Genomic DNA, 113,442 nt, shown 5'->3' with positions numbered 1-113,442 from the left:
AACGATGTGGTGGGGGTCGCGGCCGGCCAGGACGTTCATGTGGAGGCAGATTCCGGCGTGAAGCGTAATTGCTTCAAAAACGTGACGGGTCAACGATCCCGTGAAGTGTCCGCCGATCAGGTGGTATTCCTGTCCGACCGGCTCGCCACCGTGCACCAGGTAGGGTCGTCCGGAAACATCAACGACGGCGTGCGCCAAGGCTTCGTCCAAAGGAACCGTGGCTTCACCAAAGCGACGAATACCGGCTTTATTGCCCAGCGCCGTTCGGAGGACCTCGCCGAAGGTAATGGCGACGTCTTCCACCGTGTGGTGGGCGTCAATGTGGGTGTCGCCAGTAGCTTTGACGGTCATGTCAATCAGGGAATGCTTGCACAGAGCCGTCAGCATGTGGTCGTAGAACGGAACCGAAGTGCTGATATCCGAGACGCCTGAACCATCCAGGTTAATCTCCACCAGGACCGAAGACTCACTGGTGGTGCGCTCCATGCGCGCGGTGCGGGCAGCGGTCGGCGCGGCGCCGGTTTCGCTCATTGGGACATCCTTATACACGGAGGGGTGGGTTAGGTCTAGGAACAAGTTTAGGCGTGGTGCGGCGCGGTGCCGTCCAGCAGGGCTTCCAAGGCCTCCAGGAACGCAGTAGTTTCCGGCTCGGTTCCAGCGGTGACACGCAAATGCCCCGGGATACCGACGTCGCGAATCAACACGCCGGCGTCCAGCAGGCCCTGCCAGATAGTGTGTGGATCCTCCAGTCCCCCAAAGAAGACGTAGTTGGAGTCCGAAGCAGCAGGCTGGAGGCCCATGCGGAGCAGTTCAGTCACAATCCTGTCGCGCTGGACCTTGATGTCCTCGACGTCGGCCATGAGGGCTTCGCGGTGATTCAGCGCAGCGAGGGCCGTTGCCTGCGTCACGGCAGAGAGGTGGTATGGGAGACGGACCAGCCTGATGGCGTCCGTGACTTCCGGGGCTGACGCCATGTATCCGAGCCTGGCGCCCGCCAAAGCGAATGCTTTGCTCATGGTGCGCGAGACGATCAGACGCTCGCGTCCGGGCAACAGGGTCAGGGCGCTCGGCGTGTTGTCGTGTGCGAACTCGTGGTAGGCCTCATCCACGATCACCATGGCCTGGCTGGCTTCGCCGGCCTCGTAAACAGCCTCCACGACGTCCAATCCCAAGCCCGTACCTGTGGGGTTGTTGGGCGAGCACAGGAAAACGATGTTGGCGCCCGTTTCCCGGACCTGAGCAGCGGCCGATTCGGCGTCCAGCCCGTAGTCGTCCGCGCGGACTCCGCGGACATACTCGGTGTCAGTGCCACTCGCGAGCAGGGGGTACATGGAGTACGTGGGAGGAAAGCCCAATGCCTTGCGGCCGGGTCCACCAAAGGCTTGGAGGATCTGCTGCAGGACCTCGTTGGATCCGTTGGCCGCCCAGATGTTGTCCGGGGAAAGCCCGTGGCCAAGGTACTCGGCCAAGGCTTCACGAAGTTCGGTGAACTCCCGGTCCGGATAGCGGTTCAGCCCGGTGGCCGCAGCGGCCACGGCCTCAGTGATGGCGGCTTGGACATCTGCGGGGACGCCATGAGTGTTTTCGTTGACGTTGAGCAGGATCGGGACATCGAGCTGCGGTGCGCCATAGGGGCTCAATCCACGCAGGTTGGTCCGAAGGGGAAGTCGGTCAAGTCGCTCAAGCTGGTCACTCACCAACCCAGTTTAAGGGGCGGCCGGGACTGCCGACTAACTGTGACGCCCGACCCTTGATTTCTGCGGGTGCCGAGGGATCAGTTTGCAGGGACGAACAGCTGCTGGCCGGGCAGGATGCGGCCGCCCCGGAGGTCGTTGAGCTGGATGATCTCGGCGATGACGTCGCGGGGGTCACGCTCGGGAGCGGCAGCGCCGGCGATGCCCCAGAGGGACTGACCTGGCTGGACTGTAACAGTGACGGCAACAGGCGGACGCAGTTGGGACTGCGAGTCGGCTGCCTTGGCCGGGGAGTTGATAAATCCGGCAAGACTCAGCAACGCTGCAACCAACAGCATGGCCGGGATGCCGAAGAAGACGATCCGTCCCCTTCGGGTCAGGCGCAGGCGAGCGGGTGCCTGGGTAGTACGGAAATCAGCGAACGTAGTGACTGCGGACATGAGCTGAGCCCTTCTGAGCTATTGCCACGCTCCGGGATGCCCGGTGCCTGGCTGCCAATTCTTTGTGTTCCCCTGGGCCTGCCCCGGATGTTCGAACGCTTTGTTCGAACATCCAGCTTCAGCATCAGGTTTATAGAACACATATTCGAACCTTGCTATGACATTTTTAGCACTTATCAACGAACGGTGTCGAGACTCGCTAGAACAAATGTTTGATAAACGCCTGTGCCTGCCCTACGTTTGAGTGAAGAAGCAGCACTGTTTCAGTGGAACAGGAGGGTCTGACATTTTTGCAGACCTGACACCCCTGGCCCTCATCAGGGCGGAATGGAAAGGCATTGGCGAACATGGCAGCGAAAGCCACAGGCGGAGGGGCACCCCTGCGGAGCCAACAGCCTCAAAAGAGTCCCAAAAGCCTGACCGTCCGGCAGAAAAAGATCCTGGAGACCATCCAGAGGTCAGTCAATGACAACGGCTACCCTCCCAGCATGCGCGAAATCGGCGACACCGTGGGTCTGGCCAGTTTGTCCAGCGTCACGCACCAGTTGTCCCAATTGGAGAAGCTCGGCTACCTCCGCCGGGACCCCAAGCGTCCCCGCGCCATGGAAGTGCTGATGCCCCTAACCCTTGATGGCGGGCCCATCCCCGGTGTGGACGCTCCGACCACCCTTCGCAGCGCCGGTGGCCTGGCCGTCACCGAGCTAGCCAGCGCCAGTGATACCGCCATGGTCCCCTTGGTGGGGCGCATCGCGGCAGGTGGACCGATCCTGGCTGACCAGACGGTGGAAGACGTGCTTGCACTCCCACGGCAACTCGTGGGGCATGGCGAACTGTTCATGCTGAAGGTGGCCGGCGATTCCATGATCGATGCTGCTATCTGTGACGGCGACTGGGTGGTGGTCCGGCGACAGAATGATGCCATCAACGGCGACATCGTTGCCGCCCTGCTGGATGATGAAGCAACCGTGAAGACTTTCCGGCAGCGGGACGGTCACACGTGGCTGCTCCCCCAAAACACCCAGTACGAGCCCATCCTCGGAGATCAGGCCACCATCATGGGCAAGGTCGTCTCGGTACTGCGCTCTCTTTAAGCGCTCACGCCCTTTAAACGCAGCTTCCCGTGGACACCAGCAGGTGTTCACGGGAAGCTGTGCATTACGGGGCTTTAGCCGAGCCCAGACGTTCCAGAACGCCTCGAACCACCGACCGGTCCGTGGTGGCCCAGAACGGCGGCAGGGCGGCACGTAGAAAGCCCCCGTAGCGCTCGGTCGAAAGCCTGGAGTCGAGTACCGCGACCACCCCTTTGTCTCCCGTCGAGCGGATCAGTCGGCCAGCGCCCTGCGCCAGCCGAATGGCAGCGTGCGTGGCTGACACGGCCATGAAACCGTTCCCGCCCGATTGGGCAACCGCCCGGGAACGGGCAGTCATCAGGGGATCGTCAGGACGTGGGAAGGGAATGCGGTCAATAACCACCAGTCGGCATGAGCCACCCGGAACGTCTACCCCCTGCCACAGGGACATGGTTCCGAAGAGGCACGTATCTGGCTCGTCCGCGAATTGCTTCACCAGGGCCGCCATGGTGGATTCTCCCTGACAGAGAATGTCCACATCCAGCCGGAGCCGCATGGCATCGGCGGCTTCTTCGGCAGCACGCCGCGAGGAGAACAGGCAAAGCGCTCCGCCCCCGGACGCCCGGATGAGGTCTTCCAATTCGTCCAGCGCCTCCGGCGAAGTACCGCGGCCCGGTTTGGGCAGGTGCTTTGCCACGTATAGAACACCCTGTTTGGGATAGTCGAAGGGCGATCCCACATCAATGCCCGTCCAGCTCGGCGCGCCGTCTCCAATCAGGCCAAGACCACCCGCGGCGGGCTCGAAGGCCGAGCCGATGGCCAGGGTCGCAGAGGTCAGCACCACAGTATGGCCGGCAAAGAGCCCCTCTCGAAGCCGCCCCGCCACACTGAGCGGGGCAATATTAATCAATGCAGGAGCTGTCTCGTCCGGCGGAGAATATCCCTGCTGGGGGTCGAACGTGCTGTTCCGCGAGAACCAGACCACTTCGCGGTTCTCCTTCGCGGCGAGCATCCGCTCGCACAGTTCCAGGATGAGCATGAGCCGTGAGCGCGCAAGCTGCCGTCCGCCGTCGACCGCGTTTGAAGAATCCGTCTTCGAGTCCGAGAGCGCGGCGCGCGTGGCGTCCCGCAATTGGTCAAGGCAATCCAGCTGTTCGTCGTTGAGGCCGTTGGGCAACAGACCGTTGGGCACGCCAGCTATGGCCATATCCAAGCTGTCCGCAGCTGCGTTGAGGGCGTCCACGGTGATGGCCGTATGCTTGCGGGCACTTGATGCCGCCGCGTGGACCATGGCCACGGATAACTGTCCTGAAACGGCTCCGGTTACCCGGTCCTGAAGCTCGTGCGCCTCATCAACCACCACGACGTCGTACTCGGGCAAGACAGCCAGGCCTTCAAAGGCGCTGACGGCCAACATGGCATGGTTGGTGACTACGACGTCGGCCTCACCAGCCCTTGAACGGGCCAGCTCACTGAAGCACTCTTCTGCCACGGGGCACTTCTGGGCACCCAGGCACTCCATGGACGTGACGGAAACCTGCCGCCAAGCCCTGTCGGTGACGCCGGGCATGAGTTCGTCGCGGTCTCCGGTAGTGGTCTTCTCCGCCCATTCCCTGAGGCGGACCACTTCCTTGCCCAGCTGCGATTGGGGTCCACCCGTGGAGGCAGCAAAGTGAGGGACGCTGGTGTCCTCCCCCAGGGAGAACAGCTGCCCTTCGGAGGGCTCCTCGCTGGGGAACCCGCCTTCAAGCTTCTGCAGGCACACATAATTGGCCCTGCCCTTGACCAACGCCACGTTGACGGGGCGCTCAAGGGCAGGGTTGATGGTCTCCAGCAGCCGGGGAAGATCACGGCCGACAATCTGGGTCTGGAGTGCCAGGGTGGCGGTGGACACCAGCGTCGGTTTGTTGCTGTCCATGGAGTGAGCGATCAACGGAATAAGGTAAGCCAAAGACTTGCCCGTTCCCGTTCCCGCTTGAACCAGCAAATGCTCCCCGGTTTCAATAGCCCGGGTCACATGCTTGGCCATTTCATGCTGACCCGCACGGCTTTGTCCGCCCATGCCGGCAACAGCCCGGTCCAACAACTCGAGGGTGGCTTTCTCCCCCACCGACTTGACGGCGTCCGCCGCCACCTTCTCAACCATTGCTGACGAATGACTCCAGTTCGGCGGCCAGGCCTTCGCGCACCATGACCACTACGCGGGTCCCGTTCTCCTCGTGCTCAAGGCTGAGGATTTCCGAGTCGGAATTGTGCAGTTTGTTGATCATTTCCCCGCGGTCGTAGGGAATGAGCAGTTCAAGGCGCACGCCCGGCCGGGGAATGGATCGGCTGATGTCTTCCAACAGTTCGGCAATGCCCTGGCCCGTACGGGTGGACACCACTGCGTGGCGGGGTTCCTTCTGCTTGAGGCGCTCCACCACAAAAGGATCCGCGACATCGACCTTGTTGAGGACGATGATTTCAGGAACCTTACGGGCATCCACTTCGGTGAAAACGGTCCTTACAGCAGCGATCTGGCCCTCAGGATCGGGGTGTGATGCATCCACCACATGGAGGATCAGGTCTGCGTCCGCCACTTCCTCCAATGTAGACCGGAAAGCCTCAATCAGCTGGGTGGGCAATGAACGAACGAACCCAACGGTATCTGCCAGGGTGTAGCCGATGCCATCCGGAGTTTGCGCCTTGCGGACCGTGGGATCCAAGGTGGCGAACAGGGCGTTCTCCACCAGGACACCGGCGTCCGTGAGGCGGTTCAGGAGGGACGACTTGCCGGCGTTCGTGTACCCGGCGATGGCGACGGACGGAACAGCATTACGACGGCGGTTGGCGCGCTTAGTCTCGCGCGCCGGCTTCATCGCGGCTATTTCGCGACGCAGCTTGGCCATGCGGGTGCGGATTCGCCGCCTATCGAGTTCGATCTTGGTTTCACCAGGACCGCGCGAGCCCATGCCGGCGCCTGCTCCACCCACCTGGCCACCGGCCTGACGGGACATGGAGTCACCCCAACCACGAAGCCTCGGGAGCAGGTATTCGAGCTGTGCGAGCTCAACCTGGGCCTTGCCTTCGCGGCTCTTGGCGTGCTGGGCGAAGATGTCCAGGATCAGTGTGGTCCGGTCGACTACCTTGACCTTCACGATGTCCTCAAGGCCGCGTCGCTGTGACGGGGCAAGCTCCGTGTCCACTACTACGGTGTCTGCGCCGGTGGCGGCGACGATGTCCTTGAGCTCCTGGGCCTTGCCGGATCCGAGGAAGGTCCCGGGGTCCGGCTTCTGCCGGCGCTGAACAATACCGTCCAGCACCTCGGATCCAGCCGTTTCGGCAAGGGCGGCGAGCTCACGGAGGGAGTTCTCCGCATCAGCAAGAGTCCCCTCCGTCCACAGGCCGGCCAGGACAACGCGCTCCAGGCGCAGCTGCCGGTATTCGACCTCTGTGACGTCCTCGAGTTCGGTGGACAGTCCCGCGGTACGCCGAAGGGCGCGGCGTTCGGCCAGGTCTTCCTGGTCGCCGTCATAAATACTGTGTTCCTGGTCCAGCGTGGAAATCGCCTGCGCCTTGCCGAACACACCGTTGGCGTCGTTGTCGTCGGATGCCTGCGCAGGTACATCCTTGGAAAGAATCCGGTCGATCACGGCCTGGATTTGTTCAGGACTCATGTCCTGGGCGTCGGAATCGGATCCGGAGTGCTTCTGGGTGGTCATGGTCTCCTTAGACTGTTCGGCAATTCCAGAATAGTGCTGTTTGCTGCTCGATGGGGCGCTATTCGCGCTGGGCTGACGGGCATCGGCCAAAAGGGCCTCCTGTGTCCTGAACGGCCACCCCTCTTGCGGAGGGCGGCTGTTGTAAAAGTGGCGTGATGGAATCCGCAGGAGGGTCCTTGGGCCGAGGTGAGGATGTTCCGCCGGCTGCAACACAGGGCCGCGTTACACCACGGTCCACTGCACAAACGAGCGGGGATCTTCAGAGTGTCCGGCCCCACATGAGGAGCAAACGGACAAAGCCTTAAGGACCTGCCGGGCGGAAAGGCCGGCATGGGCAAAATGCCGAACCGGGCCTGCGTCGCGGGCGGTACCATGAACGCCTGATGACTTGGCGTTGTGGGCTGATTACTCAAAGATCAAGAACATGCGTTTCACTTTAGCAGCCGCTGTCAAGCCAACCACGGACGGATGCGGTTTCCCAAGCCGCCATTAGCCAACTAATCTGGCAAATTATGGAGTCTGCACACTATTTCACCGCCCAACCGGCCGGACCATTCACGCGCAAGCCACTAACCGTGGAACTTGCTGGAGCCACGCGCCGGCTGCAGACCTCGTCGGGTATCTTCAGCCCCGACGGCGTGGACAAAGGCACTGCAGTACTTTTCTCCGAAGTTCCACCGCCGTCACCCACGGGTCACCTTCTGGACATTGGCTGCGGCTGGGGTCCGATTGCGCTCACGTTGGGCCTGATGGCGCCACATGCTCACGTGCACGCCGTTGACGTCAACGAGCGTTGCATCACCTTGACCAATGAGAACGCCGCGGCGCTCGGCCTCGGCAACGTCACCGCCAGCCTCCCGCACGAGGTGGATCCCGCCGTCGAATTCGACACCATCTGGTCCAACCCGCCCATCCGCATCGGCAAGGACGAGCTCCACTCGCTGCTGCTGACGTGGCTGCCCCGGCTGGCGCCGGGAGGCAACGCCTGGTTGGTTGTGCAGAAGAACCTGGGCTCGGACTCCCTCCAGCGGTGGCTCGCCGCCGAACTGGACAGTTCTTACACGGTCTCCCGTGAAAGCACGTCCAAAACGTTCAGGATCATCCGGGTCAGGAAAGCGTCCCAGTAGCCACAATCACGGCCGGGCCGCTGAGTTCCACATGCTCACGGCCGCCTGCCCCGGGGAAGAACTTCACACCCACGACGCCGCCCGGCACCTTGACGTGCCAGTCGTTCGGGGCCGTATCCCCCGCCCAGTGACGGATAGCGACCGCGGCGGCACACGCGCCGGTGCCGCAGGACTGTGTCTCCCCCACGCCACGCTCGTGAACGCGCATGGTGATGGTCCCTATACCGTCTTCTACCAACGGCTCAGCGGGGACCACAAACTCGACGTTGGTTCCATTGGCGGGCTTGGGATCAACCACGGGCGCCTTGAACAGTTGTGTGGCTGAAAGCTCGCTAAGTTCCGCAAGGGCAACTACCGTGTGGGGATTGCCCATGCTGACGGAGAGTCCGGGCCTTGGCACTTCCAGGCCCTCGGCGCTGACCAGTGCATCCATGGCCTTGCTGGTGGCTTCCTCGGGGAAAATGAACTCCCACGGGCCCATATCCACGGCATAGCCGTTGACCGTGCGTACAACCTTTTTTACGCCACCGCGTGTGCCGATAGTGAGGGTCTGCCCGGGCCCCAGGTCCACCAAGCCCTCCGCGATCAGGAAATGAACGAAGACGCGCACGCCATTGCCACACATTTCGGAGAGCGAACCATCACCGTTGCGGTAGTCCATGAACCACTCAGCGTCCGCATCCTCTTCCAGGGCGACGCGGCCTTCGGGCAGAAAGCGGGAAGGCACCGCTCGGATGAGGCCATCGCCGCCGATGCCCACATGGCGGTCGCACAACTGCGCCACGTGCTCGGCGGTGATCCCATGCGCGTCGCCAGGATCGGCAATCAGGACAAAGTCGTTGCCTGTTCCGTGGCCCTTTGAAAACGTCAAACCAGTGAGGCTGGAAAGTGTCACCGGAGCATCCGCATCTGCGGGCTGCCGGGCGGGAATTGCGGCGGTTTCATCCATGGACCTAGGCTACCCGCCACGCGCGTTCGCCCAGAAATTGCGTGGCCTTAACTTCCGGTCGCCAGGACTGCCTCGACTGCCTTCTCCACAAGCTCCTGGTCCTGCCAGTCGAGCCACGTGATGCGTGGATCTCCCCTGAACCACGTCAGCTGGCGCCGCGCAAACTGCCGGGTAGCCACGATGGTTTCTTCGGCGGCAGCATCCGTGCTCAGCTCCCCGTCCAGAACCTTCAGGAATTGGGAATAACCCAAAGCTCGCGAAGCCGTCTTGCCTTTCCGCAAGCCGATTGCCTCGAGCCGTTCAACTTCCTGCCGGAGGCCTCCCTCCACCATCCGGTGCACCCTCAGTGCCAGACGATGCCGCAGTTGCTCCCGATCAACCTCCAGCCCGATCTGGAGAGCCGGCTGGAAGTACTCGCGCTGCGGCATGAATGAACTAAAGGGGCGCCCAGTGAGACCGTGCACCTCCAAGGCACGGATTACTCGCCTGGCATCGCCAAGGCGGGCCGCCGACACGGGATCAACTTCCTCAAGCCGGGCACGCAACGGCGCAAGCCCCTGCGTTTCGTACTCCTCTTCCAGATGCCTGCGGAGCTCGGGATCCGTGCCCGGGAATTCCAGGACGTCCAGGGCGGCGCGTACATACAGGCCGGAACCGCCCACCAGGATGGCGCGCTTCCCCCGCGAGTGAATGTCAGTGATGGCAGCGCGGCATTCGATTTGGAAGTCCGCCACGCTGGCTTCCTCTGTGACGTCCATGGTGTCAAGCAAGTGGTGAGGCACACCCCTGCGTTCCTCCATGGTGATCTTGGCGGTTCCGATATCCATGCCACGGTAAAACTGCAAAGCGTCGGCATTGATGACTTCCCCGTTCAAGGCCAGGGCCAAGTTAACGCCCAGGTCCGACTTCCCTGAACCCGTGGGACCAACAACTGCAATGACCGGCTGAGGAAGTTCATGGCTGGAGAGCGACATTCGAACTTCTGGTCCGCCCTACGCGCGCCGAACAGGCAGCGACGGCATGCCCAAGGACACACCTGCCTTGCCTGACGCCGCTCCTGCGGCAGGAACGCCACAGGAATCAGCCTGAGAACGATCCCAGGCGTCGCCTGCACGGGAGCGGCGCAAGATGTAATCCTCCGGACTTGCCGGATCAGCCACTAGGTGGAAAGCAGCGGCCTCGGTGATGGTGACTGTGACAAAGTCGCCCGGGCGCGGGGTCTCGGCACCGGCCGGTACAGAGAAGTGCACCAGCCTTTGGTCCTTGGATCGACCGGACAGGCGGTGTGTTTCGCCTGCCTTGCGTCCTGATTGCGCGGTGACCAGGACCTCCACCTGACGACCCAACTGCTTGGCGTTCTCCTCTGCGGCAATACGGTCCTGCAACGCTGTGAGGCGTTCGTAGCGTTCCTGCACCACCGCTTTGGGAAGCTGCTCAGGGAGGTCAGCAGCCGGCGTCCCTGGCCGCTTTGAGTACTGGAACGTAAAGGCGGAGGCAAACCGGGACTTCTCCACAACATCCAGGGTGGCTTGGAAATCTTCCTCGGTTTCACCGGGGAAACCAACAATGATGTCCGTGGTGATGGCTGCGTGGGGAATGCGTTCGCGCACTTTGTCCAGGATTCCGAGGAACTTGCTGGAACGGTAAGAACGGCGCATGTCCTTGAGCACCTTGTCCGAGCCGGATTGCAGCGGCATATGCAACTGGGGCATGGCGTTGGGTGTCTCAGCCATGGCATCAATGACATCGTCGGTGAAAGCTGCGGGGTGCGGGCTGGTGAAACGAACGCGTTCCAGCCCTTCAATCTCACCGCAGGCACGCAGGAGTTTGGAGAAGGCCTGACGGTCACCGAATTCCACACCGTAGGAATTAACGTTCTGGCCGAGCAAAGTGACCTCAACTGCACCGTCATCCACCAGCGCCTGGATTTCTGCCAGAATTTCGCCGGGGCGCCGGTCTTTCTCTTTGCCACGAAGCGAAGGCACAATGCAGAACGTGCACGTGTTGTTGCATCCCACGGAGATCGAAACCCAGCCCGCGTACACGGAGTCACGCTTGGTGGGGAGCGTTGACGGGAACACATCCAAGGATTCGAGGATCTCCAGTTGCGCCTCATTGTTGTGCCGGGCGCGGTTCAACAGGGCCGGAAGCGCCCCCACGTTGTGTGTCCCGAACACGGCGTCAACCCACGGCGCCTTCTTGACGATGGTCTCGCGATCCTTCTGGGCCAGACAGCCGCCAACGGCAATCTGCATGGACGGGTTCGCCTCCTTGACCTGCCGCAGCTGGCCGAGGTTTCCATAGAGTTTGTTGTCTGCATTCTCACGGACAGCACATGTGTTGAAGACCACGACGTCCGCTACGTCGCCCTCAGCAGGCACATACCCGGCTTCTTCGAGAAGTCCCGCCATGCGCTCTGAATCATGGACGTTCATTTGGCAGCCGAAAGTCCGAACCTGATAAGTCCGGGGCTCTGCAGCCGGCCGGGGTTCTGCAGCAGTCCGGGGATCAACAGAGGGAGGGTTGGCAGCTGATGGGGAGGGAATGGTCAAACTCACTACTCAAGGGTACCGGCTTCCGCCAGAACCTCACCGACGATCCTGAATGCCATGGAGGGGGCGTAGCCTTTGCGGGCCAGCATCGACGCGAGCCGGCGCGTGTACTTGTCCCGCTCCGCCCGATCGGTCAGATCCATGCTGGGCCGTAGCTTGCGCTGGACCAGCTCCCGAGCAGCCGATTCCTCATCTTGATCGCTGAGCTGGGATAAGGCTTCTTCGGCCGCATCAAGCTCTATGCCTTTGTCTGCCAGTTCGCGACGGATGGCGCCCTTTGCAAGCTTTTTGCTTTGCGAGCGGCTACGGACCCACATCCTGGCGAACTCAGCATCATCGATCAGCTGAACTTCTTCGAAGCGGTCCAAGACTGCCTCAGCCACGTCATCGGGAACATTCCGCTCCGCAAGCTTCCGGGACAACTGCAGCCGGCTCCGCGGCGCCATCGTCAGCTGTCGCAGGACGATGGCACGCGCCACGGATTCGGGGTCAGGCTCAGGATCGGCCGCTACGGACGAATCCGGATCCGGCCCTCTCCTAGCCGTCAACGGCCTTCAGCTTCGGGGATTCCTCTTCAGCCTTGGCCATACCAACGCCGAGCTTTTCCTTGATCAGGCGCTCCAGTTCCTGAGCGAGTTCCGGATTGTCGCGCAGGAAGCGACGCGAGTTCTCCATGCCCTGACCCAGCTGATCGCCGTCATAAGTGAACCAGGAGCCGGACTTCTTGATGATGCCGTGCTCCACACCCATGTCAATGATGCCGCCTTCGCGGGAGATGCCCTGACCGTAGATGATGTCGAACTCGGCGATCTTGAAGGGCGGAGCCATCTTGTTCTTGACGATCTTTGCCTTGGTGCGGTTACCGACGGAGTCCGCACCTTCCTTCAGGGTTTGGATGCGGCGAACGTCGATTCGAACTGACGCGTAGAACTTCAGAGCCTTACCACCCGTTGTGGTCTCCGGGGAACCAAAGAACACGCCGATCTTTTCACGCAACTGGTTAATGAAGATGGCGGTGGTCTTGGTCTGGCTCAAGCGACCGGTGATCTTACGAAGCGCCTGGCTCATGAGCCTGGCCTGGAGGCCAACGTGGGAGTCGCCCATTTCGCCTTCGATTTCAGCACGAGGTACCAAGGCGGCCACGGAGTCGATGACCACGATGTCCAGCGAGCCGGACCCCACCAGCATGTCCATGATTTCGAGGGCTTGCTCGCCGGTATCCGGCTGTGAGACCAGGAGTGCATCCGTGTCCACGCCCAACTTGGCAGCGTAGTCCGGATCAAGGGCGTGCTCGGCGTCGATGAAGGCAGCGATGCCGCCTGCGCGCTGTGCATTGGCTACGGCGTGAAGTGCCACGGTGGTCTTACCCGAGGATTCCGGGCCGTAGATTTCCACGACGCGGCCTCGGGGCAGGCCACCAATGCCAAGGGCGACATCCAACGCAATGGAGCCGGTGGGGATGACCTCAATCGGTGCCCGGGTGTCATCACCCAGACGCATGATAGAGCCTTTACCGAACTGCTTGTCGATCTGGGCAAGCGCTGCTTCGAGCGCCTTCTCACGATCCGGGGCTGCCGCCATGGTTCACACCTCTGATGCTTTCTCGCTGTGGAGTGGCCTGAAAGGCCGCTTTCCTGTCATGTCAGACGCTATTACGGTGCCCTGACATTCTTACCAGCCGGCAATGGCTATGTGGATAAACCGGGTCTGCCGGATGTTCTGGAACGCGTCCTTCGGGATCTATTTTCCTCTCACAGGAGCATATCCCCATCCGAACAGATATTCGAACAAAGCCTCGGCGTGTCCCAACCCAGGCGGTTGCCGGCACGTGCCGGAGCTTAGGTGGAAGCCGGTTTGATGTCCTTGCCAAGCCGTCGTTCGGGAGGAACGTCCTGAACTTCGCAGACCGCCAACCACACCTCGCGAGGGTGATATCCGGAGGCCAAGGCCTCGACGGCGGTCCGCCCACCCACACCGGCGAGCACCAGGGAACCGGCCAAGACCCGGGAGTAGCCTGCCCCGAATTCGTCGTCCATCAATCGCCAAAAGTCACTAGCCCTCACGGATAGAGTCTCTCATGTCGCCGGACTCTAGAATGGTTGCCATGAGCAATCCTCTCCAGAGCACGCCCGGCCCGGCCGTGCCAGGCGATTCCGTGGACGACGCCCTCCAGCAGGTGGAACACCAGCTGAGCCTGCTCTGGCGCCGCGCACGTTCGATCTCCCACCAGTTGTCACGCCAGGTCCATCCGGACATGGAGCCTGCCGCCTACGGCCTCCTGACCATCATCCGCAGGGAGGGTCCCATCCGGCTCACGGACCTTGCTACCTGCATTGGGGTTGGCAAGCCTTCCGTGAGCCGTCAGATCGCGTTCCTTGAGAGCATCGGGCTCGTCTATAAGGAGGCCGACCCCCAGGACGGTAGGGCCCAATCCATCCGGCTGACGGACAAGGGCGAAGAGAAGATGCACCAGGTTCAGGATGCGCGGAGGCAGGTATTCCGTGAACGACTCGGCGAATGGCCGTTGGAGGATGTCCAGATATTGGCTGACTACATGGGCCGCCTCAACGCCATTTACGGCGATGGCGCCCTCAATGTAAAGGAACCAGGACTCGACGTCGAGGACAAAACCGGGGCCGCGTAGCAGTTCGCTCGTTCAAGCACATCCCGCGATCTCAACGAAAAAGGTCCCCAGCCTGAGGCTGGGGACCTTTTCCATATTTCTGACGGAACGTTTACCGGGCTCCGGAGAGCATTCCCTGCGGGAAGTCGTCCGTGAGGTCCAGATCGCGTCCGTAACGCTGGGAGAATTCCTGCGGAACAGTGTCCGGAACTGCGACACCTTCTGCGACGGCCACGCGATCGCTGACTTCGCGAAGCATGTGGGACAACGGAACATCCAGGGCTGTGCAGATAGAAGACAGGAGCTCGGAAGAAGCCTCCTTTTGGCCGCGTTCAACTTCACTCAAGTAACCGAGTGAAACGCGGGCGCTGTGCGAAACCTCGCGGAGGGTGCGGCCCTGACGCTGGCGGACATCGCGCAGTACATCACCGATCTCGTGGCGTAGTACAACCATTTTGCGCTCCTTCTGTTCGCTCTGTGTCTGATCAGCCAAGCCCACATCCTTCCAGCGGACAACGCCGTTCACGGATACGGGCTGCTTTACCATCTGTATCGCCTTGCTCCCTCAGTCATCCGGTTCGCTGGCTGGCGGACCGGGTTGGTTTTTACATCCTAGGCGCCCCGGCTCTTCCGAAGCGACACAATGACACAACTATTGGCAATCAGTTTTTGTTCCCGACTACTTTACGAACGGTAACCAACGTCACTCAGCGCAGCAAGCAGACGCGCCAACGCGGCCTCACAGGCCTGTTCCCTGATGGAATGCCTGTCCCCCGAAAAACTATATTCAAACGACTCGGTACCGGATTCTCCGGCAATGCCGATGAACACGGTGCCTACTGCTTTACCATCGTGCGGATCAGGTCCCGCCACACCCGTGGTGGAAATTCCGAGGTCGGCCCCGCAGACCCGCCGGACGCCGTCGGCCATTGCTTCGGCCACTTGCCCGTCAACGGAGCCCACCGCTACAAGCAGTTCCTGCGAAACACCCAGGACACCGGCCTTCACCGAGTTTTGGTAGGCAACCACCCCGCCTTGCAGCATCCCGGACGCGCCCGGAGTATTGGCCAGCGTGGCGGCAACCATTCCGGCTGTCAGAGACTCAGCCGTAGCCACGGTAAGTTTGTTCCCGATTGCTATGGCAACGGCAGCCGTGGAGGCCTGGGCGGCTGCGGATACGCCTTCAGGGGGCATCATGCGCGCCGTCCGGCTGCCCGCAGCTTCAGTGCCTGGACCACATATTCCGCTCCGGTCCACAGCGTGATGGCGAGAGCCACCATCATGACCCAGAAGGCGACGTCACCCAGCCACGGTGCGATCGCCTTCAGCGGAAGGATGTAGAGGAAGATGGCCACGGTTTGAACGACTGTTTTCAGCTTGCCGCCCCGGGAAGCCGGCATCACGCCGTATCGGATAACAACGAAGCGAAGGGCTGTAATTCCCCACTCCCGCACAAGGATGAGGATGGTCACCCACCACGGCAAGTCCCCCAGGATGGACAGGAGTACCAGCGCCGAACCGATCAGCAGCTTGTCGGCAATGGGGTCGGCGATCTTGCCGAAATTAGTGATCAGGCCACGCGCCCGGGCGATGTCGCCGTCGAGCTTGTCCGTATAGATGGCAACAGCGAAGGTCACAACGGCCGCCCACCGCCAGATTCCGTACTCGCCGTCGTCGGCCAGAAGAAACCATACGAAGAACGGAACCAGGGCGATGCGGAGCATGGTGAGGATGTTGGGCAGGTTCCAGACATCGGAGCTGCTGGAAGTCGCGTTATCACCCTCGGCTTTAGTCACCCCACAAGGCTACCCTCTTGAGGGCTATCTTCCAGTGAGCGACCAGGCGTCCTCGCCGCCCTCCTCGTCATCGTTCGGGACATCCGCGCCGTCGTAATATTCGATGGCCTGCGTCCGGTTGTCCAGGTCCGCTTGAACAAGGTCTTCGGCATAACCGCCGACGGCGATGTTCGAGTTCGCGTTATCGCTCAGTGCCGCTGTGTGGGCGTCCGGCGCAGCGGGTGACTCCTGACCCTTCATCGCGGCAAGAACGGCAGCGAGGTCGTCAGGCTTTACCAGGACGTCGCGCGCCTTGGAGCCCTCGGAAGGGCCCACCACCCCGCGGGATTCCAGGAGGTCCATGAGGCGGCCGGCCTTGGCAAAGCCCACACGAAGCTTCCGCTGGAGCATGGACGTTGAACCGAACTGCGTGGTCACCACAAGTTCCGTTGCCTGAAGCAGGACCTCGAGATCATCTCCAATGTCGTCGTCGATCTGCTTCTTCGGTGCCTCGGCGGCGACGTCATCGCGGTAGACAGCCTGCAGCTGCCCCTTGACGTGTTCCACCACTTTATGAATCTCTGATTCCGTCACCCAGGCACCCTGGACACGCATTGCCTTGGATGCACCCATCGGCAGGAACAGCGCGTCACCTTGGCCAATGAGCTTCTCGGCGCCAGGCTGGTCCAGGACCACGCGGGAGTCCGTGACGGACGACGTCGCGAAGGCCATTCGGGACGGCACATTGGCTTTGATCAAGCCGGTCACGACATCGACGGAGGGTCGCTGGGTTGCGAGCACCAAGTGGATGCCGGCCGCACGGGCCAGTTGGGTGATGCGGACAATCGAGTCTTCGACGTCGCGTGGGGCCACCATCATGAGGTCGGCGAGCTCGTCCACGATCACCAGCAGATAGGGGTAAGGCTTAATGATGCGCTTGGAGTCCACAGGAGGGACTACTTTGCCTGCCCTGACCGCCTTGTTGAAGTCGTCAATGTGCTTATAACCGTAGTTGGCGAGGTCGTCGTAGCGGGCGTCCATCTCGCGAACAACCCACTGCAGTGCCTCGGCAGCTTTTTTGGGATTGGTGATGATGGGCGTGATCAGGTGCGGGACGCCTTCGTAGGCCGTGAGTTCCACGCGCTTGGGATCCACCATGACCATGCGGACCTCATCCGGCGTTGCACGCATCAGGATGGAAGTGATCATGGAGTTGACGAAACTGGATTTACCGGCGCCCGTGGCACCGGCCACCAACAGGTGGGGCATCTTGGCGAGGTTGGCCACGACGTAGCCGCCCTCGACGTCCTTGCCCACACCCATCACCATGGGGTGGTCCGTGCGGCGGGCGTTCTGGCTGCGCAGGACGTCGCCCAGGGACACCGTTTCGCGGTCCGTGTTGGGGATCTCGATGCCGATGGCTGACTTGCCGGGGATAGGGCTCAAAATTCGTACGTCGCTGGACGCCACGGCATAGGAAATGTTCTTTGACAAAGCGGTGACGCGCTCCACCTTGGTACCAGGTGACAGCTCGATCTCATAGCGGGTCACCGTGGGACCACGGCTGAAGCCGGTCACCGCAGCCTCCACGTTGAACTGCGTGAGGGTATCCGTCAGGGCGGCGACGACGGCGTCGTTGGCTTCCGTGCGTTCCTTCGGGATGGAGCCCGGTGTCAGGTAGTCCGAGGCCGGCAAGGTGTAGGTGACGTCGCCGGCCAAGGACAGTTGCTCGGTGCGTTGTGGGATGGGCGTCTGCGGAAGCGGTGCTCCTGCAGGCTTGGCCGGCACCTGCGCAACCGGAGACGCGGGTACAGGCATCTCCGGAGTAAGGATCGGAATGGCTTCGGTGGGGTTCTCTATTCCAGGGTTGGCCCCCAAGCCTTGGGCAGCCTTGATCTTCCCGACGGCGATCTCCGCCTGTGTTGGACGACGCACGCCCGGCGGAACCCGCGGCGCAGACGTCTCCGGATCTTCGTCGTCGTCCACTATGGCGTGCTCGAACGCCTCGTCCCCGACGTAGCCTTCCAAGCTGGTGTCAGCTTCCTCGTCCTTGCCGAAGAAGCGCATGCGCTTCTTCTTTTTGGGCTTGGTGACGGTCTCATTTTCATAGAGGTAGCTGCGGTCATGGGCGTCCTTACCGGAGCGGTCCATGAGGTCGACGCCCATGAGGTGCTCGTAGGCGCCCCGGATGCGGGATGGGATGGCACCAAACGGCGTGGCTGTGACGATCAACAGGGAGACAAACGCCAGCAATCCGAAGAGAACAATCGGTACAGCCACATGGATTGCAGCCAAAGGAGCCGCTGCGAGGAAACCCAGCATTCCGCCGGCTTTGCGCAAGCCGTCGAAACCGTCTGCAACAGTGGGCAAGCCGCCAATGACATGGGCCAAACCGGAGCCTGCCAGCGTCATGATCATGAAGCCGATGCCCACACGGTTATTGCCGCGTCCGTCCTGGGGCTTGCGGAAGAGGCGGAAAGCACAGACGAACAACATCAAGGGCAGAAGGAGGGACATCCATCCAAAGGTGCCGTTGACGACGCTGTAGACCATGTCCGGAAGCCAGCCGGTCAGACCCCACCACGCAAAGGTGGCGATGGTGATGCCCAACACCAAATTGAAAAGTGCCGCGCCGTCCCTGCGGTCTGCGGGGTCGAGATCGCTGACGTCATAGCCGATTCGCCGAACCCCGGCGCCGACAACGTGGCCGATCCCCTGCCAGAAACCTGACAGCATGCGCAGGGGCAGCGGCGCTTGGGGCTCGACGGCGGCCGCTTGCTTGGTGCGGGCAGTGCTGCCACGCCCGCTTTTGGCGCCGGCTGCGCTGGTTTTGGATGCGGCAGTGCTCCGGCCTGTGCCGCCGGGTTTGCTGCTGGAGCTGCCTCGTGGCGTGGAGGTAGTACGGGTCGCCATAAGTGCCACGCTACCCCAAGGGGGCCTGAAATCCGCGGATTTCAGGCCCCCTTGGCATTCATGTTGCTGGCTGGCTACGCTTCCAGGATTACCGGGATAATCATGGGGCGGCGGCGAAGCTTCCGGTTGACCCACGTACCGATGATCCTGCGGACCACCTGCTGCAACTGATGGTTGGTGTGATCTGCGTGGTTAAGCACAGCTTCTTCGAGCGCGGCGTTGATCTTGGGAATGATCTCGTCGAACACTGAGTCATCCTCGGCAACCCCACGGGCGTGAATCTCAGGGCCGGACACGATCTTGCCAGTAGTGCGGCTGATGACCGTGATGATGGAAATGAAGCCCTCGTCCCCCAGGACTCGTCGGTCCTTGAGATCGGCGTCGGTGATTTCGCCCACGCTGGAGCCGTCCACGTAGACGAACCCGACCTCTACTTGGCCGACGATGTTCGCCATGTGGTCCTTGAGGTCAATCACCGTGCCGTTGTCGCTCAGGATGATGCTGTCCGAAGGAACTCCGGACTCGGCAGCAATATTGCCGTTGGCAATCAAATGGCGTGTTTCACCGTGGACGGGCATCGCATTGAGGGGCTCAAGGATGTTGTAGCAGTAGAGCAGTTCCCCAGCGGCAGCGTGCCCGGATACGTGAACCTTGGCTGTGCCCTTGTGGATCACATCGGCGCCGAGTTTCAGGAGGCCGTTGATGATACGGAATACGGCGTTCTCATTGCCCGGGATGAGGCTGGAGGCAAGGATGACGGTATCGCCCTTGCCAACAATCACACGGTGGTCACCGTTGGCCATGCGGGAAAGCGCTGCCATCGGCTCACCCTGCGAGCCTGTGGACATGAGGACCACGCGGTCATCCGGCATGGTGTCGATGTTCTTGATGTCCACCAGGATGCCTTGCGGGACGTCGAGGTACCCGAGTTTGGCGGCGATAGCCATGTTGCGGACCATTGAACGGCCAACGAAGGCCACCTTGCGGCCATGTTTGGCGGCCGCATCCAGAACTTGCTGGACACGGTGAACGTGGGACGAGAACGAAGCCACGATGATGCGCTTCTTGGCCTGGCCGAACAGCCGGTCCAGCGTGGGGCCGATTTCCTTCTCGGCAGTGGTGAAGCCCGGCACGTCCGCGTTGGTGGAGTCTGCCATAAAGAGGTCCACACCCTCTTCACCAAGGCGCGCGAAGTGCCGAAGATCGGTGATACGGCCATCCAGCGGCAATTGATCCATCTTGAAATCGCCCGTGTGAAGCACAGTGCCGCCCTCGGTGCGGATGAAGACTGCCAAAGCGTCCGGAATGGAGTGGTTGACTGCAACGAACTCGCACTCGAACGGGCCGAACTGTTCCACCTGCCCTTCAGTGACGGTCAGCGTGTACGGCTTGATCCGGTGTTCCTGAAGCTTGGCTTCCACCAACGCAAGAGTCAGCTGGGATCCGATGAGCGGGATATCGGCTTTGAGGCGCAGGAGGTAGGGAACGGCGCCAATATGGTCCTCGTGGCCGTGAGTCAGCACAACGCCCACCACGTCCTGCAGCCGGTCTTCGATGTACGAGAAGTCAGGCAGGATCAAGTCGACGCCCGGCTGGGTCTCCTCGGGGAAGAGCACACCGCAATCAACGATCAGCAGTTTGCCATCGATTTCGAAGACCGCCATATTGCGGCCAATCTCTCCCAGTCCACCGAGCGGGACAATCCGCAGCGTGCCTTTGGGCAGTTTGGGCGGAGTAACCAGTCCGGGAAGGGCGGTTTGGGTCATGTTTTGCTACTTTCCGGCGGAACCGTCCTGGACGTCGAAGTCCATTCCGGCTTCCGCCAAATCCCCGCGGATGATGTCGATCTCGGCCACGTCCGGCTCCACGAGGGGCAAACGGACAACCGAGTTGGGCAGGACTCCCTGCCACTTGAGAATCTGTTTGGCGGCTACTGCGCCTTGGACCCGCGTCATGGTTGCACGTATGACGGGTTCCAGTTCAAAATTGATGGCCCTGGCCTTGGCGAGGTCGTTGGCGTTGACGGCGTCGATCAGCTCGCGGAAGCGGCGCGTGGCTACATGCGTGGTAACGCCCACCAGGCCGACGGCTCCTAGGGCCATCCACTGCAGCGTCAATCCGTCATCACCGGAGTAGAAGAGCAGCTCCGTCTCAGCCATGACGCGTGTCGCGGCGGCGAAGTCGGCCTTGGCGTCCTTGACGGCCACAATGTTCTGGTGCTTCGCCAGCGCGATCATGGTCTCCGGAGCGATCGCAATGGAGGAACGCCCCGGAATGTCGTAGAGCATAACGGGCAGGTCAGTGGCAGAGGCAATCGTCTCAAAGTGTGCGCGAACGCCCGCCTGGCTGGGCTTGTTGTAGTACGGGGTGACGATCAGGAGACCATCAACGCCCAGTTCAGCCGCGCGCTGCGAGAGGTGCACCGAGTGGGCGGTGTCGTTAGTGCCGGTGCCGGCAATGATGGCAGCCTTGCCGCCAACGGCCTCTTTGACCGCCCGGAACATGCCGAGATTCTCGTCGTCTGTCAGGGTTGAGGTTTCTCCAGTGGTGCCAGTGACCACGAGTCCATCGCAACCATCCTGAACAAGCTTTTCCGCCAGTGCCGCGGCTTGGTCATAATCCACCTTGCCGTCCTCAGTGAACGGGGTGACCATGGCGGTCAGCAGGGTACCAAGGGCGGGAACGTTAGCGCGCAAGTCAGACATATGAAAAACGTTACCCTGTGACGGGCTTGTTGGAAGAATGGATCCCGCCTAATGGTCCCCATTAACCGCGATGGTCCTCAATAACCGCGGCTACCTGTAGTGCGCGGCTACCTGTAGTGATCGAGGCGCGGGGGCTCCAAACGCGGCAAGATAGCTTCCGTGCAGGTGCGACTCCCGCGCCGCCGGGAGTGGCACCTTCCAGTCATGCTGGCTTAGGCGCCCGCGTTGGCTCTTCTGCGCAATACCGAGCAACGGCCCGCTCCTTAAGTTGCTCCGCCCAAGCCACCAGGCGCTGCGAGGCGCGAACGTACTCGAAGAGTTCCAGGGGCGTCAGTGAAGCCAAATCCGTCTCGGACAGGCGTCGGGCGAGCTCGGCCCCCGGTTGCTGCTCAGCCAGGACAGTACCTTCACGCCGCCACTGGGTGTCTTCCGGAGGCTCGCCGGCCACGAGCTGCCTGAACAGGAAATCGACGACCCCGGGGCTCATCGCTTTCATGGGTCCTTGAATACCTTCTGGCGGCTTGGGAGCATCGTTCATGCAGCCATATTATTCGAACATATATTCGAACACAAGAGCTTCGTTTTACAGTTGTGACCACAGACCCCAACGGTGACGTGCGTTTGATGAGCACTCACTCCAGCAAAGCGGCTCAGCCGGTGGCTACTGCGGCCAGGCGCGGCCCCAGCCGCTCAGCCATCAGCCGGTAGCCCTCGTTGTTGGGATGCAACGTATCGGGCATCAAAGCAACGGCTTCCTCCATCGCGAAGACGCTGGCACCGTCGAGCAGGTGAACGTTTGCATCCCCGCGTTCTCGGACCGTCCGGACGACGTCGGCTACTGCTTTCCTGTAGTCAGCCAGCGTCCAGCCTGCAGAGTTGGGCACATTTTCCCGGGGAACCGACAACACAGGAGAAATGACCGCAATGGGCACGCCAGGGTGTGCCCGACGAACATTGCTGACAAACCCCAGGACCTGGCTTGCGAACGTCCTTCCCGAGAAGGCGGCGACGTTGTAACTGTTGATGCCCAGGCACAGGGAAATGATATCTGCCGGAAGTTGCGAGATCGTGCTCTCGACCGCGGGGTCCAGCTGACATTCGCCCCCGAAGCCCAAGGACTGCAATCGCCAGCCGAGTTCCCTGGCCACCAACGCCGGCCACGCCTCGGAGGGACCATTTGCCGTCCGGCATTGGGTGATGGAACTTCCGTAGGCGATCCACCTCCTACCCGTTTCCGCGGCAACCTTCACGTCCTGACCTTTCAGGGAAACCTCCAGCACCCTCAGGAAACCATAGTGCGGCAGCCACACCTGAACTCTGGAGTGAGGCGGCATATTATCAAGGTCAAGGTCATGACTGACACGTCCAGCCCCAGGGACCCGATGCCGGAGAACTCCATTTACCAGGACGTCGAAGGGAGATCCGTCCTCCGGACCTTCGGCTTCAATCACCACATGCCCCGACGTTGCCGTCCACGTCGCGTGGATTCCGGCGCACATCCTGGCACGCTCCTCCAGCCCATTCGTGGCTGGGGGCATGAACAGCGCCGAATCAAGGCGTCTGAACTGCTGCCATCCATCGGAGTCGTGAACGACCTCGAAAGCTCCGGCCCACTGGGCGTTCACAGATTCCATGGCATGGAACTCTACCGCCAGCGCGCGGTTGATTATGAGACGATCGCTGAATGACTTCGCAAGAGACGGCGCCTCCGCGAAATGCCCCCGGCAAACGCACGGTCTCCTCTCGGCTCTCGGGAATCGATGCCGCAAGAGGCGCGGCTTTGCTGGGAATGATGGCCACGCACTTGATGCCCACGTTCGGACCGTCCCCGCAGTGGGAACCGACCTTTGTGGGATTGGTGTTCTCAGGCAGGTCGGCGGCGCTGTTCGCAGTCCTCGCCGGCATCGGGCTGGCGCTCAGTACGGGCAAACAGGAGCCCCGCAGCGGCACGGAATTGTGGGCTGCCCGGCGAGGAGTTGCCATGCGCGCCTTGGTGATTGCCGTCGTCGGCCTGATGTTGGGAGGCCTTGACGTCAACGTCGCAGTGATCCTGGTTCACTACGCCGTCCTTTTCCTGTGCATCCTGCCGTTTCTGGGCCTCCGACTCAAGGCACTTTGCTTCTGGGCCCTCGGCTGGGTCTTTTTCTCTCCGCTGCTTGCGTTTCTGGTCCGGCCGCTGCTGCTGGACGCCGCACCTCCCCTGACGTTGGGCCATAACCCCAATTGGGAGGATTTCGGGACTCCTGCACGCCTCCTCGCCGACCTCTTTTTCACCGGCTATTACCCTGTGTTCCAGTGGATCTCCTACTTGTTGATCGGACTGGTGATAGGCCGTTTGGCGCTGACCACCGCGAGGATCCAATTGCTGCTGGTGACGTGCGGGATCGCGGTGGCCGGCGTGGCGAAAGTCGTCGGGATCCTGGCCATGGAGGCATGGGGTGGCCGCACTGCCTTGTCAGCCCTCCCTGTCACCAGGGGCTATCCCTTGGAAAGCATGCTTCAGGTGAACGTTACCGGCTTGGAACAGACCGGCTCCTGGTGGTGGCTGGCAACGGCAGCCCCGCATGCCGGGACCACCTTGGACCTGCTGCACAGCGGCGGCGTTGCTGCGGCCGTAGTGGGGTTGTTCCTGCTGCTTGGCACGTTGGCGGAGCGGATCAGGATCAATTTCCTGATCCTGCTGAGCGGGCCGGGTGCCATGACCCTGAGCCTCTACTCTGCCCACGTCTGGGTGGTGTCCGCCTTCACCAACCAGCCTTTGCCTTCGGGGTGGACGGACGAAGGGATGTACTGGGCCCAAGCCCTCACTGCCGTTGCGATTGGCGTTTGTTTCGCGGTGCTGCAGCACCGCGGACCATTGGAATGGGTAGCCCACACCGCATCACGCCTTGGCAGTCACCGGCCTGCGGCAGTGGGCTGAGAGCGGAAGAGTTTCACGGCATCGCGCATGGACGCGCGGGCACGTTTGCGGTCCCCGGAGGCATCGTACGCGCAGCTCAATCGGAACCAGGACCGCCAGTCCTCGGGTGCGGCTTCTGCTTCGGCGCGGTACTTCTCAAACTCTGCGTCAGCGGCCGCTCGGACAATGCGCCCGCCCGGGGTGCGCGGAAGGTCATCAACGGGCAAACCGCCCTCGGCTTCCAGGACCTTGGCCATCTGCTCGGTGCGTGCACCGAAAAGCAGCTCGCGGATGAGTGCCCACGCGCCAACAACCGGCAGGACCAAGTAAGCGGCCCCGATTCCCTTGGCAACCAGATTGGGGTCACCGAGCAACAGGAAGGAGCGTTGCACCGAAACCACCAGGTATAGGACCAACAGTAAGGTGATGGCACCTACCCAGATTTTGGTGCGGTTCTTCTTCAGGGACGTCCAGAAATTACCCATGGCTTTAGAGACCCAAGTCCAGGTAGCCATCCAAGCCCACGGTAAGGCCGGGGTTGGCTGCAACTTTACGAAGCCCCAGAAGGACTCCGGGCATGAAGGAGGCTCGGTCGAAGGAGTCGTGGCGCAACGTCAGCTGCTCACCGGAACCACCGAAAAGCACTTCCTGGTGAGCAACCAAACCGCGCAGGCGCACGCTGTGGACTCGAACCCCGTCCACGTCGCAGCCTCTTGCACCGTCCAGTGATGTTTCCGTGGCGTCAGGGCTCGCCGCGACGCCGGCTTCCTGGCGCGCTTCAGCTATCAGCTGCGCCGTGCGCACTGCCGTTCCGGATGGGGCGTCCACCTTGTTGGGGTGGTGCAGTTCGATAATTTCCACGGACTCGAAGTATTGCGAGGCCTTGGCCGCGAAAGCGGTGGCGAGCACAGATCCCAGGGCGAAGTTCGGGGCGATCAGAACACCGGTGTCCGGCTTTTGCTCCAAGAGGCTCCGCAAGGAATCGAGCCGGTGGGCGTCCCAGCCGGTGGTACCCACAACTGCGTGGATGCCGTGCTCTACGGCGAACCGGACGTTGGCCTCCGTGGTGTCCGGAACGGTGAGGTCAACAACATACTGTGCACCGGCGTCGAGCAGTTTCTCCAAGGAATCGCCGCGGCCCAAAGCGGCCACCAGCTTCATGTCTCCGGCTGCCTCAACAGCCTTGACGGCTTCCATTCCCATACGCCCGTGGGCACCCAGCACTGCAACAGCAAGTTGTTCGGTCATGCCGTTAACCCTACCGCCGGGTCGGAGCCCGGGAGGAACCGTGACTCGGGCCTACTCCCCTGCCCCGACCCATTCCACAGTGCCATCAGTGAAGAACTGTTCCTTCCAAATGGGGACCTGCTCTTTGACCCGGTCCACAAGCTCGGCACACACAGCGAACGCCTGGCCGCGGTGGGCAGCAGCCACCGCACATACCAGCGCGGGGTCCCCGATCTCCAACATGCCGATCCTGTGGGCTGCCCAGATCCGAACCGGCTGTGCAGCTTCTCCGGAGTGCTCTGCCACCAGCTGCGCCACGACCTCTGACATCACCTGGTGGGCTGTGGGATGCGCGCTGTAGCTCAGCCGGTCCACAGCTTTGCCGCCGTCGTGGTTTCGGACGACGCCACTGAAGCTGACAACGGCTCCCGCGGTATCCGATTCGACCGCCTTGATGGCTTGGTCCACGGAAATCGGCTCGGCGCTGAGAACGGCGCTGACCACTTCAAAGTTTGTTTCAGTGCCCATGATTTCCTTCCAACTGTTCACAAAGGTGCCCGATCACAGGGTCCAGGACAGCCAAGCCGTCCATGACGCCTTTCGGGGATCCAGGCAGGTTGATGATAAACGTCTTCCCTGCTGTTCCGGCGTGGCCACGGCTGAGCATGGCCATGGGGGTTTTGGCAGCGCCGGCGCGGCGAATGCCTTCCATGATGCCCGGAATCTCGCGCTCAAGCAGCGGCAGCGTCATTTCCGGTGTGCGGTCATCCGGGCTAAGGCCCGTGCCGCCGCTGGTGATCACTACGGCTGGATCCTGGGTCAGGAGAGCCCTTAGGGCAGCGCCAACTGGCTCACCGTCCGGCACCACCATGGTAGGGAAAGCATCGAAACCGTGTTCGGTGAGCCAATCGAGGATGATCGGACCGGTCTCATCGGCGTACACGCCTGCAGCTGCTCGGGTTGAAGCGATCACGACGCCGGCCTTCCGGGGAACGTTCGGCTCGCATGCACTCACGCGCCGGCCTCCCTGGAGGTAGCCGCTCCGGAGATGTCCCAGTCTCCGCTTTTTCCGCCGCTCTTGGCCAAGACCCGTATATCGGTCAGCACTGCATGCTTGTCCACGGCCTTGATCATGTCGTAGACGCTCAAGGCCGCCACCGAGGCCGCCGTCAGGGCTTCCATTTCGACGCCGGTCACGCCTTTGGTCTTGACCGTTGCCAGGATGCCAATCGAGTCGGTGTCCAGCTCAAAGTCCACGGTGACCTTGGAGATCGGCAATGGATGGCACAACGGAATCAGATCGGGGGTCTTCTTTGCCGCCATGATCCCTGCGACGCGCGCCACGGCGAGGGCATCGCCCTTGGGCAGCTCGCCGGCACCCAGCAGGGCCAGCACCGCGGGCGTGCTGCGGACAGTGGCCGTGGCAGTCGCAACACGAGTAGTGACGGCTTTTTGGGAGACGTCCACCATCTGCGCGGTGCCGTCCTGCCTGAGGTGGGTCAGGCCACCGGAATTTTCGGGAGTGTGGTTCACAGCATCCATACTTCCACTTCGTCCCCTTCGGCGAGTTCCGTGACGTCGCCGGGGATCTGCACCAGGGCGTTTGCCCGGGCCAGGGCATGGACCAGGTGGGAACCTGCGCCACCTTCCATCCGGACCGTGCCATCGGTGCCCATGGTTCCGCGGCGAACCTGGTGTTTTCCTTCCGGGGAGGTCAGCGATTCGCTCAGGCGTGCCCTGACCACCGGCCTCGGGGCAGGGGTTCCCTGTACCTGCGAAAGGGCGGGCCGGAGAAACATTTCGAAGGAGACCAGGCAACTGACCGGGTTCCCCGGAAAGCCCAGGAAGGGCACGCCCTCAAAGGTGCCCAATCCTTGCGGTCCGCCTGGCTGCATGGCGACCGGCTGGAATTCCACCGGCTGGTTCGCCATGGCTTGCCGGACTACCTCGTAGGCGCCCTTGCTCACTCCCCCGGTGGTGACGATGACATCTACCCGGTCCTCCGCCGGCCCGGTATGACGACGAAGGACCGCCAGCAGTTTGGAGGGATCGTCTTCGGAAATCCCGGTGCGGACCACGTCCAGGCCGGCCTGTCGCATGGACGCTTCGAGCAGTGTCCCGTTGGAATCGAAGATCTTGCCTGCTGTGAGTTCGGACCCCGGCTCCACTACCTCATCTCCGGTGGTGACCAGGAGGACACGGCAGGGTTGGCGGACCTGAACGGTTGTCAGGCCCAAGGCGGCCAGCAAGCCCAATTGTGCGGGCCCCATCCGCGTACTGGCGGCCAACGCCAGCGCACCCTTGCCGATGTCGCTGCCGCTGTCCCGGACGTAGGTGCCGGAGGCGACTGAAGGCAGGACCACGGTAGCCTCGCCCGCTGCAGGGTCCGGGAAAGTGTTCGGCGTGGCCTTTTCAATGGGCACGACGGCGTCGGCCCCCTCGGGGATCACGGCTCCGGTCATGATGGGGGCGGCAAAGCCGGGCTTGAGAGCTGCCGGCGCGGCACCTGCCGGAACCGGCTCCGCTACCCGGAGCTCCGCACCGCCGTCGGGGATATCTGCTGAGCGGACGGCGAATCCGTCCATTTGGGAGTTGGCGAACGGGGGCAGTGACAGTGGCGCGTGGACGTCGACGGCGAGCGCCCTACCCAGTGCCTCCAGTAATGGCATGCGGAGGTGCCCTTTGTCGGCTAGGACACCGGTCAGCAGTTCCACCACTGCCTGGCGGTGGGCTGCAACAGATCTGGGCACGGACATCCTCCTGTGTGGACACGCTGGCTTCCGGCGAAACCTCCGGACGTACCCAGACTAGGGCCTCAGCCCACTTTGACGTTGATGGTGTGATAGCCGGTGGCACCATCCGGGGCTACCGGCGCTTTGTCTTCAGTCTGAGGAACACCGGTGGAATCGGTTGCCCGGACCTGCACTTCGTAGTCCCCTGGCGTGAGATCCAGGCCCAACTGCCACTGATACCAGGTGTCTGAGGAGATCGGGCTGGCCAGCGCTGCCTGCTGCCATGGTCCGCGGTTGACGCGGAGCTCTACGCGGTTGACTCCCCTGTGCTGGGCCCAGGCTACGCCGCCGAACTGCACCTTGCCTGCTTGGACGCTCCGGCCGCTGCGGGGTACATCGATGCGCGATTGCGTCTTGATGGGACCTCGATCGCTCCAACCACGGGGCGTCCAGTACGCGGTGTCGTCGGCGAAGCGTGTGACCTTGAGTTCAGTGAGCCATTTGGTGGCCGAGACGAAGCCATAAAGTCCCGGCACGATCATCCGCACGGGGAATCCGTGTTCCAGCGGGAGCGGCTCTCCGTTCATGCCTACGGCCAGGAGCGCGTCACGGTCATCTGTGAGGGCCTCCAAGGGAGTGCTGGCCGTCCAGCCGTCGTTACTGGTGGAGAGGACCATGTCCGCGCCGGCCTTGGGTCCTGCCATGGCCAGGAGTTCCCGTACGGGCCAGCCCAGCCAGAGGGCATTGCCGATGAGGTCGCCACCTACATTGTTGGACACGCAGGCGATGGTGATGTGGCGTTCTGTCATGGGCTTGGCCAGGAGGGTGGCGAAGTCCATTTCAACTTCGCGTTCCACCATTCCGGTGACCTTCAGTTTCCAGGCAGGAGGATCGATGGCCGGCACCGTCAAGGCGGTGTCGATCCTGTAGAAATCCGCGTTCGGGGTGACCAGGGGGCTGATGCCATCCACGGGAAGGGACGCACCTGCAGGAATGGCTTGCGCCGGCGTGGCGGGTTCCGGGAGCGTCATGGAACCGCGGAAACCTGACGCCACTGCTGTAGCCCTGGTGAGGACAGTGGTCACTGTTCCGGCCACGACGGCGGCGAGTGAGGTTCCAGCCAAGGCGTTCAGAAAGCTCCGCCGAGCCAGTGGTGCCTCCTCACGGCCGGGGGTTTCTTCGGAGGGAGCCCAGGTTGCGAGCCGACGTATGAGCGTTCGCAGCAGCAGCATGGTGACAATGGCGGCAACGATCGGTGCAAGGGCCGCTTGGGGGCTCGCTTGGGCTCGGGTCACGACGGCGGTCAGTCCGGCTGCGCCCGCCAGTCCAGCCAGTGCCAGGCCCCAGCCGGTGCGGCGACGTTCCAGGATGCCAGCAAGCGCCGCCAGAATTCCTGCGACGCTCACAATGCAGGCCACCAGCACGATCTTGTCTGCAGTACCGAACAACTGCACCGCCAGATCCTTGACCCCGGGCGGTACGGCATCGATCACCGCACCACCGAGGGCTGTAACAGGCGATACCAGGGGGCTCAGGAGACCGGCAGCCAGTTCGCCCGCCGCGATCCCCGCGGCACCGGCTGCTACGCCGGCGGCTGCCGCCCACAGCGCGGGCCTGCCCATGGTGCCTCGCTGCTGGGTGGTACCGGGTGCGAGCGTACTCATGAGATGCCTCCATGGCGGTGTTCTCTGGCGATGGGTTGATGGGTGGGAGTCATTGATGTCGTGGACGGCATCCGCGATTCCGATGAGGGCGCCTTGGCCGGAAGTGACAGCGCAAAGCGGCAACCGCCGTCGACGTTATCCACGGTGACCGCTCCCCCATGCGCCTTGACGATGCCAGCCACCATGCTCAGGCCGATGCCTGCCCCGCTGTAGCTGCCTTGCATCTCTTCCGTAGTGCGACGGGCGGGGTCTTTCTGCCATCCCGTTTCGAACAGGTGCGGAAGGTCCTCGTCCGGGATGCCGCCGCACTGGTCCTCCACAGCGATCACGGCGTTCCCGCTGGAACCTCCAACGCGTTCGCCGCCGACGCTGATGTGGACGTCGCTGCCGGGTTCGCTGTAGATGATGGCGTTGAGAAGTATGTTCCGCACTGCCCGGGCGAGGCTTGGTCCGTCGGCGACGGCCATGCACTCACGGTCACCGCCGCCGTCGAGCCTGATGCCTTTCCTGGCGGCTAGCGGCGCCAGGTCAGAGATCGCGTCGCTGACGAGGTCGTACAAGTCCAGCGGTTCGGCACGCAGGCGGAGGGTGCCGGCCTGAATCTTGGACAGCTCCAGGAGGTCGTTGACCATGGCCGTCATCTGCTCTGTCTGCCCGATGATCTTCCGGTAATAGCCCTGCACATCTGATGCCATACCGTCTTCAAGGGCCTCGGTCATGGCGCGCATGCTGGCCAATGGTGTACGGAGGTCATGGGATATCCATGACACCAGCTCCCGGCGGGCGGCCTCAATAGCAGCTTCGCGTTCCCGCGATTCGGCCAGGCTGCGGCTGCTGGCCTCAAGTTCCTGGGCCAATTCGGCGAGTTCGGATGTCATGGCGGGAGCGCTCCCCCGACCCTCGGCCACGGTATGTTCCAGTGTTTCGCCACGACCAAGGCGTCGGGCAGCGTCAACAAGGTGGGCCGCATTGCGTGAGACGCCGGCACCGAGCATCAGTGACAGAGCCACGGCGACGGCTGAGGCAGTGGCCAGGATGTACCACATGACCTCAAGGTCCCGCGCGGAAATGAACATCGCGTTGAAGGCACTGACCATTCCTGCCACCAGCACAGCTACAGTGGCAACCACCACCAGGCAGATCTGGGCGAGTACCGAGGCCCGGCGGAGCAGCCTGAGAAGCGCCCACGTGGCGGCCCCAATGACCACAGCCCAGAACAGGACCCATGCCAGGATGATCCACAGCTCACTGCCTTCCATGGTCACCCCCTGAAACGTTGGGCCCCGACACGTCGGGCCCTGACACGTCGGGCCCTGACACGTCGGGCCGCACAGTTTCGGTCTCAGACCGCTTGCCATCGAAGCGGTAGCCAACGCCCCAAACTGTCTTAAGCAGTTCGGGTTTGGTGGGGTTGGCTTCTATCTTCTCCCGTAGGCGCCGGACGTGAACGGTGACGGTAGACAGATCACCGAAGTCCCAGCCCCATACGGCCTTGATGAGTTCTTCCCGGCTGAAGACCTGGTGGGGCCTTCGCATCAGGAAAGCCAGGAGGTCGAATTCACGGACCGTCAGAGCCAGCGGAACTCCGTGGTGCGTCACGGTCCGGGAGGCAGGATCCAGTTCCAGTCCTGCGGCTTCCACCGGCGGTTCCGGAGTGAACTCCTTGATACTCCGGCGCAGTACCGACTTCACCCGGAGGACCAGTTCACGCGGGGAAAAGGGTTTGGTGACGTAGTCATCCGCGCCCATCTCCAGGCCCAATATCCGGTCATCTTCGGTTCCCAAGGCTGTGACCATGATGACGGGAACGCTCATGCTTAGACGAAGCCGACGGCACACCTCCACGCCGTCCAGGCCTGGCAGCATACGATCCAGGATGACAAGATCGGGTTGCCGCGTGGCTGCAAGGTCGAGTGCGGTGAAACCATCCCCCGCCATGTCCACCTGGAACCCGGCTTTGAGCAGGTAGTCACGGACGACGTCGGCAATGGTCTGTTCATCCTCCACCAGGAGGATCCGACGATTCCCCGGCTCCGCTGCTGATGCCGCATTTGTGGTCACGCTTTCAGCATAGGTTTGCTGACGGTGGCCGGCACGCGTTCCTGGCCCAAAGTGCACAAGCGTTTGGAATCCGTAAGAACTGTGTGGGTAAAGGACTCTGCGACTGTAACGGGTGTCACTGATCCAGCCACGGTGGCGTAGCCTGAATTTATGAGTGTTCAGCTAGGCATGCCGGTGCCCCCTCCGGGCGGCGCGGCAGGCAGCCCGGAAAGCGGCGTTGCAGTTCCGCCACCACGTCCAGCCGGCACGCCCACCGGGCTGTGGGATCGTTATGGCCGCCGCGCAACGGATATGCGCCTTTCCTTGACGGACAAGTGCAACCTGCGCTGCACCTACTGCATGCCTGCCGAGGGACTCGAATGGCTCTCGAAACAGGCAGTGATGACCAGGGACGAGATAGTCCGAATCGTCCGTGTCGGCGTCAACGCCCTGGGCGTGCGGGAACTCCGCCTGACTGGTGGCGAGCCCCTGGTCCGCGCCGACTTGGTGGACATCATTGCCGGCATCCGCGCGGACCACCCGGACCTCCCCATCTCCATGACCACCAATGGCGTGGGACTGGATAAGAAGGCCGCAGCACTGAAAGCCGCGGGTCTTACCCGCATCAATGTCTCGCTCGATTCCCTCCATGAGGAGACCTTCACCAAACTTACCCGTCGCCCCTTCCTGGATCGCGTCCTGGCCGGCGTGGATGCCGCTTGGGCGGCCGGGTTGGGCCCGGTAAAACTGAACGCTGTGCTGATGCGCGGCATCAACGACGCCGAGTCGCCGGATCTTCTGGAATGGGCCCTGGGCCGCGGCTACGAACTCCGCTTCATCGAACAAATGCCCTTGGACGCGGACCACGGCTGGACCCGACGCAACATGATCACGGCCGCCGAGATTCGTGGACTGCTCTCCCGAGACTTCGTGCTGGACAACGACCCCCGCGAGCGGGACGGCGCACCGGCCGAACGGTTTGAAGTACGACGCCGGGACGCGGCAACGGGCGTCGCCACAGGGCCGGTCCTCGGTACAGTCGGCATCATCGCATCAGTCACTGAGCCGTTCTGCTCCGACTGCCGCCGTACCCGCATCACCGCGGAGGGCAAGATCATGAGCTGTCTTTTCTCCCGCGAAGAATTCGACCTGTTGGGCCTCCTTCGTGAAGGTGCCACGGATGACCAATTGGCGTCGCGGTGGCAGGACGCCATGTGGGTCAAACCCAAAGCCCACGGCATGGACCACACAGGTCTCGGCGCAGCGGACTTCGTCCAGCCGGACCGCAGCATGAGCGCAATCGGAGGCTGAACCTTTGCTTGTCCGTTACTTCGCTGCCGCACGCGCGGCCGCCGGGGTGGAAGAAGAACTTCACTCCCTCCCGGAAGGAGCCAGCCTGGAGGCGCTGCTGGAAGCTGCCCTCGCCGTCGAACGTCCGCTTCCCCCCGAAGGCACGCCGCCGCTCGCCAGGATCGTGGCACGCAGCAGTTTCCTTCGCAACGAGGTGGCCGTCCGCGACCGTACAGCTCCCTTGGGAAGCGACGACGTCATCGACGTATTGCCGCCGTTCGCCGGAGGCTAGGACCGCACAGGGCGCCAGCGCTGCGCGGGTTCACGCTTTCCGGAACACGCTCTTCAACAACGGGCTGAACTCAGCGGATCCTTCAAGCCTCAAGTCTGCGGTGTGCACCAGGACGCCATCGTCCACGCGGAATGTGTGCCGGGCTACGCCGTCGGCTGTCCGCCGGTCCAGGGTCAACGTGCCTGCATTCCATGTCCCACGGACCGGGCTCGCCGGTGGCCGTCCCATGCTGTCCACGTAGTACCACAGCGTGTCGCCGTGGTCCCGGTCAACAGTGAACATGCCATGACCTTCGAAATGCGTGCCGTCGGCTTCGCGGTGCCTATAGCTCTGAACCACGGCATATCCGCCCGCAGCCTTGGTAAACACCGCCTCGGCTTCTGCAGTCCGAGCAGTTCCCCAAGGAGACGCTGCGATCTCCGTAATGCCGCGCCAATGACCAAGGAAATCCCGCAGCATCTCCGCGGCTTGGCCGCTTGAGGGCGCATCCATCAGGGCTCCAAAGTAGTCAGGGCAGCATCATCGTGTGATCATGCTGCCCTGTTTACAGTGCGGGAGTCCAGAGGTTCCGGACGGGAACCTAGAGCCCGAAAGTTTCGGTTTCCTCAAAGGGACCAACAACAGTGATGGTCCGGGGCGCCGCTGCGAGTTCACGGGCGAGGTCCTGGACATCCTCTACGGTGACGGCCTTGATGCGTGCCAGGGTCTCGTCGATGTCCTGGAACTCCCCGGACACCAATTCCGCCCGGCCAAGACGCGACATCCGGGAGCCCGTGTCTTCGAGCGCGAGGACAATCCCGCCGCTAAGCTGCCCCACAGCCTTCCGGAGCTCTTCCTCGGTGATACCTTCCTTGGCGAGCTTGTCCAGCTCAAGGCCCAGGAGTTCCAACACCTGGCGGACCTTGGAAGGCGTGCAGCCGGCATACATTCCGAAGTAGCCAGCGTCCGCATACGCGGCAGTGAAAGAGTAGGTGGAGTACACCAGGCCGCGCTTTTCACGAATTTCCTGGAACAGGCGTGAGGACATGCCTCCGCCCAGTACGGCATTGAGCACGCTCATGACAAACCGGCGGTCATCGGTGGCAACGATCGTTGGGCAACCCATGATGATATTGGCTTGCTCCACAGGACGCTTTACTACGTGCAGTCCGGCCGTGCCCGTGATGACGGCACGGTCCGTGCCCCGGCGGTCTACCGGCGCGGCGTCGGCGTCCAGCTGCCATCCAGCAGCTGTCAGGGCATCCACAACCAGCTGGCAGACGACGTCGTGATCCAGTCCGCCGGCTGCGGTGATGACCAGTTCCTCCGGTCGGTAGTAGCGCTGGTAGTGCGCCCATACCGAATCCCTTGCCACGGCTCTAATAGCATCCGGCGTACCCCCGATAGGCCGTGCCAGCGCGTGGTTGCCCAGGACAGCGGCCACGAACTTCTCATGGGCGACGTCCGTGGGGTCGTCGCTGTCCATGGCGATCTCCTCAAGGATGACGTCGCGTTCCTGCTCCAATTCGGCAGGATCCAAGACCGCACCGGTGATCATGTCCGCGATGACGTCGATGGCCATGGGGAGGTCTGTATCCAGGACCCTGGCGAAGTAGCAGGTGCTTTCCTTGGCTGTGGCCGCGTTGGATTCACCGCCCACCTCGTCGAAGGCGGACGCGATTTCCAAGGCTGTGCGCCGTTTGGTGCCCTTGAACAACAGGTGCTCAAGAAAGTGTGTGGAACCATGCTGGCCGTCCGCTTCATCACGCGAACCCACTGCCACCCAGAACCCTATGGTGGCCGAACGCTGACCGGGCATTGCCTCGGTGAGGACGCGCACGCCGCCGGGCAGGACCGAGCGCCGCACGACGGAACCGCCCTCGGCACCATGGATCAATTCGCCGCCGGGAAGGGTCTGTTCCAGTGGCAAGGGTACGACAGTCATTAAGGCCTTTCAGGTTAAGGCCGGAAGGGCCGGTGGAGCTTTTTCAAGCCCACCGGCCCTGCCGGGTGTACTGCTTACAGACTACTCTGCGGACTCTTCAGCGGCCTCGGCCGGAGCGTCCTCTGAGGCTGCTCCTTCTTCCTCGGCAACAACCGGGGAAAGGGAAAGCTTTCCGCGGTCATCGATCTTGGTGATCTCGACCTGGACCTTCTGGCCCACGGAGACGACGTCATCCACGTTGTCCACGCGCTTGCCATTGGCCAGCTTGCGGAGCTCGGAGATGTGCAGCAGGCCGTCCTTGCCCGGGGTGAGGGAAACGAAAGCGCCGAAGGTGGTGGTCTTGACGACCGTACCCAGGTAGCGCTCACCGATTTCCGGTACCTGCGGGTTGGCGATGGCGTTGATGGCGGAGCGTGCTGCGTCGGCAGACGGTCCGTTGGTGGCGCCGATGTAGACAGTGCCGTCATCCTCGATGGAGATGTCCGCGCCCGTGTCTTCCTGGATCTGGTTGATCATCTTGCCCTTGGGGCCGATGACCTCGCCGATCTTGTCCACGGGGATCTTGACGGCGATAACGCGCGGCGCGAACTCGGAGAGCTCGTCCGGGGTGTCGATCGCTGCGTTGATGACCTCGAGGATATGGAGGCGGGCTTCGCGGGCCTGCTTCAGTGCTGCTGCCAGCACGGAAGCGGGGATGCCGTCGAGCTTGGTGTCCAGCTGGATAGCTGTGACGAACTCGGAAGTACCTGCCACCTTGAAGTCCATGTCACCGAAAGCGTCTTCGGCGCCGAGGATGTCAGTCAGGGCTGCGTAGCGGGTCTGGCCGTCAACCTGGTCGGAAACCAGGCCCATGGCGATACCGGCAACAGCTGCCTTCAGCGGCACACCTGCGTTAAGCATGGAGAGTGTGGAAGCACAGACGGAACCCATGGAGGTCGAACCGTTGGAACCGAGGGCCTCGGATACCTGGCGGATCGCGTAGGGGAACTCTTCACGGGTGGGCAGAACCGGCACCAGAGCGCGCTCTGCCAAGGCACCGTGGCCGATTTCGCGGCGCTTCGGGGAACCGACGCGGCCGGTTTCACCGGTGGAGTACGGCGGGAAGTTGTAGTTGTGCATGTAGCGCTTGCGCGTTACCGGCGACAACGAGTCGATCTGCTGCTCCATCTTGAGCATGTTCAACGTGGTGACGCCCATGATCTGGGTTTCGCCGCGCTCGAAGATTGCCGAACCGTGGACGCGGGGCAGAACCTCTACCTCGGCAGTCAGCTGGCGGATGTCCGTCAGGCCACGGCCGTCGATGCGGACCTGGTCCTTGAGGATTCGCTGGCGCACAACGTGCTTGGTGACCGAGCGGAAAGCTGCGGACAGTTCTTTCTCGCGGCCCTCGAACTGGCCGGCAAGTGCACCCAGGACTTCGTCCTTGAGCTCGTCCGAGGCGTTGTCGCGGTCCTGCTTGTCAGCGATCTGGAAGACAGCGGCCAGCTTGTCGGCAGCAGCGGCTTCAACAGCGGCGTAGACGTCGTCCTGGTAATCCAGGAAGACCGGGAACTCAACCGTGGGCTTGGCAGCGCGTGCTGCCAGGTCAGCCTGTGCTTCACAGAGTGCCTTGATGAACGGCTTGGCAGCCTCGAGGCCCTCGGAAACAACCTCTTCGGTAGGAGCGGTTGCGCCCTGTTCCTTGATGAGGTTCCAGGAGTTGTCCGTGGCTTCGGCTTCAACCATCATGATGGCGACGTCGTCACCTGCAATGCGGCCGGCAACAACCATGTTGAACACGGCGTTCTCGAGCTGGGAGTGCTTGGGGAAAGCGACCCACTGCGAACCCTGTTCGTCGGCGATGAGGGCGACGCGGACGCCACCGATCGGGCCGGAGAACGGGAGGCCGGAAAGCTGCGTGGACATCGAGGACGCGTTGATGGCGACGACGTCGTAGAGCTCATCGGGGTTGATGGCCAGAACGGTCACCACGATCTGGACCTCGTTGCGCAGGCCCTTCACGAAGGCGGGGCGCAGCGGGCGGTCCATGAGGCGGCAAGCCAGGATGGCTTCGGTGGACGGGCGTCCTTCGCGGCGGAAGAACGAGCCCGGGATACGGCCGGCAGCATACATGCGCTCCTCGACGTCAACCGTCAGCGGGAAGAAGTCGAAACCTTCGCGCGGCTGCTTGCCTGCCGTGGTTGCCGAGAGCAGTGCGGTGTCTTCGTCGATGTAGACCATCGAGGCGCCAGCTGCCTGCTTGGCAAGGCGGCCGGTTTCGAAGCGAATGACGCGCTTGCCAAAACGGCCGTTGTCGATAATGGCTTCGGAGAACTGGATTTCGGGACCCTCCATAGAGAGTCACCTCCGTTTCTGTTAGCGGAAGTCCGCCGCATCAACCCAGGCCTCTTCTTTTTTCCTGGCCTGTACTACACCCGGTCATCGATCGAGATCCACGGGCGTTGGCATCGTCACAGATGATGTTCCCGGGAATCACTACCGAGGACCGCGAATGCGCGATGCGGTTGATTCCTGTTTTTAGTTGTTGGTGAAAAAGGCGGCCCGTTCCGCTGGGGACCGGGCCGCCCCTAAGTCAGACTAGCGGCGCAGGCCGAGACGCTCGATGAGCGCACGGTAGCGGGCGATGTCAGTGTTCTTCAGGTAGGTAAGCATGCGCTTGCGACGACCAACCATGGCCAGCAGACCGCGCTGGGTGTGGAAGTCGTGCTTGTGCTCCTTCATGTGCTCAGTCAGATCTTTGATCCGCTGAGTCAGGACTGCAACCTGGACCTCGGGTGAACCGGTGTCGCCTTCAGTGGTTGCGTATTCCTTGATGATGGACTGCTTTACAGCGGCGTCAAGTGCCACGTGAACTCCTAGAGTTGTGCCGTGCCTCCCGCAACAGCGCCTCGCTGACGGGTTGTCCCTGGTACGTTGCCGCACACAAAAACAGGTCCAGCCGCCACGGACTGCAGCCGGATCCACTGATCAGTTTACCGGCACGTCAGCAGTGTTGTCGAAATGCCCCTGGCGCCGGGTCAACAGGTCGTGCGCCTGGGCTACGTCGAGGCACATTTGTTCGACCAAAGCCTCCGGCCCACGGTAGGCCACCATGCCGCGCAGGCGCTGCGTAAATTCGACGGCAACATTCTGCCCGTAGAGGTCGAAGTCTTCCACGTTCTCTTCGGGGCGGTCGATCACGTGCGCTTCCACCTGCCGGCTGACGCCGTCGAAGGTGGGGTTCGAACCAACGGAGATTGCGGCGGGCCAGCGCGTGCCGGCTTGGTCGATCAGCCACCCCGCGTAAATGCCGTCAGCTGGTACGTATCCGGTGGAATCATGGGAAAGGTTTGCCGTCGGAAAGCCGAGATCCCGTCCCCGGGCCGCTCCGTGCACCACTTCACCGCGCATGCGGTGGGGGCGGCCCAACACCGCGGCAGCTGTAACTACATCGCCTTCGCTCAAGGCCTCCCTCACCCAGGTGGAGGAACAGCGGCGGTCGGCATCGCCGTCGTCATGGACCGGGAAGCCTCCGGCGCCGTATTCATGGACAACCTGCACACCAAAACCGAGCTGATCGCCCAGTTCCTGCATAGTGAGAACGTCGCCGGAATTGCCGGCGCCGAAGCGGAGGTCGTGACCAACAACGACGTGCGCGGCGTGAAGTCCCTCAACCAGGATTTCACGGACAAACTCCAGCGGCGTCATGGCGGCGAGGTCGAGGGTGTACTTCATCACCAACACAGCGTCCACCCCGGTGTCGCCCAGGGCGTCCAGTTTGTCCCGGAGCCCCATGATCAGCTCAGGAGCAGAATCCGGCCTGTGGACCTGAGCGGGATGGGGATCGAAGGTCACGGCAACCGAGGGGATGTTGTGCCGCTTGGCTGTGTCGGTCACTTGCGACAGAACATGCTGATGACCCCGATGGACGCCGTCAAAGTTCCCGATGGTAACGACAGTAGGTCCGAAGTCCTTGGGGACTTCAGTGGGATCGTTCCAGATGTGGACCATCAACCTCGCCTTTTACTGCAGATGTTCGTTCCGCCCGGCAACCTCCCGGCGCCGGAACAATCTAAGGTTACCCGCTAGGGTGTTTGACTCAGGACGGTCGGCGTTTGTTGAGCCACAAAAGGCCCAGGATCGGCAGGACCAGCGGAACAAAGCCGTATCCACGTCCGAACAGGGACCACACGGTGTCATGCGGGAAAGCAATTGGATCAAAGAGGCTGATCGCTCCTACCACCAGCACACCCACAAGCTCAGTGAGCACAGCAGCCAGGGAAACCTTGAACCAAGTGCGGCCCGGCTTGGCAAGCGAGACAGTCGCCACAATGTAGACGACGGCGGCGAACGCCGACAAGATATGCGCCAAGGGAGCTTCGGCGAACTTGGTGGCGATCTGGTAACCGGCACGAGCTGTGGCCGACAACGCAAATATTGCGTAGACCGCGATCAGCAGGCGTCCAGGGCCGGTGTTCCGGGTGTCCTTCCGCTGCGGCTGCCGGTTGGCCGGGTTGGTCTCGGTTCCAGTCACGTTGTGTTCTTTCTTCAAGGTCAGTACCAGATCTGATTCATGCGGGCGGCCATCACCAGGGCAGTAACGCCCACTGCTGCCAGGACAAAGTTGCTCCAGCGGGTTCGTTCAAGGATGGCCCAATAGACGGCTCCCAAGGGAATCATCATGGCAACAATGAGGTAGCCCCAGAACTCCCAGGCTTCACCGGCCATCTGTTCGCCCATGGCCACCCGGACGATCGAGCCCACCAGATACACCACCAGAACCAGCTCAACGGCGAGTACGGAGAAGATGGTGGGGTCGTTCGGGGCCTTCTTCATCAAACCAGCCACGATGCACATGACCGTGGACACCAATCCGACGATCAGGATGGCGTAAAAGTATCCGTCCATGGTTACTTTGCCTGCCCGGTTCCCGGCGCAAAGACCAGCACGGGTTTCGCGAAGTTGCCTGTATCTGCAAGCAACGCCACCAGCTCTCCCGACGGCGCGAAGGCTGCGGCCGGCTTTTCGGCCGTGGCGGCGTCGGGCGTTCCTGCTCCCGGACCGGCAGCGATGCGGCGGCCGAAGGAGATTTCGGTGGTTTCGTCCTCGCTGAGCTCCCGGTTAGGCATGAGTGCACGTGCCGCCAAGGACATCTCCAGAACCTCAAGCTCTTCTGCCAGCTGCTCCAACGTGCGGGCCTGGTCCAGGGAGTATGGGCCAACCTGGGTCCTCCGCAAGGCTGTGAGGTGTCCCCCGACGCCCAAGGCACCGCCGAGGTCCCGGGCCAACGCCCTGATGTACGTGCCGGAGGAGCACTCCACGGTGACCTCGACGTCGACTACCCTGCCGCCGTCGATCCTGGTGATGGAGTGGACATCAAAGCGGTGGATGGTGACCGGGCGGGCCGCGAGCTTAACCTCTTCACCCGAGCGGACGCGGGCATAGGAGCGTTCGCCGTTGACTTTGATGGCACTCACGCTGCTCGGAACCTGTTGGATGGGCCCAGTGAGGGCAGCAACGCCGGCAGCTATGGCGTCGTCGGTAATGGCCGCTGCGCTGCGGGCCTCCGTGACCTCGCCCTCGGCGTCGTCAGTGATGGTGGTTTCGCCCAGCCGGATGGTGGCCGTATACGTCTTGGAGGTGCCCACGATGTAGGTCAGGAGACGCGTCGCTTTGTTAATGCCCAGCACCAGCACACCGGTTGCCATGGGATCGAGCGTGCCAGCATGCCCCACTTTTCGGGTGCCGGCCAGCCGCCGCATCCGGCCAACCACATCATGGCTGGTCCATCCCTGCGGTTTGTCAACGATTACCAGTCCAGAAAGCACGCTTACCAGTATATGGGTGGCTAGGATGGCTCCCATGCCTGAGCTTGCCGCACACGTCCGCGACGTCCCCGTGAACCAGATCCGTGAGATCACCGAAGCTGCCTGGTCCACTCCCGGAGCTATCGTCCTCAGCATCGGCGAGCCGGGCTTTGCCCTCCCCCGCCACGTCCTGGACGCCGGCATTGCCTGCCTGGACCGGGATGAGACCAACTACACACCCAACGCCGGGATCCCTGCCCTCCGCGAGGCCTTCGCCGCTCGCTTCCGGGAGCAACAAGAGGTCACTATTGGTGCGGAGCGGGTCTATGTGGTGGACGGCGCCCAGCAGGGACTGCACTTTGCCATGAGCCTTCTCCTCTCCCCCGGTGACGAGATCCTGATTCCCAACCCCGGCTACCCCACCTTCGCCATGACCAGCCGGCTGCTGCACGCCGTGCCTGTGCAGTATCCGTTGTATCCACAGAACGACTTCCAGCCGCACATTGAGGACATCGAGGCCCTGATCACGCCACGGACCCGCGTGATGGTGCTGAACTCCCCGTCCAATCCCCTGGGCGCCGTGATCAGTGAGAAAGCCACGCGCGAGCTGGTGGAACTGGCAGTCCGGCACGACCTCTGGATCATCTCGGACGAGTGCTATGAAGCCTTCACGTTCGATGTCCCCCATATCAGTCCCGCACGGTTCGACAGCGATGTCCCCGGCGAAGCCCGGGTCTTCACGTCCCTGACCTTGTCCAAGACCTACGGACTGACTGGCCTCCGGATCGGGGCGCTGATCTGTCCTCCGGGTTTGGAGCAAAAAATGAACAACGTGATGGAATCAATCGTGTCCTGCGTCGCGTCTCCTTCGCAGTACGCAGCTTTGGCCGCGCTGACGGGGCCGCAGGACTACGTTTCGCAGGCTCGCGACCATTACCGGAGCAACCGGGATGCGGCGTCGGCGGTGCTGGCGGAGAAGGGAATTCCGTTCCTTGGCGCCCAGGGGGCCTTCTATCTTTGGGCTGATGTTTCCCATGTGAGTGGCGGGGACGTCCGGACCTGGGTGCGTAAATTCCTTGCGGAATCGGGCGTGTCGTTCGCGCCGGGCACTGCGTTTGGGTCGATTGGCGAGGGATGGATCAGGATCGCCCTCTGCGGTGGCCAACAAGGCCTGCTCGACGGCGTCAACCGCCTCCCAGCCAAGCCCTAGCTTTCGCGGGTCTTTAGTACGCCGTCCGGTGGGTATGGTTTCGCCACGCCTCGAAGGGTTCATCTGAGGCGGCCAACGCGGCATGCTCCACCGGCAGTAGCTCCGGCCGGGTGCCGGCAAAGTACTCATAGAACACGGCGTCGTCGAAGCCGGCCCTGGCCGCACCGTGCCGATCGGCCGCGAAATACACACGCCCGATCCTGGCCCAGAGCGTGGCGGACAAGCAGAGCGGGCATGGCTCGCAGCTTGTGTAGAGAACGGAACCCTTCAGGTCGAAGCTCTTGGTTGCTGCTGCGGCGCGCCGTATGGCCACCACTTCGGCATGTGCCGTGGGATCGTGGTCCAGCGTTACCCGGTTCACTCCCTCATGGACAGTTCCGTCCGGGGTGACCACAACGGCACCGAAAGGGCCGCCGCCGTCGGAAACGTTACGCACGGCCAGCTGGATGGCCAGGTTCAGGTATTCATCACGTTGCTGGGGACTGTGCGCCGACATGCACTGATCCTAACGAGTTTTTGTACAGCAAATGCCCCTAAGAAGGCTTCTTAAGGGCATTAGCTGTACAAAAACTCGAAGAGTGGTCTAGCGGTTGGAGTCTTCGTCGAGCTCGTTGTCGCCGGAGAGGTCAGTGTCCTCTTCGTCGAAGTCGTCCTCGTCGATGTCCTCCGGAGCATCGCCCTTGTAGGGGTCTGCTTCGCCTGCGTGCTTGGCACTGGCGGCCAGAGCGGCCACCTCAGCGTCGCGACGCTTGGCTTCACGGAGCAGCTCCTCAAGGTTGGAGGCATTGACCGGGATCTGATCAGCCACGAACTCGAGGGTGGGAGTGAGGCGAACAGTGATGTTGCGGCCCACTTCCTGCCGCAGCACACCCTTGGCCTTCTCCAATGCCCTGGCGGCGTCTGCCTGGGCTACATCGTCACCAAAGACGGTGTAGTAGATGGTGGCGTGCTGAAGGTCATTGGTGACGCGGGCGTCAGTGACCGTGATGGACTCGACGCGCGGATCCTTGACCCGGCGTCCGAGGGCCTCAGCAACAACCACCTTTATCCGCTGTGCCAGCTTGGCGGCGCGTGCGGGATCAGCCATGACTTCCTCCTGGAAAGTAGAAACGGGAACGGAACGGGTCCGCCGGGGTTACCCGACGGACCCGTCCCATACGGAACCTAGTTACGCGGCTTTTCGCGCATTTCGAAGGTCTCGATGATGTCGCCTTCAGTGATGTCATTGAAGGAGCCAAGACCGATACCACACTCGAAGTCGGTGCGGACTTCAGTGGCGTCATCCTTGAAGCGCTTGAGCGTCTCAACGGTGAGGTTGTCACCGATGACCTTGCCGTCGCGGCTGACACGTGCCTTGGAGTTACGGCGGATGATGCCAGTGCGGACGATCGAGCCGGCGATGTTTCCGAACTTGGAAGAACGGAAGACTTCGCGAACCTCGGCGGTACCGAGCTGGACTTCTTCGTATTCCGGCTTGAGCATGCCCTTGAGAGCCATCTCGATGTCATCGATTGCTGCGTAGATGACCGAGTAGAAGCGCATGTCCACGCCTTCACGATCGGCCAGTTCAGCAACACGCTCGGCCGGCTTGACGTTGAAGCCAATGATGATGGCGTTGTCAACCGTGGCCAGGTTGACGTCGTTCTGCGTGATGGCACCCACACCGCGGTGGATGACACGAAGCTGAACGTCGTCGTCTCCGACGTCGATCTTGAGCAAGGCGTCTTCGAGGGCTTCCACGGCACCGGACACGTCACCCTTGAGGATGAGGTTAAGGGTGTCGATCTTGCCTTCGGCAACGGCCTGGTCGAAGTCTTCCAGGCTGATGCGCTTGCGGCGCTTGGCCAGTGCGGCGTTGCGGTCGGCAGCTTCACGCTTCTCGGCGATCTGGCGGGCCGTACGCTCGTCAGGGGTCACCAGGAAGGTGTCACCTGCACGCGGCACGTTGGACAGACCGAGGACCTGAACCGGGCGGGACGGCAGTGCGACATCGAGTGCCTCGCCGTTCTCGTCGAACATGGCGCGGACGCGGCCGTGAGCCGTACCGGCAACGATCGTGTCGCCCACTGCCAAGGTTCCGGACTGAACCAGGACGGTTGCAACAGCACCGCGGCCCTTGTCCAGGTTCGCTTCGATGGCAATGCCTCGAGCGTCCTTGTCCGGGTTGGCGCGCAGGTCCAAGGCAGCGTCGGCCGTCAGCAGGACGGCGTCGATCAGTTCGTCGATGTTGAGGTTCTGGCGGGCAGAGACCTCAACGAACATGGTGTCGCCACCGTATTCTTCCGGAACCAGGCCGTACTCGGTCAGCTGGCCCTTGACCTTGTCAGGGTTGGCGCCTTCCTTGTCGATCTTGTTCACTGCGACGACGATCGGCACGTTGGCTGCCTGGGCGTGGTTGAGTGCTTCCACCGTCTGCGGCATAACGCCGTCGTCGGCTGCAACAACCAGGATCGCGATGTCAGTGACCTTGGCACCACGTGCACGCATGGCCGTGAAGGCCTCGTGACCGGGGGTGTCAATGAAGGTGATGTCGCGGGCCGTGCCCTCGTGGACGTGGCTGATCTGGTAAGCACCGATGTGCTGGGTGATGCCACCGTGCTCGCCGGCCACAACGTTCGAGTTGCGGATGGCGTCCAACAGGCGGGTCTTACCGTGGTCAACGTGGCCCATGACGGTAACAACCGGTGCGCGGGCCTCGAGAACGTCGTCACCTTCGGCGTCGAGTTCGTCCTGGATGTTGATGTCGAACTGATCCAGCAGCTCGCGCTCTTCATCCTCAGGGGAAACAACCTGGAGCTTGTAGCCAAGTTCGGCGCCAAGCAGGCCAAAGGTGTCTTCGTCGAGGGACTGCGTAGCCGTTGCCATTTCACCGAGGTGGAACAGCACGGTCACCAGCGACGCGGGGTTTGCATCGATCTTCTCGGCAAAGTCCGTGATGGACGAGCCACGACGCAGGCGGATGATGGTCTCGCCATCACCGCGGGGTACCGATACGCCGCCCAGCGACGGAGCACTCATCTGCTCCAGTTCCTGGCGCTTTGCACGCTTGGACTTGCGCTGCTTGCCACGACCGGCGCCGCCCTTGCCGAAGGCACCCTGGGTGCCACCGCGACCGCGGCCACCCTTGCCGAAGCCACCGCCGGCGGGAGCGCCGCCACCGGTACCTGCACCAGGTGCGCCACCGGGACGACCGGGTCCGCCACCGGGACGGCCTGCGCCACCCGGACGGCCTGCGCCACCGGGAGCCGGACGCTCAGTGCGGTTGGGCATCATGCCCGGAGTAGGACGGTTTCCTGCACCGGGACCGCCAGCGGGACGCGGAGCGCCCGGACGGGGTGCACCGGGACGCGGAGCGCCCGGACGGGGACCACCGGTACCTGCTGCGGGACGGGGTCCACCCGTACCAGCTGCGGGACGGGGACCGCCGGGGCGTTCGCCGTCGTTACGGCGTTCGCCTCGGGGCATGCCCTGGGACGGTGCGAACGGGTTGTTGCCCGGACGCGGCGGACGGTCTCCGTCGCCACCACGGCCGCGGGGCATGCCCTGGGACGTAGCGAACGGGTTGTTGCCCGGACGGGGACCGCCGGGACGCGGAGCCTGGCCACCTTGACGTGCCGGAGCCGGAGTCTCTGCCTTGGGGGCAGGACGGGCGCCGGGCTTGGCCGAAACCGGAGTGGACGCAGCAGGAGCTGCAGGTGCTGCCGGGGCAGGTGCTGACGGTGTTGCAGGAGCTGCCGGTGCAGCAGCCGCAGGGGCTGCCGGAGCGGGGGCTGCAGGTGCCGGGGCCGGAGCCTTCGGAGCTGCAGGACCCGGTGCCGGAGCGGCCGGACGGGATGCTGCTGGGCGGTTTGCCGCCGGAGCTGCTGCGGGAGCGGCGGCCTTGGCAGCGCCGGCACCCGGGTATGCGTCGCGAAGCTTCTTCACGACGGGGGCCTCAATTGTTGACGAGGCGGAGCGAACGAATTCGCCCAATTCCTGCAGTTTGGTTACTGCATCTTTGGAAGTAATACCGAGCTCTTTGGCGAGCTCATGTACGCGGACCTTGGCCACATTTCTCCTGTCTCGGTCCGCACCGAGCCAGGCACGAACCGTCTACTTCTTACTGCGGGCCTTCGCCGCTTGCGCGATTGAAAGGCCCATTGCAGAGCGCAACAAAGTTGTCATCGTTACGCACTCATCGCTGGGAACTCATCGGGTTTCCATCAGTTTTCTGACCCGCTTTCAGGTTTGGACGGTTTTCCTGCGGCGGCCTGGGCCTCCACAAGGGGCGCACCGGACATCAGGTATCGTTCCACGGCGCCTGCATCGGAAGCACCCGCAAGGGCCCTTCCGAAAGCTCGCCGCTTGATTGCCAATGTCAAGCACTTTTCGCTGGGGTGAAGCCATGCACCCCTGCCAGCCATCCGGCGTCGAACGTCGACCAGGACTGCGGAAGAACCGCTGCCTTGGGCGACCAGCCGGACAAGCTCGGACCGGGAGCCTTGCTTCCGGCATCCGATGCACGTGCGAACAGGCCCATGGCCATGTTCAAGCAGTTCAGCCACGACGTGTCCAACCTGCCTTACGCTACTGGCACCCGACGGGCCCCGGTCCTGCGCATGCAGCTGAGGCACGCCAAAGCGCGTGGATACCGGACGTAAGCCCGGTTCCATCTAGTCTAGCCCCCCTGCCCCGGTCTCCCGAAACCAAGGATGCCGCCAGCGCGGCGCTAAACGGGCGGCACAACCGCCGGTTCAAGAGCTAGTCAGCCTTAGCGGGAGCGGCATCGGAGATGATATCGATGCGCCAGCCAGTCAGCTTGGCTGCGAGCCGCGCGTTCTGGCCCTCTTTGCCGATCGCCAGGGAAAGCTGGTAGTCGGGCACTACTACGCGGGCCGAGCGGGTTGCTTCGTCCGTGATAGTGACGGAATTCACTCGCGACGGCGACAAGGAGTTGGCAATGAAGGTTGCGGGGTCGTCGCTGAAGTCAACGATGTCGATCTTTTCGTCGTTGAGTTCGGTCATGACTGCCCGGACGCGGGAACCCATTTCGCCGATGCATGCACCCTTGGCGTTGATGCCGGCAGTGTTGGCCTTGACCGCGATCTTGGTACGGTGGCCGGCTTCACGGGCCAGTGCGACGATCTCCACAGAGTGATCCGCAATTTCCGGAACTTCCATTTCGAACAACTTGCGGACCAGCCCGGGGTGCGAACGGGACAAAGTGATGGACGGACCCTTGGCGCCGCGGTGGACGTCCACCACAAAAGCACGCAAGCGGCTTCCGTGGAGGTACTTCTCACCGGGGACTTGCTCGGGCGGGGGCAGCAATGCTTCCACGGATCCGAGGTTGACCTGAATCATGTGCGGGTTGTTGCCCTGCTGGATCATGCCGGCCACAAGTTCGCCTTCACGGCCTTTGAACTCGCCCAGCACGTTGTCGTCTTCCACGTCGCGAAGACGCTGCAGAATGATCTGGCGGGCCGTGCTGGCGGCGATGCGGCCAAAACCGGCAGGGGTGTCTTCGAACTCGCCGATGGGCTCACCGTCGTCGTCGATTTCCGTAGCCCAAATGGTCACGTGACCGCTCTTGCGGTCCAACTCGGCACGGGCCTTTTCGAAGGCGCCGGGCGTCTTGTGGTACGCCACCAGCAGCGCTTGTTCGATGGTGGGAATCAGGAGATCCAGCGGGATTTCACGCTCACGCTCCAGGAGTCTCAGTGCGCTCATGTCAATATCCATTAGGCCTCCTCGGAAGGTCCGTTGTGCTCGTCTTCCAGCGCAGCCTCGTGGAGGTGGCTGAATTCAATCTCGACTTTTCCTTGGCGGATCCTGTCGAAAGGAATAGTGATGGGTTCGCCCTGCTTGGGCTTCATGCCCTTCTTGACCTCGTGCTCGGGGATGAGCGTCACAGCATCTTCCCCCACGGAGGTAATGCGGCCCAGAAGGTTTTCTCCCTGGATGACGTTGACCCTGACCATACGGCCGCGGGCGCGGTGCCAGTGACGCGGTTCGGTCAAAGGACGGCTTACTCCAGGGGATGAAACCTCAAGGTCGTAGGGACGGCCGTCGTCATGGGGATCGTTGTCCAGAATATCGGACAGTCCGCGTGAGACCTCTGCGATGGCGTCAAGGCTGACGCCTCCGGTCTCTTCCTGGGGAAGGTCCACCACGACGTGGACCGTGCGGTGTGAACCGGCAACGTGGATGGAAACATCCTCGAGGTAGAGCCTGTTGGCAAGGACAGCCGGTTCAAGCAGCGCCCTAAGCCTGCTCTCTTCCGGGTTGTGGATGGTGGCCGTTGAGTTCGATTCAGAACGGTCTGTTGAAGTCGTGGCTTCCGAGTCACTCACGTTGCCCGCCGCCTCCCGATAGATGTTGTTGTGACTACTAGCCTAACGATTTTCCCGGGAACATGGTGCACGGACTTCCTCATCCACGTGACACCATGGTCTGTTGTGAACGGGGAAACAAGCGAAAAACGACGAACACCACCTTGGGGCCGGGTTTTACTGGTTGCCGTGGTGGCACTGCTTGTTGCAGGCACCGGAATGGTCCTTCTTCCGCGTGATTCCGGCACTCCCCCGGCTGTCTCGTTCACCGAAACAGCACGTTTGACGGCGTTGGAGGACACGCTGCTGCTGCGGGAATCGGCCACGACGCTGGCGAAGTCCGCGGCTCCCGAGGCCGGAAAGCCCATGTCCGGCAGCGCTGTGACTTTGCTGACAACCCACGCTCAGGCCTTATTCGACCCTCGCGGAACGACATCCAGTGCCACCCTGTCAGGGGCAGCCCCCTCACCCCGTCAGTCCTCGGCTGCAGCGGAACAAAGCAGCCGTGCATCCTTCCTGGCCGGGCTGGCCGGCAGCGGCTGGAAGCGCTTGGACGACGCGCGCAAGGCCGACGGCGGGATCGCCCGGCTGCTCGCCGCCGTCGGAACCGCGCAGGTGCTGCAGGCCGAAAAGTTGGCTGCCGCATGGCAGTTGCCCCTGCCGGAGCAGACACGGGCGTCGGAGACCAAGGCCCCCACGGCGACACCTTTGGCTGCCTCATGCCCCTCAGCAAACCCCACCCCGGAGCCGATGTCCGCGACCACCGACACAGCCCTGGCTGCGGTTGTTCGCTCACAGCAGGAGGCGATCTACGTATACCAAGTGGCCTTGAAGAGGCTGGACGAGACGAAGTCGGCGGCCGCTGCCAAGCACTTGCAAGTTCACCAAGCGCTCCTCCGGGAGGCTGAAGCAGTCACCAGCGCCAACTGCGCGGATGCACCCACGGGCGAGGCGGGCTACCGGCTGCCGGATACTTTCACTCAGGATCCCGCTACATTCCTTGGCTCGGTAGAGCTTGCCTCGCTGCCTCGATTCGGTGACCTTGCTGCCCTGTCCACGGGCGAGACCCGCACATGGGCCCTGGACAACCTGGTGGCAGCCGCCCGCAGGAGCCTCGCTTGGGGCGCGCAGCTGCCTGCGCTGCCGGGACTCATGCTCGACGCCGGCGAACTGCCTTCCTTGCCTACGCCCACTAGCACGCCAGCTTCCCAGGGCGGATAGGCGAGCCTAGCCATGCTGGTCAGGACAGCCTGCCGGTGCTTGGCTTGATGCATGGCTTCCACAGAAACTGCCACCACGCACGAGAATGAACCGCACCGTGACGATCTGGCACATCGGCTGAACTGGCTGCGGGCGGGCGTCCTGGGCGCCAATGACGGAATCGTGTCCGTCGCGGCAATCGTGGTGGGCGTTGCCGGTGCCACCACCAACACCGGCCTGATTCTCTCCGCGGGCGCCGCTGGCCTGGTGGGTGGCGCCATCTCCATGGCTTTGGGCGAGTACGTGTCCGTCAGCAGCCAAAGTGACACCCAGAAAGCCCTCATCGAAAAAGAAAAACGTGAGCTGGCGGAGCAGCCGGAAGATGAGCTCAACGAGTTGGCCGCGATCTACGAGTCCAAAGGGCTCAGTGCAGAGACCGCCCGGACCGTTGCACAGGAGCTGACCGAGCACGACGCCTTGGCCGCACACCTCTCGGCCGAGCTCAATATCCATGAAGATGACATCGTCAGCCCTTGGAACGCAGCCTTTGCCTCGGCCGTAGCGTTCACTTTGGGAGCGATTCTTCCCATGCTGGCCATCTTGCTGCCGCCACCGGGGATGCGGGTTCCCCTAACGTTCGTCGCAGTCCTGCTTGCCTTGGCGATCACTGGCGCGGTTGGTGCGTGGCTCGGCGGTGCTTCCCGCTTCCGTGCAGCGGTCCGGGTGGTGCTGGGCGGGGCCCTCGCGCTGGCTGCCACGTTCTCCATCGGAACCCTGTTGGGGGCCAGCGGCGTTTTCTAAGGGACGCGTGGCAGTGCGGAGTTAGGCTGTTGCCGTGAACCTTCACGCGATGATTCCCATACCGGGCGACCTCCACGCCCGGTACAACCGCGACTCCGCGGGCAGGGATTGGCTCGCAAGCCTCCCGGGGCTCATCTCCGAGGCGTTGGACCGTTGGGGGCTCTCAGTGGATTTGGTGCCAGGCGATGAGCCTTGGAATGGCCACGGAGCCTTGGTGGTGCCAGTCCTTCAGGGCTCCACCCCCGCAGCGCTGAAGATCGCTTATCCCCACGAAGAAGCACTGGTGGAGCGCTATGCACTGGCCCTGTGGAACGGCCGGGGCGCTGTCCGCCTCCTGGCCTCGGACGATGCCAGTTGCACCATGCTGCTCGAACGCCTGGACGCCTCCCGTTGGCTCCAGGACGCCCCTCTGGACGAAGCCAGGGACGCATGGGGGGCCATTATGCGCGAGCTCTCGATCCAACCGGACGGAAGGGTGGAGTGGCGGGTTTTGGACCACGTCGCCGCAACCGCCGAGCGATGGAGCGATGAACTGCCTGCCGAATGGGACCGCCTGGACCGTCCCTTCCCTCGATGGTTGCTGGAAGCGGCACTGGAGGTCTGCCAGACGCGCGGGGCCGTAGGGCGCCGTTCAGGCAAGGATGTCCTGGTGCACACTGACCTGCATTTCATGAATATTCTTGCCACTACCAGCGCCGAAAAGCTGTCCCTGCGCGGCGACTATCTGGCTATTGATCCGCAACCACAGATTGGGGAGGCCGAGTTCGCCGTCGCCCCGATCCTGTGGAACCGCATCCGCGATCTTCCCCGGACGGATCCGGAGGCCGGGCTGCTGGAGCGGTGCCAGGACTTCAGCCGTGCCGCTGGATTGGATCCTGACGTTGCACGGCAATGGAGCATAGCCCGTGAGGTGCAGAACGCTTTATGGTATGCAGCAAAACCGCGGCACTCCGGTGATCTTGCCCGTTCCCTGTGGGTCGCAAGCACCCTGGCCGGCAACAGGCTCGACGCCCTTCCCCGGGCACACGATCTCCCCGACCCCGGCGAAGCAGCCTGACACCGTGGTCCTGAAAGTTGCTCTCATTGGTTCGGGCGCCATTGGATCGCGGGTGGCGGAACTGCTCGACGCCGGGACCGCCCCAGGCATCGAACTCGCCGGTGTTGTTCCCCACGGGAAAACCAGGACAGGTTTCAGCTTCGAAGAAGCCATGGACGTAGCTGACGTGGTGGTGGAGTGCGCCGGTGTCGCAGCAGTCGCCGAGTTCGGTCCCCGGAGTATTTCGGCCGGGAAGGACTTTCTGGTCACGTCGATCGGAGCCTTATGTGAGGCCTCGCTGAGGAAAACACTGCTCGACGACGGTCCAGGCCGAACGTTCCTGACAACCGGTGCGCTGGGCGGCCTGGATGCGATCACAGCGGCCTCCGCGGGCGGAACCATTTATCGCATCACCGTGGAATCGCGAAAACTTCCTGCTGCTTTGATCCAGCCATGGATGGACGGGGAAACGAAAGAATCACTCCTGGAAGCTACCAGGCCGGTTGAACTCCTGCGGGGTGGACCGGCAGAGCTGATCAAGGCCTTCCCCAAGTCAACCAACGTGGTGTCCGCGTTGGCGCTGGCAGCCGGTGACTGGGATGTGGTGGAAGCTGCGTTGATTGCTGACCCCGCAGCCAAGCAGACAACCCACCATGTCCTGGCCGAGACGAGCCTGGGGCTCTTCGATACACGTGTCACCAACCAGGCTTCCCTCGGCAACCCGGCGTCGAGCGCTTTGGTGCCGCACGCCGTCGTCCGCGGTTTGAGGACGCTTGCCAACGCCAACGGCAGTTTTATCTGACTTAGGCCGCGCCGGCCCTACCCTGCGAAGTTCTCGTTCCAGACGTCAATGCCAAGTTTGATGATCAGCGCAGCCACCACGATCAGGAAGACAAGGCGCACAAACTTACTTCCCTTGGCCACAGCGGTCCTGGCACCGAGGTAGCCGCCTGCCATATTGGCCAGGCCAAGGATGAGGCCTACGCCCCACAGCAGGGAGCCGTGGGGGAGGAAGAAAATCAGCGCGCCGGCATTGGTGGCCATGTTGACGATCTTCGCTTTGGCGCTGGCTTCCAGGAACGCATAACCCATGGCCGAAACGAGCGCTATGACCAGGAACGAGCCCGTACCCGGACCGATCAGGCCGTCGTAAAAGCCGATCACGGCACCGATCATGCACGCCACCACGTAATGCTTATGGCCGTCGTGGCGCAGGGCGGTCAGTTCACCGGCGCTGGGACGCAGGGCTGTGAAGATGGCGACTGCGATCAGCGCCAACACGATGATGGGCTTGAAAACGCTGGCAGGCAGGGAGGCAGCGAGAATGGCCCCGCCGAAACTCCCAGCCAGCGCGATCACCGCCATGGGAATTGCGGTCTTCAGATCCGGCCCGACGCGGCGATAATACGTGACCGCGCTGGTGGTGGTCCCGAAAATGGACCCCATTTTGTTCGTGGCCAAAGCCTGGACGGGCGTGATACCTGGAACCAGCAGCAGGGCGGGGAGCTGGATCAGTCCCCCGCCCCCGACTACGGCGTCCACCCAGCCTGCTGCGAATCCAGCCACCACAATCAGGATGAGGGTGGTGAGCTGGATCGATTCGAAGCCGGAAATCACCGGGTTCGTACAGCGTTGACCACGTAGTCCACGGCCTTGTCCACCGCGATATTCTCGGCTTCGCCACTGCGGCGGTCCTTGATCTCAACCACACCGTCCACGAGCCCTCGGCCAACGGCCAGGATGGTGGGGACGCCCACCAGTTCGGCGTCGCCGAACTTCACACCGGGCGAAACCTTGGGACGGTCATCGAAAATGACGTCCAGGCCTGCAGCTTCGAGTTCAAGGGAAAGCTTTTCTGCTGCTTCGAAGATCTCATCGCCGCGACCGACAGCCACGACGTGAACATCGGCCGGAGCCACCGAGCGCGGCCACACGAGACCACGGTCGTCATGGTTGGCTTCAGCCAACGCTGCGACGGCACGCGTTACGCCGACGCCGTAGGAGCCCATGGTGACAACCTGCTGCTTGCCGTTCTGGTCCAGGACCTTCAGGTCCAAGGCCTCAGCGTACTTGCGGCCGAGCTGGAAGATGTGGCCCATTTCGATGCCCCGTGCAGTTTCCAGCGGTCCTGAACCGTCCGGGGCGGGGTCGCCCGCACGGACATCGGTGCTTTCGAGAACGCCGTCCCACGCGAAATCACGACCCGCTACCAGCCCAAAGACGTGCTTGCCATCAGCATTGGCACCGGTAACCCAGCTGGTGCCGGAGACGACGCGGGGATCCACAAGGAAGAGAACCTTGGAGGATCCTTCCAGGCCCAGAACGGGCTCGCCGAGGGACAGGCCGGGTCCGATGTAGCCCTTGACCAGCCACGGCAGCTTCTTGAGGTCCTCTTCGTTGGCGGCCTCGAGGCCGATTTCACCGGCGATGGGCAGGTGGGAGCCAATGTTGGCTTCCACGCGCTTGAGGTCCACTCCGCGGTCTCCCGGAACGCCGATCACCACGATCTGGCGCTCCCCCGTGGGCAGCGTGACGGCGAGGACAACATTCTTGAGCGTGTCAGCGGCAGTCCATGCGCCGCCGTCGGACTCGCTGCGCGGAGCCAGCTGGTTGGCGGCCTCCACAAGAGTCTCGATGGTGGGAGTGTTCGGCGTGTCCAGGACCTGTGCGGCCGGAGCGTTGCTGAAGTCGACCTCGTCCGGGACAACCGTGGTCACGGCTTCGACGTTGGCGTAGTAGCCGCCGGCCGAGCGCACGAACGTGTCCTCGCCGATCTCGGTGGGGAACAGGAATTCCTCACTCTTGGAACCACCCATGGCGCCCGCCGTGGCTGCTACGGGAATGACTTCCAAGCCTAGGCGCTCAAAGATCTTCAGGTAGGCCGCGCGGTGTGCGGCGTAGCTGGCATCCAGGCCGGCGTCATCGATGTCGAAGGAGTAAGAGTCCTTCATGATGAACTCGCGCCCACGGAGGAGGCCCGCCCTGGGACGTGCTTCATCACGGTACTTGTTCTGGATCTGGTACAGGCTCAACGGCAGGTCCTTGTATGAGGAGTACAGGTCCTTGACCAGGAGCGTGAACATTTCCTCATGCGTGGGGGCCAGAAGGTAGTCCGCCCCCTTACGGTCCTGGAGGCGGAACAGGCCGTCGCCATATTCGGTCCAACGGTTGGTGGCCTCGTAGGGTTCGCGGGGTAGCAGCGCCGGGAAGTGGACTTCCTGTGCTCCGATGGCGGACATTTCCTGGCGGATGATGTCCTCCACCTTGCGCAGGACGCTCAGCCCCAGCGGCAACCACGTGTAGATACCGGGCGCGGCGCGGCGGATGTAGCCGGCGCGGACCAGAAGCTTGTGGCTGGCGACCTCGGCGTCGACGGGATCTTCACGCAGGGTGCGCAGGAACAGCTGGGAAAGGCGAAGGACCACGGGTACGTATCCGTTTCTATGGCAGATGTGGCAAAAACAACTGTCTACTAATCTACCGGCTGACTGCGCGGCCACTTGAACAGGCCCGGATTGGCGTCCGGTCCGCTGGCACACAGAAGAGCCACGCCGTCGCGTGTGGAAGCCCCTGGCCGCAACCGGCTGGTCATCCTGCGATGGCGTGGCTCAGCGGCCGGCCGGCCGCAGACTCTGTCCTGAGACTAGATCGCCGTTCCCTCCAGCGGAACGGGATCAGCTGCGGCTGGGAAGCATTGGTCACTGCCGAGCTCACGGATGGCTTGGCCGCCGATGGCGCCCGTCAAGGTCTTGATCATGATTCCCCCTGTACCACCCGCACCCCAACGACACGGCTTGGGAAAAACCTATGTGATCGTAGACACATTTTCAAGGCGGGCCACAGCGCCACGCAGTGCCCTTGACCGCCCTGCCCACCCGTCTTAGGTTTAATTCATCATCCGATGAATTAAGTGTGCCCAATCGGAGGCTCGCATGACACCCCTTACAGCAGCCATAAAGGCAACGGGGCTTCATATAAACCGCGCCCGCAGCAAGATCATCAAGGGCCTGGACTTCACCGTTGACGCCGGCCGGATCACAGGACTCCTGGGCCCTTCCGGCAGCGGCAAGACAACACTCATGCGGGCAATCGTCGGAGTCCAACGGATCACCCAGGGAACCGTGACCGTCCTCGGCAGGCCCGCAGGCAGCGCATCGCTCAGGCACGACGTCGGATACGTCACCCAGGGTGCCAGCGTCTACCCGGACCTCAGCGTGCACGCGAACGTGCGCTACTTTGGCGCCATGCACGGCGCTACCGCCGCGGACACCGCGGAGGCAATTGCCGCCGTCGGGCTCGAACCACTTGCCCGCCATAAGGCAGCTGACCTGTCCGGCGGGCAATTCAGCCGGGTCTCCCTGGCATGCGCCTTGGTGGCCCACCCGAAACTGTTGGTTCTAGATGAGCCCACTGTCGGGCTCGACCCTGTACTGAGGGCCGAGCTATGGGAGCGCTTTGCGGCCATGGCGGCTGCCGGAACAACCCTGCTGGTCTCCAGTCACGTGATGGAGGAAGCCTCCCACTGCTCCTCGCTTCTGCTCCTGCGTGATGGCCTCCTCCTGGCCCAGCTAACTCCCGCCGAACTGGCCGAACGTGGACAGAGCGAAGATCTGGAGCGGGCGTTCCTCACCATCATCAGAGCCGCTGACCGCGACCGGCAAGAACGTCAGGTGTCGTCATGAATGTCCGCATGACCCTTGCCACCACCGTCCGGGTCCTGGGGCAGTTGCGGCACGATCACCGGAGCGTTGCACTGATCCTCGTGGTCCCTGCACTACTGCTGACCGCCGTCTATTTCCTCTTCGAAAACGAAACGCTCCCCCCGGGGTTCCCCCGAACCTTTGACCGCGTCGGCCTGATGATGTTGGCCATCTTCCCCTTTGTGGTCATGTTCCTGGTCACATCGATCACCATGCTTAGGGAACGCACCTCCGGGACTCTGGAGCGCCTCCTGACCACGCCCATCCACAAGGCCGACCTACTCTTCGGTTATGGTCTGGCCTTCTCCATCATGGCGGCCCTGCAGTCCCTGGTGGCGACAGCTGTGGCCTACTGGGTTTTTGACCTCGATATCAAGGGAAGCCCCGGCCTGGTGGTGATGATTGCCGTCATCAACGCCGTCCTGGGCGTCGCCCTCGGACTCCTGTGTTCCGCCTTTGCCCGCACCGAGTTCCAAGCCGTGCAGTTCATGCCGGTGGTGGTGGTCCCGCAGATCCTGTTGTGCGGACTGTTCGTGGCGCGGGAGGACATGAACGAGGTCCTCGAAGCAATATCCGGTGCTCTGCCGCTCACCTTCTCCGTGGATGCGTTGAAGGAGGTTGCGGAGAATGCGGACGCAACAGCCACCATGTGGCAGGACGCCCTGATCATGGGCGGGATTGTTCTGGGAGTTCTGGTCCTGGCATCCCTGACCCTCCGACGACAAACCCGATGAGCGTCCCCCAGGCGCGCAGGGGCCGCCGCAGCTCAGGAGACCATTCACGCGAAGCCATCCTCACCGCCGCGCGGAGACTGTTTGCCGAGCAAGGCTTCGAAGGGACAAGCCTGCGGCAAGTAGCCCGCGAGTCATCCGTGGATCCGGCCATGGTGCACCACTTCTTCGGGGGCAAGGATGAGCTCTTTGCCGCCAGCGTGGAATTGCCCGCCGACCCCGCGGAGGTTCTTGCCGGCGTCGAAACCCTGGACCCTGCAGTGAGGGCGGAGGCGATTGTCCGGGCTGTACTGCGGTTGTGGGAAAGCCCCGCTCAGCACGGATTGGTGGCCTACGTCCGGGGAACCCTGGGCTCCAAGTCCAAGACGGCGCTCATGCGCGAGATGGTCAACCGGGTCATCTTGTCCCGGGTGGTTGCAGGCTTGCCGGGCACGCCGGAAGAACGGCATCTGCGAAGCAATCTGGTGGCCAGTCAGGTCATTGGCCTGATGCTGGTCCGCTACGTCATCAAGCTCGAGCCGCTGGCCGGCGCAGCGAAGGAGGACGTCATAAAGATGGTGGCCCCCACCATCCAGCGCTACCTTACGGGAGAGCTGGACGGCCCGGGAGCCACCACCTGACGATGTCCTTGGCGCCTGTGAGGGCTACTTGACCAGTGCCGCGGCCTGGTCCATCAGGGTGCCGGCCTCAGCTGCCCCGTCTGTGCCGCCGTTCTGGCCCGATGCCGTAGCGGAAATCAGCACGCCGCCCTTGACGGCGAAAGCCATCACGGTGGACTGCGCCTGGCCACCGGGGAGGGTCATGGTGGTTTTAAGTCCCACAGTGCCGGGGACCGAACCAACCCCATCAAGCTTCTCGGTTTTCATGCTCAAGGCTGTGCCGCCCATGGTCATCTTCATGGAGGAGCACGTGGTGATCTGGGACTCACTCCCCTCGAGGCTCTTCTGCAGGGTTTCCGCCGGAACGCCGGACACCAACGCTACGCTGGAGACGCTTCCGGTTGCGGTATCAACCTTCGCCCCGGTGGCGCCGGTGGAGCCTTCAATGGACTGCGAGGCGCCGGACATGGCCAGATCCTTGCACTCGGCCGGTTCGATGTTCATGGAACCCATGAGTTCCTTGAGCGGATTCGCTTGGGCAGCGAGGTCGTCAATGGCGGTAACAGTCAGTTCCGAGCCATCAGCTGGCTTGATCTGCTTGACCAGGTCTGTAAGTTCAGCCGAGGTGTACTGCTTTGCCGCAGTGGGCGTAGGAGTCGAGGTTTCATTTGCCGGTGCGGGACCGGCATCCGTGGAGGAGCCGGAGCCACCGCAAGCGGTAAGACCCATGACCAGCAGCCCCGACACGGCGAAACCGCGCAGCGTATTCTTGTTCATTCGTTTCCCCAATGGAGTCAAGTGTTCCGGTGCTGGCGGTCGCCAACATGGACAAGAATACTGGATTCCCCATCGACTTTAGAAAAGCACGGTGGCGAAGGTCCCCACTTGTTCGAAGCCCACCCGCTCATAGGTGGCCCGGGCTTTGGTGTTGTAGTCATTGACGTAAAGGCTCGTCACGGGCGCGAAGGTTCTGGAGAGATTTACGACGGCGGCCATGTAACCCCCGCTGTGGCCGCGGCCCCGCAGCTCGGGATTCATCCACACGCCCTGGACCTGGGTGACCTCCCGCGTGACCGCCCCCAGCTCGGCTTTGAAGACCACAGTGCCGTTGGCATCAATGTGGACCAGCGAGTGGCCCTCCCGAATGAGTCCAGCAACGCGCCTGCTGTAGAACTCCTGCCCTCCAAGGAAGGGAGAGTAACCCACTTCTTCTTCGAACATGGCCGCGCACGCCGGCAGGATGCGATCAAAGTCCGCCAGGGTGCCGAAGGCCAGGGCCGGGTTGGCGACGATAACGGGAGGACCTGAAATGGTGAGCAATGGTTGCTGGGCGCGTACCTCGTGGGCACTATGCCCCAGTTGCTCGAATCGCGCATAGAGGGCCATCACGGTTTCGGCCGGACCGAAAATGGACGCGTAACGGCGCCCCGTTTCGTGGGCAGCTGTGGCCACATACCCTGCAAGGCCGGGATCGAGCTGCACAGGGACAAGATTGGCGCCGGCCCAACACGCACCGAGGAGCGTTTGGCCTTCAAAAACTCCGAAAATGCTGGCACCGCCGCTGGTGGGCGCCGCTGAACCGGTACTTTCCAAGTGCGCGAGGATAAATACGTTGGCCACCGCATCCTCGCTTGCAAGCGCGCGAAGGGCCAGGGTGTCGGCACTGCCGAGCACCCTGACTCCCAAGCCGTTCTCGTTACGAGACGCTAACCACGGGGCTACCCTTGACAGCATCTTCGCCATCGGCCTCCCCCATCTCTTCGGCGATGCGCATGGCCTCTTCGATCAGTGTCTCAACAATTTCGCTCTCAGGCACAGTCTTAATGACTTCGCCCTTCACGAAAATCTGGCCCTTGCCGTTTCCGGAGGCCACACCGAGGTCCGCTTCACGGGCTTCGCCGGGTCCATTGACGACGCAACCCATCACGGCAACGCGCAGCGGAATCTCCATGCCTTCCAACCCTGCGGTCACCTGTTCGGCCAGCGTGTACACATCCACCTGGGCGCGGCCACAGGACGGGCAGGAGACGATCTCGAGCTTGCGCGGGCGCAGGTTCAGGGATTGCAGGATCTGGTTGCCCACCTTGATTTCCTCCACCGGCGGAGCCGAGAGGGAAACACGGATGGTGTCACCAATGCCGCGCGACAGGAGCGCACCGAAGGCCGTGGCCGACTTGATGGTGCCCTGGAATGCCGGACCGGCCTCGGTCACACCGAGGTGCAGGGGCCAGTCGCTCTTCTCCGCGAGCATCTCATATGCGGCCACCATGATCACGGGGTCGTTGTGCTTGACGGAAATCTTGAAGTCGTGGAAACCGTGCTCTTCGAAGAGGGAAGCTTCCCACACAGCGGACTCAACCAAAGCCTCCGGGGTGGCCTTGCCGTACTTCTTCATGATGCCGGGTTCGAGGGAGCCTGCGTTGACGCCGATCCGGATGGATGTTCCATGGTCACGGGCCGCAGCAGCGATCTCTTTGACCTGGTCATCGAACTTGCGGATGTTGCCCGGGTTGACCCGGACTGCAGCGCAGCCGGCCTCGATTGCGGCAAAGACATACTTCGGCTGGAAGTGGATGTCCGCGATCACGGGAATCTGGGACTTACGGGCGATGATGGGCAGCGCCTCGGCGTCGTCGGCAGACGGGCAGGCAACGCGTACGATGTCGCATCCGGAAGCCGTCAGTTCAGCGATCTGCTGGAGGGTGGCGTTGATATCCGTGGTGGGGGTAGTTGTCATGGACTGAACGCTGATGGGCGAGTCAGATCCGACGCCAACGGACCCTACCTTGATCTGCCGGGTCTTCCGGCGGGGGGCAAGGACGGGGGGTGGGGCTGCTGGCATTCCCAGGCTGACCGAGGTCACGTGGACTCCTTGGGTTGGGTGAATCGTTGTGGTGGAGGACGTCCGGGCTAGGACGCGTGGGCAGCCAGGACACCGATGATTGGCGCCCATTCCGTGGTGCGGATGCCGGCGATGACGCCGGCTTCAGCGAACGGATCCTGCTTGAGGAGGTCATTGAGTTCGGCTTCGTCGGCCGACTTGAAGATCAGCAGGGCGCCGGCGCCGTCACCATAGGGGCCACTGGCAAGAAGTTTGCCTTGCTCGGCCAGTTCCCCGAGCCAAGCACGGTGTGCTGGGCGGGCTTCGTCGCGGAGGGCGCCTGAATCGGCGACGTATACGTACTCAACAGCGAAAACAGTCATGGAGCTAGCCTATCCCGCCGGTTGCGCAGAATATGTTCACAGCTTTGCCTGCATTGTTCACAGATCTGTCCGCATTGTTCACAGCTCAGCCGAAAATGTTCACGGGCTTAACGATGTCGGCATAGATCAAGAGCGCCCCCATGGCCATGAGCAACGCCGCCACCACATAGGTCACCGGCAGGAGTTTCGCGATGTCGAAGGCTCCCGGATCCGGTTTGCCACGCAGTTTGGCCAGTTGGCGGCGCGCGCCTTCGTACAAGGCGCCAGCGACATGGCCGCCGTCGAGCGGCAGGAGCGGGATGAGGTTGAAGATGGCCAACGCGAAGTTGAGTCCTGCGAGCAACCCGATCAGGGTGCCGATCCGTGCCTGCATGGGTACTTGTTCCATGGCCGCTACCTCGCCGGCAACCCTGCCGACGCCCACCACGCTGATAGGCCCGTTGGGGTCACGGGGCTCCTCGCTGAAGGCTGCTTTCGCCACCCCCACCACCCTGGCCGGCAGGTTGAAGATCACACCGGAAATCTGTTTGATGTTCTCCCCTGCCATGGGCAGAACGGCCGACGCCGGTTGGGGAACCAAAGCGCTTTGGGCTCCGATACCCAGGAAGCCGACTTCCTGGTACTGCAAAACTCCGTTGGCGTCCTGTGCCTGCCGCCCATCGGGGCCCACCACGGGCCGGGACGAGAGAACCGGAGTCACCGTGGTCTCCACTGACGCCCCGTTGCGCGTCACAATGACAGGAACTTCCTTGCCGGCGGAGGCCCGGATCCAGCTGGTGAGCTCGTCCCAGCTGGTGACGGATTTTCCGTCGAAGGAAGTGATGGTGTCATTTGGCTGCAGGCCCGCGGCTGCGGCCGGGGTCAGTTTGCAATCCGCCGAATCGGGGTCCACGGTCTCCCCCGCGGCAACCTGGCATTTGGAAACGTCAGCGATGGTGGTGGTTGCCTGGGCTGTTCCGAAGCCCATGAGCAGGACTGCCAGAAGTATCAAGCCGATCAGCATGTTCATGGCCGGTCCGCCGAGCATGACGATGATCTTTTTCCAGACGGGGAGCTTGTAGAAGACGCGCTTCTCGTCCCCGGGACCCACTTCCTCGTGCGCCATTGAACGCGCCTCGGTGGCGAGGGTCTGGAACATGCCAGTACTGGAGGGGCGAACGGCGCCGTCTTCCTTGTTCGGCGGGTACATGCCGATCATGGACACGTAGCCACCCAGCGGAAGCGCCTTGAAGCCGTACTCTGTTTCGCCTTTTTTCCTGGACCACAGCGTTGGTCCAAAACCGATCATGTACTTGGTGACGCGCACTTTGAAGAGCTTTGCGGGCACCAGGTGGCCTACCTCGTGCAGCGCGATGGAAACGGCCACGCCGATGGCGACGAAGACGACTCCGAGGATGAAGAGAAGGACAGGACTCATGCCGGTGGGACTGCTTCCGTAAGGGTTGTGAGCTAGAGGGCGCTGCTGGCTAAACGATCAAGGGTTCGGGCGCGTGCCCACCTCTCAGCATCCAGCACCGACTCCACCGTTAGCTCGGAAGAGCCTGAATGTTCGCTGAGGACGGATTCGACGGTATCCACAATGTCGGTGAAGCGGATTCGTCCGGCGTGGAAGGCCTCCACTGCTTCCTCATTGGCGGCATTGAACACGGCCGGGAACGTGCTGCCCTGCTTAGCTGCGTCCTTGGCGAGGTCCACGGCCGGGAATGCCACGGTATCCAAGGGCTCGAAGGTCCAACTGGTGGCTTGGGTCCAGTCGCAAGCGCGTGCAGCCTGCGGGACACGATCCGGCCAACCCAGTCCCAGCGCGATCGGCAGCCGCATGTCCGGAGGTGATGCCTGGGCGATGATGGAGCCATCCACGAACTGGACCATGGAATGCACCACCGACTGCGGGTGGACCACAACGTCGATCCTGTCCAGCGGGACATCGAATAACAGGTGTGCCTCAATGACTTCCAGGCCTTTGTTGACCAGGCTGGCCGAGTTTGTGGTGACCATGAGGCCCATGTCCCAGGTGGGGTGGGCAAGGGCCTCCTGCGGTGTCACGTTGTGAAGTTGCTCCCGGGTGCGGCCGCGGAAGGGCCCGCCGGACGCGGTCAGGATCAGCTTTTCGACTTCCTGATCCGTGCCCGAGCGCAGGCACTGGGCGATGGCTGAGTGTTCAGAATCAACGGGAACGATCTGGCCGGGGCCAGCGGCAGCTTTGACCAGGGCGCCGCCGACGATCAGCGACTCCTTATTGGCCAGAGCCAGTGTGGCTCCTGTAGCCAGCGCGGCCAAAGTGGGCGCCAACCCGATGGAACCGGTAATGCCGTTGAGGACGACGTCGCACTCAATGGCGGCGATCCGGGTGGATGCGTCCGGTCCGGCAAAGACCTCCGGAGCGAAATTCCGCACGCCCTCAGCCGTGGCCGCGGCGTCAATCAACCGCCGAAGGACTTCCGAATCTCCCTTGGCGATTCCCACGGCTTGGGCCCTGGTGTGGACCGCCTGTTGTGCAATGAGTTCGAGGTTCCCGCCGCCCGCGCTTAGTGCCACCACTTCGAAACGGTGTGGTGCGGCATCGACGACGTCAATCGCTTGTGTGCCGATGGAACCGGTGGACCCGAGGATGACGATCTTGCGCGGCTGCATGACTTAAGTATCCCTGCCACTGCCGGGGCCCGCGAACGGATGGCGGCGTATGTGGAAAATCGATGCCGCTTGACCAGCGCCGTCCGCTGCGTACCGTGGAATCGTGGAGTGGTTCTCCTGGTTTGATGCGCGGGACTATTTTGATGCGCGGGACTATGAATTTGCCCGGCAGGTGTTGCAGCGTGGCACAGCGGCGCTTTATGCCCTTGCCTTCTTCTCCACGGTGAACCAGTTCCCGGCGCTCCTCGGCGAGCGCGGACTGTTGCCGGTACCGGCCTTCCTGGCTATGGCCCGTCGCCTTGGCCGGCCTACCCTGTTCCGGTGGCGCTACTCCGACCCGCTTCTCCGGGCGGTGTGCTGGACGGGTATTGGCGTGTCCATTCTGCTGGTCATTGGCCTGCCACAAACGGGGCCGCCCTGGCTGCCCATGCTGGCCTTTCTCACGTTGTGGTTCCTCTACATGTCAATCGTGAACGTTGGCCAGACGTTCTATGGTTTTGGTTGGGAGATCCTTCTTCTTGAGGCCGGTTTCACGGTGGCCTTCCTTGGTTCGGACCAGACTCCCCCACCGGCAACCATCCTCATTCTCATTTTGTGGCTGGTGTTTCGGCTTGAGTTCGGGGCCGGCATGATCAAGATCCGCGGCGGCCGTGAGTGGCGGGACATGACGGCGATGTTCTATCACCACCAGACACAGCCGATGCCCGGCCCGCTCAGCAGGCAGGCACATCTCCTGCCGCGTCCGCTGCACAAGGTGGAAGTGGTGGGCAATCATGGTGCGCAGCTGGTGGTGCCGTTCTTCCTCTTCGCCCCTCAACCGCTGGCCAGCATCGCAGCGGGCATCATCATCGTGACGCAGCTGTGGCTGGTGGGCACCGGTAATTTCGCCTGGCTGAACTGGGCGGCGATCGTCCTGGCGTTCGCCGCCGTCAGCGACCCGGTGGCCCATGCGGTTTTTCCGTTCATCCCCCTTGAGTGGCACGCAAGTGCCGATACCCCGGCGTGGTGGCTCGTCGTCGTCGTACTTGTCACCGTTCTGCTGGTGGTGTTCAGCTACCGCCCGCTCCTCAACCTCTTCTCCAGCCAGCAACTGATGAATGCCAGCTTTAACCGTTGGCGCCTGGTCAACGCCTATGGTGCTTTCGGGACGGTGACCAAGCAGCGCATTGAGATCGTGGTTGAGGGAACCTTGGACGAGGATCCCCACGCGCCGGATGAGCGATGGTTGGAGTATGGATTCAAGGGCAAGCCCGGCGATGTTCGTCGACTCCCCCGGCAATGGGCGCCGTACCATCTGCGCCTGGATTGGCTCATGTGGTTCCTGCCGCTGAGGACCGTCCATGAGGAATGGTTTTATGCCTTCCTGGACCGGCTGCTGGAGGCTGACAAGGCTACGCTTAGGCTGCTTCGACAAGACCCGTTCGACGGCGAACGCCCCCGTTGGGTGCGGGCGCGCAGCTACCTGTACCGCTTCGCCAGCCGTGCAGAGTTCCGCGGGACGGGCGAACGTTGGGTCCGGGTGCTGCTGTATGACGCCGTTCCGCCGGTGCAGTTAAGACCGGGACGCCGGCTTTCCGGATGAGGCTGGTTCCCGGGGTGAGGCTGGTTCCCGGGGTGACGCCGTGGATTCACGAACCACCAGGTGGGTTGCGAGTTCCACGCGCCTGGAGTCAATCTCTTCACCGTGCATTTGGCGAAGGATGAAGTTCAGCGCGGAACGCCCTATTTCCTGAAGAGGCTGGCTCACCGAGGTCAGTGGGGGCGTGGATTCTTCCGCCTGATAGGTTCCGTCGAACCCAACGAGGCTCATTTCCTCGGGGATTCGGATGTCCTGCCTCCGCGCCTCGGCCAGAACGCCCATAGCAATACTGTCGCTTGCGGCAAAGACTGCCGTGGGCGGATCTTCCAGGGCCACCAGGGACTTGAAAGCCGCCGCTCCGGTCTCGGGCCGGAACGGGCCCGCGGAAACATATTCATGTTCAACGGTGATGCCTTCGGCCATCAGTGCGGCCATGTAGCCGTGGAGCCTGGCCTGGCTGCATTCGGCGGTGGCGGGACCCCCGATGTAGGCAATGCGTCGATGCCCGAGCTCCAAGAGGTGCGTGGCGGCAGCTTTCCCCCCTGCCCAGTTGCTGGAGCCCACGCTGAACAGATCAGCAGGTGGCGGATTCAGGGGGTCGATCACCACGATGGGAATCTGACGCCTCTGGAAGGCTTCCAGCTGAGCGGCTCCGAACGCCGAGGTCACCACGATCATGCCGCTGCGGCCCTCATCGACCATGCGCTGCGCGCGTTCCTCAGGGCCCAGCGGCGGTGCTGCCTGCAGTCCGGTGACGGAGAGGATTACTTCCATGTCCGAAACGTTGGCCTGCTCCATGATCCCCTTGAGGACTTCCATGTTGTAGGCCGAGTTCAGAGAATCGAACACCGCCTCGACGGTCCGCTGGACGGGGTTGCCCTTGCGCTGAAGGGGTGATTTGTATCCGGTACGTTGCAGGGCTGCCAGGACACGGGCCCGGGTGCCTTGGGCCACGTCTCCACGCCCGTTGACCACTTTGGACACGGTGGGAACTGACACTCCGACCTCCTGCGCTACTGCAGAAAGGGTCAGCTTGGAGGGTCGGACTTCTGGGCTCACGGTTACCGCTTTCGAAAAGTTTCGGTTGCTCACAGTCTGCATTGGGACGGGTGCACTCGTCAAACCGCAGTCCAGCACACCGAATTGATTGTCCAGCAGGCCTTGACGGTGATGTGCGTCACCGCTAAGTTTGGTGGGCACTTCCGAAAGGACCTCCGAAACATTTCGAAAAGTTGCTGGTGCTGGTGATCGAAGTTGATCCTCAGACCCGCGAAGTGCGGCTTTTACACGCACAACCGGGCGATCAGCGTCGAGCCCGAAGGACGAATGGAAACTGCACATGAATAATCTCAAGTTGCGCACCGCCGGAATGGCCGTTTCTGCAGCCGCATTGTCAATCTCCCTGGTCGCCTGCGGATCCTCAGGTCCGGCCGGGACAGGAGCCTCCGCGGACTCGGCAACCATGTGGGGACTGACCGGTGGTGACCAGCCTGTGTTCCAGGCATCCGTGGACTCGTGGAACAAGTCGCACCCCGACTCCGCCATCAAGCTCGACTTCTTCGCCAACGATGCATACAAGACCAAGGTCCGCACCGCTGTGGGCGCCGGCCAGGGCCCCACGCTCGTTTACGGGTGGGGCGGCGGTGTCCTCAAGTCCTACGTCGATGCCGGCCAAGTGGACGACCTGACCGGATTCCTCAAAGAGAACCCTGACGTCCAAAGCCGCTACCTTCCCTCCATCCTCGAGAGCGGCGTGATCGACGGCAAGACCTACGCGCTCCCCAACAACAAGGTCCAGCCCGTAGTGCTCTACTACAACAAGGAAGTCTTCGAGAAGATCGGGGCAGAACCGCCCAAGACCTGGGACGAGCTGATGGCGTTGGTCCCCAAGTTCAAGGATGCCGGCGTGGCACCCTTTTCCCTGGGTGGTCAGTCCAAATGGCCGGATCTGATGTGGCTTGAATACCTGGTGGACCGGATCGGCGGTCCTAAAGTCTTTGCAAACATTGCAGCCAACAAGCCGGACGCCTGGTCAGACCCGGCAGTGATCGAGGCGCTGACCAAGATCCAGGAACTGGTGGATGCCGGCGGCTTCATCAACGGCTTCTCCTCCATTGCCGCTGACAGCAACGCAGACCAGGCCCTGCTGTACACGGGCAAGGCCGCCATGATCCTGCAGGGCAGCTGGATCTACCAAGGCATGAAGAAGGACGCGGCCGACTTCGTTTCGAGCGGAAAGCTCGGATACACCCCCTTCCCCACTGTTGAGGGCGGCAAGGGTGACCCGGCGAACGTCGTGGGAAACCCGTCCAACTTCTGGTCCGTCTCCTCCAAGGCCACGGAAGAGCAAAAGAAGACCGCGCTGGAGTACGTCAAGGACGGAATGTTCAACGAAGAAAACGTCCAGGGCCTGATCAACTCAGGAGCAGTACCTGTGGTCACCGGCATTGAAGACAAGCTCGCGGCGTCACCTGACAAGGACTTCCTGACTTACGTGTACGGCATGGCCAAGGATGCCCCGGACTTCACGCTCTCCTGGGATCAGGCACTCAGCCCCGCACAAGGAGACGCCATGCTGGCCAACCTGGACCAGATTTTCCTGAAGAAGATCACCCCTGAGCAGTTCGCATCCACCATGAACGCGACGATCGGGAAGTAATACAGTGTCCGCAACTACCACCACTCCACCACGGGAGTTAGTCGCAGGAGGCACCCCGGGTACCCGACGGACCCTTGAAAAGGGTCCGTCGGGGTGGCTCGCCGTCCCCGCCCTGGCATTTTTCATGCTCTTCGCCATCCTCCCGCTTCTGGGAGTACTGTTCCTGAGCTTCACCCGCTGGGACGGCCTGGGCGACATCAAACTGGACGGACTGTCCAGCTGGAACACCGTCCTGGCCGATCCTGTGACGGGCAACGCGTTGCTGGTGACGGCCAAGATCATGTTTTTCTCCTTCATAGTCCAGGCACCCATCAGTCTGCTGCTCGGCGTCTTCACAGCTGCAAGCCAGAAGTATCGCGCCGCACTGGCCGTCCTGTACTTCGTGCCGCTGCTGCTCTCTTCGGCAGCCGTAGCCATCGCTTTCAAAGCGCTGCTGGACCCCAACTTCGGCCTCGGCCCCGGCCTGGGCCTGCCCTTCCTTGCCCAGGACTGGCTGGGCAACTCTGATCTGGTGCTGTTCGTAGTGGTTTTCGTGATCGCCTGGCAGTTCGTGCCCTTCCACACCCTGATCTACCAAGGCGGCGTGCGACAGATTCCCGCTTCACTGTACGAAGCTGCGCAAATTGACGGCGCCGGCCGTGTCCAGCAGTTCTTCAACATCACGTTGCCGCAGCTGAAGTACACCATGATCACGTCCTCCACGCTCATGGTGGTGGGTTCCCTGGCCTACTTCGACTTGGTCTTCGTGCTGACAGCCGGTGGGCCCGGCTACTCCACCAGGCTCCTGCCGCTGCACATGTACCTCACCGGCTTCAAAGCGAACGACATGGGAGCGGCGAGCGCCTTGGGAGTCATCCTCGTTGTTATCGGCCTGGCCCTGGCACTGCTCCTGCAACGACTCGGCGGCAAGAACCGCAACGCCAGCCAACTGGAAGGTGCGTAATGGCTTCCACCACCCAACTCCCCACAGCCCCGGCAGCGGTCCCCGAAAAGGTGACCACCCGCCGTCGGCACCCAAAAATTGGCCGTTCGCGGCCAAACTTCCTGGGCGGCCTGGGCGGCTGGCTCTGGCTGGCCGTCATCATTGTGCCCGTGTACTACGTGGTGATCACCAGTTTGAAGAACCAGGCGGGATTCTTCACGTCCAACCCAATGCTGCCACCGGTAGAGCCAACCTTGGACAACTACAAGCTTGTCCTGGAGAACGACTTCGCAAAGTACTTCGCCAACAGCCTCATCGTCACCGTGGGCAGTGTTGTTCCGGCGCTGTTCGTTGCCTTTATGGCTGCTTACGCCATTGTGCGCGGCAAGGGCCGGTTCCTGAGCTGGACCAACAATCTCTTCCTCCTGGGCCTGGCCATTCCGCTGCACGCAACCATCATCCCCATCTACTGGATGATCACCAAGGCCCACATGTACGACACTTTGTTGGCACTGATCCTGCCCTCCATAGCGTTCGCGATCCCCGTATCGGTGCTCATTCTCTCCAACTTCATGCGGGATGTTCCCAACGAGCTTTTTGAGTCGATGCGACTGGACGGCTGTTCTGACTGGGCCATGATGTGGCGACTGGCGTTGCCCATGACCAAGCCCGCTGTCATCACGGTTGGTATCTACAACGCACTCCATGTGTGGAACGGATTCCTGTTCCCGCTGATCCTCACGCAAAGTCCGGACACACGGGTTCTGCCACTGTCACTGTGGACCTTCCAAGGTGAGTTCAGTGTCAACATCCCGGCCGTGCTCGCCTCCGTGGTGCTGGCAACGCTGCCGCTGCTGGTGATTTATGTGGTGGCCCGCCGTCAGTTGCTCAGTGGCCTCACCGCAGGCTTCAGCAAATAGCCGGCTACCACTAACCAGAAAGGACTTCCCATGACAGAAACCCGACCCCTTCGTGTGGGCATGGTGGGCTACGCCTTCATGGGCGCCGCCCACTCCCACGCCTGGCGTACCGCGCCACGCTTTTTTGACCTACCCCTTATTCCTGAACTGACCGCCGTGGCGGGCAGGAACGAGGAAGGCGTGCGGGCAGCGGCCGGCAAATACGGATGGTCGTCCGTAGAGACTGATTGGCGCCGCCTCATTGAGCGTGACGACATCGATCTCATCGACATCTGCACTCCCGGCAACACCCACGCGGAGATAGCGATCGCAGCGCTCGAGGCCGGCAAGCATGTCCTCTGCGAGAAGCCCTTGGCCAACTCGGTGGAAGAAGCCGAAAAAATGACACAGGTGGCCCGTGCCGCGGCCGAACGCGGCGTGTTATCCATGTGTGGCTTCAGTTATCGGCGCACCCCTGCCTTGGCACTGGCCAGGCGAATGGTGGACGACGGCCGCCTGGGCGAGATCCGGCACGTCCGCGCACAGTACCTTCAGGACTGGCTCAGTGACGCTGACGCTCCACTGACCTGGCGACTGGACAAGTCCAAGTCCGGGTCCGGTTCACTTGGGGACATCGGCGCGCACAGCATCGATGCCGCGCAATGGATCACCGGACTGAACATCACCGGGGTCTCCGCCCTGCTGGAGACGTTCGTGAAGGAACGCCCGGCAGGCGGCGACTTTGTGGGCCTGGGCGGTCATGGCGGCACAGATGGGCCGCGGGGTCCGGTCACGGTTGATGACGCTGCGCTGTTCACCGCCCGGTTTCAGGCCAAGCACGACGGCGGCGCTGACGCCAACTCGAGTGGCCGCACCGCCGCCGGTCCTATCGGCATCTTCGAAGCAACCCGTTTCGCCCTGGGACGCAAGAACGCCATGCGCCTGGAACTGAACGGCACCAAGGGCTCACTGGCCTTTGACTTCGAAGACATGAACTCCCTGCAGTTCTATGATTCCGCACTGGAACCGGATGCAGGCTTCCGCAAGATCATGGTCACCGAACCATCCCACCCCTACACCGCCAACTGGTGGCCCACCGGCCACGGCCTCGGCTACGAGCACGGCTTTACGCACCAGGTGGTTGACCTCGTCACTGCCATCGACGCAGGCGAGCAGCCTACGCCGTCGTTCGATGACGCATTGCAGGTGCAAAAAGTGCTGGCCGCCGTCGAGGCGAGCGCAGAGAACGCAAGCCGCTGGCAGAACGTCTGAGCCATATGAATACGCCCGATACGAAGGAAACCATGACAAGCAACAACAAGACAGCGCTGGTGGTCCGCGGCGGATGGGACGGACACCAGCCGGTGGAAGCCACAGAGCTGTTCATCCCATTCTTGAAGGACAACGGCTACGAAGTCCGGGTGGAGGAATCCCCCAAGATCTACGCAGACCCCGACTACATGTCCGGCGTGGACCTGATCGTGCAATGCATGACCATGACCACCATCGAAAAAGATGAGTTCGACGGCCTGCGCTCTGCCGTTGAAAACGGTACCGGCTTGGCTGGCTGGCACGGCGGCATCGCTGATTCCTACCGCAACAACTCGGACTACCTGCACCTGATCGGCGGCCAGTTCGCCTGCCACCCGGGCAAGCATGCCGACGAGCTGATCGGTGAACAATCGGACAACTACGTCCCCTACACCGTCAACATGCTTCCCGCGGCTTCCGAACACCCCATCACCCAGGGAATGGCTGACTTCGACCTCGTCACCGAGCAGTACTGGGTCTTGTCCGATGACTACATCGACGTCCTGGCCACCACTACCCAAAAAGTCCGCGCATGGGACCCGTGGAACCGCGAAGTGACCTCGCCGGCCATCTGGACCCGCCAATGGGGCAAAGGCAAAATCTTCGTCTGCACCCCCGGCCACCGCGTGGAAATCCTCCAGGACAGCAACGTCCGTACCATCATTGAAAGGGGCATGCTGTGGGCGTCTCGATAACCCCTGCCAAGCCGCTAAACGTCGGAGTCATCGGCTGTGGCGCCATCATCGCCCAGTACCTGAGCAACTTCCGTCGGCTCGAATCCCTCAGCCTGGTAGCCGTCGCGGACCTTGACCCGGCGCGGGCGCAGGCCGTGGCCGACTCCTACGATGGTGTCCGGGCACTAACAGTGGACGGGCTCCTGGCAGCCGATGATGTGGACCTCGTCCTCAACCTCACCATCCCTGCCGCTCATGCCGACATCGCGCTACGAGCCATCGCAGCCGGAAAATCCGTGTACGGCGAAAAGCCACTGGCTGCCACCACCGCTGAGGCGCAGGAAGTACTGGATGCGGCCGCAGCGGCGGGGGTTGTGGTTGGCTGCGCACCGGACACCGTGCTGGGAACCGGAATCCAGACAGCCCGCAAGGCGATCGACGACGGACTAATCGGAGCGCCGATTTCGGCAACAGCCACCATGGCCACGCCAGGCCACGAACGCTGGCACCCGAACCCCGATTTCTACTATCAGCCCGGCGGCGGACCACTGCTGGACATGGGCCCCTACTACGTCTCGGCGCTGGTCACACTGCTCGGTCCTGTGGTGTCAGTGGTGGGTGCTGCCAGCCACACGCGAAGCGAACGCACCATTGGTTCGGGCCCTCGTGAGGGACAGGTTGTCCCGGTGGATATCGACTCACATGTCACCGGGGTTCTGGTCCATGAGTCCGGTGCCTTGTCCACCCTGTTCATGAGCTTCGACGCAGTACGGACGAAGAGCCCCAACATTGAGATCCACGGCGAGACGGGCTCGCTGATCGTCCCTGACCCCAATCATTTCGACGGCGATGTGCAGCTGTTCGCGCTTGGTGCCGAGGATTGGGAAACACTGCCCGTCTCAGCTGGTTATGTGGACTCGGGACGTGGCTTCGGCATCGCCGACCTCGCCAACACACCGTCCGGCCAGGAACCACGTGCCGGCGGTCAGTTGGCCTTCCATGCCTTGGACGTTATGGAATCAGTGCTGGAATCAGCCAAGAGTGGGCAAGCGGTCGCCATCAAGAGCACGGCCTCGCGGCCCGCTGTGGTGGAACTGACGGAACTGGTCAAACAGAAGGAACTCTCGACGCCGGTACGCGCCTAGCGCTCCGGCCGCCCCAACGAATCCGGTCACCCCAACGAATCCGGTCACTGTTCGCTCACTTCGCCGTTCTACGGTGCGTGGGACGATCAGGGGCCGGATTCGTCGTTAGTGCTTTGCGCGGCGGAGGGTCGCTTCGGCGTGCTTGAGGATGGGGCCGTCGATCATCTTCCCCTTGAACTGGAACACACCAGTGCCTGCCGCGGCTGCCGCTTCCAGGAGTTCTTTGGCTTGGGCTAAGGCTTCGTCGGTGGGAGCGTAGGCCTCCCGGACCACGGCTACCTGGTTCGGGTGGATGCAGGCTTTCGCTCCGAAGCCACTGGCCACGGCATCCCGGGACTCAGCGGACAAACCGTCAAGGTCCGGGATATTCACGTACACGGAATCGATGGCTTCCTTACCCGCAGCCTTGGCGGCAAGCAGGACAGCGGACCGCGAGTGAAGAGCGACAGCCCGGTACCCGCCATCGTCGTTCCTGCTGGAAAGGCCACCGAGGGAGGCCAGCAGGTCCTCGGCTCCCCACATCAGAGCCACGACGTTCGGCTCGGCGGCGATCGAAGCCGCGTTGACGATGCCTGACGCGGTTTCACACAGCGCGATCACCTGATAGCCAGCCAAGGCCCTCAGCTGCTCCGCGCTCTCCGCCTTGGCCAACATGACCGTGCGGTAGGGCGTCTGGGCCAGGGCCTGCAGGTCGAGCTCGAACTCCGGAGTCCCCACAGGATTCACCCGAACAATAGTGCGGCTTGGCTCAAGACCGCCGGTGCCGGACTGCCCTGAACCCGCCAGTTCAAGGATCGCGTCGCGGGCGCCCGGCTTGTCCGCAGGAGCCACAGCGTCCTCGAGGTCAAGGATGACGGCGTCGGACCGATCAGCAGCCTTCCCGAAGCGCTCAGGCCTGTCGGCAGGGCAGAACAGGAGGGCCGGTCCCATGGTGAACGGGAGAACCGCCGTGTTTGACGAGTCGGTGGAGGGCATGCGGATTCCTTGCTGCTGATGTGCTGACACGAACGGAGAACTATGACTGCGCGGCGTGAGCTTCCTTGGTCCACATCAGGCAGGTCCGGGTTGCCAAAGCCACCACTGCCCCATCCTGGTTTCGGCCGGTGTGTTGCATGGTCACCACGCCTTGACCGGGCCGCGAAGACGACAACCGTTTCCCCGTAATCACTGTTTCCGTGTACAAGGTATCGCCATGAAACAGCGGATGCGGAAACGTGACATCCGTCAGCCCCAGCTGCGCGACGATAGTGCCCTGCGTCAGTTGTGTCACCGACTGCCCCACCATGGTGGACAGAGTAAACATTGAGTTCATGAGCCTCTGCCCGAACGGCTGGCCGGAACTCCAAGCGGAGTCCAGATGCAGTGCCTGCGTGTTCATGGTCAGGGTGGTGAAGAGGACATTGTCCGTCTCGGTGACGGTGCGGCCAGGCTTGTGCGCGTAAATCACGTCCTCTTCGAGCTCGTCGAAATAGAGCCCGCGCTGCTCCACCACCCGCGTCATACAGTGAGCTCCTGGTCTTCTTCGAACAGCTCGGCGCCGGTAGCGGCCAAGACGTCCTCAAGGGTGACGTTGGGGGCCAGTTCGCGGAGAACCAAACGCGGATCACCTTCGTCCTTGACCACATCGATCACCGCCAAATCCGTGATGATCCGGTCCACGCAACCTTTTCCTGTGAGCGGGAGCGTGCAGTCCTGGACGATCTTCGGCCTGCCGTTGCGGTCCACGTGTTCCATCATGACAATGACTTTCTTGGCACCGAACACCAGGTCCATTGCCCCTCCCATGCCCTTGACCATCTTGCCGGGAATCATCCAATTGGCCAGGTCACCGTTCGCGGCAACCTCCATGGCACCCAAAACTGCTACGTCCACGTGCCCGCCACGGATCATGCCGAAGGACGCCGCCGAATCAAAGAATGCAGCCCCGGCATTGGTGGTGACCGTTTCCTTGCCCGCGTTGATGAGGTCCGGATCAATGTTTTCCTCAGCCGGGTATGGACCCACGCCCAGGATCCCGTTCTCCGAGTGAAGGATGACCTCCACGCCCTCCGGAATGTAGTTGGGGATCAGCGTGGGCATCCCGATTCCCAGGTTCACGTACTGCCCGTTGGCCAGCTCCCGGGCAACGCGGGCGGCCAGTTCGTTGCGGGTCCAGCCTTTGGCTTCGTGATGTTCGACGTTGGCGCGGCGGTACTCGTGCCGGACGGCTTCGGGACGGGGTGGGATGTCCTGGTACGTGTTGTCGGTCATCGTTCCGCTCCTGACTGGGCTGTTCCGGACTGTCCTGGTGCTGACTGGCTGGGCCCGGTATTAGGGGCCAGGGCCACCGTCCGCTTTTCTATGCGCTTCTCGCTCGTGGTGGCCACCACCACCCGTTGGACGAAAATCCCCGGCGTATGGATATGCTCCGGGTCCAGCTCGCCGGGTTCCACCAACTCCTCCACTTCGGCAATGGTGGTCCTTGCCGCCATGGCGCAGAGTGGGTTGAAGTTCATGGCCGTCGCGTGGAACACCAGGTTCCCGTGCCGGTCGCCCTTCCAGGCATGGACCAGGCCGAAGTCCGGTGTCAGGGACTCTTCCAGCACGTAGTCCGCGTCATTGAAGGTGCGTACCTCCTTGGGCGAGGAGGCCAGCGCAACGTTCCCCTCGGCGTCGTACTTCTGCGGCAGGCCGCCTTCGGACACTTGGGTTCCCACACCTGCTTTGGTGTAGAACGCAGGAATGCCGGCGCCACCGGCGCGGAGCTTCTCAGCCAGGGTGCCCTGCGGAGTGAGGACTACTTCCAGCTCCCCCGCCAGGTACTGCCGGGCAAATTCCTTGTTCTCGCCGACGTAGGAGCTGATGGTGCGCCGGATACGACCATCCTTGAGGAGAATGCCAAGGCCCCAGTCGTCCACGCCGCAGTTGTTGCTGACCGTCTCAAGGTCAGTGGTGCCTTGGCTGTACAGGGCGTCGATCAGGGAAACGGGGATGCCGCATAAACCGAAACCTCCCACCGCCAGCGAGGCTCCGTCCGGGATGTCCTTCACCGCTTCCGCGGCGCTGGCAACAACCTTGTCAATCATCCTTGATCCTTCCCCTACGGTTACAGACCCAGCTCGCGGGCGATGAGCATCAACTGGACTTCGGTGGTGCCCTCCCCGATTTCAAGGATCTTGGAATCGCGGTAATGGCGCGCCACCGTGAATTCGTTGATGAAGCCATAGCCGCCGAACACTTGGGTGGCGTCCCGCGCGTTGTCCATGGCTGCCTCGCCTGCGACCATCTTAGCGATGGCCGCTTCGGTCTTGAACGGCTTGCCGGCCAGCATCCTGGAAGCGGCGTCGTAGTACGCAAGACGTGCAGTGTGGGCCCTTGCCTGCATCCGGGCGATCTTGAACTGGATGGCCTGGTACTTGCCGATGTTATGCCCAAACGCGCTGCGTTCCTTGGCGTACTTCACGGACAAGTCCACGCAACCTTGAGCAGCGCCGGTGGCCAGCGCAGCGATCGCGATGCGGCCCTCGTCCAGGATGGAAAGGAAGTTCGCGTAGCCCCGGCCGCGCTCGCCCAGAAGGTTCACTTCCGGGACGCGGACATTGTCCAGGGTGAGCGGGTGAGTATCCGATGCGTTCCAACCCACCTTGTTGTACGGTTTCTCTGCCCGGAAACCGGGTGTGTCCGTAGGGACAAGAATGGTGGAGATTTCCTTCTTGGTGCTGCCGTCGGCGTTCTCTTTTTTTCCTGTGACTGCCGTGACGGTGACCAGCGTGGTGATGTCCGTACCGGAGTTGGTGATGAACTCCTTGTTGCCGTTGATGACCCATTCGCCGTTGTCCAGGTGGGCGTTGGTCTTGGTACCGCCGGCGTCCGAACCGGCTTCGCGCTCGGTCAGGCCGAAACCAGCCAGAGAACGTCCGGACGCCAACTGTGGCAGCCACTCTTGCTTCTGTTCCTCCGTGCCGAAACGGAACACCGGCATGGCGCCCAGGGAGACTCCGGCTTCGAGGGTGATGGCCACCGACTGGTCCACACGTCCCAGCTGCTCCAATGCCAAGGCAAGGGCGAAGTAGTCTCCGCCCATCCCGCCAAACTCTTCCGGGAACGGCAGACCAAACAGGCCCATCTCCCCCATCTGCTTCACAACCTCGTAGGGAAAGCTGTGCTCCTCATCGTGCTTGGCGGATACCGGTGCCACAACTTCGTCGGCGAACTCGCGGACGGAATCGCTGAGGTCCTGGTACTCCTCATTCAGGTCAAACGTGCTCATGGCTGGACTTCCTTGTCTGTGTTCGTGTCTGTGGTGGCCGTGGCGTCAGCGGCGTCGGCCACGTGAATGGTGGCGAGCACCTGGTCGGCTTTGACCAAATCCCCGGTCTTGCTGGTGAGGTGGACGGTTCCAGCAACGGAGGCCACCAGTTGGTGCTCCATCTTCATCGCTTCCACGGCAAGGAGGACTTGGCCTTCCTCCACGGTGTCTCCGTCGGCTACAGACACGGAAACCACCGTCCCGGGCATGGGTGAGCGCACCTGCGGATCCACCGCGCCTTCTTCGCGCTGGATCCCGGCGAGCATCCGCCGCAGTCGCTCGGCCCGGTTCAAGACTTCAAGCCGGCAGGACCAGCCGTCGTTGCCCACAAAGAGTTCGTGCACACCGGTGCGCCCGCCCGACGCAACGCCAACGTCGAAGGTGACCGGACCGTCGTCGAACTCCACTGCGAGCCTGTTGTCACCGCGGTCCGCCACCCTGACGTCCACCGGGCTCCCGCCGTCGACGCTAGCCCTGACGGTACCGCCCTCCTCAGTGATTGACACCGTCGCGATTGCACCGCCCGGAACACCGAAAGTGGCTGTCCACGCGCCGCGGCCGCCGACGCGCCAAGCATCGGGAGTCCGCCACGCGTCACCAGCGAGCACCGATCCTGTGCGCTCCAGCCACAGAGTGAGAGCGGCGGCGATCAATTCCCTGGGACCAGCATGCCGGAAGTCCATGGACGGCAGCCTGCGCTCAATCAGTCCGGTGTCGAGGCGCCCGGCCCGGACGTCAGGATCGTTGATCAGCAGGCGCAGGTACTCCACATTCGTGTCCACGCCCAGCAGCGTGTAACGGCCAAGGGCAGCGTTAAGGGTATCCAGCGCTGACGCCCTGTCCTCGCCCCACGCGATGACCTTGGCCAGCATGGGATCGTAGTCCCCGGTGATCTCCAGGTTGTGGCGCATGGCGGAATCGATCCGCACCTTGGCGTGGGTGCGTTGCTGACCGGTCACGGTTGAATCCGACTCGCCCTGCTCAGCGAGCGCCACGATCCGCCCCATGGACGGCATGAAGTTCCGCTCCGGCACCTCGGCATAGACGCGCGCCTCCACGGCGTGACCGTTAAGTTCGACGTCGGACTGCGCCACGGTGAGCACCTCACCGGCGGCGATCCTCACCTGCCATTCCACGAGGTCGATGCCCGTGACCATCTCCGTGACGGGATGCTCCACTTGAAGCCGGGTGTTCATCTCCATGAAGAAGAACTCGTCGGGGTGCTCATCGGACACCAGGAACTCGACAGTTCCCGCGCCGCTGTAATTGACCGAACGCGCTGCATTGCAGGCCGCCTCGCCAATGCGGGCCCGCTCCTCCGCGCCGTCCGGCAATGATCCGAACAGGGCCGACGGCGCTTCCTCAATGACCTTCTGGTGCCGGCGTTGGAGAGAACACTCGCGCTCGCCGAGGTGGATCACGTTGCCATGGTTATCGGCCAGGACCTGGACCTCGATGTGACGGGGTGCGCGGATGAGTCTTTCCAGGAAGAGGGTGTCGTCACCAAATGCGGACGCTGCCACGCGCCTTGCGGTTGCGAGCGTGGAGGCCATGTCTTCGGGTCTTTCCACCACATGCATGCCTTTGCCCCCGCCACCTGCGGACGGTTTGATCAGCAAGGGGAACCCAACTTCGGGGGCGGCCTGGATCAAGTCCTGATCGCTGAGTCCGGGCTGCGCGATGCCCGGTACGCAGGGGACGTCGTACGCCATCACGTGGTTTTTGGAGCGGATTTTGTCGCCCATCACCTCAATGGCACTGATACCGGGACCTATGAAGGTAATGCCCGCCGCATCCAGAGCCTTGGCGAACTCCACATTTTCAGACAGGAAGCCGTAGCCCGGGTGGACTGCCTCCGCGCCGCTTCGATGGCACGCGTCGATGATGGCGTCAATCTTCAAATAGCTCTCGGCAGGTGCTGTGCCGCCGATGCCGACAGCGGTATCGGCGAGGGCCACGTGCTTGGCATCTTTGTCCGCGTCCGAGTACACAGCGATGGAGCGGATGCCCATCTCCTTTAGTGTCCGGATGACACGGCAGGCGATCTCACCACGGTTGGCAACGAGGACGGCGTTGAAGGTTCGGGCTTCGACTGCCGTGGTGGTTGTTGCTGTGGTTGTTGTTGGCAGGGTCATGGTCACATCCTGAAGAGACCGAAGGAGGTCTCGGGCAGTTGTTGGCGGGAGACGACGTCCAAGGCCATGCCCAGGACACGCCGTGTGTCAGCGGGATCGATGATTCCGTCATCCCACAGCCTTGCGGTGGAGTAGTAGGGGCTTCCCTGATCTTCGTACTGTTGCTTGATGGGAGCTCTGAAGGCTTCTTCGTCCTCGGCTGACCATTCCTGTCCGGCTGCCTCGTACTGGTCCCTTTTGACCGTGGCGAGGACGCTGGAGGCTTGATTTCCCCCCATCACTGAAATGCGGGCCGCAGGCCACATCCACAGGAAACGCGGCGAGTAGGCCCGGCCGCACATGGAGTAGTTGCCGGCACCGAAGGACCCACCGATCACCACTGTCAGCTTGGGCACGCGGGCCGTAGCCACAGCAGTAACCATTTTGGCGCCGTTCTTGGCGATGCCGCCTTGTTCGACGTCTTTACCCACCATGAAGCCGGAGAGGTTCTGCAGGAAGATCAACGGAATGCCGCGCTGATCGCAGAGCTCGATGAAGTGGGCTCCTTTGAGCGACGATTCGCTGAAGAGGACCCCGTTGTTGGCAACGATGCCCACGGGGTGGCCGTGCAGGTGCGCGAATCCGGTCACCAGCGTGGTGCCGTAGTTCTTCTTGAACTCGTGAAACTCCGAGCCGTCCACGAGTCTGGCGATGACTTCCCGGACGTCGTACTGGGCGTTGACGTCCGTGGGAACCACACCGTAGATCTCTGAAGGATCGACGACGGGCGGCAGGACGGCGTCGGACATGTCCCATGCCGGCTGCGCCGGCTTCGGCAACGTCGCCACGATGTCCCGCACAATTTCCAGCGCGTGCTGGTCGTTCTCGGCCAAATGGTCCGTGACCCCGGAAATCCTTGAATGGACGTCGCCGCCGCCAAGTTCCTCTGCGGTGACGATCTCGCCGATGGCTGCCTTAACCAGCGGCGGGCCACCCAGGAAGATGGTGCCCTGGTTCCGGACAATGACTGTCTCATCGCTCATTGCAGGAACGTAGGCGCCGCCTGCCGTGCACGAGCCCATGACGGATGCGATCTGCGGGATCTTGGCCGCGGACATTTTGGCTTGGTTGTAGAAGATCCGGCCAAAGTGCTCCCTGTCCGGAAACACCTCGTCCTGCTTGGGGAGAAACGCTCCCCCGGAATCCACGAGGTAAATGCAGGGGAGCTTGTTCTCCAGGGCGATTTCCTGCGCCCGGAGGTGCTTCTTCACGGTCATGGGGTAATAGGTACCGCCCTTGACGGTGGCGTCGTTGGAGATCACCAGGACATGCCGGCCATGGACCAGGCCAATGCCCGCGATAACTCCCGCGCCCGGGGAATCGTCGTTGTACATGCCGTTGGCAGCCAAAGGTGCGATCTCCAGGAACGGACTGCCGTCATCAAGCAAGTAGTCGATCCGTTCGCGCGGAAGAAGTTTCCCGCGGGCGATATGCCGCTCCCGGGACTTTGCCGGGCCGCCGAGGGCCGCCGTCGCCAGACGCTCCTTCAGCTCGGCCACCAAGGCCACTTGCGCGTCGTGGTTAGCTTCGAAGGTGCCGCCCGCGGTTCCCATCAGACTGGAAATTGTCTCCATTGACCCCTGTTCCATTCCCGGCCACAGGCCATTTCGGTTAGTGCCACGTAACTGAAATTTAGGTTAGTCTTTATTAACTGTGATGTCCAGCACAGTAGGTCCCGCAAGTACAGGGACTGAACTGGCCAAGGAGGAAAACGTGACCGGAGGTCAGGAAGCAAGTATCAACAGCACTCAGACCCCCGCCACCCAACGCGGTCAGGCGAAGGAGCTCCGAAGGCTGGCCTTATTGTCTGCAGCCGCCGGACTGTTTGCCGAGAACGGCTTCACCCGGGTGTCCCTTGAAGACCTCGGAGCAGCAGCGGGAGTCAGTGGACCCGCCGTCTACCGGCATTTTCCGGGCAAGCAAGCGGTCCTTGGCGAACTTCTCCTCAGTGTCAGCCGCGACCTCCTGGACGGCGGATTGCAGGTGGTATCGGAGTCGGACGATCCCCGGTCCGCACTGAAGGGCCTGATCCGGTTCCAGGTTGATTTCGCGCTCAGCAATCCAGACGTCATCCGTGTCCAGGACCGGGACTTCGGAAGTCTCAGCGATGCCGACCAAGCAGAAGTCAGATCCCTCCAGCGCAGTTACGTTGAAACGTGGGTTGACGTCCTGGCCCGTATTCACACCGACGCAGATGTCGCCGGCCTCCGGGTTCGGGCACACGCAGCCTTTGGATTGATCAATTCCACACCCCACTCGGTGCGCCACCACGGCAGGAAAATTGCTGTGAAGTCCGCCAGGCCCATCCTGGAACAGATGGCTTTCGCTGCTCTGACGTCTGCCTGATTTTTTCCGTCGGTTGGGGCCGTCTTTGAACGTTGCGCTAAAAATGTCAGACCCCAATGATTTGATTTATTCATGGAGAACTTGGCGCAGTCGACGGCATCATGGGCGGAATCGTCCCCTGCTGTTGCTGCCCTGGCCGCGGTGCGGTCACAGCGCAGTGGGAGGACGCCGCACTTGATCAAGGCCGGGCGTACCGATTCGACGGCGCACATCACGGTGATCGAACATTTCCACGGCGTTGGAATGGCCAACGATACTGGTCGGCTGTACGGCGACAGACTGCACAAGGACGCTGGGCGACTCCACGGAACTGCGCCGGACAAGGCTCCCGGCGGGCTCAACAGCCCACAGCATCTCAGCGGCGAGGCTAACTTTGCCCGGATTTCGAAGTCCACCGCCGCCCCCACCACACGTGCACAGGTCGACAACACGGCCTTGACGCTCGACCCACGGCGGAAGGCCTGGGCCCACTCCAGCCTGGACTCTGATCGGCCGATTCAACGCCAGCACGGGCAGATTCCTGAACCCACTGCCGTTTCGGGATCGGACTTCTCTACGCTCCTTGACGAGGGCGCTGCGCTTCTTGACTCCGCACGCTTGTCCGCGGCAGATGAGGTGCGGTTGTTGGGATTCGTTGAGGCGGCTGATTTCGCGGGCAGGGTCGAGGAGATCTCGCGGTCGGTGGAGTATTTGCAGGTGGTCGCTGCTCAGGCGGTGGAACGGACCCGAAAGCAAGCACTGCAAGCTCGGCCGGGGGCGTCAGCGGCAGCGCCGGAATGGCGGACCGGCTGGACCGAACACGTCCCGGATTCGAAGGTCACAGCTCCTGCCAGCGTCGTGGATGATGGGTACCGGAACACGGCGGAGTTCCTTCGGGCCCGGTTGCGGATCGGTATCGCTGAAGCCCGGCGCAGGCTCGCCCTCGCTACCGATGCCCTCTCCCACACCGGGATGACCGGGCAGGACGTCCCGGCCCGCCGCGAAGCCCTCGCCGACGCCCTCGCCTCCGGAGAGCTGCCCTCACGCTCGGCGTCGATCATCAGCGCCGCCCTGGACAAAGTCCGGCACCTCGCCGATGAAGAAATGCTCACCCGGATGGAGCACGCCCTCACCACCACCGCCATCGAAACCGACCCGGACTTCGTCACCAAGATGGCCCGACGCTGGACCGACCTGATAGACCACGACGGCCCCGAACCCACCGAAGAAATCCTCCGCCAACACCAAGGCGCGTTCCTACGCCGCCGACGCCGCTACGGACTCCACCACATCGAAATCTTCGCCACCGGCGAACAATACGAAACCCTCACCACCACCATGAACACCGCCACCAACCCACGCCTCACCACCGCACCACCCGACACAGCACCCGCCAGCTCCCCCATTACCGGTGCCGGTCACGGACGAACCAACGAAACCTCGCACGGTCACGGACCACACGCATCACCCATGCACGCATCAACACCGCAGGCATCACCCGTGCACGCATCACCAACGCACGCATCAGCAGTCTTCAGCCCGGCTTCCACAGACTCAGCTGGTAAGGACACCGCTGACGGCCCGGACCTGGACCGGCGTTCGAGGGCCCAGAAACTCCTCAACGGCCTCGTCGGTGCCTGCAGCGTCGCGATGAGCACCGGCAAGCTGCCCTCCAACGGCGGACTCCGACCCCAACTCACCGTCACCATCGACCACCGCGACCTCTTCACCCAGCTCACCGGGCCCGGCCACGCAGCCCAAAATAGAACAACCCGCCAAGCCGACCAATCCAGCGGCTCCGCCACGGCCCCGAACCAGCCAAACACGCCCAACCAACCCGGCACCGGCGCTTCGCGGTACCGGCTCAGCACAGGGACAGCGACGTTCCTGGGCCCGATCCACCCCACCACCATCCGCAAAATCGCCTGCGACGCCGACATCATCCCCGTCCTACTCGGCAGCGACTCCCGAATCCTGGACATCGGCCGCACCACCCGGATCTTCCCACCCCACATCCGCAAAGCCATCACCGCCCGCGACCAAGGCTGCACCTTCCCCGACTGCACCATGCCCGCACCCTGGTGCGAAGCCCACCACACCACCTACTGGTCCCACGGCGGCACCACAGGCACAGACAACGGCACCCTGCTCTGCAGTCACCACCACCACATCATCCACAAAGAACAATGGCGCATCGACATGACAACCGGCGCCCCCTGGTTCATCCCCCCACCCCACATCGACCCCCACCAAAAACCCCGACGCAACCACCACCACACACCCCAACGAACATAAACCCAACCCACAACAACCCCACGCGGGTCTGTCTGAATGGGCTCAATGGGACTGCCTGAACGGGACTGCCTGAACGGGATTGCCTGAAAACGGTGTGCGGGGCCTGACCCGAGGGGACGGGCGCCTGACGCGGACTTTGGGGAGGGCGATCGGTGCATAGCCTGTACCGGGCCCTCATTTCCTCATCGCCGCTAGCAGCTGACTACCGCCTACTGCTCGCTGCCCACTGCCCGCCGCCCGCCGCCCGATGACTGCCGCCTCTGTTTTGACGTGGGTTCTCCGGCAACACGCACGCCTGCGGGTTGTTCCGGTTTTCCTAGGACTCACAGGGCCTGCCTTAAGGGCTGCACTCAACAGATGTGCCACCTAGGCTGGAAAACCTAAGCCTTGCTGAACCGGCGAGGAATCGCGGGTTAGGTTCGGCCCCATAGCCAGGAGCACAAAATGTCCAGGAGCACCAAAAGTCTAGGAGCACAAATGTCTAGGAGCGCTAAATGAGGATTGCTGTCACGGGCGGAAGCGGGAAACTGGGCAGAAGCGTGGTTCGGCGGCTCACGCAGGACGGCCACCAGGTGCTCAACATGGACCGAGCCGGCATCCGCGGGAAGGGCTACGTAAGCGTTGATCTGCGCAACTATGGGCAGGTCGTGGATGTCATCCTGGGCTTGGACGACCAGCACCATGGCTTGGACGCAATTGTTCACTTGGCCGCCATCCCCGCTCCGGGTCTCGCCCCCGACGCCGCGATTTTCGAGAACAACATGGTGTCCACGTACAACGTGTTTCAAGCGGCACGAAGGGCAGGCATCAAGAAGGTGGTCTATGCCTCCAGCGAGACAGTCCTGGGGCTCCCTTTCGACATCGCACCTCCCTACATTCCCGTGGATGAGGAGTACGCGGCCCGTCCGGAAAGCACCTACTCACTGGTCAAGCATCTTGAGGAGCAGATGGCCATCCAGCTCACACGATGGGATCCGGAACTGAGCATCACGGCGCTGCGCTTCTCCAACGTCATGGACCCCGAGGACTACGATGCCTTCCCGTCTTTCGACTCTGACGCAAACCTTCGGAAATGGAATCTGTGGGGCTACATTGATGCCCGCGACGGTGCCCTGGCTGTGGTCAGGGCCTTGGAACATGGTGAACCGGGCTTTGAAACTTTCATCATTGCCGCGGCCGATACTGTGATGAGCCGGAGCAGCGCTGATCTGGCTGCGGAAGTCTTTCCCGGCGTCGAGGTCCTCAAAGAACTGGGCGAGCACGAAACCATGCTGTCCATTGACAAGGCGCGCAGGCTGCTGAGTTTTGAACCGGAGCACAGCTGGCGCACGTACCACTCCAACCGGACGACCCCCACGGAAGACTGAGCCACCGAAGACCGAGCCAGCGAAGAACCGAGCCAGCGTAGAACCGACCCTCCGAAGACTGACGCGGGCTTTAGTTCAGGCTTAATGCGCGACGGCCCACCCCTTAGCTGCAGTTTCCTGCAAGCACTCGTAAAGGGATGGGCCGGCGCAGCTTCGGTTACCGCTAGATCATGGTCATCACCATTGCGGGGTCGGCAAGGATCGCCCCGAGGTCGGCAAGGAATCGCGATCCCTGTTCCCCGTCCACCAGGCGGTGGTCGAAGGACAGGCTAAGTGACATGACCTGCCGGACAGCGAGTTGGTCATTCACCACCCACGGCGCCTTCCGCACAGCACCCAACGCCACAATGGCAGCCTCTCCCGGGTTCAGGATGGGGGTGCCGGCGTCGATTCCGAACACGCCGATGTTGGTGATGGAGATGGTGCCGCCGGACAGCTCCGACGGCGACGTCTTGCCTGCACGCGCGGTATCCGTCAGTTCAGTCAGCGCCGTGGAAAGCTCACGAAGGGTAAGCCGGTCCGCATCCTTGATGTTCGGGACCGTCAGGCCTCGGGGCGTGGCGGCCGCTATGCCCAGGTTGACGTAGTTGAACTGGACAATTTCCTGGCTGGCGTCATCCCACCGCGAGTTCAGCGACGGGTTGTTCCGCAGCGCCACCAGGACCGCCTTGGCCGCAAGGGTCAGCGGAGTGAGCTTGTAGCCTTCGAACGCCTTGTTGCCCTTCAACCTTGCCAGCAACTCCATGGTGGCCGTGACGTCCACCGTGAGGAACTCGGTAACGTGCGGCGCAGTGAAAGCACTCTGCACCATGGCCGCGGCCGTGAACTTCCGGACTCCCTTTATGGGAGTGCGGGTTTCGCGCTCAGCCCCTGCTTCAGAAACCCGGCCCTCGGCCGGGGCTGCGGCTGCCGTTGCACCGGAGAAGTTCTGAACATCCTCGCGGGTAATGAGCCCGCCCATGCCGGTTCCGGGGACGAGTTTCAGATCAATGCCAAGATCGCGCGCCAGTTTTCTCACCGGCGGGGTTGACCGCGGACGTTCGGAGGTGTCCCCCTCTGCCAGACGAGCCACCGCAGGCTCGATTGGCGCCGGAGCCGCGGGCGGTGCGGAATGCGCGGCCAGAACGTGACCGCGGGCACGGCGGGCCGGGCGGCCGCTGTGCTCGACGACGGCGCCGTACCCCACCAGGTTCGGCTCACGTTTCGCCGGGGTCCCCACTGCTTCAACGCCGGCGGTTGCCGCCGAACCATTGGCAGATGTTTCGACGGCGACGCTGACTCCAGCGGATGGAGCGCCAGCAGATCCAGCACCAGCAGACCGGTCACCGCTGTCCGGCAAGCTACGCCCGCTGGAGGACCCGGCGTCGTCAACCTCGAACGACACGATGGGCTTGCCAACTTCCACCACCGTGCCGGGCTGCTCATGAAGTTCTGCTACCACTCCCGCGAACGGAGAGGGTAACTCCACAACTGCCTTGGCGGTTTCAACTTCGGCGATGACCTGGTTCAGTGTGACGGTGTCCCCCACCGCTACCTTCCAGCTCAGGATTTCCGATTCGGTCAGGCCCTCGCCAAGGTCCGGCAGCCTGAATTCCTTGATCATGGTGGCGGTCATCCTTCCAGTCCACTCAACGAGTTGCGCCGACCCAGGGCGCGGTCCACGCCGTCGAGAATCCTGTCCAGATCCGGCAGGTGGTGCATCTCGAGTTTCGAGTAGGGGTACGGAACATCGAAACCGGTGATGCGGACCGGGGCGGACTCCAGATAGTGGAAGCAGCGCTCCGTGATGCTGGCGGCGATCTCGGCGCCCAGGCCACCGGACTGCCCCGCCTCGTGGGTGATCACCAAGCGTCCGGTCTTGCGGACAGAGGCCTCCACTACCGGGTAATCCACGGGGGCCAGCGAGCGCAGATCGATGACTTCCACCGAGATGCCTTCGTCGGCGGCAGCCATGGCAGCATCCTTGGCAGTCTTCACGAGGGGACCGTAGGCCACCAGCGTGACATCCGAGCCGGCGGTCACCACGGCAGCCTTATCCAGGGGAAGGGCAGTGGAGAGGTCAAGGGTCTCGTCCACATCGCCCTTGTCGTGATAGCGGCGCTTAGGCTCGAAGTAGAGCACAGGATCATCGCAGGCAATGGCTTGCTGAATCATCGTGTACGCATCCTGCGGGTTGGAAACCGCCACCACACGCAACCCGGAAGTGTGCGTGAAATACGCTTCGGGTGATTCGGAGTGGTGTTCCGGCGATCCGATTCCGCCACCAAAAGGAACACGAATGGTGATGGGCATCTTCACCCGTCCCTGCGTGCGGTAGTGCATCTTGGCTACCTGGCTGACAATCTGGTCGAACGCCGGGTAGATGAAGCCATCGAACTGGATCTCGCACACCGGCCGGTAGCCGCGGTAGGCCAAGCCAACCGCGGTGCCGATAATGCCTGACTCGGCCAGAGGGGAATCGATGACCCGGTGCTTCCCGAAATCTTTCTGCAGCCCGTCCGTGACGCGGAAGACGCCACCGAGCGAGCCGATGTCTTCTCCCATGAGGACCACTTTGGGGTCGTTTTCGAGGGACTTCCGGAGACCGGCGTTGATGGCCCGGGCAAAAGTGAGCTTGGACATCAGAGTGCACCTTCCTCGGCGGGCTGGTTGAAGCTGTTCAGGTAGCGCGAATAGTGGTCCCTCTGGCGTTCAATCCAAGGGTTGGGGGTGCTGTAAACGTGGTTGAAAACGTCCAGCGGTTCAGGGTCCGGCATATCAATACAGCTGGATCGCAGTTCCGCGGCCACAGCATCGGCCTTGGACTTCACCCTGGCTTCCACGTCGTCAGTCAGCAAGCCCTTGGCTTCGAGCAGCTTGCGCAGCCTCAGAATGGGGTCCTTGGCAGCCCAGTCCTCCAATTCGATGGGGTCACGGTACCGGGTGGGATCATCGGCGGTAGTGTGCGGACCCATGCGGTATGTCACAGCCTCGATAAACGTAGGTCCGCCACCCTTGCGGGCCCGGTCCAACGCCACACGGGTTGCAGCCATGACAGCCAGCACATCATTGCCATCAACCCTCATACTGGGGATGCCGAAGCCGGTGGGCCTGTCAGCCAACTGGACGTGGGACTGCACGCGGACGGGCTCGGAGATGGCCCAATGGTTGTTCTGGCAGAAGAACACCACGGGAGCCTGGTAGCTCGCTGCGAAGACCATGGCCTCGTTGACGTCGCCTTCACTCGTGGCGCCATCGCCAAAGTAGGCAAGTACCGCGGTATTGGCACCATCCAACTGAACGCCCATGGCATAGCCGGTGGCGTGGAGACTTTGCGAACCAATAATGATCTGGGGCGTCGCTAGGTTGATGCGCATTGGATCCCACCCATAGGAGGCGTTTCCGCGCCATACCCGGGCAATCTCGGACAGGTGGGCGCCACGTACGTAGGCCACCCCGCTTTCGCGGTAGCTGGGGAAAACGAAGTCATCGTCCCGGAGCGAGCGGCTTGAGCCGATCTGCGCTGCTTCCTGACCCAGCAACGGCGGCCACAGTGCGAGCTCTCCCTGACGCTGGAGGGCCGTGGCCTCCGCGTCGATACGGCGAATGACTGTCATGTCCTCGTACAAGGAGCACAGGTGTTCGTCGCCAATGTCCTTGACCCAGATATCGAATTCTGGATGGCTGATGCGTTCGCCCTCGGGCGACACCAACTGGAGCAGCTCTCCGCCAGTCCTCAAGGGAATTTGTGCACTATGTTCCGGGCTTGGAGTGTGGTGGTGCACTCCCTTGCCTGCCTGATCCGTCAACACAGGTGATCGCAACCTTCCGGCTCGTTTTTGTCGGCGCTGGCTGGACTTGTGATCCTGCCGCAGACCGGCCCTCCGGCACCTTCGCCGGAGTTAAGTGTGACCCTACTCACAACGGGCATCGGGTACAACTACCCTCGCCGAAGTTGAGCATTATGCCCTGTTTACAGAAGTTCGGCCGTGCTAATCTTGCGCATTATGCAACCCTTGGATGGCACTGATACCCGTCTCCTTTCGGCCATGGCCAAGGATCCCCGAGGTACTGTAGTGGCCTTGGCGCAGAAGCTGGGCCTGTCCAGGAACACTGTCCAAGCCCGGATGGCACAACTGGAGAAGAAACACGCCTTTCTCTCCTTCGAGCGGCGCATCAATCCCGCGGCCCTGGGGTACCCGCTCACCGCCTTCATTACTGTCCATGTGCAACAACAAAAACTGGCCTCGCTCTCCGAAGACCTCGCAGACATCCCTGAAATCCTTGAAGGCTTCGGCCTGACCGGCTCCGCGGACTTGCTATTGCGCGTGGTTGCCCTGGACGCGGAGGACCTCTACCGCATCAACGGAAAGATCCTCGGCTGTGATGGGGTGGAACGGACAGACACGGCGCTGGCTATGCGGGAGATGATCCCGTACCGGGTGCAACCGCTGCTGGGGAGACGCTCCGGCGAATGAAAATGACTCTTCACCTGCAGTAATGGGCGGTGCATCACTTGCCCGCAGAACCGGCATGCGATTTGATGCAAGTGGACGCATCGGGGGCCGGCCAGAGGTCCCCGGCCAGGTGGTGGCGCTGCCGAAGGCTACCGAAAGGGGCACTACCGTGAGCAACCCGCAACAACCCAACCAACCCGAGCCGAACAACCATGGGCAGAACCCGCCGCCGGTTCCCCCTGGCCCCGGGTATCCCCCGCAGGCAGGCGGCCCGTATCCCCCGCAGCCCGGGGCGTCGCCGCAGTGGCAACAGCCGCCGTCGTCCGCTTCTCCCCAAGGCGGCCCCCACTACGCTGCACCCGGCCACGAACCGTACGCCCAAAACCCCTACCCCCAGGGACAGAATGCGTATACCCAAGGCCAAACCCAGCCCGGGCAGTACCAACCCGGCCCGTACGGTCAGCAGCCCCCGAAGAAGAGCCGAAAAGTATTGTGGATTGTCCTCGGCATCGTCGCGGGAGTGATCGTCCTGGCAGTGGTGGGTGTACTGCTGTTGGTCAACCTGGTAGGGAATGCGACGTCCAAAGCCAGATCACTGGCGGACGAGTTCACTAATCTGGTGGTCTCGGGCCAAACAGAGCAGGCCTATGACACCTACCTGAGCCAGCCCTTGAAAGACGAGCTGGACAAGCAGTCCTTCCTAGACGGCATCGCCAGCCTGAACCTGGATAGCTCGTGCAAGCCGAACTACAACTCAGTCAACGTGAACTCGGAAAACGGAAACAACAAAGCCAACCTCGGGGGCACGTTGCAGTGCGACGGCAAGACAATCGACCTCCAGTACGTTTTCGAAGGCACCGACGACCTCAAAATGACCAGCATCCGCCTCCGCCCCTGAACGTCCGGGAATTTATCCGGTCCACCACCCATCCACCTGCGCATATGGTCCGAATCACTGCTTGAGAGCCCCAACCGGGGCTCAGCAGGACGGCCGGATTTTCCGGCCATCACCGGAAGGTTCGGACCATGCGTACTTCGCCCAATCGCCTGATCGCCACCATCTTCGGAGCCGTCTACCTTTTGGTAGGCGTCCTCGGATTCTTTGTCACCTCGGGAATCGGCTTCTTTGCCACCGAGGGCGCCAACTTGATCATCTTCGCCGTCAACCCGCTTCACAACATCATCCACCTGGCCATTGGCGCCGCACTGCTCTACGCCGGAATGAACAGCGTCACGCTGTCCAAGGGCGTCAATACTGCCGTGGGTGGCGTCTACCTCCTGGTGGGCATCCTTGGACTCTTCCTGGTGGGTTCCTCGCTGAACATCATCGCTCTCAACGGTGCGGACAACGTCCTTCACCTTGCCAGCGCCGTAGTCCTGTTGGGCGTTGCCCTGTCACAGGACAAGGCCGCCGTAGCGTCCGCCCGCGCTTGATCAGCTTCTGAATCGTCTGAACATCATCTGATCACCGCTTGTTAAGCGAGAGGACTGCACAGCCATGGAACGCAAAAATCACCCCACCCTCAGCGCAGCGACCCTTCTGTTCGTGTACTTCGCGTCAATGGCCGCCGGGATGGTTGAGCTTTCCCTCGCTGCAGGCTACCTCGCCGGAACGGAAACGGTGACACCCGGCCAGGTGGTGGCCGGTGTAGCAACCCTCGCCGGCGGCCTCGCATTCTTGGCTTGGTCGCTGTGGGGGCTGCACCGGAACACCCTGGTCCTTGCCCGCTATGCACTTCCTGTCCTCGCTATGACTGCTGCTGCCCACCTTGCAGCGACGGTGGCCGGGATCAGCACCCAGCGCTTACTGAATGTGAGCCACTTTGCCGCTCTAGGCCTGACACTCATGGCAGTTGCCGGGGCTGGCTGGCTGAGGCGGCAGCACAAGACCAACGACGGCGGCGCCCACGGCCAGCCAAGGACCGGGCGGCTTCTGGCAGCCGCGTTCGGAGCCGCCGTCGTTGTTGCCTCTGTAGCAACACCCGGCCTGGCCGCCTCGATGGCGGGCCAGCATGCTGTCCCCCACGGAGAGCATGGCCAGGCACCCCATGAAGAAAGCGGCCAGGGCTCCAATCCCGCCCTGGATCCGGGTCACCACCACTAGTTGGCAGTGACCGAACCGGCGCACCATCAACACTGCCCACTGTTGATGGTGCGCCTTGTTCGTGGATCATGGAGCCATGGATCCCCTTGAGGCGCTCGACGAAATCTCTTTCTGGCTCGAACGAAGCCAAGCCCCCACTTTCAAGGTCCAGGCGTTTCGGAAAGCAGCCGACGCCGCACGGCAGCTTTCGCCCGAGGACCTCAAGAAACTCGTGGGTTCCGGACGGATCACCAGTCTCAAAGGCGTAGGCAACCGCAGCGCCGAAGTCATCACCCAAGCCATGGAAGGCCGGGTTCCCGACTATCTGGCTGATTTACGCGAGCGCGGCACTGAAGCCCTGGCCGCCGGAGGTGACACGCTGCGGGCAGCACTACGCGGGGACCTTCACAGCCACAGCAACTGGTCCGACGGCGGCTCCCCCATCGAAGCCATGGTTGCCGCCGCACGCACCCTCGGCCGCGAGTATCTTGCCTTGACGGACCACTCCCCCAACCTCACCATCGCCAACGGCCTCAGCGTGGAACGGCTGGAGAAGCAATTGGATGTGGTGGACGGCATCAACGCCTCCCAGGATGGCTTCCGACTGCTCAAAGGAATTGAAGTGGACATCCTTGAAGACGGCACCCTGGACCAGACCCCGGACATGCTGGACCGTCTGGACGTGGTGGTGGCCAGCGTTCATTCAAAACTTCGATCAGACAAAAAGACCATGACCACACGAATGTTGGGTGGCATCAGTGATCCGCACACCAATGTGCTGGGGCATTGCACGGGCCGTCTGGTCCAAGGCTCACGGGGCACCCGGCCCGAATCCGAATTCGATGCCCCCAAAATCTTCAAGGAATGCGCGGAGTGGGGTGTCGCCGTCGAAATTAACTCCAGGCCCGAGCGCCAGGACCCACCGGACAACCTCATCACCATGGCCTTGGACGCCGGCTGCCTGTTCAGCATTGACAGCGACGCTCATGCACCCGGCCAGCTCGATTTCCTCCAGTACGGGGCCGAGCGGGCCGAAGCCATGGGTGTGCCCAAGGAACGGATCGTCACCACCTGGCCGCTGGAGCAATTGAAGGAATGGCTGAGCCTGAAAAAGTAGGTCTTCGGCCCACAACAAAGGGCTCCCCTGCAATGCTTTGCAGAGGAGCCCTTCGTGTGATGGCGTTTTCGTGACGAGGCTAGTGGTCTACCGCCTTCTCAGCTCCAATGCCGGTCAGTGAGCGCACTTCCATCTCCGCCTGCTTGGCGGGATCTTCGCGCCGCTTGTCCAGGACCGTTCCGAGCCAGCCGAGGAAGAAGGCCAGCGGGATGGACACAATGCCTGGGTTGCTCAACGGGAAGAGGGCGAAGTTCGCTCCCGGGATCATGGAGGTCTTGGCACCGGAAACCACAGGTGAGAACGTGATCAGCAAGATGGCAGCAGCAAGGCCGCCGTACATGCTCCACACCGCGCCCTGGGTGGTGAACTTCCTCCAGAACAGGGAGTAGACAATGGTGGGCAGGTTGGCCGATGCTGCTACCGCGAAGGCCAGGGCCACCAGGAAAGCCACATTCTGACCGTTGGCGAAGATTCCTCCCAAGATGGCCAGTACTCCAATCACCACCACGGTGCGTCGGGCTACCTTGACCTCAGTAACCGCGTCGGCTTTGCCCTTGGCAATGACATTTGCGTAGATGTCGTGTGCGAAGGATGCCGCCGCAGTGATAGTCAGGCCGGCCACCACCGCCAGGATGGTGGCGAAGGCGACTGCGGAAATGAAGCCCAGGAGCAGCGGGCCACCCAAGTGGAAGGCCAGCAGGGGCGCTGCGGAGTTGACGCCGCCGGGTGCAGACTTGATGGTTTCTGCACCTACCAGGGCTGCGGCACCGTAGCCCAGTACCAGGGTGAACAAGTAGAAGAGGCCGATCAGCCAAATGGCCCAGACCACGGACTTGCGGGCTTCCTTGGCGGTGGGGACGGTGTAGAAGCGCATCAGCACGTGCGGGAGCGCCGCCGTTCCCAGGACCAGGGCGAGGCCAAGTGACATGAAGTCGAGCTTGGACGTTTCGGTCTTGCCGTACTGCAGTCCCGGGTTCAGGATGGCCGGGTTGTTGGCGGCCTCGGCTGCAGAGCCAAGCAGGCTGGACAGGTTGAAGCCGTAGATGGCGAGCACCATGGCCGTCATGACTGCGGCACCGGCGATCAGCAGGATTGCCTTGATGATTTGTACCCAGGTGGTGCCCTTCATGCCGCCAATCAGAACGTACATGATCATCAGGGCGCCGACGACCATGATCACCAGGGCTTGTCCGCCCCAGTCGCTAATGCCCAACAGGAGCGAAATCAGGCTGCCCGCGCCCGCCATTTGGGCGAGGAGGTAGAAGAAGCAGACCGCCAGCGTGGACAGTGCTGCCGCAATGCGCACAGGGCGCTGGCGGAGCCGGAAGGACAGCACATCGGCCATGGTGAACTTGCCGGTGTTGCGGAGCAGTTCAGCCACCAGCAGCAGCGCGACGAGCCAAGCAACCAGAAAGCCTATGGAGTAAAGGAAACCGTCGTAGCCGTTGATGGCAATGGCGCCGGTGATACCTAGGAACGAGGCGGCGGAGAGGTAGTCGCCGGCAATTGCCGTGCCGTTTTGGGAGCCGGTGAATGAGCGCCCGGCAGCGTAGTAGTCCGCCGCGGTTTTATTGTTCCGGCTGGCTCGGAAGACGATCACCATGGTGACCGCCACGAACAGGGCGAAAATGCCCATATTCAACAGGGTGGTGTCTTTGAGGGCTTCGACGTTCACTGCCGCCGGGACCATGGTGTTCATTTGGTTACCCCGCTGTTCACATTGCCGTCCTTATCGAATTCGTGGCCCTCGATCTCGTTGCGGATTTCAGCAGCGATGGGGTCCAGCTTCCTGTTGGAGTAACTCACGTACCAAGCCGTAATGCCGAAGGTGGTGGCGAACTGCAGCAGGCCCAGAATCAGGCCGACGTTGATATTGCCCCACACTTTGATGGACATGAAGTCCACTGCGTAGGCGGCCAAGAGGACGTAAGCGAAATACCAAAGCAGGAATACAACTGCCATCGGGAAGACAAAGCTCCGGTGCCGCTTGCGCAGTGTCTTGAACCGTTCCGTCTGCTGGACTTCCTGGAAGTCCACGGACGCTGTTGCGTCCTGGGGTTGGGCCTCATTACCCATGGTTCCTCCTGATTGTGATGTGTCCACATCAGCTCCACGCGCCTTGCCAATGTGACTGCAATCACTATCGAACGCGGTGCTGTACCTGATCCAGAGGATCGCCGACCGCCGTCGCTCAGCGGTTATGATGCTGCGCCAAACGGCACCTGGGAGTGACCAACCGGGGCAACCGGCCGGCCGCGGAGGCGCATCCGGCTACGCTGGCCTCATGCCTGATTCCCCGCTCTTCACCGCAGCCGCGATCGCCGTGATCGCCCTGGCAGTCGCCGTCGTGGTCGGCGTTGGCCTCAAGGTGATCCGTTCCTTCAGGGATCTGGGCACGGACGCCGAGCGCGCAACCTACACCACACTCCATGCAGCTTCCCGGGCCGGGCAGCACCTTCGCGGCGGCCTCCACCCCGCCGGAGCAGCCAAGGCGAGCAAGCAACTGCGGGTCCTTCTGGGCTGCGACGCGTTGGCCATCACGGACACGGACTCAGTGCTCGCCTGGGACGGCGCCGCCGAGGAACTCCGGCCCACACTGATGCGGCTCGCGGCGGAAGTTCTGACCACGGGGCGCACGGTAGTGGTTCCCCGGGCCGGTTACCCTGCCACCTCCGACCATGGACACCACGACTTCAGCGCTGTGATCGCACCCATCCGGGCCGGATCCAAGGTGGTTGGCTCCGTGGCCGCACTGGCCCCTGCGGCGGGGGCCGGGCTGGTGAGGGCCACCAGCGAAGTGGCCGACTGGATTGCCGCGCAGTTGGAGCTGGCAGAGCTGGAATCTTCGCGCACCCTCCTCATGGAAGCCGAGGTCCGGGCACTTCGGGCGCAGATCAGTCCGCACTTCATCTACAACTCGTTGAACGCCATAGCCTCTTTCATCAACACCGATCCAGCAAGGGCCAGGGAACTCGTGGTGGAGTTCGCCGATTTCACCCGGTACTCGTTCCGGCGGCACGGGGACTTCACCACCGTAGCGGAGGAACTACGCTGCATAGATCGCTACCTGCTGTTGGAACGGGCCAGGTTTGGCGAGCGCGTTCAAGTGAGCCTTCGGATCGCTCCCGAAGTCCTCAGCACCGTCATCCCGTTCCTCAGCCTCCAACCCCTGGTGGAAAACGCCGTCCGGCACGGCTTGGAGGCCAAGGAAGGGCCGGGACACATCACCATTTGCGCGAATGACTCCGGCGCGTTCGCCGAAGTGACCATCGAAGACGACGGCGTGGGCATGGACCCGGAACATCTGCGGTCAGTGCTCGCCGGACATACAGACGGTGACCACGTGGGACTCCGCAATGTGGACGCCCGCCTCAGGCAGGTCTACGGCGACGAGCACGGGCTTGTCATCGACACGGCGCCGGGCGAAGGCACCATGATCACAATGCGGGTGCCCAAATCCCAGCCCGACCACGACGCCTGACGCTGCGGTTAGTCTTTAAACATGATCAACGTGCTCGTCGCCGATGACGAACTACCCGCAGTGGAAGAGCTCGCCTTCCTGCTGGGCCGGGATGACCGCATCGGCGTCATCCACCGTGCATCATCCGGCGCCCAGGCGCTGCGGACCCTGGAAACAGAGTCCGTGGATGCTGTCTTCCTCGATATCCACATGCCCGCGCTCTCAGGCCTGGACATCGCACGCGTCATTTCCCGCAGCGCCCGCCCGCCCGCCGTCGTATTCGTCACCGCAGATGAAGACTGCGCGCTCGAAGCGTTCGACCTTGCCGCCGTCGACTACCTGCTGAAGCCGCTCCGGGCGGAACGGCTTTCGCGTTCCGTGGACAGGATCAGCGATCTCATCAAGGATGGAACTCCAGCGCCGGAAATGATCACGGTGGACCTCGGCAGCACCACCCGCATGATCCGCCGCGACGACGTCACCTACGTGCAGGCCCAAGGGGACTACGCAAGACTGCACACCGCCGAAGCCAGTTACCTGATCCGGGTTCCCCTCAGCGATCTCGAACAAAAATGGGCGGGAGCCGGGTTCATCCGGATCCATCGCTCCTATCTCATCGCCCTGAACCACGTACAGCACCTCAAGCTGTCCGCCACAGGGCCGAGCGTCGCGGTGGCCGGCGCTGAACTGCCCATCAGTCGCAGGCACCTGCCCTCGGTCAGGGAAAAGCTGCACTCCACCCGCATCCGGCCGCAAGGATGACACGCGTCCGTGTCACGGCGCCACGGCAGTCGGCCACAGCTGCGCCGGGCAGGTCGCCCTATCCCCGGGAGGACAGCGAAGACTCCGACGCCGGACGTCTTTTCATCCGCTCCCTGATCCGGTCCCAACTACGGTTGGCCCTGGTGGTGGCCTGCGGGTTCCTGATTATCCTCGCCGTGCTCGCACTCTTTCTTGTATACGGCCCCGGGGTGGCGGAGACAAGAATCGCAGGGATTCCCTTGGATTGGCTGGTATTGGGCGCCGGCATCTACCCCGTGATCGGGCTCAGCGCCTGGCTTTACAATCGTGCAGCAGCCCGCAATGAGGCACGCTACAGGGACCTTGTGGAGGACAAGTGAACCCAGCCGTTGGCCTCTTCGCTTTCCTCGCCGTTTCCATCGCGACGGCCGCCATTGGCTTCTACGGCCTGCGCATTTCACGGACCACCGGCGATTTCTATGTGGCCTCACGAACCGTTCCGCCCTGGTGGAACGCTTCTGCAATCGGCGGCGAATATCTCTCAGCCGCCAGCTTCCTGGGCGTCGCCGGGCTGATCCTGCTTTCAGGGACCGACGCTCTGTGGTTCCCTGTGGGATACACGGCTGGCTACCTCATGCTGCTGCTCTTCGTGGCCGCTCCCCTGCGTCGCTCCGGCGCCTACACCATTCCGGATTTCACCGAAGCACGGTTGGACTCACAGCTGGTCCGTCGGGTGACCAGCCTGATGGTAGTGGCCGTCGGCTGGCTATACATCGTGCCCCAGCTCCACGGCGCTGCGCTCGCTATCCGGATCACCACCGGACTGCCGTCCTGGGTCGGTTCGACGGCGGTAGTGGTGGTGGTGTGCTTGACGGTGGCTGCCGGTGGCATGCGCTCGATCACTTTCGTTCAGGCTTTCCAGTACTGGCTGAAACTGACTGCGCTGGCGGTGCCCGTCATGTTCGTCCTACTGGTGCTGGCAGGTAACGGCACGCAACCACAAGCACCTCTGCCCGTCAATCCCACCGGCCAAGGGGCTGCCGGGGCGTACCAGCACATATCACTTCTGGTGGCGCTACTCTTCGGAACCCTGGGCCTCCCACACGTCCTGGTGAGGTTCTACACCAACCCGGACGGCCAATCGGCCCGCCGGACAACCCTCATTGTGCTGGGGCTGCTCTCCGTCTTCTACCTCTTTCCTACCCTGTCCGGGGCCTTGGGCAGGATGTTCGCGCCGGAACTGGCCCAGTCCGGGCAAGCCGACGCCCTGGTCTTGTTGCTGCCCGGCAAACTCGTGGGAGGCATGGCCGGTGACCTCCTGTCCGCCTTGGTAGTTGCCGGTGCGTTCGCTGCCTTCCTGTCCACGACGTGCGGGCTGGTTGTTTCACTGTCCGGCGTCATCAGCCAGGACCTCTTTGGAGGAAGCGTGAGGGGCTTCCGCCTCGCTGCGGTGTTGGCCGCCGTCGTACCTTTGGGTTTTGCGTTGATGACAGACACTCTTGCGCTGGCAGGAAGCGTTGGCTTGGTCTTTGCTTTCACAGCGTCCACCATCTGCCCGCTGTTGTTGCTGGGGATCTGGTGGCGCGGACTGACCGACGCCGGCGCCATCGCGGGCATGCTGACAGGAGCGCTCCTTTGCGGGGGCGCCATGGTGGTGGGCACCCTCATGGGCCCCGGGAATGCGCCGGCGTGGTTGGCTCAGCCTGCGGCGTGGAGCGTGCCTGCGGCCTTCGCGGTGACCGTGACGGTATCGATCATCACCAAGAACCGTGTTCCGGCGTCAGTGAACCGGGTGATGTCGCGGCTGCATGTGCCGGAGAGGCCCGTAGCGACCGAAAGGTAGCGGCGTCAAGCCGTTGTCCGCTGCCCCCGCAGGGTGGACAATGGCGCCATGTCCGAGGAACCGGGCGCCGCCGGTCCAGAACCGCCGCCCACACCGGAGTTATCTCCCAGCGTTCGCGCGCAGTTGTTGGCCACGGAACACTGGAGCCTGCTGGCATCAAGGAGCACCACCCAAGGTGAAGTCCTCACCCGCATCAGCATGTTCCTGACTTTCACCTCGGCAAGCCTGCTCAGTGTGGCACTGGTGGGCAATGCCACCCAGTTTTCAGACGCATTCAGGGCCTTCGCGCTGACCATCCTGTGCATCGACGTCATGGTCGGTTTTCTGACTCAGGTTCGCGTACTGAACGTCGGCATGGAAGACCTGATGTATGTGATCGCCATGAACAGGCTGCGGGCTGCGTATGTGGAACTCGATCCGGGGATGGCCCGCTATCTTATGGCGGCGTACCACGACGATTTGGCCGGCTCCGACCAGACCTACTACTTTCTGGGCCCGCGGAGCTCGTTGAGCCAACTGGCCGGCAGCAGCATGATCTTCATGATCACAGCCAACTCGGCCTTGATGGCGTTGTGGTCGGGGTCCGCGCTCCTGGCAATGGGACTCCCCATACCAGTCTTCGTCTCAATCGCGGTCTTTGTAGCCTTGGCCTTCTTCACCGGGTCCATGCTTGTGGGCAAGCGCGCCTACGACCAGGCTTACAAGAACAACCCGCCAATCTCGCCGACTCCCCGCAAGGCCTAAACCAACCCCGTGTTACTGATCAGTCGATGGCCGCCATGAGCTCCACAACCCGGGCGAGAAAAGCGTCCACCTGGGCTTCCTCGTACCCCTCGGCACCCTTGGCTGCCCGGAAAACAGCCCGGCGCACAGTGTCTACGCTCAGGGCCTGATCGTGTTCCAGGTACCCGATGAGCTCGGCGCACAGGGCATCGACATCCTCGACGTTGTAGCTGCGGGTCCGCTTCCCCGACGGGCGACGGAACCGCTCGCCGTCGGGCCTGTGAAGCCTGCCGCGGAGAATGCCGGAGAGTTTGCCGATCTGCCGCAGCCAGGCTTCTTCGCCCTGCTGGCTGATGAGGTCGTCCCTCTCCCTGCGCGCAAACGCGTCCTCCAACCGGTCCAGTGCGGCATCGACGCTGTTGGCATCGTAGCCGCCCTTGACGGGATCAAAAGCCACGGCCCTGACGTCCACGCTGGCCACTTGGTCCGCCGTGCCTACCGGGTTCTCAAACGATGTCCGGGCGCGCTGGAGGAACTGGTCCACCTGTTTGGCGTTATAGCCGTACTTGCTGCGCTCCACGCGCTCGAACGTTGCGGGGATCTGGCGTCGAATATCCAAGGCCACTAGTTTTCCTTCATTGGGTTGTCAGACGCCGCTCAGCAGCGCGAACAGAACATAGGCTACGGGGGCTGCGAACACGATGGAGTCCAGGCGGTCCATGATGCCGCCATGGCCGGGCAGGATGCTGCTCATGTCCTTGACGCCAAGTTCGCGTTTGACCATGGACTCGGCGAGATCACCGGCGGTTGATGCGGCTACCATTCCCACGGCCAGCACAAGACCCACCCACCAAGGCCTGTCAAGCAGGAAGATGCACGCAAGGACGCCAATCAGCATGGCCCCGGCGACGGACCCCGCGAAGCCCTCCCACGACTTCTTGGGGCTGATCTTTGGCGCCATGGGGTGCTTCCCGAAGGAGGCGCCAACAATGTACCCGAACGTGTCATTGGATACCACCAACAACAGCATGGACGCGATCTGCCAGGCGCCTTCGGGAATTCCGTCGGGCCAGAAACCCACAGGAGTGGGCCCGCCGGCGGTGTGCAGGGAAAGCGAGGCGAAACTGATGAGGAAAGGAATCCACGCCAGGGTGAAGACACCGGCGAACACGCTCCGCGGCGCCCCTGCAGCGCTCTCTATGGAGCGCCACAACAAGACGGCCACAGAACTCGCCGTCATAGTGAAAAGCAAACCTTCAAGTCCGCCGAAGTAGGCAGACACCGGCATAACCAAGCTGCCGATCATCACGGGGATGACCGGCATCCGGGTGCCCTGCGCCTCAAGGGCCCTATAAACCTCCCAGACACCCAGCACCGCAAAAGCGGTAGTGAGGAGGACGAATCCCAGCGGGAGGAACAGCAAGCCGCCCAAAACGGCCAAAAGCATGGCAAGCCCGACGCCGATGGCGGCCGGAAGATTCCGGCCCGCCTTGGGTGTGGGGTTCTTGCGCACGCGCCTGGCGCGCTTGGGGGTATCGCGTGTCGGGACCCGCTCAGCGGGCGCCGGCTCAGCCTGGTTCATCAGACCTCGAGCAGCTCGGCTTCCTTGCGCTTGAGCAGTTCGTCGATGCTGTCAACGTGCTGCTTGGTCAGGGCGTCGAGTTCCTTCTCAGCGCGTGCACCCTCGTCTTCGCCGGCTTCGCCGTCCTTGACGAGCTTGTCCAGCGAATCCTTGGCTTTGCGGCGGATGCTACGGATGGAAACCTTGGCGTCCTCACCCTTGCCCTTGACGATCTTCACGTACTCTTTGCGGCGCTCTTTGGTGAGTTCCGGGATGGTCACGCGAATGACGTTGCCATCATTGGAGGGGTTGGCGCCAACCTCGGAGTCGCTCAGGGCCTTCTCGATGTCACGCAGGGCGGTTTTATCGTAAGGGGTAATCAGGATGGTGCGGGCATCCGGCACCCCGAAGGAGGCCAGCTGCTGCAGCGGAGTAGGCGTGCCGTAATACTCGACGATCACCTTGTTGTAGAGGGCGGGGTTGGCCCGGCCCGTACGGATCGAGGCGAAATCGTCCTTGGCTACCTCCACCGCCTTGTCCATCTTCTCGCCGGCTTCGAGCAAGGTCTCTTCGATCACGGGTTTCTCCTCAGAAATAGTTGCTGCCCAACTGCAGGCGGCAATGCACAGTAAAGCAATGCACAGTAAAGATCCGCCACCAGGGGCGGACGGTCCTAGAAATATCCTAGCCCTTGCTAGGGAGTAACCAGGGTTCCCAGCGTTTCGCCGAGGATGGCGCGGGTAACGTTGCCCTCGCCCTCCATGCCGAAGACCACCATGGACAGGCTGTTGTCCTTGCACATGGTCATTGCGGTCTGATCCATGACGCGGATGTCACGGCGGAGGGCGTCGTCGTAACTGAGGACATCCAGCTTCTCGGCAGTGGGGTCCTTCTTGGGATCGGCGGTGTAAACGCCGTCCACGCCGCTCTTGGCCATGAGGACCACGTCGGCGTGCACTTCAAGGGCACGCTGCGCCGCGACAGTATCAGTGGAGAAGTAAGGCAGTCCTGCACCCGCACCAAAAATGACCACACGGCCCTTTTCCATATGGCGGATAGCGCGGCGCGGAATGTAGGCCTCTGCAACCTGGCCCATGGTGATGGCGCTCTGGACGCGGGTTTCCACTCCGGCTTGCTCCAGGAAGTCCTGCAGGGCCAAGCAGTTCATCACGGTGCCCAGCATGCCCATGTAATCGGCGCGGGAGCGGTCCATGCCGCTTTGCGACAGTTCGGCGCCGCGGAAGAAGTTACCCCCGCCTACGACGATTGCCACTTCGACTTCAGTGACCGCGGCAGCGATCTGCTTGGCGATGGCGCGCACTGTCTCGGGATCGACGCCGAGCTTGCCTCCGCCGATGACCTCGCCGGAGAGCTTCAGAAGTACACGGCGGCGGGTCTTCTCGGGCTGGATAGCAGTGTTGACGGTTTCCATGGTGCCTTCCCGTTGGTGGACTCTGGCTAGATTATCGTGCTGTGGGTCCGCGCAGGTACTACCCGGACGGGTGCATGAAAAAGGGGCGGCCACCGAAGTGACCACCCCTTTTCATGTAGTACTAGTTTCCGACGCGGAAACGGGTTACTGCGGTTGCCTTGACGCCGGCTTCTTCGAGGACCTGTGCAACGGTCTTCTTGGAATCCTTGGCGAATGCCTGGTCAACCAGAACTTCGCCCTTGTAGAAGCCCGTCACGCGGCCTTCCACGATCTTGGAGAGCGCAGCTTCGGGCTTGCCTTCAGCCTTTGCGGTCTCTTCGGCGATGCGACGCTCGGACTCGACCAATTCGGCCGGGACATCCTCGCGGGTCAGGTAGTTCGGAGCCATGGCTGCAACGTGGACAGCGATGTCGTGTGCGGCGGTGGAAGCGGCTTCGCCTTCACCGTCAACAGCAAACAGGACGCCGACCTGGGCCGGGAGGTCCTTGGAGGTCTTGTGCAGGTAGGCGTCAACCGTGGTGCCCTCAACGCGGGAGATACGGCGGACAACAACCTTTTCGCCGAGGACTGCGCCCTCTTCGACAACAACCTCGGACAACGGCTTGCCGTCAACCTCGGTGGCCAGCAGGGTTTCGAGGTCGGCTGCGCCGGACTCGACTGCAACGTTGAGGACCTTGTCAGCCAGCTGGATGAACTTGTCAGCCTTGGCAACGAAGTCAGTTTCGCAGTTGACCTCGATCATTACGCCGACGCCACCGTTGACCTTGGCAGCAACCAGGCCTTCAGCAGTGGAACGGCCTTCGCGCTTGGTAGCACCCTTGAGGCCCTTGATGCGGATGATTTCGATGGCCTTCTCGGCGTCACCGTTGGCTTCGTCAAGAGCCTTCTTGACGTCCATCATGCCGGCGCCGGTGCGCTCGCGCAGGGCCTTGATGTCAGCAGCAGTGTAGTTCGCCATGTGAACCCCTCTGTCTAGAAATTTGTGTGTTTACATAACTGACAGGACGGCAGCCCACCGTGTGAGCCGCCATCCTGTCAGTTGCCCCTGGTGCCGTTTCGGGTATCAGGGAAGGTCCAGATTTACTTGGCTTCTTCGGCTTCGCCGGCTGCAGCTTCAGTTGCCTCGGGAGCCTCAGCTGCGGGAGCTTCTGCTGCCGGAGCCTCGGTTGCCGCTGCTTCTTCGGCCTTGCTGCCTTCGAGGAGCTCGCGCTCCCACTCAGCCAGCGGCTCTTCCGGAGCTTCGGTGGTGCCGGTTGCGCGCTGGTTGCGGGCGATGAGGCCCTCAGCCACGGCGTCGGCAACAACGCGGGTCAGCAGGTTGACGGAGCGGATGGCGTCGTCGTTGCCCGGGATCGGGAAGTCAACTTCGTCGGGATCGCAGTTGGTGTCCAGGATGGCAACAACCGGGATGTTCAGCTTCTTGGCTTCGTCAACAGCAAGGTGTTCCTTCTTGGTGTCAACAACCCAGAGGACCGAGGGAGCCTTGGTCAGGTTGCGGATACCACCGAGGTTGGACTCAAGCTTGGTGAGTTCACGCTTGAGGAGCAGGAGCTCCTTCTTGGTGTAAGCCGAACCGGCGACGTCGTCGAAGTTGATCTCTTCGAGTTCCTTCATGCGCTGGATACGCTTGGCGACGGTCTGGAAGTTGGTGAGCATACCGCCCAACCAACGCTGGTTGACGTACGGCTGGCCGACGCGCGTAGCCTGCTCGGCAATTGCTTCCTGAGCCTGCTTCTTGGTGCCGACGAACAGGACGGTGCCGCCGTGGGCAACAGTAGCCTTGACGAACTCGTAGGCGCGGTCGATGTAGGACAGCGACTGCTGAAGGTCAATGATGTAGATGCCGTTGCGCTCCGTGAAGATGAAGCGCTTCATCTTCGGGTTCCAACGACGGGTCTGGTGTCCAAAGTGGACGCCGCTGTCAAGCAGCTGGCGCATAGTTACGACGGGCATGCCGACGCTCCTTCCGGCAGGTCATTCATGAGAGAGCCCATGGGACTGCTCTTACCCTGCCAATAGTTGACGGTTGTTTAGCCTTTGCCCGGATGGGCGCGGCTCCTGGCATCCATTGCGCTTCTCATCCGGCATGGAGCCTAAGCTCTGCCGGACCGCAAGAGGCACAATCCTCCGCAGCACAAAACCGTGAGGCTTCGCTGGTGGAGGGCTGGATACGCGTAGTCAGCCTGGGACCCCCGCACATCTGAATGAGACATGCTCCTGAACAAGCTCGAGGGCACAGCAAACTGCTCCACCAAGTGTACTACAGCGACCCCACCGTTTTGACCGTAGGAAACCACGCGTTATCCACATACGGAAGCCCGGGGATCGATCCAGGGGGCGTTCGGCAGAAGGCTTGGTCCATGACGTTTTTGAAGGCCCTGATGGCCGCTGTTGCCGCCCTGACCGTCGTGGCGACCACTGCCATGACGCCTGCGCCGGTCAACCCACGCTGGAGTTGGCCCCTCTCCCCCAAACCTGCCGTGCTGCGAACGTTCGACCCGCCGGACAAGCCCTGGCTCAGCGGGCATCGGGGTGTTGATTTAGGGCCAACGCCCGACGGCGGCCCGGTCACCGCGCCGTCGGATGGCGTGGTGACCTTTGTCGGCGTCGTGGTTGACCGTCCTGTAGTGACCATCGATCACGGCGATGGCCTCAAGAGCAGCTTCGAGCCGGTGAGCAGTGAACTCAAAGCCGGTGACACCGTGCGCAAGGGTCAGGTTATGGGCACCGTAGAGCCCGGTCACTGCAACAGCGCCGCATGCCTTCATTGGGGCGTGCGGCGCGGCGAGGACTATGTCAATCCCCTGGGTCTCGTGGAGGACATGCGGCCATCCGTCCTGTTGCCGCTGCACTGATCGCCGCCGAAGATGGGTCCCCGCCACGCAGCAAGCGTCTTAGACGATGGCAGAAACGCCCGTAATGGCACGGCCGGTCACCAAAGTGTTGATCTCATGCGTGCCCTCGTAGGAGTAGATGGCCTCCGCATCGGAGAAGATCTTGGCCATTCCGTAGTCCGTAACGATTCCGTTGCCGCCCAGGATGCTGCGTCCCAGCGCAACGCTTTCGCGCATGCGTGCCGTAGTGAAGGCCTTCGCCAGAGCCGACTGCTCGTCCTTGGCCACACCCGCGTCTTCGAGTTGGGCCAGGCGAACCATCATGCCCATGGAGGCTACGGTGTTTCCGAGAATCTGGACCAACTGGTTCTGCACCAACTGGAACGCCGCCAGCGGCCGCCCGAATTGCTGACGCTCCACGGCGTAACTGCGGGCGACATCGAAGGCAGCCATCTGCAGCCCCACAGCCTGCCAGGCCACAGCCAGACGGGTCACCTTGAGCACCTTGTTGGTATCACGGAAGCTGTTGCCGTTGGCAAGCTTGAAGAAGTCCGGCACCACCACGTTGTCCAGAACGATATCCGCGTTCTGGACCGTACGCAGGGAGATCTTGTTCTCGATCTTGCTGGCCGAGTAGCCCGGAAGTGCGGTGTCCACCAGGAACGCCTTGACCTGGTTGTCCTCCACGTCCTTGGCGTAGATGACCACCCAGTCGGAGAACGTGGCATTGCCGATCCAGCGCTTGGCGCCGTTGAGAATCCAGGTGTCGCCGTCCCGCTTGGCGGTGGTGCGCGTTCCACCAGCGACGTCGGAGCCACCCAGGGGCTCGGTCAGTCCGAAGGCGCCGATCTTCTTCAGGGAGTAAATGTCCGGCAGCCAGGCATCCTTCTGCTCCTGCGACGCCAGGGCCTCAATCGAGCCCGTGAAGAGCCCGTCGTGGACACCCATGAACGTGGCGATCGAAGCGTCAGCACGGGTCACTTCTGCGTGGAGCATGCCGGCGAACAGGTTGGAGTACCCCTGACGCCGAACCGGGCTGACGAGATCCAGTTCGCCAAGCTTGGGGATGAGGTCCATGGGGAACTCGCCACGGTTCCAGCAATCCACGGCAATGGGCTTGACTTCGCGGGTGAGGAATTCGCGGACTTCCGCCAGACGGTCCTGCTCTTTTCCTGTCAGCATCTGCTCGAAGGCGTAGAAGTCGCCGTCGGCATACGGGAGGTTGGTGGCGTCGAATGCAGCGTTGGACATATTCGCTCCTTCAAGGGTGGTCGCCTGCGACCACATCAGGTCCGGAAGAACTGCACAGCCTCGATGGGAAACGGTGCAGCCAAGGTACCGGCAGGTAGTAAGTTACTGCTCAGTAACATACCGCACGTTCTACGGTCCCCGCAATGGAGGGCATCCCATTCCCGGTCACCAATGCACTGTTCCCACGCGACCGTTCTGTAACGTCGGTTGTGATGCGCCGCACTCAACTGGGGGACTTTCCGATGATCAATCCACGACGCGAGGCGATTCTGGTCCGTAGCCGCCACCACAAAGGTCTTGATGACAAGACCTCTGAGGTGGTGGAGTACCGTGCCGACGGCGCCTTCGTGCGGCTGACCTTTGGTTCCGGAAAGAGCTACAAGTACTCAGCGGAAAACGTCATCATCCTGCGGAATCCGGCGTCGACAAACCTTGGGCGCCAGGACACGGTGACCATTCGGGGCAGGCTGCTTGACGGCGTTACAGAGGTTCTCCGCTTCGAGTCGCCCCAGGGAACATGGTGGCGTGTTTTTCACGCGGCTGGTTCGGGAATCGGGTATCAAAGTTGTCAGGACACTGAGATAGCCATCGCCCGGCCGTCCGATGAAGAACTAAAGGCCCAAGCAGTCCTTGATTACTGGCGGGATGTGTCGTCGAAGCTGCGGGAGGATGACCCACTCCGCCGGCAGTATGAGAATTTTCGGAACATCCCGAAAGGAAGCGCGCTGGAACTTTACCTCCAGGGTCAGTCCATTGATTCCGCAGGGCAGGATCAACAGCACCCCATCCTGCCCTTCCCCTCTAACATCAGCCAACGTGAGGCCCTGCTGAAGGGCTTCAGCCACCGAATCTCCGTGATCGACGGTCCGCCCGGAACAGGAAAGACGCAAACCATACTCAACGTCGTCGCCAACATTGTCGCCGTTCCGGGCAAGACGGTTGGAGTCGTCTCCTTCAATAACGCCGCAGTTGAGAATGTTCGCGACAAACTCGTGCAAGAAGGTGTGGGCTACATCGTGGCGGACCTTCGACGCAAGGAGAAAATGGACGAATTCTTCGCCCGTCAGGAAAGCAGAAATGCCGATGTCGATCGCTTCCTCAGCAGACCCCGCCACGAAGCGCCTCCAGCGGAGCAGGTAGCTGCCCTCGACAAACGCTTGCGCGGCTTACAGGAGACGGCCCTGCAGCTGGCGCAGTGGAAGCAGGAGTTGGAAGCGTTCAAACTCGAGAGGCGCCATTTCTTCCTTCACGCGACCCACCCTGACTCCGATGGACTGAGCGCAGTACCGACCCTGCCCGGCTCGTCCCGCCGCATCCTCGAATTTCTGGCCGAGACGTCCTCCGTCCCTCAGGATGAGGGTCCGCTGCGCAGGTTCTTCAGACGCATGGGACTTCGACTGCGATACGGGGCACTGGGCAAAGCGAACAGCAGCGACACTGATGTTGTCCTGGGTCTGCAGGGCGCCTATTACCATAAGAAAATCGCAGAGCTGGGGCGCCTCATTGATAGAGGGAATGAGATTCTGGCTGCCGAGGACTACCCGGCTCTGGAAGAGGACCATCAGCTGGCCTCCAGGCAACGGCTCGACGCGGCACTCCATCTTCGATATGCCCGGAAGCGGAGAAGGACCTACACGGAAAGCAGTTACAAGACTGCCTTCGCAGAATTCACCTCCGACTATCCGGTAGTACTCAGCACCTGCCACTCCTTGCGAAGAAACGTTCCCACGGGAACGCTCCTGGATTACTTGATCATCGACGAAGCGTCCCAGGTTGATCTGCTCGCTGCCGGTCTGGCGCTCTCATGTGCCCGGAACGTCATCGTTGTGGGCGACCTGCAGCAGCTCCAACACATCACCGACGAAAAAGCCTCAAGGAACGCCTTGAAAGCACCGTCACCAAACGTCGATTACACGCTGCACAACATTCTGTCCTCGATGATCGGGCAATTCGGGGCCGACCTTCCGCGCACCATGCTCCGGGAGCACTACCGGTGCGATCCTGCGATCATCGACTATTGCAACAGGAAGTTCTACGGCGGGCAACTCGTTCCCTATACCACCGGCGACGCTGAGGGCCGCCGGCCTCTCGTCGTAGTCCGTACTGCTGCCGGGAACCACATGCGTCAGCACCTCAGTGGTGGCCGAACCAACCAGCGCGAGGCAGACGTCATTGCCAAGGAAGTACTCGACCAGTTCTGTTCAGGCATTCCTGACCACGACATCGGCGTGGTCACACCCTATCGGCGGCAAGTGGACAAGGTCACAGAGGCACTGCTCAATAACATCCAGGCCGATACAGTCCACAAGTTTCAGGGGCGGCAAAAGTCCGTAATCATCATGAGCACTGTCCTGGACGAAACGAACAGCGGGCAATCTGGCATTGGCTTTGTGGACGACCCCCATTTGGTCAATGTCGCAGTTTCCCGCGCAGTGAAGCGGTTCGTGCTGGTAACCAACCATGAGATGCTTCCAACAAGTCGCCACCTTCGGGATCTGGTTCACTTCATCCGATACCGAAACCCGGACGATGGTGTTTTTGACAGCAGTGTGTTGTCTGTCTTCGACCTCTTGTACACGGAGTATTCGACTCTTTTGAGGCCCTTTGCCAGCAGGGTCCGGGGCACCTCACAGTTCCCCTCGGAAAACATCGTATGGACGCTGCTGACTGAACTGATCGGGGATGAGCCTTTCAGCGACTTGGCCATAGCTCCGCAGGTCGTGCTGAGGAGCCTGCTGCCGGACCTGTCGATGCTCACGCCCGACCAGCATTCCTACGTCCAAAACCGCGCAACTTTGGACTTTGTGGTCTACAACCGCATCAGCAACATTCCCGTTCTTGCCGTTGAGGTGGATGGTTATGCGTTCCATGAGAACAATCCGATGCAGCGCGCGCGGGATGCACTCAAAGACGCCATCTGCCGCGCCCACAAGATCCGCCTCGTGCGTTTGCCCACCACGGGCAGTGGCGAGGAAGCACGCCTTCGCCACGAGTTGTCAGCCGCTCTTAGCGACCAGTGACAGCAAGAGCCGTGGCCGACGATGGATCATCGGCCACGGCTCCTGCATGAAATGTAGGGCTACTCGGACTTGAACCGAGGACCTTAGGATTAGCAGACGGCTGATTTCGTCGTCATTCGTCATCACCCGTCATGCTCTAGAACTCGGGGAACATGAGCCAATCCCCCTCCCCTGAATACTCGTTAGATATCGTTGCAAATCGTTGTTTCCGGTGGGTAAGTGGTGGGCGGTTAGCTGCTGTCATCGGCTGGCTCGTGGCTGGCGTTCCCGCCAGCGGTCAACGTCGGCCCAGGGAATCCGCAGTGGTGAGTTCCGTTTCCCGCTCCCGGACTTGTAGGCGTTTGGGAACTCCCCCGAACGGGCCATGGTGCGGACAGTGACTGGGTGATACTGCAGGTACTCGGCCACCTGCGCCACGGTTGCATCCCCGCGTTGAGTTTCATTGGGCGTCATGGTTTGAGAACCTACCCACTTCAACTCCCATGCCTGCGCATTTACTACTGCTTGGGTGAGGTTACCCAACATTCCCTCCCTCATATCCCTCATGTTCCCCACAGAGGCCCGCCTAGCCGTTAGCGGCCTTTCCGGTAGCGTCGTGCGTTCGCGTCGGCATCAGATACGACGGTGCCGGCAACGACACGGATTGTGTTGCGCAGTTCCTGGCCGTCGAGCAAGACCTGAACGTGGGTGTCCCCAATATTTACGGACGTGCCCAGCCCGGCAGACTGAGCACCAGCACCGCTGTAAGAGAGGGCTGAACCATAGCCGGCGGCCATGGACTTCGACGGCGCCTGATAAGCGGTGAAGACGTCATCCAGGTTCAGGCCATCGTTCACAGCCCTCAACCAGTGATCGTTGCGGTCCGACTGGACCCCGTTGATGATCCACTCCTGACCCTGCAAACCAACCGGTTTCCCGTTCACAAGACCAAGCACGTTGTCTTTCGACATGTCAGAAGGTCGAGGAAACGGGACACGGCCACCAGACCTGAACCCAGGCAGATCACTAATCCGGCCACCCGTAGCGTTACCCAGAACCTGCTCCGGACCACCATTAGGCACCGCGCCAGGATTGATATTCGACTCGTAGTTCCGCTGGATTCGCTCAATCGTGTTGATCGTGACCGTTGACACCTTGCCGTCCAAAGCATCAGCCGCGGTCTTGACGCCGTTGAGCTTCGCCATGGAATCGGCGTAGTTCTGAATCGCCGTCGCGATGGGAACATCCTTGGGGATGCCCAACGCTGCACGGGCCAGATCATCAGCCTTCGCTTCAGAGGCGCCGAAGGCCCGTGCCGTGTCATACAGGGACTGATAGGTACTGCCAAGCTTGCTTTGCAGGTCAGCTTGGGTCGCGCCGTTATTCGCCATGGCCTCTGTTGTTGAGATGGCTTTCTGAGCCACGTCACCAAACACGGCACTGGCCGCACGGCCGGCCTCTGAAGTCAGATCGAAACTTCCAGTCGCAGCATCCAAAACCGCGTTACCAGCCGTCTGGGATGCGTTGACTTCATCGATCTTCGCCTTCAGTTCGTCCAAGGCAAGCTGATAGGCGGACTCGGCGTCCCGTGCGGAAAGGGTTGCAAGGCCAGCCGCGAACATCTTGTCCATCAGCTTGGATAGTGACTCGATGGCTCCCAGAGCGGATAGGCCCAGATCATTGAGGCGTTCTTTCGCTTCCTCCGTGGCTTGGGCCTGCACCTCAGCAGCCTTGGCGTTCTGCTCCTGTGACGCAGTGGCAGCCGCCATCCGGTCAGGGATCTTACCTACAGCAAGTTCCAGCAACTCATGCGGTTCCAGCGAAACACCGGCCGCCTGCCCAATTTGCATAAGAGCGTCCCGGTAACCGGGCATCTTATCCAGGGCGTCCTTCGCGGTCTTGCCGTTCCGCTCGAACTCATCGGACAGGAGCTTGAAGGACTTCGCAGCGGACGCAGCACCACCCGTGGAAGCGACGTTGCCCAGCGTCTCCCCGAAGCTCTTGAGGCGGTCTTCGAGCTGTCCAAGCTCGCTCTTCTGACCCCACATGCCTGTGAAGCCGTCGAAGAACTGATTGACGTCCTTCTCCCAGCCCTGCAGCCCGCTCAACCCGGTCTTATTCAGACGGGCAACAGCGTCAGCCATGCCATTGACGTTCTGCACAGTGTCCATACCAAAGGCTTTGCCATACCCCTGGAACACTGAATCCAGGTCCGAAGCCTTGGCTTTCTGCCCAGCTTCGGAGACCTTCATCATGGCGTTGGCGAATTCCGTGGTGCTCTTCGTCTTGCTCTCAGTGAAGATGCTGCCAGCCACTTGCAGGGCACCAAAGGCGATCACAGCACCGCCGGCGGCCTTGGCGATTCTGCCGAGCGTGCCAGGGATCTTGCCGCCCTCAGTTCCGAGGTTCCGGAACGCTGAGACGGTATCGATTGCGGCCGGGGCTACCTTAAGGAATGCCCCGCCCACGAGTGCAGCACCGCCAACAACACCAGCCATGGTGGCGATCAGGCTGAGCATTTCGGGGTCAATGCCGCCGATGGCGTCAACAAGGTCCTCAGCGCTCTGCACAATGCCGCGCAAGGCCGTGGCTGCCCCGGACCCGCCCTTGATCAGGACGGTGTCGAAGGAACCACCAAGCTTCTCAAGATCACCTGCAAGGTTGTCCTGCTTGATCGCGGCCGTGGAGGCTGCGAACCCGGCGTCGTTGACCTTGTTGGTCCATTCGGTGATTCCTTCTGAGCCCTGTTCGTACAGAACGTTCGCGGCACGGACAGCGTCCGAACCGAAGATGATCTCCATGGCAGCGGACCGGGCCTCTGGGGTGAGGTCCTTCATGGAGTTCTGCAGGACACCAGCGAACTTCGACAGGCCAATGAACTGGCCCTGCGAGTCGTACGCGGAGATCCCAAGTTCGTTCATTTTGCTGGCAGCGGCGGCAGAGTTCGGCGTGAGACCCTGCAACATTGTCTTGAAGGACGTACCAGCATCGGAGCCAATGAGACCGGCCGAAGCGAAAGCAGCGAGACCACCAGTGGTTTCCTCGATAGACAGTCCGGTAGCGGAAGCCACCAGGCCACCCTGCTTCAGTGCCATGCCCAGGTCCTCAACAGAACCCTGAGCCTTACCAGCACCAGCAGCCAAAAGGTCAGCCACATGGGGGAGCTGATCACCCTTGAGCTTGAACTGGGTCATGGCCGTGGCCGCCAACTCAGCAGCACCAGCCACATCCATGGAACCCGCAGCAGCCAGCGACAGTGCACCGTCCAGGCCACCATTGAGGATGTCCGCAGTGGACACACCAGCCTTCGCCAGTTCCGTGATCGCGTCCGCAGCTTCCTTCGCGGAGAACGACGTGTCAGCTCCGGCCTTCACAGCAGCGCCGCGAAGCTGGTCCATGTCACCAGCGGAGGCGTGGGTGGCTGCCCTGACCTCTGACATGGCCTTGTCGAACTCTGCATACTTGGCGATGGCCAGGCCAACGCCTACAGACACG

108 protein-coding genes (2 of these 108 only partly in view) are annotated in these 113,442 nt (G+C 62.3%); 36 read left to right on the top strand and 72 right to left on the bottom strand.

The window, feature by feature from the left end; genetic code table 11:
* The 3 genes from hisB to LDN70_RS07850 all read right to left on the bottom strand — a co-directional run.
* A protein-coding gene (gene hisB, locus LDN70_RS07860) for an imidazoleglycerol-phosphate dehydratase HisB (RefSeq protein WP_223942242.1) crosses the window boundary here: on the bottom strand, positions 1 to 531 show its 5' portion. The gene continues 96 nt to the left of window position 1, outside the view; only the first 531 of its 627 coding nucleotides appear in the window; it begins with the start codon at positions 529 to 531; its stop codon lies beyond the left edge, outside the window.
* 47 nt (positions 532 to 578) lie between these two features.
* Complete coding sequence (locus LDN70_RS07855; protein WP_142939622.1) at positions 579 to 1,697, bottom strand: histidinol-phosphate transaminase; 1,119 nt, start codon at positions 1,695 to 1,697, stop codon at positions 579 to 581.
* Positions 1,698 to 1,774: 77 nt separating this feature from the next.
* Positions 1,775 to 2,134 (bottom strand): LysM peptidoglycan-binding domain-containing protein, encoded by a 360-nt coding sequence (locus LDN70_RS07850; RefSeq protein WP_024820374.1) that lies wholly within the window; start codon positions 2,132 to 2,134, stop codon positions 1,775 to 1,777.
* Between the two features lie 347 nt (positions 2,135 to 2,481).
* Between LDN70_RS07850 and lexA the strand changes: the two genes are divergently transcribed.
* Entirely contained in the window at positions 2,482 to 3,225 is a 744-nt protein-coding gene (lexA, locus tag LDN70_RS07845) for a transcriptional repressor LexA (protein ID WP_142939623.1), read from the top strand.
* A 64-nt stretch (positions 3,226 to 3,289) separates the two neighbouring features.
* Here lexA and LDN70_RS07840 read toward each other — a convergent pair whose 3' ends face one another.
* Together LDN70_RS07840 and hflX are read right to left on the bottom strand one after the other, a co-directional pair.
* Positions 3,290 to 5,350, bottom strand: coding sequence for an ATP-dependent DNA helicase (locus LDN70_RS07840; RefSeq protein WP_223942241.1), 2,061 nt, complete (start codon positions 5,348 to 5,350; stop codon positions 3,290 to 3,292).
* Positions 5,343 to 6,905, bottom strand: coding sequence for a GTPase HflX (gene hflX / locus LDN70_RS07835; RefSeq protein ID WP_142939625.1), 1,563 nt, complete (start codon positions 6,903 to 6,905; stop codon positions 5,343 to 5,345). The genes LDN70_RS07840 and hflX overlap by 8 nt, the downstream gene beginning before the upstream one ends.
* Before the next feature lie 512 nt (positions 6,906 to 7,417).
* Here hflX and LDN70_RS07830 point away from each other — a divergent pair.
* A complete protein-coding gene (locus tag LDN70_RS07830) occupies positions 7,418 to 8,032 on the top strand; it encodes a class I SAM-dependent methyltransferase (protein WP_142939626.1) in 615 nt (204 codons plus the stop codon).
* On the opposite strand, the gene dapF is transcribed toward LDN70_RS07830, so the two are convergent.
* The 6 genes from dapF to LDN70_RS07800 form a co-directional block, all read right to left on the bottom strand.
* The gene (dapF, locus tag LDN70_RS07825; protein ID WP_166842809.1) at positions 8,013 to 8,981 is read right to left on the bottom strand and encodes a diaminopimelate epimerase; all 969 of its coding nucleotides are present in this window, start codon (positions 8,979 to 8,981) and stop codon (positions 8,013 to 8,015) included. The genes LDN70_RS07830 and dapF overlap by 20 nt on opposite strands.
* 47 nt (positions 8,982 to 9,028) lie before the next feature.
* Positions 9,029 to 9,955: a tRNA (adenosine(37)-N6)-dimethylallyltransferase MiaA gene (miaA, locus tag LDN70_RS07820; RefSeq protein ID WP_223942240.1), complete on the bottom strand. Its 927-nt coding sequence runs from the start codon at positions 9,953 to 9,955 to the stop codon at positions 9,029 to 9,031.
* Positions 9,956 to 9,973: 18 nt separating this feature from the next.
* Entirely contained in the window at positions 9,974 to 11,539 is a 1,566-nt protein-coding gene (miaB, locus tag LDN70_RS07815; RefSeq protein WP_223942239.1) for a tRNA (N6-isopentenyl adenosine(37)-C2)-methylthiotransferase MiaB, read from the bottom strand.
* On the bottom strand, positions 11,539 to 12,081 hold the full coding sequence (locus tag LDN70_RS07810) for a regulatory protein RecX (protein ID WP_142939630.1): 543 nt from the start codon (positions 12,079 to 12,081) through the stop codon (positions 11,539 to 11,541). Before LDN70_RS07810 ends, miaB begins: the two co-directional genes overlap by 1 nt.
* On the bottom strand, positions 12,071 to 13,114 hold the full coding sequence (gene recA / locus LDN70_RS07805; protein ID WP_142939631.1) for a recombinase RecA: 1,044 nt from the start codon (positions 13,112 to 13,114) through the stop codon (positions 12,071 to 12,073). Before recA ends, LDN70_RS07810 begins: the two co-directional genes overlap by 11 nt.
* 257 nt (positions 13,115 to 13,371) lie before the next feature.
* Positions 13,372 to 13,596, bottom strand: coding sequence for a DUF3046 domain-containing protein (locus LDN70_RS07800; RefSeq protein WP_142939632.1), 225 nt, complete (start codon positions 13,594 to 13,596; stop codon positions 13,372 to 13,374).
* 41 nt (positions 13,597 to 13,637) lie between these two features.
* Here LDN70_RS07800 and LDN70_RS07795 point away from each other — a divergent pair, with 41 nt between their 5' ends.
* The gene (locus tag LDN70_RS07795) at positions 13,638 to 14,177 is read left to right on the top strand and encodes a MarR family winged helix-turn-helix transcriptional regulator (protein ID WP_374206969.1); all 540 of its coding nucleotides are present in this window, start codon (positions 13,638 to 13,640) and stop codon (positions 14,175 to 14,177) included.
* 91 nt (positions 14,178 to 14,268) lie between these two features.
* Here LDN70_RS07795 and LDN70_RS07790 read toward each other — a convergent pair whose 3' ends face one another.
* The 8 genes from LDN70_RS07790 to LDN70_RS07755 all read right to left on the bottom strand — a co-directional run bounded on the left by LDN70_RS07790 (position 14,269) and on the right by LDN70_RS07755 (position 23,183).
* Positions 14,269 to 14,703, bottom strand: a complete 435-nt coding sequence (locus LDN70_RS07790; protein ID WP_024820363.1) for a helix-turn-helix domain-containing protein — start codon at positions 14,701 to 14,703, stop codon at positions 14,269 to 14,271.
* Positions 14,704 to 14,840: 137 nt separating this feature from the next.
* A complete protein-coding gene (locus tag LDN70_RS07785) occupies positions 14,841 to 15,353 on the bottom strand; it encodes a CinA family protein (protein ID WP_223942238.1) in 513 nt (170 codons plus the stop codon).
* Positions 15,350 to 15,952, bottom strand: a complete 603-nt coding sequence (gene pgsA / locus LDN70_RS07780) for a CDP-diacylglycerol--glycerol-3-phosphate 3-phosphatidyltransferase (protein WP_142939634.1) — start codon at positions 15,950 to 15,952, stop codon at positions 15,350 to 15,352. The genes LDN70_RS07785 and pgsA overlap by 4 nt, the downstream gene beginning before the upstream one ends.
* A gap of 24 nt (positions 15,953 to 15,976) precedes the next feature.
* Positions 15,977 to 18,844: a DNA translocase FtsK gene (locus LDN70_RS07775; protein WP_223942237.1), complete on the bottom strand. Its 2,868-nt coding sequence runs from the start codon at positions 18,842 to 18,844 to the stop codon at positions 15,977 to 15,979.
* Between the two features lie 74 nt (positions 18,845 to 18,918).
* The gene (locus tag LDN70_RS07770; protein ID WP_142939636.1) at positions 18,919 to 20,610 is read right to left on the bottom strand and encodes a ribonuclease J; all 1,692 of its coding nucleotides are present in this window, start codon (positions 20,608 to 20,610) and stop codon (positions 18,919 to 18,921) included.
* 6 nt (positions 20,611 to 20,616) lie between these two features.
* A complete protein-coding gene (gene dapA / locus LDN70_RS07765) occupies positions 20,617 to 21,549 on the bottom strand; it encodes a 4-hydroxy-tetrahydrodipicolinate synthase (protein WP_223942236.1) in 933 nt (310 codons plus the stop codon).
* A gap of 202 nt (positions 21,550 to 21,751) precedes the next feature.
* A complete protein-coding gene (locus LDN70_RS07760; RefSeq protein WP_166842814.1) occupies positions 21,752 to 22,087 on the bottom strand; it encodes a hypothetical protein in 336 nt (111 codons plus the stop codon).
* 112 nt (positions 22,088 to 22,199) lie between these two features.
* Positions 22,200 to 23,183: a GDSL-type esterase/lipase family protein gene (locus LDN70_RS07755; RefSeq protein WP_223942235.1), complete on the bottom strand. Its 984-nt coding sequence runs from the start codon at positions 23,181 to 23,183 to the stop codon at positions 22,200 to 22,202.
* Between the two features lie 50 nt (positions 23,184 to 23,233).
* Between LDN70_RS07755 and LDN70_RS07750 the strand changes: the two genes are divergently transcribed.
* Positions 23,234 to 24,469, top strand: coding sequence for a heparan-alpha-glucosaminide N-acetyltransferase domain-containing protein (locus LDN70_RS07750; protein ID WP_223942234.1), 1,236 nt, complete (start codon positions 23,234 to 23,236; stop codon positions 24,467 to 24,469).
* Here the strand turns inward: LDN70_RS07750 and LDN70_RS07745 are convergent.
* From LDN70_RS07745 to LDN70_RS07705, 9 genes are read right to left on the bottom strand one after another with little or no spacing between them, the layout of a single operon-like run.
* Complete coding sequence (locus LDN70_RS07745) at positions 24,445 to 24,933, bottom strand: hypothetical protein (RefSeq protein ID WP_014921283.1); 489 nt, start codon at positions 24,931 to 24,933, stop codon at positions 24,445 to 24,447. The genes LDN70_RS07750 and LDN70_RS07745 overlap by 25 nt on opposite strands.
* A gap of 4 nt (positions 24,934 to 24,937) precedes the next feature.
* Positions 24,938 to 25,696: a 4-hydroxy-tetrahydrodipicolinate reductase gene (gene dapB / locus LDN70_RS07740; RefSeq protein ID WP_223942233.1), complete on the bottom strand. Its 759-nt coding sequence runs from the start codon at positions 25,694 to 25,696 to the stop codon at positions 24,938 to 24,940.
* Positions 25,697 to 25,747: 51 nt separating this feature from the next.
* Complete coding sequence (locus LDN70_RS07735; protein WP_223942232.1) at positions 25,748 to 26,203, bottom strand: molybdenum cofactor biosynthesis protein MoaE; 456 nt, start codon at positions 26,201 to 26,203, stop codon at positions 25,748 to 25,750.
* Positions 26,193 to 26,690: a MogA/MoaB family molybdenum cofactor biosynthesis protein gene (locus LDN70_RS07730; protein WP_223942231.1), complete on the bottom strand. Its 498-nt coding sequence runs from the start codon at positions 26,688 to 26,690 to the stop codon at positions 26,193 to 26,195. Before LDN70_RS07730 ends, LDN70_RS07735 begins: the two co-directional genes overlap by 11 nt.
* Positions 26,687 to 27,217, bottom strand: coding sequence for a cyclic pyranopterin monophosphate synthase MoaC (moaC, locus tag LDN70_RS07725; RefSeq protein ID WP_223942230.1), 531 nt, complete (start codon positions 27,215 to 27,217; stop codon positions 26,687 to 26,689). The genes LDN70_RS07730 and moaC overlap by 4 nt, the downstream gene beginning before the upstream one ends.
* Positions 27,205 to 28,431, bottom strand: a complete 1,227-nt coding sequence (locus LDN70_RS07720) for a molybdopterin molybdotransferase MoeA (RefSeq protein ID WP_223942229.1) — start codon at positions 28,429 to 28,431, stop codon at positions 27,205 to 27,207. Before LDN70_RS07720 ends, moaC begins: the two co-directional genes overlap by 13 nt.
* Before the next feature lie 59 nt (positions 28,432 to 28,490).
* Positions 28,491 to 30,071: a molybdopterin-dependent oxidoreductase gene (locus tag LDN70_RS07715; protein ID WP_223942228.1), complete on the bottom strand. Its 1,581-nt coding sequence runs from the start codon at positions 30,069 to 30,071 to the stop codon at positions 28,491 to 28,493.
* Positions 30,068 to 31,330, bottom strand: a complete 1,263-nt coding sequence (locus LDN70_RS07710; protein ID WP_223942227.1) for a sensor histidine kinase — start codon at positions 31,328 to 31,330, stop codon at positions 30,068 to 30,070. The genes LDN70_RS07715 and LDN70_RS07710 overlap by 4 nt, the downstream gene beginning before the upstream one ends.
* A complete protein-coding gene (locus tag LDN70_RS07705; protein WP_223942226.1) occupies positions 31,317 to 32,132 on the bottom strand; it encodes a response regulator transcription factor in 816 nt (271 codons plus the stop codon). The genes LDN70_RS07710 and LDN70_RS07705 overlap by 14 nt, the downstream gene beginning before the upstream one ends.
* A gap of 150 nt (positions 32,133 to 32,282) precedes the next feature.
* On the opposite strand from LDN70_RS07705, the gene moaA reads away from it, so the two are divergent.
* Both moaA and LDN70_RS07695 read left to right on the top strand, forming a co-directional pair.
* Positions 32,283 to 33,422, top strand: a complete 1,140-nt coding sequence (gene moaA, locus LDN70_RS07700; RefSeq protein ID WP_223942225.1) for a GTP 3',8-cyclase MoaA — start codon at positions 32,283 to 32,285, stop codon at positions 33,420 to 33,422.
* Positions 33,423 to 33,426: 4 nt separating this feature from the next.
* The gene (locus tag LDN70_RS07695; RefSeq protein WP_223942224.1) at positions 33,427 to 33,693 is read left to right on the top strand and encodes a MoaD/ThiS family protein; all 267 of its coding nucleotides are present in this window, start codon (positions 33,427 to 33,429) and stop codon (positions 33,691 to 33,693) included.
* A 30-nt stretch (positions 33,694 to 33,723) separates the two neighbouring features.
* Here the strand turns inward: LDN70_RS07695 and LDN70_RS07690 are convergent, their stop codons facing one another.
* The 8 genes from LDN70_RS07690 to truB all read right to left on the bottom strand — a co-directional run bounded on the left by LDN70_RS07690 (position 33,724) and on the right by truB (position 41,424).
* Entirely contained in the window at positions 33,724 to 34,185 is a 462-nt protein-coding gene (locus LDN70_RS07690) for a DUF1579 family protein (RefSeq protein WP_142939650.1), read from the bottom strand.
* Between the two features lie 88 nt (positions 34,186 to 34,273).
* Positions 34,274 to 35,617, bottom strand: a complete 1,344-nt coding sequence (locus LDN70_RS07685) for a M16 family metallopeptidase (RefSeq protein WP_166842825.1) — start codon at positions 35,615 to 35,617, stop codon at positions 34,274 to 34,276.
* 81 nt (positions 35,618 to 35,698) lie between these two features.
* Entirely contained in the window at positions 35,699 to 37,951 is a 2,253-nt protein-coding gene (locus tag LDN70_RS07680) for a polyribonucleotide nucleotidyltransferase (protein WP_011774282.1), read from the bottom strand.
* A gap of 243 nt (positions 37,952 to 38,194) precedes the next feature.
* Positions 38,195 to 38,464, bottom strand: a complete 270-nt coding sequence (gene rpsO / locus LDN70_RS07675) for a 30S ribosomal protein S15 (RefSeq protein WP_142939652.1) — start codon at positions 38,462 to 38,464, stop codon at positions 38,195 to 38,197.
* Between the two features lie 120 nt (positions 38,465 to 38,584).
* Positions 38,585 to 39,607: a bifunctional riboflavin kinase/FAD synthetase gene (locus LDN70_RS07670; RefSeq protein ID WP_223942223.1), complete on the bottom strand. Its 1,023-nt coding sequence runs from the start codon at positions 39,605 to 39,607 to the stop codon at positions 38,585 to 38,587.
* 88 nt (positions 39,608 to 39,695) lie between these two features.
* Complete coding sequence (locus tag LDN70_RS07665) at positions 39,696 to 40,130, bottom strand: hypothetical protein (protein ID WP_223942222.1); 435 nt, start codon at positions 40,128 to 40,130, stop codon at positions 39,696 to 39,698.
* Positions 40,131 to 40,150: 20 nt separating this feature from the next.
* Complete coding sequence (locus LDN70_RS07660) at positions 40,151 to 40,504, bottom strand: hypothetical protein (RefSeq protein ID WP_142939655.1); 354 nt, start codon at positions 40,502 to 40,504, stop codon at positions 40,151 to 40,153.
* Between the two features lie 2 nt (positions 40,505 to 40,506).
* The gene (gene truB / locus LDN70_RS07655) at positions 40,507 to 41,424 is read right to left on the bottom strand and encodes a tRNA pseudouridine(55) synthase TruB (RefSeq protein ID WP_223942221.1); all 918 of its coding nucleotides are present in this window, start codon (positions 41,422 to 41,424) and stop codon (positions 40,507 to 40,509) included.
* Positions 41,425 to 41,458: 34 nt separating this feature from the next.
* Between truB and LDN70_RS07650 the strand changes: the two genes are divergently transcribed.
* Entirely contained in the window at positions 41,459 to 42,613 is a 1,155-nt protein-coding gene (locus tag LDN70_RS07650) for a pyridoxal phosphate-dependent aminotransferase (protein ID WP_223942220.1), read from the top strand.
* A 13-nt stretch (positions 42,614 to 42,626) separates the two neighbouring features.
* On the opposite strand, the gene LDN70_RS07645 is transcribed toward LDN70_RS07650, so the two are convergent.
* The 6 genes from LDN70_RS07645 to rimP all read right to left on the bottom strand — a co-directional run bounded on the left by LDN70_RS07645 (position 42,627) and on the right by rimP (position 48,945).
* A complete protein-coding gene (locus LDN70_RS07645; RefSeq protein ID WP_223942219.1) occupies positions 42,627 to 43,109 on the bottom strand; it encodes a nucleoside deaminase in 483 nt (160 codons plus the stop codon).
* A gap of 87 nt (positions 43,110 to 43,196) precedes the next feature.
* Complete coding sequence (gene rbfA / locus LDN70_RS07640; protein WP_024820333.1) at positions 43,197 to 43,700, bottom strand: 30S ribosome-binding factor RbfA; 504 nt, start codon at positions 43,698 to 43,700, stop codon at positions 43,197 to 43,199.
* Between the two features lie 77 nt (positions 43,701 to 43,777).
* Positions 43,778 to 46,663: a translation initiation factor IF-2 gene (infB, locus tag LDN70_RS07635; RefSeq protein WP_166842829.1), complete on the bottom strand. Its 2,886-nt coding sequence runs from the start codon at positions 46,661 to 46,663 to the stop codon at positions 43,778 to 43,780.
* A 152-nt stretch (positions 46,664 to 46,815) separates the two neighbouring features.
* Complete coding sequence (locus LDN70_RS07630; RefSeq protein ID WP_166842830.1) at positions 46,816 to 47,265, bottom strand: YlxR family protein; 450 nt, start codon at positions 47,263 to 47,265, stop codon at positions 46,816 to 46,818.
* 88 nt (positions 47,266 to 47,353) lie between these two features.
* The gene (nusA, locus tag LDN70_RS07625) at positions 47,354 to 48,334 is read right to left on the bottom strand and encodes a transcription termination factor NusA (RefSeq protein WP_142939661.1); all 981 of its coding nucleotides are present in this window, start codon (positions 48,332 to 48,334) and stop codon (positions 47,354 to 47,356) included.
* The gene (gene rimP / locus LDN70_RS07620; protein WP_166842831.1) at positions 48,334 to 48,945 is read right to left on the bottom strand and encodes a ribosome maturation factor RimP; all 612 of its coding nucleotides are present in this window, start codon (positions 48,943 to 48,945) and stop codon (positions 48,334 to 48,336) included. The genes nusA and rimP overlap by 1 nt, the downstream gene beginning before the upstream one ends.
* 168 nt (positions 48,946 to 49,113) lie before the next feature.
* Between rimP and LDN70_RS07615 the strand changes: the two genes are divergently transcribed.
* The 4 genes from LDN70_RS07615 to LDN70_RS07600 are packed head-to-tail and all read left to right on the top strand — an operon-like array spanning position 49,114 to position 52,763.
* Complete coding sequence (locus tag LDN70_RS07615) at positions 49,114 to 50,145, top strand: DUF4439 domain-containing protein (RefSeq protein ID WP_223942217.1); 1,032 nt, start codon at positions 49,114 to 49,116, stop codon at positions 50,143 to 50,145.
* Positions 50,146 to 50,196: 51 nt separating this feature from the next.
* A complete protein-coding gene (locus LDN70_RS07610; RefSeq protein WP_166842833.1) occupies positions 50,197 to 50,925 on the top strand; it encodes a VIT1/CCC1 transporter family protein in 729 nt (242 codons plus the stop codon).
* Positions 50,926 to 50,959: 34 nt separating this feature from the next.
* Positions 50,960 to 51,982, top strand: a complete 1,023-nt coding sequence (locus LDN70_RS07605) for an aminoglycoside phosphotransferase family protein (protein WP_223942216.1) — start codon at positions 50,960 to 50,962, stop codon at positions 51,980 to 51,982.
* Between the two features lie 4 nt (positions 51,983 to 51,986).
* On the top strand, positions 51,987 to 52,763 hold the full coding sequence (locus LDN70_RS07600) for an aspartate dehydrogenase domain-containing protein (RefSeq protein ID WP_223942215.1): 777 nt from the start codon (positions 51,987 to 51,989) through the stop codon (positions 52,761 to 52,763).
* A 17-nt stretch (positions 52,764 to 52,780) separates the two neighbouring features.
* On the opposite strand, the gene LDN70_RS07595 is transcribed toward LDN70_RS07600, so the two are convergent.
* Together LDN70_RS07595 and LDN70_RS07590 are read right to left on the bottom strand one after the other, a co-directional pair.
* Positions 52,781 to 53,578, bottom strand: a complete 798-nt coding sequence (locus tag LDN70_RS07595; RefSeq protein ID WP_166842835.1) for a sulfite exporter TauE/SafE family protein — start codon at positions 53,576 to 53,578, stop codon at positions 52,781 to 52,783.
* On the bottom strand, positions 53,575 to 55,386 hold the full coding sequence (locus LDN70_RS07590) for a proline--tRNA ligase (RefSeq protein ID WP_223942214.1): 1,812 nt from the start codon (positions 55,384 to 55,386) through the stop codon (positions 53,575 to 53,577). Before LDN70_RS07590 ends, LDN70_RS07595 begins: the two co-directional genes overlap by 4 nt.
* A 507-nt stretch (positions 55,387 to 55,893) precedes the next feature.
* Here LDN70_RS07590 and LDN70_RS07585 point away from each other — a divergent pair.
* Genes LDN70_RS07585 through LDN70_RS07575 form a run of 3 tightly spaced genes read left to right on the top strand, consistent with a single transcriptional unit; the run spans position 55,894 to position 58,012 of the window.
* Positions 55,894 to 56,643, top strand: a complete 750-nt coding sequence (locus LDN70_RS07585) for an ABC transporter ATP-binding protein (protein ID WP_223942213.1) — start codon at positions 55,894 to 55,896, stop codon at positions 56,641 to 56,643.
* Positions 56,644 to 56,651: 8 nt separating this feature from the next.
* Positions 56,652 to 57,395, top strand: coding sequence for an ABC transporter permease (locus LDN70_RS07580; RefSeq protein WP_142939669.1), 744 nt, complete (start codon positions 56,652 to 56,654; stop codon positions 57,393 to 57,395).
* On the top strand, positions 57,392 to 58,012 hold the full coding sequence (locus LDN70_RS07575) for a TetR/AcrR family transcriptional regulator (RefSeq protein ID WP_142939670.1): 621 nt from the start codon (positions 57,392 to 57,394) through the stop codon (positions 58,010 to 58,012). Before LDN70_RS07580 ends, LDN70_RS07575 begins: the two co-directional genes overlap by 4 nt.
* A gap of 24 nt (positions 58,013 to 58,036) precedes the next feature.
* On the opposite strand, the gene LDN70_RS07570 is transcribed toward LDN70_RS07575, so the two are convergent.
* From LDN70_RS07570 to dxr, 6 genes are all read right to left on the bottom strand, one after another.
* On the bottom strand, positions 58,037 to 58,768 hold the full coding sequence (locus LDN70_RS07570; protein ID WP_223942212.1) for a hypothetical protein: 732 nt from the start codon (positions 58,766 to 58,768) through the stop codon (positions 58,037 to 58,039).
* Positions 58,769 to 58,846: 78 nt separating this feature from the next.
* Complete coding sequence (locus LDN70_RS07565; RefSeq protein WP_223942612.1) at positions 58,847 to 59,725, bottom strand: GNAT family N-acetyltransferase; 879 nt, start codon at positions 59,723 to 59,725, stop codon at positions 58,847 to 58,849.
* On the bottom strand, positions 59,688 to 60,854 hold the full coding sequence (gene ispG / locus LDN70_RS07560) for a flavodoxin-dependent (E)-4-hydroxy-3-methylbut-2-enyl-diphosphate synthase (protein WP_223942211.1): 1,167 nt from the start codon (positions 60,852 to 60,854) through the stop codon (positions 59,688 to 59,690). Before ispG ends, LDN70_RS07565 begins: the two co-directional genes overlap by 38 nt.
* A 47-nt stretch (positions 60,855 to 60,901) precedes the next feature.
* Positions 60,902 to 61,195, bottom strand: a complete 294-nt coding sequence (locus LDN70_RS07555; protein ID WP_142939672.1) for a YciI family protein — start codon at positions 61,193 to 61,195, stop codon at positions 60,902 to 60,904.
* An 85-nt stretch (positions 61,196 to 61,280) separates the two neighbouring features.
* On the bottom strand, positions 61,281 to 62,612 hold the full coding sequence (locus LDN70_RS07550; RefSeq protein ID WP_142939673.1) for a M50 family metallopeptidase: 1,332 nt from the start codon (positions 62,610 to 62,612) through the stop codon (positions 61,281 to 61,283).
* Between the two features lie 32 nt (positions 62,613 to 62,644).
* A complete protein-coding gene (gene dxr, locus LDN70_RS07545) occupies positions 62,645 to 63,829 on the bottom strand; it encodes a 1-deoxy-D-xylulose-5-phosphate reductoisomerase (RefSeq protein WP_223942210.1) in 1,185 nt (394 codons plus the stop codon).
* A 103-nt stretch (positions 63,830 to 63,932) separates the two neighbouring features.
* On the opposite strand from dxr, the gene LDN70_RS07540 reads away from it, so the two are divergent.
* Positions 63,933 to 65,411, top strand: a complete 1,479-nt coding sequence (locus LDN70_RS07540; protein WP_223942209.1) for a lipase maturation factor family protein — start codon at positions 63,933 to 63,935, stop codon at positions 65,409 to 65,411.
* Here the strand turns inward: LDN70_RS07540 and LDN70_RS07535 are convergent.
* Entirely contained in the window at positions 65,382 to 66,467 is a 1,086-nt protein-coding gene (locus LDN70_RS07535) for a LacI family DNA-binding transcriptional regulator (protein ID WP_142939676.1), read from the bottom strand. The genes LDN70_RS07540 and LDN70_RS07535 overlap by 30 nt on opposite strands.
* 280 nt (positions 66,468 to 66,747) lie before the next feature.
* On the opposite strand from LDN70_RS07535, the gene LDN70_RS07530 reads away from it, so the two are divergent.
* The 6 genes from LDN70_RS07530 to LDN70_RS07505 are packed head-to-tail and all read left to right on the top strand — an operon-like array spanning position 66,748 to position 73,018.
* The gene (locus tag LDN70_RS07530) at positions 66,748 to 68,067 is read left to right on the top strand and encodes an ABC transporter substrate-binding protein (RefSeq protein ID WP_223942208.1); all 1,320 of its coding nucleotides are present in this window, start codon (positions 66,748 to 66,750) and stop codon (positions 68,065 to 68,067) included.
* A gap of 4 nt (positions 68,068 to 68,071) precedes the next feature.
* Entirely contained in the window at positions 68,072 to 69,010 is a 939-nt protein-coding gene (locus LDN70_RS07525) for a carbohydrate ABC transporter permease (RefSeq protein WP_223942207.1), read from the top strand.
* A complete protein-coding gene (locus tag LDN70_RS07520) occupies positions 69,010 to 69,909 on the top strand; it encodes a carbohydrate ABC transporter permease (RefSeq protein ID WP_223942206.1) in 900 nt (299 codons plus the stop codon). The genes LDN70_RS07525 and LDN70_RS07520 overlap by 1 nt, the downstream gene beginning before the upstream one ends.
* Before the next feature lie 30 nt (positions 69,910 to 69,939).
* On the top strand, positions 69,940 to 71,160 hold the full coding sequence (locus tag LDN70_RS07515) for a Gfo/Idh/MocA family protein (protein WP_223942205.1): 1,221 nt from the start codon (positions 69,940 to 69,942) through the stop codon (positions 71,158 to 71,160).
* A 32-nt stretch (positions 71,161 to 71,192) separates the two neighbouring features.
* Positions 71,193 to 71,894, top strand: coding sequence for a ThuA domain-containing protein (locus LDN70_RS07510; protein WP_223942204.1), 702 nt, complete (start codon positions 71,193 to 71,195; stop codon positions 71,892 to 71,894).
* Entirely contained in the window at positions 71,879 to 73,018 is a 1,140-nt protein-coding gene (locus tag LDN70_RS07505) for a Gfo/Idh/MocA family protein (RefSeq protein ID WP_223942203.1), read from the top strand. The genes LDN70_RS07510 and LDN70_RS07505 overlap by 16 nt, the downstream gene beginning before the upstream one ends.
* Before the next feature lie 105 nt (positions 73,019 to 73,123).
* Here LDN70_RS07505 and LDN70_RS07500 read toward each other — a convergent pair whose 3' ends face one another.
* Genes LDN70_RS07500 through LDN70_RS07470 form a run of 7 tightly spaced genes read right to left on the bottom strand, consistent with a single transcriptional unit; the run spans position 73,124 to position 81,054 of the window.
* On the bottom strand, positions 73,124 to 73,993 hold the full coding sequence (locus LDN70_RS07500; protein WP_223942202.1) for an HpcH/HpaI aldolase/citrate lyase family protein: 870 nt from the start codon (positions 73,991 to 73,993) through the stop codon (positions 73,124 to 73,126).
* A 40-nt stretch (positions 73,994 to 74,033) separates the two neighbouring features.
* Positions 74,034 to 74,519 (bottom strand): MaoC family dehydratase, encoded by a 486-nt coding sequence (locus LDN70_RS07495; RefSeq protein WP_223942201.1) that lies wholly within the window; start codon positions 74,517 to 74,519, stop codon positions 74,034 to 74,036.
* Entirely contained in the window at positions 74,516 to 75,268 is a 753-nt protein-coding gene (locus tag LDN70_RS07490; protein WP_223942200.1) for a CoA transferase subunit B, read from the bottom strand. Before LDN70_RS07490 ends, LDN70_RS07495 begins: the two co-directional genes overlap by 4 nt.
* A complete protein-coding gene (locus LDN70_RS07485; RefSeq protein WP_142939686.1) occupies positions 75,265 to 76,083 on the bottom strand; it encodes a CoA transferase subunit A in 819 nt (272 codons plus the stop codon). Before LDN70_RS07485 ends, LDN70_RS07490 begins: the two co-directional genes overlap by 4 nt.
* Positions 76,084 to 76,103: 20 nt before the next feature.
* A complete protein-coding gene (locus tag LDN70_RS07480) occupies positions 76,104 to 77,267 on the bottom strand; it encodes an acyl-CoA dehydrogenase family protein (protein WP_142939687.1) in 1,164 nt (387 codons plus the stop codon).
* The gene (locus LDN70_RS07475; RefSeq protein WP_223942199.1) at positions 77,264 to 79,441 is read right to left on the bottom strand and encodes an ATP-binding protein; all 2,178 of its coding nucleotides are present in this window, start codon (positions 79,439 to 79,441) and stop codon (positions 77,264 to 77,266) included. Before LDN70_RS07475 ends, LDN70_RS07480 begins: the two co-directional genes overlap by 4 nt.
* Before the next feature lie 2 nt (positions 79,442 to 79,443).
* Entirely contained in the window at positions 79,444 to 81,054 is a 1,611-nt protein-coding gene (locus LDN70_RS07470) for a carboxyl transferase domain-containing protein (RefSeq protein WP_223942198.1), read from the bottom strand.
* A gap of 82 nt (positions 81,055 to 81,136) precedes the next feature.
* On the opposite strand from LDN70_RS07470, the gene LDN70_RS07465 reads away from it, so the two are divergent.
* The 3 genes from LDN70_RS07465 (at position 81,137) to LDN70_RS07455 (ending at position 85,467) form a co-directional block, all read left to right on the top strand.
* Positions 81,137 to 81,826 carry an SACE_7040 family transcriptional regulator gene (locus LDN70_RS07465; RefSeq protein ID WP_223942197.1) on the top strand — a complete coding sequence of 230 codons (690 nt, stop codon included), beginning with the start codon at positions 81,137 to 81,139 and terminating at the stop codon, positions 81,824 to 81,826.
* A 72-nt stretch (positions 81,827 to 81,898) separates the two neighbouring features.
* Positions 81,899 to 84,100 (top strand): HNH endonuclease signature motif containing protein, encoded by a 2,202-nt coding sequence (locus LDN70_RS07460; protein ID WP_223942196.1) that lies wholly within the window; start codon positions 81,899 to 81,901, stop codon positions 84,098 to 84,100.
* Between the two features lie 494 nt (positions 84,101 to 84,594).
* Complete coding sequence (locus LDN70_RS07455) at positions 84,595 to 85,467, top strand: NAD-dependent epimerase/dehydratase family protein (RefSeq protein WP_223942195.1); 873 nt, start codon at positions 84,595 to 84,597, stop codon at positions 85,465 to 85,467.
* 163 nt (positions 85,468 to 85,630) lie between these two features.
* Here LDN70_RS07455 and LDN70_RS07450 read toward each other — a convergent pair whose 3' ends face one another.
* From LDN70_RS07450 to pdhA, 3 genes are read right to left on the bottom strand one after another with little or no spacing between them, the layout of a single operon-like run.
* Positions 85,631 to 87,082, bottom strand: a complete 1,452-nt coding sequence (locus tag LDN70_RS07450) for a dihydrolipoamide acetyltransferase family protein (RefSeq protein ID WP_223942194.1) — start codon at positions 87,080 to 87,082, stop codon at positions 85,631 to 85,633.
* Positions 87,079 to 88,089, bottom strand: coding sequence for an alpha-ketoacid dehydrogenase subunit beta (locus LDN70_RS07445; RefSeq protein ID WP_223942193.1), 1,011 nt, complete (start codon positions 88,087 to 88,089; stop codon positions 87,079 to 87,081). The genes LDN70_RS07450 and LDN70_RS07445 overlap by 4 nt, the downstream gene beginning before the upstream one ends.
* Entirely contained in the window at positions 88,089 to 89,258 is a 1,170-nt protein-coding gene (gene pdhA / locus LDN70_RS07440) for a pyruvate dehydrogenase (acetyl-transferring) E1 component subunit alpha (protein WP_142939700.1), read from the bottom strand. Before pdhA ends, LDN70_RS07445 begins: the two co-directional genes overlap by 1 nt.
* 195 nt (positions 89,259 to 89,453) lie before the next feature.
* Here pdhA and LDN70_RS07435 point away from each other — a divergent pair, with 195 nt between their 5' ends.
* The 5 genes from LDN70_RS07435 to LDN70_RS07415 all read left to right on the top strand — a co-directional run bounded on the left by LDN70_RS07435 (position 89,454) and on the right by LDN70_RS07415 (position 93,103).
* Positions 89,454 to 89,924: an Lrp/AsnC family transcriptional regulator gene (locus LDN70_RS07435; RefSeq protein ID WP_024820292.1), complete on the top strand. Its 471-nt coding sequence runs from the start codon at positions 89,454 to 89,456 to the stop codon at positions 89,922 to 89,924.
* A gap of 148 nt (positions 89,925 to 90,072) precedes the next feature.
* The gene (locus tag LDN70_RS07430) at positions 90,073 to 90,801 is read left to right on the top strand and encodes a hypothetical protein (protein ID WP_223942192.1); all 729 of its coding nucleotides are present in this window, start codon (positions 90,073 to 90,075) and stop codon (positions 90,799 to 90,801) included.
* A gap of 128 nt (positions 90,802 to 90,929) precedes the next feature.
* On the top strand, positions 90,930 to 91,337 hold the full coding sequence (locus tag LDN70_RS07425; protein ID WP_062067466.1) for a DUF4383 domain-containing protein: 408 nt from the start codon (positions 90,930 to 90,932) through the stop codon (positions 91,335 to 91,337).
* A 64-nt stretch (positions 91,338 to 91,401) separates the two neighbouring features.
* Entirely contained in the window at positions 91,402 to 92,007 is a 606-nt protein-coding gene (locus LDN70_RS07420; RefSeq protein WP_223942191.1) for a hypothetical protein, read from the top strand.
* A 76-nt stretch (positions 92,008 to 92,083) separates the two neighbouring features.
* Positions 92,084 to 93,103, top strand: coding sequence for a PHP domain-containing protein (locus LDN70_RS07415; RefSeq protein WP_223942190.1), 1,020 nt, complete (start codon positions 92,084 to 92,086; stop codon positions 93,101 to 93,103).
* A gap of 79 nt (positions 93,104 to 93,182) precedes the next feature.
* Here LDN70_RS07415 and LDN70_RS07410 read toward each other — a convergent pair whose 3' ends face one another.
* Positions 93,183 to 94,802, bottom strand: coding sequence for a monocarboxylic acid transporter (locus LDN70_RS07410; protein WP_142939703.1), 1,620 nt, complete (start codon positions 94,800 to 94,802; stop codon positions 93,183 to 93,185).
* Positions 94,799 to 95,179 (bottom strand): DUF485 domain-containing protein, encoded by a 381-nt coding sequence (locus LDN70_RS07405; RefSeq protein WP_142939704.1) that lies wholly within the window; start codon positions 95,177 to 95,179, stop codon positions 94,799 to 94,801. Before LDN70_RS07405 ends, LDN70_RS07410 begins: the two co-directional genes overlap by 4 nt.
* Positions 95,180 to 95,387: 208 nt before the next feature.
* On the opposite strand from LDN70_RS07405, the gene LDN70_RS07400 reads away from it, so the two are divergent.
* Genes LDN70_RS07400 through LDN70_RS07380 form a run of 5 tightly spaced genes read left to right on the top strand, consistent with a single transcriptional unit; the run spans position 95,388 to position 99,891 of the window.
* A complete protein-coding gene (locus LDN70_RS07400) occupies positions 95,388 to 96,584 on the top strand; it encodes a sensor histidine kinase (RefSeq protein WP_142939705.1) in 1,197 nt (398 codons plus the stop codon).
* Between the two features lie 21 nt (positions 96,585 to 96,605).
* Positions 96,606 to 97,325, top strand: coding sequence for a LytR/AlgR family response regulator transcription factor (locus LDN70_RS07395; protein WP_142939706.1), 720 nt, complete (start codon positions 96,606 to 96,608; stop codon positions 97,323 to 97,325).
* Positions 97,322 to 97,684 (top strand): DUF485 domain-containing protein, encoded by a 363-nt coding sequence (locus LDN70_RS07390; RefSeq protein WP_142939707.1) that lies wholly within the window; start codon positions 97,322 to 97,324, stop codon positions 97,682 to 97,684. The genes LDN70_RS07395 and LDN70_RS07390 overlap by 4 nt, the downstream gene beginning before the upstream one ends.
* Positions 97,681 to 99,147 carry a sodium/solute symporter gene (locus LDN70_RS07385; RefSeq protein ID WP_223942189.1) on the top strand — a complete coding sequence of 489 codons (1,467 nt, stop codon included), beginning with the start codon at positions 97,681 to 97,683 and terminating at the stop codon, positions 99,145 to 99,147. The genes LDN70_RS07390 and LDN70_RS07385 overlap by 4 nt, the downstream gene beginning before the upstream one ends.
* Positions 99,148 to 99,195: 48 nt before the next feature.
* A complete protein-coding gene (locus tag LDN70_RS07380; RefSeq protein WP_142939709.1) occupies positions 99,196 to 99,891 on the top strand; it encodes a hypothetical protein in 696 nt (231 codons plus the stop codon).
* A 19-nt stretch (positions 99,892 to 99,910) separates the two neighbouring features.
* Here LDN70_RS07380 and LDN70_RS07375 read toward each other — a convergent pair whose 3' ends face one another.
* From LDN70_RS07375 to rpsB, 6 genes are all read right to left on the bottom strand, one after another.
* Positions 99,911 to 100,495, bottom strand: coding sequence for a DivIVA domain-containing protein (locus LDN70_RS07375; protein WP_142939710.1), 585 nt, complete (start codon positions 100,493 to 100,495; stop codon positions 99,911 to 99,913).
* Positions 100,496 to 100,516: 21 nt separating this feature from the next.
* Positions 100,517 to 101,452, bottom strand: coding sequence for a phosphatidate cytidylyltransferase (locus tag LDN70_RS07370; protein WP_142939711.1), 936 nt, complete (start codon positions 101,450 to 101,452; stop codon positions 100,517 to 100,519).
* Positions 101,452 to 102,009: a ribosome recycling factor gene (gene frr / locus LDN70_RS07365; protein ID WP_011774219.1), complete on the bottom strand. Its 558-nt coding sequence runs from the start codon at positions 102,007 to 102,009 to the stop codon at positions 101,452 to 101,454. The genes LDN70_RS07370 and frr overlap by 1 nt, the downstream gene beginning before the upstream one ends.
* Positions 102,010 to 102,125: 116 nt before the next feature.
* Positions 102,126 to 102,863 (bottom strand): UMP kinase, encoded by a 738-nt coding sequence (pyrH, locus tag LDN70_RS07360; protein WP_014921238.1) that lies wholly within the window; start codon positions 102,861 to 102,863, stop codon positions 102,126 to 102,128.
* Between the two features lie 121 nt (positions 102,864 to 102,984).
* Positions 102,985 to 103,821: a translation elongation factor Ts gene (gene tsf, locus LDN70_RS07355; RefSeq protein ID WP_062067427.1), complete on the bottom strand. Its 837-nt coding sequence runs from the start codon at positions 103,819 to 103,821 to the stop codon at positions 102,985 to 102,987.
* A gap of 122 nt (positions 103,822 to 103,943) precedes the next feature.
* Complete coding sequence (gene rpsB / locus LDN70_RS07350) at positions 103,944 to 104,816, bottom strand: 30S ribosomal protein S2 (RefSeq protein ID WP_142939713.1); 873 nt, start codon at positions 104,814 to 104,816, stop codon at positions 103,944 to 103,946.
* Between the two features lie 407 nt (positions 104,817 to 105,223).
* Between rpsB and LDN70_RS07345 the strand changes: the two genes are divergently transcribed.
* Positions 105,224 to 105,718, top strand: coding sequence for a M23 family metallopeptidase (locus LDN70_RS07345; RefSeq protein WP_223942188.1), 495 nt, complete (start codon positions 105,224 to 105,226; stop codon positions 105,716 to 105,718).
* Between the two features lie 39 nt (positions 105,719 to 105,757).
* On the opposite strand, the gene LDN70_RS07340 is transcribed toward LDN70_RS07345, so the two are convergent.
* Positions 105,758 to 106,948 carry an acyl-CoA dehydrogenase family protein gene (locus LDN70_RS07340; protein WP_223942187.1) on the bottom strand — a complete coding sequence of 397 codons (1,191 nt, stop codon included), beginning with the start codon at positions 106,946 to 106,948 and terminating at the stop codon, positions 105,758 to 105,760.
* A 242-nt stretch (positions 106,949 to 107,190) separates the two neighbouring features.
* Between LDN70_RS07340 and LDN70_RS07335 the strand changes: the two genes are divergently transcribed.
* Positions 107,191 to 109,968 (top strand): AAA domain-containing protein, encoded by a 2,778-nt coding sequence (locus LDN70_RS07335; protein WP_223942186.1) that lies wholly within the window; start codon positions 107,191 to 107,193, stop codon positions 109,966 to 109,968.
* 240 nt (positions 109,969 to 110,208) lie between these two features.
* Here LDN70_RS07335 and LDN70_RS07330 read toward each other — a convergent pair whose 3' ends face one another.
* The gene (locus LDN70_RS07330) at positions 110,209 to 110,421 is read right to left on the bottom strand and encodes a helix-turn-helix domain-containing protein (protein ID WP_223942185.1); all 213 of its coding nucleotides are present in this window, start codon (positions 110,419 to 110,421) and stop codon (positions 110,209 to 110,211) included.
* A 119-nt stretch (positions 110,422 to 110,540) separates the two neighbouring features.
* Positions 110,541 to 113,442 carry the 3' portion of a phage tail tape measure protein gene (locus LDN70_RS07325; RefSeq protein ID WP_223942184.1) on the bottom strand. Its footprint extends 218 nt past the window's final position, so the window shows 2,902 of its 3,120 coding nt (coding positions 219-3,120); its start codon lies off the right edge, out of view; its stop codon occupies positions 110,541 to 110,543.

Origin of the sequence: Arthrobacter sp. StoSoilB22 (assembly GCF_019977315.1) — a bacterium.
Taxonomy (GTDB): Bacteria; Actinomycetota; Actinomycetes; order Actinomycetales; family Micrococcaceae; genus Arthrobacter.
This window is presented reverse-complemented; position numbering and strand designations above follow the sequence as displayed.

What these genes read in the sequence shown, in the direction of transcription:
- LDN70_RS07340 (WP_223942187.1), bottom strand. Translation starts at nt 106,948, where the DNA reads ATGTCCAACGCTGCATTCGACGCCACCAACCTCCCGTATGCCGACGGC.
- LDN70_RS07450 (WP_223942194.1), bottom strand. Translation starts at nt 87,082, where the DNA reads ATGACCGCCACCATGATCAAGGAATTCAGGCTGCCGGACCTTGGCGAG.
- dapF (WP_166842809.1), bottom strand. Translation starts at nt 8,981, where the DNA reads ATGGATGAAACCGCCGCAATTCCCGCCCGGCAGCCCGCAGATGCGGAT.
- LDN70_RS07510 (WP_223942204.1), top strand. Translation starts at nt 71,193, where the DNA reads ATGACAAGCAACAACAAGACAGCGCTGGTGGTCCGCGGCGGATGGGAC.
- LDN70_RS07830 (WP_142939626.1), top strand. Translation starts at nt 7,418, where the DNA reads ATGGAGTCTGCACACTATTTCACCGCCCAACCGGCCGGACCATTCACG.
- LDN70_RS07565 (WP_223942612.1), bottom strand. Translation starts at nt 59,725, where the DNA reads ATGCTGTCAAGGGTAGCCCCGTGGTTAGCGTCTCGTAACGAGAACGGC.
- recA (WP_142939631.1), bottom strand. Translation starts at nt 13,114, where the DNA reads ATGGCGGCAGCCCCGGATCGTGAGAAGGCGCTCGAAGCAGCGCTTGCC.
- LDN70_RS07575 (WP_142939670.1), top strand. Translation starts at nt 57,392, where the DNA reads ATGAGCGTCCCCCAGGCGCGCAGGGGCCGCCGCAGCTCAGGAGACCAT.
- moaA (WP_223942225.1), top strand. Translation starts at nt 32,283, where the DNA reads ATGAGTGTTCAGCTAGGCATGCCGGTGCCCCCTCCGGGCGGCGCGGCA.
- LDN70_RS07710 (WP_223942227.1), bottom strand. Translation starts at nt 31,330, where the DNA reads ATGGAAGGCAGTGAGCTGTGGATCATCCTGGCATGGGTCCTGTTCTGG.
- dxr (WP_223942210.1), bottom strand. Translation starts at nt 63,829, where the DNA reads ATGCAGCCGCGCAAGATCGTCATCCTCGGGTCCACCGGTTCCATCGGC.
- LDN70_RS07630 (WP_166842830.1), bottom strand. Translation starts at nt 47,265, where the DNA reads ATGGAACCGGGCTTACGTCCGGTATCCACGCGCTTTGGCGTGCCTCAG.
- dapB (WP_223942233.1), bottom strand. Translation starts at nt 25,696, where the DNA reads ATGACCGAACAACTTGCTGTTGCAGTGCTGGGTGCCCACGGGCGTATG.
- LDN70_RS07380 (WP_142939709.1), top strand. Translation starts at nt 99,196, where the DNA reads ATGTCCGAGGAACCGGGCGCCGCCGGTCCAGAACCGCCGCCCACACCG.
- LDN70_RS07785 (WP_223942238.1), bottom strand. Translation starts at nt 15,353, where the DNA reads ATGATGCCCCCTGAAGGCGTATCCGCAGCCGCCCAGGCCTCCACGGCT.
- LDN70_RS07435 (WP_024820292.1), top strand. Translation starts at nt 89,454, where the DNA reads ATGCAACCCTTGGATGGCACTGATACCCGTCTCCTTTCGGCCATGGCC.
- LDN70_RS07445 (WP_223942193.1), bottom strand. Translation starts at nt 88,089, where the DNA reads ATGTCCAAGCTCACTTTTGCCCGGGCCATCAACGCCGGTCTCCGGAAG.
- LDN70_RS07335 (WP_223942186.1), top strand. Translation starts at nt 107,191, where the DNA reads ATGATCAATCCACGACGCGAGGCGATTCTGGTCCGTAGCCGCCACCAC.
- LDN70_RS07760 (WP_166842814.1), bottom strand. Translation starts at nt 22,087, where the DNA reads ATGAACGATGCTCCCAAGCCGCCAGAAGGTATTCAAGGACCCATGAAA.
- LDN70_RS07670 (WP_223942223.1), bottom strand. Translation starts at nt 39,607, where the DNA reads ATGGTCCACATCTGGAACGATCCCACTGAAGTCCCCAAGGACTTCGGA.
- LDN70_RS07500 (WP_223942202.1), bottom strand. Translation starts at nt 73,993, where the DNA reads ATGCCCTCCACCGACTCGTCAAACACGGCGGTTCTCCCGTTCACCATG.
- LDN70_RS07770 (WP_142939636.1), bottom strand. Translation starts at nt 20,610, where the DNA reads ATGACCCAAACCGCCCTTCCCGGACTGGTTACTCCGCCCAAACTGCCC.
- LDN70_RS07735 (WP_223942232.1), bottom strand. Translation starts at nt 26,203, where the DNA reads ATGGGCACTGAAACAAACTTTGAAGTGGTCAGCGCCGTTCTCAGCGCC.
- LDN70_RS07685 (WP_166842825.1), bottom strand. Translation starts at nt 35,617, where the DNA reads ATGACTGTCGTACCCTTGCCACTGGAACAGACCCTTCCCGGCGGCGAA.
- LDN70_RS07610 (WP_166842833.1), top strand. Translation starts at nt 50,197, where the DNA reads ATGGCTTCCACAGAAACTGCCACCACGCACGAGAATGAACCGCACCGT.
- LDN70_RS07370 (WP_142939711.1), bottom strand. Translation starts at nt 101,452, where the DNA reads ATGAACCAGGCTGAGCCGGCGCCCGCTGAGCGGGTCCCGACACGCGAT.
- LDN70_RS07495 (WP_223942201.1), bottom strand. Translation starts at nt 74,519, where the DNA reads ATGACGCGGGTGGTGGAGCAGCGCGGGCTCTATTTCGACGAGCTCGAA.
- LDN70_RS07415 (WP_223942190.1), top strand. Translation starts at nt 92,084, where the DNA reads ATGGATCCCCTTGAGGCGCTCGACGAAATCTCTTTCTGGCTCGAACGA.
- LDN70_RS07650 (WP_223942220.1), top strand. Translation starts at nt 41,459, where the DNA reads ATGCCTGAGCTTGCCGCACACGTCCGCGACGTCCCCGTGAACCAGATC.
- LDN70_RS07465 (WP_223942197.1), top strand. Translation starts at nt 81,137, where the DNA reads ATGTCCAGCACAGTAGGTCCCGCAAGTACAGGGACTGAACTGGCCAAG.
- LDN70_RS07720 (WP_223942229.1), bottom strand. Translation starts at nt 28,431, where the DNA reads ATGTCCGTGCCCAGATCTGTTGCAGCCCACCGCCAGGCAGTGGTGGAA.
- LDN70_RS07485 (WP_142939686.1), bottom strand. Translation starts at nt 76,083, where the DNA reads ATGATTGACAAGGTTGTTGCCAGCGCCGCGGAAGCGGTGAAGGACATC.
- LDN70_RS07550 (WP_142939673.1), bottom strand. Translation starts at nt 62,612, where the DNA reads ATGAGTCCTGTCCTTCTCTTCATCCTCGGAGTCGTCTTCGTCGCCATC.
- LDN70_RS07395 (WP_142939706.1), top strand. Translation starts at nt 96,606, where the DNA reads ATGATCAACGTGCTCGTCGCCGATGACGAACTACCCGCAGTGGAAGAG.
- rpsB (WP_142939713.1), bottom strand. Translation starts at nt 104,816, where the DNA reads ATGCCCGTCGTAACTATGCGCCAGCTGCTTGACAGCGGCGTCCACTTT.
- LDN70_RS07790 (WP_024820363.1), bottom strand. Translation starts at nt 14,703, where the DNA reads ATGGTAAAGCAGCCCGTATCCGTGAACGGCGTTGTCCGCTGGAAGGAT.
- LDN70_RS07345 (WP_223942188.1), top strand. Translation starts at nt 105,224, where the DNA reads ATGACGTTTTTGAAGGCCCTGATGGCCGCTGTTGCCGCCCTGACCGTC.
- LDN70_RS07645 (WP_223942219.1), bottom strand. Translation starts at nt 43,109, where the DNA reads ATGTCGGCGCACAGTCCCCAGCAACGTGATGAATACCTGAACCTGGCC.
- LDN70_RS07775 (WP_223942237.1), bottom strand. Translation starts at nt 18,844, where the DNA reads ATGGCGACCCGTACTACCTCCACGCCACGAGGCAGCTCCAGCAGCAAA.
- hflX (WP_142939625.1), bottom strand. Translation starts at nt 6,905, where the DNA reads ATGACCACCCAGAAGCACTCCGGATCCGATTCCGACGCCCAGGACATG.
- LDN70_RS07330 (WP_223942185.1), bottom strand. Translation starts at nt 110,421, where the DNA reads ATGACGCCCAATGAAACTCAACGCGGGGATGCAACCGTGGCGCAGGTG.
- miaA (WP_223942240.1), bottom strand. Translation starts at nt 9,955, where the DNA reads ATGTCGCTCTCCAGCCATGAACTTCCTCAGCCGGTCATTGCAGTTGTT.
- LDN70_RS07475 (WP_223942199.1), bottom strand. Translation starts at nt 79,441, where the DNA reads ATGACCCTGCCAACAACAACCACAGCAACAACCACCACGGCAGTCGAA.
- dapA (WP_223942236.1), bottom strand. Translation starts at nt 21,549, where the DNA reads ATGTCTGACTTGCGCGCTAACGTTCCCGCCCTTGGTACCCTGCTGACC.
- LDN70_RS07460 (WP_223942196.1), top strand. Translation starts at nt 81,899, where the DNA reads ATGGAGAACTTGGCGCAGTCGACGGCATCATGGGCGGAATCGTCCCCT.
- LDN70_RS07850 (WP_024820374.1), bottom strand. Translation starts at nt 2,134, where the DNA reads ATGTCCGCAGTCACTACGTTCGCTGATTTCCGTACTACCCAGGCACCC.
- LDN70_RS07410 (WP_142939703.1), bottom strand. Translation starts at nt 94,802, where the DNA reads ATGAACACCATGGTCCCGGCGGCAGTGAACGTCGAAGCCCTCAAAGAC.
- LDN70_RS07690 (WP_142939650.1), bottom strand. Translation starts at nt 34,185, where the DNA reads ATGGATGCGCCCTCAAGCGGCCAAGCCGCGGAGATGCTGCGGGATTTC.
- rbfA (WP_024820333.1), bottom strand. Translation starts at nt 43,700, where the DNA reads ATGGCTGATCCCGCACGCGCCGCCAAGCTGGCACAGCGGATAAAGGTG.
- LDN70_RS07570 (WP_223942212.1), bottom strand. Translation starts at nt 58,768, where the DNA reads ATGAACAAGAATACGCTGCGCGGTTTCGCCGTGTCGGGGCTGCTGGTC.
- LDN70_RS07455 (WP_223942195.1), top strand. Translation starts at nt 84,595, where the DNA reads ATGAGGATTGCTGTCACGGGCGGAAGCGGGAAACTGGGCAGAAGCGTG.
- LDN70_RS07755 (WP_223942235.1), bottom strand. Translation starts at nt 23,183, where the DNA reads ATGGAATCTGTGAACGCCCAGTGGGCCGGAGCTTTCGAGGTCGTTCAC.
- LDN70_RS07660 (WP_142939655.1), bottom strand. Translation starts at nt 40,504, where the DNA reads ATGGACGGATACTTTTACGCCATCCTGATCGTCGGATTGGTGTCCACG.
- LDN70_RS07520 (WP_223942206.1), top strand. Translation starts at nt 69,010, where the DNA reads ATGGCTTCCACCACCCAACTCCCCACAGCCCCGGCAGCGGTCCCCGAA.
- LDN70_RS07795 (WP_374206969.1), top strand. Translation starts at nt 13,638, where the DNA reads ATGAGCAATCCTCTCCAGAGCACGCCCGGCCCGGCCGTGCCAGGCGAT.
- pyrH (WP_014921238.1), bottom strand. Translation starts at nt 102,863, where the DNA reads ATGGAAACCGTCAACACTGCTATCCAGCCCGAGAAGACCCGCCGCCGT.
- lexA (WP_142939623.1), top strand. Translation starts at nt 2,482, where the DNA reads ATGGCAGCGAAAGCCACAGGCGGAGGGGCACCCCTGCGGAGCCAACAG.
- LDN70_RS07555 (WP_142939672.1), bottom strand. Translation starts at nt 61,195, where the DNA reads ATGACTGTTTTCGCTGTTGAGTACGTATACGTCGCCGATTCAGGCGCC.
- LDN70_RS07750 (WP_223942234.1), top strand. Translation starts at nt 23,234, where the DNA reads ATGACTTCGCAAGAGACGGCGCCTCCGCGAAATGCCCCCGGCAAACGC.
- LDN70_RS07390 (WP_142939707.1), top strand. Translation starts at nt 97,322, where the DNA reads ATGACACGCGTCCGTGTCACGGCGCCACGGCAGTCGGCCACAGCTGCG.
- LDN70_RS07840 (WP_223942241.1), bottom strand. Translation starts at nt 5,350, where the DNA reads ATGGTTGAGAAGGTGGCGGCGGACGCCGTCAAGTCGGTGGGGGAGAAA.
- moaC (WP_223942230.1), bottom strand. Translation starts at nt 27,217, where the DNA reads ATGGATGCTGTGAACCACACTCCCGAAAATTCCGGTGGCCTGACCCAC.
- LDN70_RS07580 (WP_142939669.1), top strand. Translation starts at nt 56,652, where the DNA reads ATGACCCTTGCCACCACCGTCCGGGTCCTGGGGCAGTTGCGGCACGAT.
- LDN70_RS07400 (WP_142939705.1), top strand. Translation starts at nt 95,388, where the DNA reads ATGCCTGATTCCCCGCTCTTCACCGCAGCCGCGATCGCCGTGATCGCC.
- LDN70_RS07405 (WP_142939704.1), bottom strand. Translation starts at nt 95,179, where the DNA reads ATGGGTAATGAGGCCCAACCCCAGGACGCAACAGCGTCCGTGGACTTC.
- LDN70_RS07585 (WP_223942213.1), top strand. Translation starts at nt 55,894, where the DNA reads ATGACACCCCTTACAGCAGCCATAAAGGCAACGGGGCTTCATATAAAC.
- LDN70_RS07515 (WP_223942205.1), top strand. Translation starts at nt 69,940, where the DNA reads ATGACAGAAACCCGACCCCTTCGTGTGGGCATGGTGGGCTACGCCTTC.
- tsf (WP_062067427.1), bottom strand. Translation starts at nt 103,821, where the DNA reads ATGGCGAACTACACTGCTGCTGACATCAAGGCCCTGCGCGAGCGCACC.
- LDN70_RS07715 (WP_223942228.1), bottom strand. Translation starts at nt 30,071, where the DNA reads ATGAGTACGCTCGCACCCGGTACCACCCAGCAGCGAGGCACCATGGGC.
- LDN70_RS07745 (WP_014921283.1), bottom strand. Translation starts at nt 24,933, where the DNA reads ATGGGTAATTTCTGGACGTCCCTGAAGAAGAACCGCACCAAAATCTGG.
- LDN70_RS07680 (WP_011774282.1), bottom strand. Translation starts at nt 37,951, where the DNA reads ATGGAGGGTCCCGAAATCCAGTTCTCCGAAGCCATTATCGACAACGGC.
- LDN70_RS07420 (WP_223942191.1), top strand. Translation starts at nt 91,402, where the DNA reads ATGGAACGCAAAAATCACCCCACCCTCAGCGCAGCGACCCTTCTGTTC.
- nusA (WP_142939661.1), bottom strand. Translation starts at nt 48,334, where the DNA reads ATGGATATTGACATGAGCGCACTGAGACTCCTGGAGCGTGAGCGTGAA.
- LDN70_RS07490 (WP_223942200.1), bottom strand. Translation starts at nt 75,268, where the DNA reads ATGACCGACAACACGTACCAGGACATCCCACCCCGTCCCGAAGCCGTC.
- LDN70_RS07470 (WP_223942198.1), bottom strand. Translation starts at nt 81,054, where the DNA reads ATGGAGACAATTTCCAGTCTGATGGGAACCGCGGGCGGCACCTTCGAA.
- LDN70_RS07530 (WP_223942208.1), top strand. Translation starts at nt 66,748, where the DNA reads ATGAATAATCTCAAGTTGCGCACCGCCGGAATGGCCGTTTCTGCAGCC.
- LDN70_RS07480 (WP_142939687.1), bottom strand. Translation starts at nt 77,267, where the DNA reads ATGAGCACGTTTGACCTGAATGAGGAGTACCAGGACCTCAGCGATTCC.
- LDN70_RS07425 (WP_062067466.1), top strand. Translation starts at nt 90,930, where the DNA reads ATGCGTACTTCGCCCAATCGCCTGATCGCCACCATCTTCGGAGCCGTC.